The 112,710-nt window shown below is 57.6% G+C and carries 116 protein-coding genes and 1 pseudogene (2 of these 117 running past the window's edge); 57 read left to right on the top strand and 60 right to left on the bottom strand.

The features are described 5' to 3' along the window. The 6 genes in view from flgG to ED661_RS13190 are tightly spaced (at most 23 nt apart) and all read right to left on the bottom strand, a layout consistent with a single transcriptional unit that may run on beyond the window. Positions 1-142, bottom strand: the 5' end (the start) of a protein-coding gene (flgG, locus tag ED661_RS13215) for a flagellar basal-body rod protein FlgG (RefSeq protein WP_122074388.1). Its footprint begins 644 nt before the window's first position; 142 of the gene's 786 nt are visible here — the first part of the coding sequence; it begins with the start codon at positions 140-142; its stop codon lies beyond the left edge, outside the window. Between the two features lie 10 nt (positions 143-152). Then, entirely contained in the window at positions 153-869 is a 717-nt protein-coding gene (locus ED661_RS13210) for a flagellar hook-basal body complex protein (RefSeq protein ID WP_122074387.1), read from the bottom strand. Continuing rightward, positions 869-1,141 carry a flagellar biosynthetic protein FliQ gene (locus tag ED661_RS13205; RefSeq protein ID WP_122074386.1) on the bottom strand — a complete coding sequence of 91 codons (273 nt, stop codon included), beginning with the start codon at positions 1,139-1,141 and terminating at the stop codon, positions 869-871. The genes ED661_RS13210 and ED661_RS13205 overlap by 1 nt, the downstream gene beginning before the upstream one ends. 4 nt (positions 1,142-1,145) lie before the next feature. Continuing rightward, positions 1,146-1,445: a flagellar hook-basal body complex protein FliE gene (gene fliE, locus ED661_RS13200; protein ID WP_122074385.1), complete on the bottom strand. Its 300-nt coding sequence runs from the start codon at positions 1,443-1,445 to the stop codon at positions 1,146-1,148. Between the two features lie 23 nt (positions 1,446-1,468). Then, on the bottom strand, positions 1,469-1,861 hold the full coding sequence (gene flgC, locus ED661_RS13195) for a flagellar basal body rod protein FlgC (RefSeq protein WP_122074384.1): 393 nt from the start codon (positions 1,859-1,861) through the stop codon (positions 1,469-1,471). 13 nt (positions 1,862-1,874) lie between these two features. Next, entirely contained in the window at positions 1,875-2,261 is a 387-nt protein-coding gene (locus ED661_RS13190) for a FlgB family protein (protein ID WP_122074655.1), read from the bottom strand. Between the two features lie 88 nt (positions 2,262-2,349). On the opposite strand from ED661_RS13190, the gene ED661_RS13185 reads away from it, so the two are divergent. Next, on the top strand, positions 2,350-3,678 hold the full coding sequence (locus ED661_RS13185) for a FliI/YscN family ATPase (protein WP_122074383.1): 1,329 nt from the start codon (positions 2,350-2,352) through the stop codon (positions 3,676-3,678). Between the two features lie 114 nt (positions 3,679-3,792). Here the strand turns inward: ED661_RS13185 and ED661_RS13180 are convergent, their stop codons facing one another. The 6 genes from ED661_RS13180 to ED661_RS13155 form a co-directional block, all read right to left on the bottom strand. Further along, positions 3,793-4,584, bottom strand: coding sequence for a DUF1217 domain-containing protein (locus ED661_RS13180; protein ID WP_122074382.1), 792 nt, complete (start codon positions 4,582-4,584; stop codon positions 3,793-3,795). Further along, positions 4,581-4,985, bottom strand: coding sequence for a flagellar biosynthesis repressor FlbT (flbT, locus tag ED661_RS13175; protein ID WP_122074381.1), 405 nt, complete (start codon positions 4,983-4,985; stop codon positions 4,581-4,583). The genes ED661_RS13180 and flbT overlap by 4 nt, the downstream gene beginning before the upstream one ends. A gap of 2 nt (positions 4,986-4,987) precedes the next feature. Further along, positions 4,988-5,359: a flagellar biosynthesis regulator FlaF gene (flaF, locus tag ED661_RS13170; protein ID WP_122074380.1), complete on the bottom strand. Its 372-nt coding sequence runs from the start codon at positions 5,357-5,359 to the stop codon at positions 4,988-4,990. 82 nt (positions 5,360-5,441) lie between these two features. Then, positions 5,442-6,248, bottom strand: coding sequence for a flagellin (locus ED661_RS13165; RefSeq protein ID WP_122074379.1), 807 nt, complete (start codon positions 6,246-6,248; stop codon positions 5,442-5,444). 223 nt (positions 6,249-6,471) lie between these two features. Then, on the bottom strand, positions 6,472-6,852 hold the full coding sequence (locus ED661_RS13160; protein ID WP_174214183.1) for a flagellar export chaperone FlgN: 381 nt from the start codon (positions 6,850-6,852) through the stop codon (positions 6,472-6,474). Then, positions 6,845-7,141 (bottom strand): rod-binding protein, encoded by a 297-nt coding sequence (locus tag ED661_RS13155; RefSeq protein ID WP_122074378.1) that lies wholly within the window; start codon positions 7,139-7,141, stop codon positions 6,845-6,847. Before ED661_RS13155 ends, ED661_RS13160 begins: the two co-directional genes overlap by 8 nt. A 414-nt stretch (positions 7,142-7,555) precedes the next feature. Between ED661_RS13155 and ED661_RS13150 the strand changes: the two genes are divergently transcribed. From ED661_RS13150 to ED661_RS13140, 3 genes are all read left to right on the top strand, one after another. Beyond that, the gene (locus ED661_RS13150; protein ID WP_162930132.1) at positions 7,556-9,109 is read left to right on the top strand and encodes a flagellar hook-length control protein FliK; all 1,554 of its coding nucleotides are present in this window, start codon (positions 7,556-7,558) and stop codon (positions 9,107-9,109) included. A 3-nt stretch (positions 9,110-9,112) separates the two neighbouring features. Beyond that, positions 9,113-9,820 (top strand): flagellar hook capping FlgD N-terminal domain-containing protein, encoded by a 708-nt coding sequence (locus tag ED661_RS13145; RefSeq protein WP_122074376.1) that lies wholly within the window; start codon positions 9,113-9,115, stop codon positions 9,818-9,820. A gap of 135 nt (positions 9,821-9,955) precedes the next feature. Beyond that, positions 9,956-10,768 carry a phosphotransferase gene (locus ED661_RS13140; RefSeq protein WP_122074375.1) on the top strand — a complete coding sequence of 271 codons (813 nt, stop codon included), beginning with the start codon at positions 9,956-9,958 and terminating at the stop codon, positions 10,766-10,768. On the opposite strand, the gene ED661_RS13135 is transcribed toward ED661_RS13140, so the two are convergent. From ED661_RS13135 to ED661_RS13115, 5 genes are all read right to left on the bottom strand, one after another. Further along, positions 10,741-12,060 carry an FAD-binding oxidoreductase gene (locus ED661_RS13135; protein ID WP_174214182.1) on the bottom strand — a complete coding sequence of 440 codons (1,320 nt, stop codon included), beginning with the start codon at positions 12,058-12,060 and terminating at the stop codon, positions 10,741-10,743. The genes ED661_RS13140 and ED661_RS13135 overlap by 28 nt on opposite strands. Further along, the gene (locus tag ED661_RS13130; RefSeq protein ID WP_122074373.1) at positions 12,060-12,875 is read right to left on the bottom strand and encodes an ABC transporter permease; all 816 of its coding nucleotides are present in this window, start codon (positions 12,873-12,875) and stop codon (positions 12,060-12,062) included. Before ED661_RS13130 ends, ED661_RS13135 begins: the two co-directional genes overlap by 1 nt. Further along, a complete protein-coding gene (locus tag ED661_RS13125; protein WP_122074372.1) occupies positions 12,872-13,753 on the bottom strand; it encodes an ABC transporter permease subunit in 882 nt (293 codons plus the stop codon). Before ED661_RS13125 ends, ED661_RS13130 begins: the two co-directional genes overlap by 4 nt. Then, positions 13,753-14,880 carry an ABC transporter ATP-binding protein gene (locus tag ED661_RS13120; protein ID WP_122074371.1) on the bottom strand — a complete coding sequence of 376 codons (1,128 nt, stop codon included), beginning with the start codon at positions 14,878-14,880 and terminating at the stop codon, positions 13,753-13,755. Before ED661_RS13120 ends, ED661_RS13125 begins: the two co-directional genes overlap by 1 nt. Positions 14,881-15,002: 122 nt before the next feature. Further along, positions 15,003-16,088 (bottom strand): polyamine ABC transporter substrate-binding protein, encoded by a 1,086-nt coding sequence (locus tag ED661_RS13115; RefSeq protein ID WP_122074653.1) that lies wholly within the window; start codon positions 16,086-16,088, stop codon positions 15,003-15,005. A gap of 145 nt (positions 16,089-16,233) precedes the next feature. Here ED661_RS13115 and ED661_RS13110 point away from each other — a divergent pair, with 145 nt between their 5' ends. From ED661_RS13110 to ED661_RS13085, 7 genes and pseudogenes are all read left to right on the top strand, one after another. Further along, a complete protein-coding gene (locus ED661_RS13110) occupies positions 16,234-16,923 on the top strand; it encodes a GntR family transcriptional regulator (protein ID WP_122074652.1) in 690 nt (229 codons plus the stop codon). Between the two features lie 65 nt (positions 16,924-16,988). After that, positions 16,989-18,380, top strand: coding sequence for an aspartate aminotransferase family protein (locus tag ED661_RS13105; RefSeq protein WP_122074651.1), 1,392 nt, complete (start codon positions 16,989-16,991; stop codon positions 18,378-18,380). A 324-nt stretch (positions 18,381-18,704) separates the two neighbouring features. Next, entirely contained in the window at positions 18,705-19,805 is a 1,101-nt protein-coding gene (locus tag ED661_RS13100; protein ID WP_122074370.1) for an ABC transporter ATP-binding protein, read from the top strand. A 76-nt stretch (positions 19,806-19,881) separates the two neighbouring features. Continuing rightward, positions 19,882-20,988, top strand: coding sequence for an extracellular solute-binding protein (locus ED661_RS13095; RefSeq protein WP_122074369.1), 1,107 nt, complete (start codon positions 19,882-19,884; stop codon positions 20,986-20,988). 91 nt (positions 20,989-21,079) lie between these two features. Next, positions 21,080-22,351 carry an ABC transporter permease gene (locus ED661_RS22255; RefSeq protein ID WP_254054838.1) on the top strand — a complete coding sequence of 424 codons (1,272 nt, stop codon included), beginning with the start codon at positions 21,080-21,082 and terminating at the stop codon, positions 22,349-22,351. Positions 22,352-22,366: 15 nt separating this feature from the next. Further along, positions 22,367-23,212, top strand: a pseudogene (locus ED661_RS22250) (ABC transporter permease); the annotation flags it as partial. A 126-nt stretch (positions 23,213-23,338) separates the two neighbouring features. Then, positions 23,339-23,758 carry a DUF1801 domain-containing protein gene (locus ED661_RS13085; protein ID WP_122074650.1) on the top strand — a complete coding sequence of 140 codons (420 nt, stop codon included), beginning with the start codon at positions 23,339-23,341 and terminating at the stop codon, positions 23,756-23,758. A 13-nt stretch (positions 23,759-23,771) separates the two neighbouring features. On the opposite strand, the gene rnr is transcribed toward ED661_RS13085, so the two are convergent. From rnr to dapE, 4 genes are all read right to left on the bottom strand, one after another. After that, positions 23,772-26,060, bottom strand: a complete 2,289-nt coding sequence (gene rnr / locus ED661_RS13080; protein ID WP_122074368.1) for a ribonuclease R — start codon at positions 26,058-26,060, stop codon at positions 23,772-23,774. A gap of 80 nt (positions 26,061-26,140) precedes the next feature. After that, positions 26,141-26,716: a TIGR04282 family arsenosugar biosynthesis glycosyltransferase gene (locus tag ED661_RS13075; RefSeq protein ID WP_122074367.1), complete on the bottom strand. Its 576-nt coding sequence runs from the start codon at positions 26,714-26,716 to the stop codon at positions 26,141-26,143. Further along, a complete protein-coding gene (locus ED661_RS13070) occupies positions 26,713-27,138 on the bottom strand; it encodes a GNAT family N-acetyltransferase (RefSeq protein ID WP_122074366.1) in 426 nt (141 codons plus the stop codon). Before ED661_RS13070 ends, ED661_RS13075 begins: the two co-directional genes overlap by 4 nt. After that, the gene (dapE, locus tag ED661_RS13065) at positions 27,135-28,280 is read right to left on the bottom strand and encodes a succinyl-diaminopimelate desuccinylase (protein WP_122074365.1); all 1,146 of its coding nucleotides are present in this window, start codon (positions 28,278-28,280) and stop codon (positions 27,135-27,137) included. The genes ED661_RS13070 and dapE overlap by 4 nt, the downstream gene beginning before the upstream one ends. A gap of 377 nt (positions 28,281-28,657) precedes the next feature. Between dapE and ED661_RS13060 the strand changes: the two genes are divergently transcribed. The 3 genes from ED661_RS13060 to ED661_RS13050 all read left to right on the top strand — a co-directional run bounded on the left by ED661_RS13060 (position 28,658) and on the right by ED661_RS13050 (position 32,453). Continuing rightward, positions 28,658-30,229 carry a Hint domain-containing protein gene (locus ED661_RS13060; protein WP_122074364.1) on the top strand — a complete coding sequence of 524 codons (1,572 nt, stop codon included), beginning with the start codon at positions 28,658-28,660 and terminating at the stop codon, positions 30,227-30,229. A 4-nt stretch (positions 30,230-30,233) separates the two neighbouring features. Next, complete coding sequence (locus tag ED661_RS13055; protein WP_122074363.1) at positions 30,234-31,319, top strand: Hint domain-containing protein; 1,086 nt, start codon at positions 30,234-30,236, stop codon at positions 31,317-31,319. A 78-nt stretch (positions 31,320-31,397) separates the two neighbouring features. Continuing rightward, on the top strand, positions 31,398-32,453 hold the full coding sequence (locus tag ED661_RS13050) for a transporter substrate-binding domain-containing protein (RefSeq protein ID WP_371412444.1): 1,056 nt from the start codon (positions 31,398-31,400) through the stop codon (positions 32,451-32,453). Between the two features lie 51 nt (positions 32,454-32,504). Here the strand turns inward: ED661_RS13050 and ED661_RS13045 are convergent, their stop codons facing one another. After that, positions 32,505-32,852, bottom strand: a complete 348-nt coding sequence (locus tag ED661_RS13045) for a hypothetical protein (RefSeq protein ID WP_122074362.1) — start codon at positions 32,850-32,852, stop codon at positions 32,505-32,507. Positions 32,853-33,038: 186 nt separating this feature from the next. Between ED661_RS13045 and ED661_RS13040 the strand changes: the two genes are divergently transcribed. Both ED661_RS13040 and ED661_RS13035 read left to right on the top strand, forming a co-directional pair. Beyond that, positions 33,039-34,622, top strand: coding sequence for a choice-of-anchor L domain-containing protein (locus ED661_RS13040; RefSeq protein WP_122074361.1), 1,584 nt, complete (start codon positions 33,039-33,041; stop codon positions 34,620-34,622). 78 nt (positions 34,623-34,700) lie between these two features. Beyond that, complete coding sequence (locus tag ED661_RS13035; protein WP_122074360.1) at positions 34,701-35,255, top strand: HutD family protein; 555 nt, start codon at positions 34,701-34,703, stop codon at positions 35,253-35,255. Positions 35,256-35,324: 69 nt separating this feature from the next. Here ED661_RS13035 and dapD read toward each other — a convergent pair whose 3' ends face one another. From dapD to ED661_RS13020, 3 genes are all read right to left on the bottom strand, one after another. Then, positions 35,325-36,152 (bottom strand): 2,3,4,5-tetrahydropyridine-2,6-dicarboxylate N-succinyltransferase, encoded by an 828-nt coding sequence (gene dapD / locus ED661_RS13030; protein ID WP_122074359.1) that lies wholly within the window; start codon positions 36,150-36,152, stop codon positions 35,325-35,327. A gap of 119 nt (positions 36,153-36,271) precedes the next feature. After that, on the bottom strand, positions 36,272-36,871 hold the full coding sequence (locus tag ED661_RS13025) for a GntR family transcriptional regulator (RefSeq protein WP_122074358.1): 600 nt from the start codon (positions 36,869-36,871) through the stop codon (positions 36,272-36,274). 38 nt (positions 36,872-36,909) lie between these two features. Continuing rightward, positions 36,910-37,842, bottom strand: coding sequence for a threonine/serine dehydratase (locus ED661_RS13020; protein WP_122074357.1), 933 nt, complete (start codon positions 37,840-37,842; stop codon positions 36,910-36,912). A gap of 173 nt (positions 37,843-38,015) precedes the next feature. Between ED661_RS13020 and ED661_RS13015 the strand changes: the two genes are divergently transcribed. Then, positions 38,016-38,864: a TIGR00730 family Rossman fold protein gene (locus ED661_RS13015; RefSeq protein WP_122074356.1), complete on the top strand. Its 849-nt coding sequence runs from the start codon at positions 38,016-38,018 to the stop codon at positions 38,862-38,864. 182 nt (positions 38,865-39,046) lie between these two features. Here ED661_RS13015 and ED661_RS13010 read toward each other — a convergent pair whose 3' ends face one another. From ED661_RS13010 to ED661_RS12990, 5 genes are all read right to left on the bottom strand, one after another. Beyond that, positions 39,047-39,268 carry a hypothetical protein gene (locus ED661_RS13010; RefSeq protein WP_122074355.1) on the bottom strand — a complete coding sequence of 74 codons (222 nt, stop codon included), beginning with the start codon at positions 39,266-39,268 and terminating at the stop codon, positions 39,047-39,049. Positions 39,269-39,461: 193 nt separating this feature from the next. Continuing rightward, a complete protein-coding gene (gene rlmN, locus ED661_RS13005; protein WP_122074354.1) occupies positions 39,462-40,649 on the bottom strand; it encodes a 23S rRNA (adenine(2503)-C(2))-methyltransferase RlmN in 1,188 nt (395 codons plus the stop codon). A gap of 180 nt (positions 40,650-40,829) precedes the next feature. Next, a complete protein-coding gene (locus ED661_RS13000; RefSeq protein ID WP_122074353.1) occupies positions 40,830-41,387 on the bottom strand; it encodes a carboxymuconolactone decarboxylase family protein in 558 nt (185 codons plus the stop codon). A 268-nt stretch (positions 41,388-41,655) separates the two neighbouring features. Further along, positions 41,656-41,823, bottom strand: a complete 168-nt coding sequence (locus tag ED661_RS12995; RefSeq protein WP_162930131.1) for a hypothetical protein — start codon at positions 41,821-41,823, stop codon at positions 41,656-41,658. 208 nt (positions 41,824-42,031) lie between these two features. Continuing rightward, positions 42,032-42,565, bottom strand: a complete 534-nt coding sequence (locus ED661_RS12990) for an invasion associated locus B family protein (RefSeq protein ID WP_122074351.1) — start codon at positions 42,563-42,565, stop codon at positions 42,032-42,034. A gap of 171 nt (positions 42,566-42,736) precedes the next feature. Here ED661_RS12990 and ED661_RS12985 point away from each other — a divergent pair, with 171 nt between their 5' ends. Beyond that, on the top strand, positions 42,737-43,735 hold the full coding sequence (locus ED661_RS12985) for an asparaginase (protein ID WP_122074350.1): 999 nt from the start codon (positions 42,737-42,739) through the stop codon (positions 43,733-43,735). Positions 43,736-43,817: 82 nt separating this feature from the next. On the opposite strand, the gene ED661_RS12980 is transcribed toward ED661_RS12985, so the two are convergent. From ED661_RS12980 to ED661_RS12970, 3 genes are read right to left on the bottom strand one after another with little or no spacing between them, the layout of a single operon-like run. Next, on the bottom strand, positions 43,818-44,132 hold the full coding sequence (locus ED661_RS12980; RefSeq protein WP_122074349.1) for a hypothetical protein: 315 nt from the start codon (positions 44,130-44,132) through the stop codon (positions 43,818-43,820). Positions 44,133-44,174: 42 nt separating this feature from the next. Then, positions 44,175-44,615: an SRPBCC domain-containing protein gene (locus ED661_RS12975; protein ID WP_254054836.1), complete on the bottom strand. Its 441-nt coding sequence runs from the start codon at positions 44,613-44,615 to the stop codon at positions 44,175-44,177. Further along, positions 44,616-44,948, bottom strand: coding sequence for a helix-turn-helix transcriptional regulator (locus ED661_RS12970; protein ID WP_122074348.1), 333 nt, complete (start codon positions 44,946-44,948; stop codon positions 44,616-44,618). It lies immediately after the preceding gene. 329 nt (positions 44,949-45,277) lie between these two features. Here ED661_RS12970 and ED661_RS12965 point away from each other — a divergent pair, with 329 nt between their 5' ends. Beyond that, on the top strand, positions 45,278-45,607 hold the full coding sequence (locus tag ED661_RS12965; protein WP_122074347.1) for a DoxX family protein: 330 nt from the start codon (positions 45,278-45,280) through the stop codon (positions 45,605-45,607). A gap of 44 nt (positions 45,608-45,651) precedes the next feature. Here the strand turns inward: ED661_RS12965 and ED661_RS12960 are convergent, their stop codons facing one another. Both ED661_RS12960 and serB read right to left on the bottom strand, forming a co-directional pair. Continuing rightward, positions 45,652-46,410: a TSUP family transporter gene (locus tag ED661_RS12960; RefSeq protein ID WP_122074346.1), complete on the bottom strand. Its 759-nt coding sequence runs from the start codon at positions 46,408-46,410 to the stop codon at positions 45,652-45,654. Between the two features lie 6 nt (positions 46,411-46,416). Further along, complete coding sequence (serB, locus tag ED661_RS12955; RefSeq protein ID WP_122074345.1) at positions 46,417-47,292, bottom strand: phosphoserine phosphatase SerB; 876 nt, start codon at positions 47,290-47,292, stop codon at positions 46,417-46,419. Between the two features lie 404 nt (positions 47,293-47,696). Between serB and ED661_RS12950 the strand changes: the two genes are divergently transcribed. The 4 genes from ED661_RS12950 to ED661_RS12935 all read left to right on the top strand — a co-directional run bounded on the left by ED661_RS12950 (position 47,697) and on the right by ED661_RS12935 (position 52,156). Next, positions 47,697-48,842, top strand: a complete 1,146-nt coding sequence (locus tag ED661_RS12950; protein WP_122074344.1) for a phosphoserine transaminase — start codon at positions 47,697-47,699, stop codon at positions 48,840-48,842. Positions 48,843-48,967: 125 nt separating this feature from the next. Further along, on the top strand, positions 48,968-50,563 hold the full coding sequence (gene serA / locus ED661_RS12945; RefSeq protein ID WP_122074647.1) for a phosphoglycerate dehydrogenase: 1,596 nt from the start codon (positions 48,968-48,970) through the stop codon (positions 50,561-50,563). 133 nt (positions 50,564-50,696) lie between these two features. Continuing rightward, positions 50,697-51,290 (top strand): ATP-dependent Clp protease proteolytic subunit, encoded by a 594-nt coding sequence (locus tag ED661_RS12940; protein WP_122074343.1) that lies wholly within the window; start codon positions 50,697-50,699, stop codon positions 51,288-51,290. 134 nt (positions 51,291-51,424) lie between these two features. Further along, a complete protein-coding gene (locus ED661_RS12935; protein WP_122074646.1) occupies positions 51,425-52,156 on the top strand; it encodes a metallophosphoesterase family protein in 732 nt (243 codons plus the stop codon). A 206-nt stretch (positions 52,157-52,362) separates the two neighbouring features. Here the strand turns inward: ED661_RS12935 and tdh are convergent, their stop codons facing one another. The 4 genes from tdh to ED661_RS12915 all read right to left on the bottom strand — a co-directional run bounded on the left by tdh (position 52,363) and on the right by ED661_RS12915 (position 55,907). Then, positions 52,363-53,406 carry an L-threonine 3-dehydrogenase gene (tdh, locus tag ED661_RS12930; RefSeq protein ID WP_122074342.1) on the bottom strand — a complete coding sequence of 348 codons (1,044 nt, stop codon included), beginning with the start codon at positions 53,404-53,406 and terminating at the stop codon, positions 52,363-52,365. Next, on the bottom strand, positions 53,403-54,590 hold the full coding sequence (locus ED661_RS12925) for a glycine C-acetyltransferase (RefSeq protein ID WP_122074341.1): 1,188 nt from the start codon (positions 54,588-54,590) through the stop codon (positions 53,403-53,405). Before ED661_RS12925 ends, tdh begins: the two co-directional genes overlap by 4 nt. Positions 54,591-54,912: 322 nt before the next feature. Continuing rightward, positions 54,913-55,329, bottom strand: coding sequence for a hypothetical protein (locus tag ED661_RS12920; protein ID WP_122074340.1), 417 nt, complete (start codon positions 55,327-55,329; stop codon positions 54,913-54,915). 11 nt (positions 55,330-55,340) lie between these two features. Then, positions 55,341-55,907, bottom strand: a complete 567-nt coding sequence (locus tag ED661_RS12915; protein ID WP_122074339.1) for a helix-turn-helix domain-containing protein — start codon at positions 55,905-55,907, stop codon at positions 55,341-55,343. 121 nt (positions 55,908-56,028) lie between these two features. Here ED661_RS12915 and ED661_RS12910 point away from each other — a divergent pair, with 121 nt between their 5' ends. Further along, positions 56,029-57,204, top strand: coding sequence for an acetyl-CoA C-acyltransferase family protein (locus ED661_RS12910; protein ID WP_122074338.1), 1,176 nt, complete (start codon positions 56,029-56,031; stop codon positions 57,202-57,204). Between the two features lie 211 nt (positions 57,205-57,415). Here ED661_RS12910 and ubiB read toward each other — a convergent pair whose 3' ends face one another. Together ubiB and ubiE are read right to left on the bottom strand one after the other, a co-directional pair. Continuing rightward, positions 57,416-58,942 carry a 2-polyprenylphenol 6-hydroxylase gene (gene ubiB, locus ED661_RS12905; RefSeq protein WP_122074337.1) on the bottom strand — a complete coding sequence of 509 codons (1,527 nt, stop codon included), beginning with the start codon at positions 58,940-58,942 and terminating at the stop codon, positions 57,416-57,418. A gap of 3 nt (positions 58,943-58,945) precedes the next feature. Next, entirely contained in the window at positions 58,946-59,698 is a 753-nt protein-coding gene (gene ubiE / locus ED661_RS12900; protein ID WP_122074336.1) for a bifunctional demethylmenaquinone methyltransferase/2-methoxy-6-polyprenyl-1,4-benzoquinol methylase UbiE, read from the bottom strand. 96 nt (positions 59,699-59,794) lie between these two features. Between ubiE and mutM the strand changes: the two genes are divergently transcribed. The 14 genes from mutM to ED661_RS12825 all read left to right on the top strand — a co-directional run bounded on the left by mutM (position 59,795) and on the right by ED661_RS12825 (position 75,726). Then, a complete protein-coding gene (mutM, locus tag ED661_RS12895) occupies positions 59,795-60,646 on the top strand; it encodes a bifunctional DNA-formamidopyrimidine glycosylase/DNA-(apurinic or apyrimidinic site) lyase (RefSeq protein ID WP_122074335.1) in 852 nt (283 codons plus the stop codon). Positions 60,647-60,709: 63 nt separating this feature from the next. Then, a complete protein-coding gene (locus tag ED661_RS12890; protein WP_122074334.1) occupies positions 60,710-61,486 on the top strand; it encodes an enoyl-CoA hydratase in 777 nt (258 codons plus the stop codon). A 259-nt stretch (positions 61,487-61,745) separates the two neighbouring features. Beyond that, positions 61,746-62,009, top strand: a complete 264-nt coding sequence (rpsT, locus tag ED661_RS12885; RefSeq protein ID WP_122074333.1) for a 30S ribosomal protein S20 — start codon at positions 61,746-61,748, stop codon at positions 62,007-62,009. A 564-nt stretch (positions 62,010-62,573) separates the two neighbouring features. Beyond that, positions 62,574-64,031, top strand: a complete 1,458-nt coding sequence (gene dnaA, locus ED661_RS12880; RefSeq protein WP_122074332.1) for a chromosomal replication initiator protein DnaA — start codon at positions 62,574-62,576, stop codon at positions 64,029-64,031. Between the two features lie 321 nt (positions 64,032-64,352). Beyond that, entirely contained in the window at positions 64,353-65,474 is a 1,122-nt protein-coding gene (dnaN, locus tag ED661_RS12875; RefSeq protein WP_122074331.1) for a DNA polymerase III subunit beta, read from the top strand. A gap of 63 nt (positions 65,475-65,537) precedes the next feature. Next, positions 65,538-66,635, top strand: coding sequence for a DNA replication/repair protein RecF (recF, locus tag ED661_RS12870; protein WP_122074330.1), 1,098 nt, complete (start codon positions 65,538-65,540; stop codon positions 66,633-66,635). Positions 66,636-66,678: 43 nt separating this feature from the next. Next, positions 66,679-67,299, top strand: coding sequence for a LysE family translocator (locus ED661_RS12865; protein ID WP_122074645.1), 621 nt, complete (start codon positions 66,679-66,681; stop codon positions 67,297-67,299). Positions 67,300-67,443: 144 nt separating this feature from the next. Continuing rightward, positions 67,444-69,861 (top strand): DNA topoisomerase (ATP-hydrolyzing) subunit B, encoded by a 2,418-nt coding sequence (gene gyrB / locus ED661_RS12860; protein ID WP_122074329.1) that lies wholly within the window; start codon positions 67,444-67,446, stop codon positions 69,859-69,861. 532 nt (positions 69,862-70,393) lie between these two features. Then, positions 70,394-70,879: an ATP-dependent endonuclease gene (locus ED661_RS12855; RefSeq protein ID WP_216822454.1), complete on the top strand. Its 486-nt coding sequence runs from the start codon at positions 70,394-70,396 to the stop codon at positions 70,877-70,879. A gap of 125 nt (positions 70,880-71,004) precedes the next feature. Continuing rightward, positions 71,005-71,862, top strand: coding sequence for a hypothetical protein (locus ED661_RS12850; RefSeq protein ID WP_162930130.1), 858 nt, complete (start codon positions 71,005-71,007; stop codon positions 71,860-71,862). After that, positions 71,859-72,089 (top strand): hypothetical protein, encoded by a 231-nt coding sequence (locus tag ED661_RS12845; RefSeq protein WP_162930129.1) that lies wholly within the window; start codon positions 71,859-71,861, stop codon positions 72,087-72,089. The genes ED661_RS12850 and ED661_RS12845 overlap by 4 nt, the downstream gene beginning before the upstream one ends. Before the next feature lie 499 nt (positions 72,090-72,588). Further along, a complete protein-coding gene (locus ED661_RS12835; RefSeq protein ID WP_122074325.1) occupies positions 72,589-73,560 on the top strand; it encodes a glycine betaine ABC transporter substrate-binding protein in 972 nt (323 codons plus the stop codon). A gap of 67 nt (positions 73,561-73,627) precedes the next feature. Then, complete coding sequence (locus tag ED661_RS12830) at positions 73,628-74,659, top strand: proline/glycine betaine ABC transporter permease (protein WP_122074324.1); 1,032 nt, start codon at positions 73,628-73,630, stop codon at positions 74,657-74,659. 11 nt (positions 74,660-74,670) lie between these two features. After that, complete coding sequence (locus ED661_RS12825; protein ID WP_122074323.1) at positions 74,671-75,726, top strand: glycine betaine/L-proline ABC transporter ATP-binding protein; 1,056 nt, start codon at positions 74,671-74,673, stop codon at positions 75,724-75,726. A gap of 16 nt (positions 75,727-75,742) precedes the next feature. Here ED661_RS12825 and ED661_RS12820 read toward each other — a convergent pair whose 3' ends face one another. After that, positions 75,743-76,663, bottom strand: a complete 921-nt coding sequence (locus ED661_RS12820) for a LysR substrate-binding domain-containing protein (RefSeq protein WP_254054835.1) — start codon at positions 76,661-76,663, stop codon at positions 75,743-75,745. A gap of 236 nt (positions 76,664-76,899) precedes the next feature. On the opposite strand from ED661_RS12820, the gene ED661_RS12815 reads away from it, so the two are divergent. From ED661_RS12815 to rarD, 5 genes are all read left to right on the top strand, one after another. After that, a complete protein-coding gene (locus ED661_RS12815; RefSeq protein WP_122074322.1) occupies positions 76,900-78,504 on the top strand; it encodes a fatty acid--CoA ligase in 1,605 nt (534 codons plus the stop codon). Next, positions 78,501-79,187, top strand: coding sequence for a dimethylsulfonioproprionate lyase family protein (locus tag ED661_RS12810; protein ID WP_122074321.1), 687 nt, complete (start codon positions 78,501-78,503; stop codon positions 79,185-79,187). Before ED661_RS12815 ends, ED661_RS12810 begins: the two co-directional genes overlap by 4 nt. A gap of 11 nt (positions 79,188-79,198) precedes the next feature. Further along, positions 79,199-81,319 (top strand): 3-hydroxyacyl-CoA dehydrogenase NAD-binding domain-containing protein, encoded by a 2,121-nt coding sequence (locus tag ED661_RS12805; protein WP_122074320.1) that lies wholly within the window; start codon positions 79,199-79,201, stop codon positions 81,317-81,319. Continuing rightward, positions 81,316-82,500, top strand: a complete 1,185-nt coding sequence (locus ED661_RS12800; protein ID WP_122074319.1) for an acetyl-CoA C-acyltransferase — start codon at positions 81,316-81,318, stop codon at positions 82,498-82,500. The genes ED661_RS12805 and ED661_RS12800 overlap by 4 nt, the downstream gene beginning before the upstream one ends. A 772-nt stretch (positions 82,501-83,272) precedes the next feature. Then, entirely contained in the window at positions 83,273-84,178 is a 906-nt protein-coding gene (rarD, locus tag ED661_RS12795) for an EamA family transporter RarD (RefSeq protein WP_122074318.1), read from the top strand. 6 nt (positions 84,179-84,184) lie between these two features. Here the strand turns inward: rarD and ED661_RS12790 are convergent, their stop codons facing one another. Next, a complete protein-coding gene (locus tag ED661_RS12790) occupies positions 84,185-84,895 on the bottom strand; it encodes an SGNH/GDSL hydrolase family protein (RefSeq protein WP_122074317.1) in 711 nt (236 codons plus the stop codon). Between the two features lie 35 nt (positions 84,896-84,930). Then, positions 84,931-85,341: a nuclear transport factor 2 family protein gene (locus ED661_RS12785; protein WP_122074316.1), complete on the bottom strand. Its 411-nt coding sequence runs from the start codon at positions 85,339-85,341 to the stop codon at positions 84,931-84,933. 123 nt (positions 85,342-85,464) lie between these two features. On the opposite strand from ED661_RS12785, the gene ED661_RS12780 reads away from it, so the two are divergent. Continuing rightward, a complete protein-coding gene (locus ED661_RS12780; RefSeq protein WP_122074315.1) occupies positions 85,465-86,118 on the top strand; it encodes an RluA family pseudouridine synthase in 654 nt (217 codons plus the stop codon). Between the two features lie 31 nt (positions 86,119-86,149). Here the strand turns inward: ED661_RS12780 and ED661_RS12775 are convergent, their stop codons facing one another. Then, on the bottom strand, positions 86,150-86,998 hold the full coding sequence (locus ED661_RS12775; protein ID WP_122074314.1) for an alpha-1,2-fucosyltransferase: 849 nt from the start codon (positions 86,996-86,998) through the stop codon (positions 86,150-86,152). 109 nt (positions 86,999-87,107) lie between these two features. Beyond that, positions 87,108-87,632 carry a VOC family protein gene (locus ED661_RS12770; protein ID WP_122074313.1) on the bottom strand — a complete coding sequence of 175 codons (525 nt, stop codon included), beginning with the start codon at positions 87,630-87,632 and terminating at the stop codon, positions 87,108-87,110. Between the two features lie 275 nt (positions 87,633-87,907). Here ED661_RS12770 and ED661_RS12765 point away from each other — a divergent pair, with 275 nt between their 5' ends. Next, positions 87,908-88,345 carry a glyoxalase superfamily protein gene (locus tag ED661_RS12765; protein ID WP_122074312.1) on the top strand — a complete coding sequence of 146 codons (438 nt, stop codon included), beginning with the start codon at positions 87,908-87,910 and terminating at the stop codon, positions 88,343-88,345. Between the two features lie 317 nt (positions 88,346-88,662). Here the strand turns inward: ED661_RS12765 and ED661_RS12760 are convergent, their stop codons facing one another. Next, positions 88,663-90,102, bottom strand: a complete 1,440-nt coding sequence (locus tag ED661_RS12760) for an aldehyde dehydrogenase family protein (protein ID WP_122074311.1) — start codon at positions 90,100-90,102, stop codon at positions 88,663-88,665. 277 nt (positions 90,103-90,379) lie between these two features. Between ED661_RS12760 and ED661_RS12755 the strand changes: the two genes are divergently transcribed. Next, on the top strand, positions 90,380-91,030 hold the full coding sequence (locus ED661_RS12755; protein ID WP_122074310.1) for a peroxiredoxin: 651 nt from the start codon (positions 90,380-90,382) through the stop codon (positions 91,028-91,030). A 188-nt stretch (positions 91,031-91,218) separates the two neighbouring features. Next, entirely contained in the window at positions 91,219-91,878 is a 660-nt protein-coding gene (locus ED661_RS12750) for an FkbM family methyltransferase (protein WP_122074309.1), read from the top strand. 27 nt (positions 91,879-91,905) lie between these two features. On the opposite strand, the gene ED661_RS12745 is transcribed toward ED661_RS12750, so the two are convergent. Beyond that, positions 91,906-92,610: a glycosyltransferase family 25 protein gene (locus ED661_RS12745; protein WP_371412443.1), complete on the bottom strand. Its 705-nt coding sequence runs from the start codon at positions 92,608-92,610 to the stop codon at positions 91,906-91,908. Positions 92,611-92,748: 138 nt separating this feature from the next. On the opposite strand from ED661_RS12745, the gene ED661_RS12740 reads away from it, so the two are divergent. Next, positions 92,749-93,261 carry a hypothetical protein gene (locus ED661_RS12740; protein ID WP_122074307.1) on the top strand — a complete coding sequence of 171 codons (513 nt, stop codon included), beginning with the start codon at positions 92,749-92,751 and terminating at the stop codon, positions 93,259-93,261. An 83-nt stretch (positions 93,262-93,344) separates the two neighbouring features. Here ED661_RS12740 and pnp read toward each other — a convergent pair whose 3' ends face one another. Further along, positions 93,345-95,477: a polyribonucleotide nucleotidyltransferase gene (gene pnp / locus ED661_RS12735; RefSeq protein ID WP_122074306.1), complete on the bottom strand. Its 2,133-nt coding sequence runs from the start codon at positions 95,475-95,477 to the stop codon at positions 93,345-93,347. Between the two features lie 438 nt (positions 95,478-95,915). Here pnp and ED661_RS12730 point away from each other — a divergent pair, with 438 nt between their 5' ends. Both ED661_RS12730 and ED661_RS12725 read left to right on the top strand, forming a co-directional pair. Beyond that, positions 95,916-97,040 carry a GGDEF domain-containing protein gene (locus tag ED661_RS12730; RefSeq protein WP_122074305.1) on the top strand — a complete coding sequence of 375 codons (1,125 nt, stop codon included), beginning with the start codon at positions 95,916-95,918 and terminating at the stop codon, positions 97,038-97,040. Between the two features lie 44 nt (positions 97,041-97,084). After that, positions 97,085-97,528 (top strand): PACE efflux transporter, encoded by a 444-nt coding sequence (locus tag ED661_RS12725; protein ID WP_122074304.1) that lies wholly within the window; start codon positions 97,085-97,087, stop codon positions 97,526-97,528. On the opposite strand, the gene ED661_RS12720 is transcribed toward ED661_RS12725, so the two are convergent. Next, positions 97,525-97,851, bottom strand: coding sequence for a helix-turn-helix transcriptional regulator (locus ED661_RS12720; protein ID WP_122074303.1), 327 nt, complete (start codon positions 97,849-97,851; stop codon positions 97,525-97,527). The genes ED661_RS12725 and ED661_RS12720 overlap by 4 nt on opposite strands. Before the next feature lie 58 nt (positions 97,852-97,909). On the opposite strand from ED661_RS12720, the gene ED661_RS12715 reads away from it, so the two are divergent. Beyond that, positions 97,910-99,259 carry a pyridoxal-dependent decarboxylase gene (locus ED661_RS12715; RefSeq protein ID WP_122074302.1) on the top strand — a complete coding sequence of 450 codons (1,350 nt, stop codon included), beginning with the start codon at positions 97,910-97,912 and terminating at the stop codon, positions 99,257-99,259. Here ED661_RS12715 and ED661_RS12710 read toward each other — a convergent pair. From ED661_RS12710 to truB, 5 genes are all read right to left on the bottom strand, one after another. Beyond that, positions 99,256-99,552: a DUF6525 family protein gene (locus ED661_RS12710; protein WP_122074301.1), complete on the bottom strand. Its 297-nt coding sequence runs from the start codon at positions 99,550-99,552 to the stop codon at positions 99,256-99,258. The genes ED661_RS12715 and ED661_RS12710 overlap by 4 nt on opposite strands. A gap of 137 nt (positions 99,553-99,689) precedes the next feature. After that, entirely contained in the window at positions 99,690-99,959 is a 270-nt protein-coding gene (gene rpsO, locus ED661_RS12705) for a 30S ribosomal protein S15 (RefSeq protein WP_009810119.1), read from the bottom strand. A gap of 235 nt (positions 99,960-100,194) precedes the next feature. After that, positions 100,195-101,289, bottom strand: coding sequence for a calcium-binding protein (locus ED661_RS12700; RefSeq protein WP_122074300.1), 1,095 nt, complete (start codon positions 101,287-101,289; stop codon positions 100,195-100,197). Positions 101,290-101,466: 177 nt separating this feature from the next. Further along, positions 101,467-101,973 (bottom strand): DUF1643 domain-containing protein, encoded by a 507-nt coding sequence (locus ED661_RS12695; protein ID WP_122074299.1) that lies wholly within the window; start codon positions 101,971-101,973, stop codon positions 101,467-101,469. Between the two features lie 71 nt (positions 101,974-102,044). Then, on the bottom strand, positions 102,045-102,959 hold the full coding sequence (truB, locus tag ED661_RS12690; protein WP_122074298.1) for a tRNA pseudouridine(55) synthase TruB: 915 nt from the start codon (positions 102,957-102,959) through the stop codon (positions 102,045-102,047). A gap of 117 nt (positions 102,960-103,076) precedes the next feature. Between truB and ED661_RS12685 the strand changes: the two genes are divergently transcribed. Further along, positions 103,077-103,982 carry a heparin lyase I family protein gene (locus ED661_RS12685; RefSeq protein ID WP_122074297.1) on the top strand — a complete coding sequence of 302 codons (906 nt, stop codon included), beginning with the start codon at positions 103,077-103,079 and terminating at the stop codon, positions 103,980-103,982. A gap of 3 nt (positions 103,983-103,985) precedes the next feature. Here the strand turns inward: ED661_RS12685 and ED661_RS12680 are convergent, their stop codons facing one another. Both ED661_RS12680 and rbfA read right to left on the bottom strand, forming a co-directional pair. Continuing rightward, positions 103,986-104,729 carry a phosphodiester glycosidase family protein gene (locus ED661_RS12680; RefSeq protein WP_122074296.1) on the bottom strand — a complete coding sequence of 248 codons (744 nt, stop codon included), beginning with the start codon at positions 104,727-104,729 and terminating at the stop codon, positions 103,986-103,988. Beyond that, positions 104,726-105,121 (bottom strand): 30S ribosome-binding factor RbfA, encoded by a 396-nt coding sequence (rbfA, locus tag ED661_RS12675; RefSeq protein WP_122074295.1) that lies wholly within the window; start codon positions 105,119-105,121, stop codon positions 104,726-104,728. The genes ED661_RS12680 and rbfA overlap by 4 nt, the downstream gene beginning before the upstream one ends. Before the next feature lie 111 nt (positions 105,122-105,232). On the opposite strand from rbfA, the gene dapB reads away from it, so the two are divergent. Beyond that, the gene (gene dapB / locus ED661_RS12670; protein WP_122074294.1) at positions 105,233-106,042 is read left to right on the top strand and encodes a 4-hydroxy-tetrahydrodipicolinate reductase; all 810 of its coding nucleotides are present in this window, start codon (positions 105,233-105,235) and stop codon (positions 106,040-106,042) included. A gap of 140 nt (positions 106,043-106,182) precedes the next feature. Here dapB and ED661_RS12665 read toward each other — a convergent pair whose 3' ends face one another. Genes ED661_RS12665 through ED661_RS12655 form a run of 3 tightly spaced genes read right to left on the bottom strand, consistent with a single transcriptional unit; the run spans position 106,183 to position 107,666 of the window. Continuing rightward, positions 106,183-106,515, bottom strand: a complete 333-nt coding sequence (locus tag ED661_RS12665; protein ID WP_122074293.1) for a putative quinol monooxygenase — start codon at positions 106,513-106,515, stop codon at positions 106,183-106,185. A 40-nt stretch (positions 106,516-106,555) separates the two neighbouring features. Further along, a complete protein-coding gene (locus ED661_RS12660; RefSeq protein ID WP_162930128.1) occupies positions 106,556-107,407 on the bottom strand; it encodes a hypothetical protein in 852 nt (283 codons plus the stop codon). Between the two features lie 46 nt (positions 107,408-107,453). Continuing rightward, positions 107,454-107,666, bottom strand: coding sequence for a DUF1674 domain-containing protein (locus ED661_RS12655; RefSeq protein WP_122074291.1), 213 nt, complete (start codon positions 107,664-107,666; stop codon positions 107,454-107,456). 103 nt (positions 107,667-107,769) lie between these two features. On the opposite strand from ED661_RS12655, the gene ED661_RS12650 reads away from it, so the two are divergent. The 4 genes from ED661_RS12650 to lspA form a co-directional block, all read left to right on the top strand. Beyond that, positions 107,770-109,032: an RsmB/NOP family class I SAM-dependent RNA methyltransferase gene (locus tag ED661_RS12650; RefSeq protein WP_122074290.1), complete on the top strand. Its 1,263-nt coding sequence runs from the start codon at positions 107,770-107,772 to the stop codon at positions 109,030-109,032. 106 nt (positions 109,033-109,138) lie between these two features. After that, positions 109,139-110,893, top strand: a complete 1,755-nt coding sequence (locus ED661_RS12645; protein WP_122074289.1) for a heparinase II/III family protein — start codon at positions 109,139-109,141, stop codon at positions 110,891-110,893. A gap of 33 nt (positions 110,894-110,926) precedes the next feature. Further along, a complete protein-coding gene (purH, locus tag ED661_RS12640) occupies positions 110,927-112,516 on the top strand; it encodes a bifunctional phosphoribosylaminoimidazolecarboxamide formyltransferase/IMP cyclohydrolase (RefSeq protein WP_122074288.1) in 1,590 nt (529 codons plus the stop codon). A gap of 19 nt (positions 112,517-112,535) precedes the next feature. Next, positions 112,536-112,710, top strand: the start of a protein-coding gene (gene lspA / locus ED661_RS12635; protein ID WP_122074287.1) for a signal peptidase II. Its footprint extends 311 nt past the window's final position; 175 of the gene's 486 nt are visible here — the first part of the coding sequence; the start codon lies at positions 112,536-112,538; its stop codon lies beyond the right edge, outside the window.

The raw sequence follows: 112,710 nt of genomic DNA, 5'->3' as shown, positions 1-112,710 counted from the left end.
CCTGCTGGTAGTGCAGATCAGCAAATTCGGCACGGCGTGGATTGTAGGCGGTGGTATTCATATTGGCGAGGTTGTTCGCGATGGTTTCAACACGCAGCTGCTGCGCACTCATACCAGTTGCGGCGATTTTAAGGGCACGCATCGGTGATCTCCTATGTCTTAATCAGTTTTTCAATGGCGTTGCGGATGCGCTTGTCTTCTGTTTCCAGAAAGCTCTGGCCCATTTCATAGGCGCGCTGGATTTCGATCATGCGGGTCACCTGGGTGATCGCATTGACGTTGGATCCTTCCAGAAACCCCTGCACCATCTTGGCGGTCTCAGCTTCGACGACTTCCCCCTCGGCGCGGAACATCACCCCGTCTTCACGCATCAGGGTGGTTTCTTCGTCGGGCTGGAACAACCCGATTTGGCCCACGGTGTTGCCATCGGCAGTGATGGTGCCATCTGCACCGACATGGATGGATTCAGCAGTGCCCGGAATAAAAACCGGCGCGCGGCCCGCATCCAGAACCCTGTGGCCATCCATGGTCACCAGATCGCCCTCGGCATTGGGAGAGAAGGCGCCAGAGCGGGTCAGACGTTCCCCCAGAGGGGTTTCGATCATAAAGTAGGCGTCGCCTTCGATGGCAAAATCAAAGGAGCCCCCGGTCTGGGTCAGCTGCCCCTGTTCCATCGAGGTGTTGAAAATATTTGCCCGTGCCATCGACAGCGATTGCTGACCCGGAGCGGATTGAACAAATTCAGAAAAAATCAGCCCCTCGGAGCGGTAGCCGGTGGTGGCAGAGTTGGCGATGTTATTCGCCACCACACGCATTTCGCGCATCAAACCGGTTTGCCGGGAGAGGGTTGCGTAGCCTGCGGTTTCCATCACGAAACTCCTGCGATTAGCGGAATAATATGGCCGTTGAAAAAGGCCACCAGTGTTTGGGTCATGAATCCCATCGACATCCAGAACACGACGACAATGGCCGCCAGTTTGGGCACAAAGGTCAGGGTCATTTCCTGTACGGATGTCAGGGCCTGGAACAGGCCAATGGCTAGGCCGACGATCAAAGCCACCGCCAGGATCGGCGATGACATGGTCACCCCAGCCCAGAGAGCCTGTCGCAGCGTGTCGTAGAATTGGCCTTCGCTCATCATTGGCTTAGACCGGCATCCGCAGGATTTCTTGATAGGCTTCGACAACCTTGTTGCGCACGGTCACTGCGGTCTCAACCGCCAGCTCTGTCTGTGCCAGAGCCTGAACCAGCGCATGGGGATCGCTGTCGCCTGTCATCGACTGTACGGCAGTCTGCTCACCCACCTGCATGGTATTGGCAAAGCTGGCAAAGCTGGAGCGCAGCTGATCGGTGGCGCTGGCACCGTGAAAGTCCGGGTCCACCTTTGTGGCGGGACGGGCGGCGGCATAGCCACCAGCGGCGGAAGTGATAGAGCGAATATCCATTCTGGATCTCCTCGGGGGTTAGGTTATTTTCTCAGCAGGTCCATCAGCGAGGATGACATTCCGCGGGTTTGTTCAAACATTTTCAGGTTGGCGTCATAGCTGCGCTGCGCCTCACGGGCGTCGGCAATCTCGATCATCAGATCGACGTTCGAGCCCTGGTAATGGCCGCTGTCATCCGCCAGCGGATGCGAGGGGTCATAGACGTTCTCCAGGTCGCTGCGATCCAGTACGACGCGGCCGGTCCTGACCTGCTCGACATCATTTTCCAGATCGCGTGCGGCCTCAAAAGGTACGCTCTTGCGGCGGTAGCCTGGGGTATCGGCGTTGGAAATGTTTTCGGAAACGTGCCGCAGACGGGTGGCCTGTGCCTTCAGGCCGCTGGCGGTCACACTCAGGGAACTGGAAAATTCACTCATTGCTCATGCCTCCTTAGCGCCCAAGACTGGTGCGCAGAATATTCATTGATGTTTTATAGATGGCGAGCGCCCGGTCATGCTGGCGCTTGACCTCAACCCCGTTGAGGATCTCGGTTTCGATCGAGACGGAGTTGTCATTGGGATCAGTGCCGTCAGCTGAAGTGGTTACTGCCCAATCCATGTTGGACCCATGAATGCCGTTCAGATGCGACCCGCGAGAGGCCACCATATCACCAGGGCGTGCCCCGGCGGCATAGACCTCTTTAAAAGGTTTGATATCCTTGGCGTGATAGCCAGGGGTATCGGCGTTTGCGATGTTTTCAGAGACCAAAGCCTGACGCTTGCCGGCGTGGCTGGCCATCGAATATGCGATTTTAAAAACGTTCAGTTCGGTGAACACCGGGGCTTCTCCCTCGATCAATTTCAATCAAGGCTTAACCCTGATTCCTTTAGAAATTGTTTCAGGAACTAGTTGGAGGCCTCAGGCCATGATTCCAGAGCTGAAAGCTTTGACTGAACAAATCGCCAGTAAGAAACTGGCAACTTCTACCGGACGCGTCAGCGGTATTTCCGGCGGAGAGATCGAAATATCCGGCCTGGAACGCGAAGCCAGAATCGGCGATCGCCTGATACTCGTTCGAGGACCGAACGATGAATTGCACGGCGAAGTTCTGAAGATTAGTGATAATAAAATCAGCATGTTACCTGATCGCGCACCAGATCGTGTGGCGATAAATGACCGGGTGAAACTTATGCCTGCGCCAGATTTTGCGCCTGGGGACAACTGGATCGGACGGGTCATTGATCCCTTTGGCGAGCCCCTGGACGGGCGCCCTTTGCTGCGCGGAGAAAAGGCCCGTGACTTGATGGCGCCACCTCCCAAAGCGGCCGGACGGCGCCATATGGGCGCCCGTCTGGACACCGGGCTGTCGGTGTTCAATACGATTCTCCCCATCGTTCAGGGCCAGCGTATTGGTCTTTTTGCGGGTTCCGGTGTTGGTAAATCGACATTGCTCGCAAAAATGGCGCAATTTATGCAGGCCGATGTGGTGGTCATGGCGCTGATTGGCGAACGTGGGCGCGAAGTAAATCACTTTGTCGAAGATGTTTTGGGGCCGGAAGGCATGAAACGGGCCGTTGTTGTTGCCGCCACTTCGGACCAATCGGCGCTGGTGCGTCGTCGCAGCGCCTGGGCGGCGATGACCATTGCGGAACATTTCCGCGATCAGGGCAAAAATGTGCTGTTCATGGCCGACTCGGTAACGCGTTTTGCCGAAGCCCATCGTGAAATCTCTGCGGCCTCTGGCGAGGCACCCTCGTTGCGTGGTTTCCCCCCCTCTGTGACACCCCTGATTACCGGGCTTTGTGAGCGTGCCGGCCCTGGCTCTGAGGGGCAGGGGGATATCACCGCGGTGTTCAGCGTCCTGGTGGCGGGCTCTGACATGGATGAGCCCATCGCAGACATTCTGCGTGGTGTTCTGGACGGGCATATCGTGTTGAACCGGGAGATCGCTGAGCGGGGCCGGTTCCCGGCGGTTGATGTTTCGCGCTCGGTCTCGCGGAGCCTGCCAGCGGCAGCAACTGCGGAAGAGAATGCGGCCATTCTGGAGGTGCGTAAGTTCCTGGGCTCTTATGAGCAGTCAGAAGTGATGATCCGCGCCGGTCTGTATTCCGAAGGCAATGATGCGGTGTTGGATCAGGCGGTGAAGATCTGGCCAGAGCTGGATGCATTCTTTGGCAAGGAAGACCCACAGGGTGTGAGCAACAGCTTCAGCCGCTTGCAACTGATGCTACGCCGCGCCGGAAAAGGGCGCTAAAGGGCGGTACTGCTCATCCCAGGTTTGCGACTCATTGCAAAGGTCAGTCGGTGAAAATGACAAAGGCGCCCGCCGGGATATCCGGCAGGCGCCTTTTGTTTCGGGGACGCTGCGCTAGGATTGCAGCAGCATCAAGGCCGTTGCACCAGCGGAATTTGATGCGTTGAATTCTGCGATCTCAGAGCGCGCCAGATAAACATTAACCAGACGCTCCATATTTTCCGGCTCCGCAAAGACCGAAATGTCGTCAGTGCCAAACATCGCTTTTGCTCGGTCTTTGAAATTGACCAGCTGAGTGTCCAAATCCGCCTGTCCCATGCTGGTGGGCAAGCCAAGCGCTATCTCAAACATCTCGCGAATGGCGGGCTGCCCCATCACGTTGAACCATTTTGTGTCGGTACTGGTACCATCTTCAGCCAAGACTTGTATCTCGCGCTGAGAATACATGGCGACGCGCATGGAATTGTCTTGCTCACCGACAGCGGTCTCGAAGGACTGCACTTTGTAGGTCTCCGACAGGTTCTTCATCGCAGCGGCATCGCCGGTTTTCACTGTTTCACCTGGGCCAAAGCCAAAGGTTTCAGTAAAGCTCACCCAACGGTCGTCACCCAGCTTGCCTGCAAGGGCATCATCAGCGGTGGAGCCCTCTTGCAAAACTTTTTTTACCAAGCCTTTAAAGTCTACTTGGTCCTCGAGGCCAAAGGCCCCGAGTGCAACAGATAGCAGGCGACGATCGTTGACCAGATCATCAACCGTTTTAACATTGCCGATGTTTTCTTCAAAATACTCAGTGTCGCGTTGCAACACTGGGCTTTTGGAGAAGGAGTCTAACTGTTTATCGTAGGTAGACTGCAGAAAGTTCCAACCGCCGATACCTGAGATGGGTATGATGGGTTGGAAGCTCATGACGGACGCACAGCTAACAGACGATCTTCACGTGGCATCAGGGCGCGCAACGATTTGAGGCAGCGGTAGTAGTTGTCCTGAAGAAAGGCATCCGTGGCCTCGGCCAATGATGCGCGGCTGTCCGGATCAGTGAAAACCTGGCTCAGTTCTTCAATCCGGCGCAGCATCGGAAGGCGTTCTTCCTCTGGATCGGTGTCGCCGGTCAAAATCAGTTGCATTGCATAGCACACACGGCGCACCGGGGTGTTTGCTTCTTCGGGATGGATTGCGTCGCGAAGACGCAGAATATTTGCGTCAGGAGTCACAATGGACAGTCTGCTACGGCGGTCACCGTTTTCAATGACAGCGCCATTGACCAGGACACGCTCTTTGGGCGCAAGTTTTAGGACCAGTCCGCTCATAATTAAGTTGCTCCGCTGCGAAGGCCACGCATGATGGCCGTGTTGATTTCCACCAGCGGTCCCACATGGGCTTTGCGCTGCAGTACTTTGCTGGTGTGTTGACGCGTGAAGGTAGCCAAATCGCTCAGATCGGTTTTCAGATCTTGCGGCAGTGGATTATCGACCGAGGCCAAGTCCGTGGCAAATATTCTCCACAGCTTGTTGTTGTCATTCAGGGCCTGTGCCAGTTCTGAAAATCCACCTTTTCCGCGCCTTGCGGCAACAATCATCTTGCGGGTCACATGCGCGATGGTCTCGTATTCCATATCTTTGGTTGTTCGGATCGGGGATTTCACCGCTGAATAAGCGCTTCGCGCTTTGCTTAAGGCATTCACGTATTTTCCTAACGTACTATTCCATCAGATTCTCTGAAACGATAAGGTCTCCGGGGCGCTAAAAGCGCCCCGGATCAGGCTGTTAACGGAACAGCTGCTGCAGTGTCGATGGGTTCTGGTTGGCAATGGTCAGCGACTGGACAGCCAGCTGCTGCTGCGTCTGCAGCGCCTTCAGGCGGGCAGATGCTTCTTCCATGTTGGTATCGGTCATGGCCGATACACCAGTTTTCATCGAGTCGGTCAGCTTGCTCACAAACTCTTTCTGATCCGTCAGACGGTTGTCCGCAGCACCGAATGTCGCCGCATGGCCAATAGCGCTGGCCAGTGCTGTTTCGATTTCGGTCATGACGGTGTCAGCGTTGGCATCAGTCAGGGTTGCAGTCATCGCACCAATGATATCGGTGTTGGAATCAACTGCAGTAACGGTGATCGGTGCGGAAGAATCCAGGCCACCCAAAACATCGAGCTGCGTGGTTGTGCCCGATTCGAGCAGGTTTGCACCGTTGAACGACGCCGAGTCGATGATCGACTGGATGGTGTCACGCTTGTTCGCCAGGTCTGCTTCGATCTGTGCATGGTCGACGTTCTGAGATACACCCGAAACCACAAGATCACGCATGTCCTTCAGTGTCTCAACGATCTGCTCCATACCGGCGGAAGCAACACCAACGGTCGCGGCACCAAAATCGAGGCTGTCCTGAACCGACTCATAAGCGGAGATGTCCGATTCCATGTTCTTGGAAATCGCCCAAACCGCAGAGTTGTCTTTGGCGCCATTCACTCGTTTACCAGTGGAGATCTGGGTCTGAGACTCGTCCAGGCTGCTGTTCACTGCAGACAGAGTCTGGAGAGCAACCATTGCGCCACTGTTTGTCAGAATGCTGGTCATAGTATTTTCCTTTAGCGATCGAGACACTTTGGTCTCTAATTTTTCCCTGCCCCGAAGGGCGTTTAGCGTCTTTCTGACAGTGCGTTGGCCTATCGGCTTTCGCGCCACCTCAGTGATGAGATGCAAGGAGACATTGCGGTGAAAGTTGCTAAGGGAGTGCTAATGTTGAAATCTACAATCTGTAGAATTTTACTAAACCCTGGCGCGACTTGGGTGGCGTGGCTTAGCTCCGCTTCTCCAGACGTTGGCCCATGGTTGTGCCGTAGCGTGCCTTGCGTCCTGCGCGGTCGTAGACATCCAGGCCCTTTTTCACCCGGCGCAGCTCTGCCATGCGCGTGGCGACGCCACGGATGCCTTCCATGGCGCTGTTGAGAAGTTCCTGATTGCGCGACACCTTGGTCTGAACCTGGGACAGGGCCGCGCGTTCAAGAGAGTCAATTGTATTGAGCTGCGCAATGAGTGGCTCTTTGCGGGCAAGCAGTGCTTCAATTTTGTCCAGTTCACCGCGCACCAATGCGCTGCGTTCCTGATCCAGAATCTCATCCAGCTCATCAATGAGGCTTTGGGGGTTCTGGTGGTTCAATTGTGTTTTCTGATCAGTCATTAGAGGAATCCTTCATTGCGTGATAAAGCGATTCGGCGAGGCCAATGCCGCCGGCTTCGGTAATTTGTTCGGCCTGGGCCCGGACAAGAAAGCTGCTGAACTGGTCTTCACCCTCGCCACCGCCACCTAGACCTTCGCGGCTTTTTCCAAGCCCCGCAGATTTCAACATTTCCGTTAGAAAAGAAGCTTCTAGCTGTTTTGCAGCATCGCGAATTGCATCATCCTGCGTGGCTGCCTGAAGCTTGGGCGGCGCTGTCGCCGCCTGATGAACTGTTGTTAGATTGGGCATCCTGCACCTTTCTCCAGTTTTAATTCAGATTTGTTTGATTTTTCAGAGAATGCCTCAGGAGCAGTTAAAATTACCGTAACCGCTTTGCTCTAGAGCTGGGGGCGTCGAGATAGAATGTCTGGAATCCTAATGCTTACAAATGTACTCTTTGGTCAGATGCGCACAGGCGCTGCGGACCCAGCTAGCGCCAAGGCAACAGAAAGCCGCCAAGCGAATCGAAGCTTCTCTGAGCACATACAAGATCGTGCCAAAAGAGATCAGGCGAAGTCTGTCTCTGAAAAAGAGCGGTCGAACCAGCCTGACAAAGCGGCTGAGCGGCAGGAAACCAAGGAAAACCCCAAAGAGACTGATCAAAGCCGTTCCAGGGCTGCTAAATCCTCTGTTGTCAGAACTGCAGAGGATGGCGCAAAAGCAGTGCCTTCCAAAGAGGGGGCCACGACGGCTGAAACCGGTGCTGAATTTGGCGCGACGCAGGGCGAGATGAGTGCCCAGATCGAAGAGCCAACAGATGCCGGTGAGACAGATGCTTCGCAGAATGCTTCGAGCGCTGACGCTGCCCCATCTGCCGAAACAGAGGGCGCAGTACAGACAACAGAGGTTCCGCCTGTAGCAGCGCGTCAGGATGCTGATCTTAAGCCGGAGACGGCAAAGGGTGCTGGTAACTCTCAGACCTCAGACGCGACGGGTAAGACTGGACGCAGTGGCGGGCCTCAGGCAGTCGCCGGGGACGCCGCGGAGGAGAAATCCGCAGCACCTTTGACCCTTGCAGAAGCAGCCCCGGATTCTATGACCGCGGGTGGTGACGGGGATATTGCGCCCGACCCGCGCGGGTCTGTTCAACCCACGGCGGTTACGCAGGCCGCGGCAGGTGCAGCCGGTACAATTCCCGCCAAGACAGAAGCCTCAGCAACAACACAGACACCAGCAACCTCCCAGAATGCGGGTGAGGTGAAAGCCCTAGATCAGGTACAAGTTGACGCACTGGAGCAGGATAGACCGCAGGTGGCACCAACGACTGCACCACAACAGCAGGATCGTGGTTCGCGCCCGGGTGATACACGTATTGCCGCCACCAATGCTTTCCCGATGTCACAGGCATCCAAGGCAGATGACGCCACCCTGACAGCCTCTGCGCCGACGGAGGAGGTAGCGGCAGATACCGCTGCAGATGGCCCCGAGTCAGCGGCAACCACCAAAACAGCGAGTTCTGCAGCCGAGGTCATGGCGGCAATTGCAGGTCAATCCCGCAGCACGACAAGTTCTGAGCCGGGTCGCCGGGCAGAGGGCCGGGCGCGCGAATCAAGTGAAACCCAGGCCGTGGTGTCCGGCAATGCAACACCTACGGCCGCCAACAAATCGGCAGCCGCCGCCGCGCAGATCAGCGCCGTTCAACAGGCCTTTGCGGCCCAGGTTCTTGCCGGGGATGCCTCGGGTGCCGCTGGCCAGGGTGCAGAGGCACAACTGTTCAACTCCGAGCTCCCATCAGATCTGCCGGGCCTGTCACAGCTTCTGACTGAAGCGGTCGTGCAGCCGGGAACGGTGCATCGCCCCGAAACGCCGCGTTTGGTTGCGGTGCAATTGGCCGAAGCCATTGTCGCCAAGGGAGATCGCAACGTTGATGTGGCTTTGAACCCAGAGGAATTGGGCCGGGTCAAGATGCGGGTCTCCACCAGCGAGACGGGAATCACCGTGGTTATCCAAACCGAACGGTCGGAAACTGGCGATTTGATGCGTCGCCATATCCATGAGCTGGCGGACGAGTTCCGCAAGATGGGTTTCACAAACGTTTCTTTTGAATTCAGCGGTGGCGGCGCCTCGGGCGGCAATACCAGTAGCGAAGGCGACAGCCAGTCCGGCAGCGGCACATCCGGTGCCGATGGCCTGGATGATCTGACCTCGGCTGAGCTGGCAGAAACACAGGTACAACATCTCCGGCTTGGAAATGCCGGCGTGGACATGAGGGTCTAACCAATGACAACCGAAGTATCTTCCACCACTCCAACAGCGGCAACCACCAGACAGAGTTCTGCTACCGGCAGTGGCACCAAACTGACATCTGATTTTGATACCTTTATCAAGCTTCTGACGGCGCAGGCGAAATACCAGGATCCAACTGAACCGATGGACAATACCGAATATGCCTCGCAGCTGGCAGAATTCTCGATGGTCGAACAGCAGGTTCTGACCAATGACAACCTTGGCTCGGCACTGGAACAGCTGGGCCTGGGCAACATGGCAGCCCTGACTGGCTGGGTGGGCATGGAGGTGCGCGCAGCCACAGCGGCGAAATTTGACGGCACCACCCCAATCAATGTGTCCCCCAACCCTGCAGCTGCAGCAGATGAGGTCACTCTGGTGGTCCGAAATGCAGATGGAGATGAGGTCAATCGGATTTCGCTTCCAGTCAGTGCGGAGCCCTATAATTGGGACGGAACCAATTTCAGCGGTGATACTGTTCCGGCAGGCGACTATACTTTCCTCGTCGAAAGTTCGGTGGATGATGAAGTTGTCCTGACAGAAATGGCGGAGGTCTATACCACCGTGCAGGAAACCCAATTGGCAGGCACTGATGTGGTTTTGATCAACGAGACCGGCTTTGCGATTCTGGCGACTTCTGTGACCGCGTTGCGCGACCCGAGCGCGGAACAAGCGGACCAGGTGGACCAAGAAGAGGCTTGATCCAAAGGCCGCCGCAGGGTCTAGAGATGTTGCTCTCCATCATCGGAGCAGCATCGACCGGAGAATGAGGCCCTGCAAGACCTGGATCCAGATTTTGATCAGCGGTTTTTTCAATCGCTTAAGGCGCAGGGGCTGATGGCCGCTGCGCCCTTGCCGTTGCAAGGAGGGCGCTCCAACCGGGTCTGGCGCAGTGACGACAGGGTGGTAAAGCTCTACCTGGGGCAGGGGGACAACCCCTTGTTTGCCAATGACCCGGCGCGGGAAGCGGCAGCGCTGGCGGCGCTGTCCGGTACGGGAATGGTACCCCCGCTGCAAGGCGCGGGCCAGTTTGAGGGCCACAACTGGCTGATCTACGATCATATCACCGGCGCGCCCTGGCAGCAGGACAGTGGCCATGTGGCCCAACTGTTGGGGCGGTTGCACGACCAACCTGAATTCAGGGGCCTGCCGAGGGGCGTCAACGGCAGTGCCGCCCTCGAGACGCAGGGGAAGGCGATTCTCGACCAATGCACCGCAGAACCTGATTTGGCCGCGCAGATAGGCGAGATGCGTCCGATCGGTCAGGTGCCCCCTTTGCCGCAGCTGTCACTGATTCACGGGGATCCGGTGCCGGGAAATCTCTTGGCGCATGATGGCACCCTGACCCTGATCGACTGGCAATGCCCGCAGATGGGGGACCCAAGCGAGGATCTGGCGCTGTTTCTTTCGCCAGCCATGCAGTTTCTTTATCGGGGCGCCGTGTTGTCACAGCCCGAGGAGGAGGCATTTTTATCCGCCTATCCCGATCCGCGCGTGGTTGGGCGCTACCTGGCCCTAAAGCCCTGGTTCCATTGGCGTATGGTGGCCTATTGCCTGTGGCGCTGTGCGCGGGGCAATCCGCAGGACCGACAGGCCTTTGATCTGGAGCTGGCAGCCATGGGTCAGTCCATCAGCCCCAACAGGGCATAGGCCGGCGGCATGACGATGCGCCTTGCGCGGCCAAAGGGAAAGCGGGACATGCCCTGCATGACCTCAGAATAGGGCAGATCGGGGGAGCGACCCTGGACCAGATCCGCCAACACCCGCCCGGCATAGCTGCCCATGGCGACGCCATTGCCGTGATAACACAGCCCGGCAAACAGCCCGGGATTATTGGGAATCGCCCCAACAAAGGGCACAAGATTGCGCGACAAGCAGACCATACCAGACCAGGTATGGGTGCTTTCGACCTCGCGCCAGGCCGGGAAGAGCTGTTCAAAATCACTCCGCAGTTTGCGGCGGATACCGGCTTCTACACGGGGGGAGGCAAACAGCCCGCCCCGCATGCCAAACAGGAAGCGCCGGTCGGGCATCAGGCGAAAGTAATGCAGCATATTGCGGCTGTCATAGGCCATTTGATCGCTGAACCAGCCCTGGGCCTGTAGCTCTGCGTCGCTCAGCGGGCGGGTCACCATGGCGCTGGATTGGGTTGGCATATAGCGCGCGGCCAGCCATTCGGGCAGGTCATCAGAGGAGTAGCCATTGGTGGCAATCACCACCTTGGCGCTGCGCACCTTGCCCTTGGGGGTGGTGACGATCTGTTGCCCGCCCGCCTTGGCAATTTTAAGCGCTGGGCTGTGTTGGAACAGTTTGGCCCCTGCGGATGCCGCCGCACCTGCGAGGCCAAACAGATATTTGCGTGGGTTCAGACCAAAGCCGACGGGAGTGGTCATTGCACCAAAAAACGACCCGTTCATCCCGACAGAGGCAAGTTCCGCCTTGCTGTGAAACGCCACTTCCTCACCTGCAGCACTGATATGGTCAACTTGCTGCTTCATCTGCTTCAAAGCCCGCGGGCTATGGGCCAGAACGGTCTCCCCGCGTGAATGAGTGTCTGCCTCGATTTGGTGCTTTTGCAACAACTCCGCCACCAGGTGCACGGCGGCCTCTTCGCCTTCCGCATAGGTCCGGGTGGCCTCTTCGCCGTATTTGCGCAGCATCGCCTTGGTCGAGAGCTTGGAGCCCCCCAGGCAGCAGAAACCGCCATTGCGCCCGGAAGCGCCCCAGCCGGGGGTTTCTGCTTCCAGAACGGCAACGCTGGCGCCACTTTCGGCCAGATGCAGCGCCGCAGACAGCCCGGTAAAGCCACCGCCGATGATCGCCACATCAACCTGCATCTCGCCACGTTGTTCGGGCCAGATTGGCGCCTCTATGGTCTCGTCCCACCAGCAATTGTCGCGGGGGCCGGGACCATAGGCGTAGTCGGAAAAGATCCTCCGCATCAGCTGCGCTCTGCCGCTTTTTCTTCGCGCTGTTGCCGCACGACTTGGCGTTTGTTGACCAGGGAGGCACTGATGACGCCGATGGTGACAACAGCGATCATCAAGGTCGAGAGCGCATTGATTTCAGGCGAAACCCCCAGTCGCACCGCCGAGTAGATCTTGATCGGCAATGTTGTGGCGGCAGGGCCCGAGGTAAACGAGGCAATGACCAGATCATCCAGCGATAGGGTAAAGGCCAACAGCCAGCCCGAAATCACTGCAGGTGCAATGATTGGCAGGGTAACCAGCCGGAAGGCTTCAGAGGCGGAGCATCCCAGATCCAGCGCGGCCTCTTCCAGGGATTTGTCAAAGGTGACCAGCCGCGAGGACACCACCACCGAGACATAGCACATGGAAAAGGTGGTATGGGCCAGAACGATGGTCAGCACGCCACGATCCAGACCAATGCCGATGAACAGCAACAGCAGCGACAGGCCGGTGATGACTTCGGGCATCACCAGAGGCGCGTAGATCATGCCGGAGAACAGAGTGCGCCCCATAAAACGCCCCCCGCGCACCAGCACATAGGCGGCCATTGTGCCCAGAACCGTGGCAATCGTCGATGACATCACCGCCACTTTGATCGTCACCCAAGCGGCATTGAGGAAGGCCTCGTTCTGGATCAGCTCGCCATACCATTTGGTCGAGAATCCAGCCCAGACGGTGACCAGTTTGCTTTCATTGAAACTGTAGATCACCAGGATCAGCATCGGCACATAGAGGAAGGCAAAGCCAAGCGTCAGCGAGACGGTATTGAACCAACTCATCCGTTTCATTGTTCGGCCTCCTCTTGTTTTTGCTGATTGCGCTGGAACAGCACGATGGGAATGATCAGGAGCAGCAAGAGCACCACAGCCACAGCCGAGGCCACGGGCCAATCCTGGTTGGAGAAGAACTCTTCCCACAGGACCTTGCCAATCATCAGCGTGTCGGACCCACCCAGAAGGGACGGGATAACAAATTCACCCAGTACCGGGATGAAGACCAGGAAGCAGCCAGCAATGATGCCGGTTTTGGACAGGGGGATCGTCACCAGCCAAAAGGCCGTCAGGCGGGAGCAGCCCAGATCTTCGGCGGCCTCGATGAGGGATTCATCCAGCCGTTCAAGCGCCGCGTAGATTGGCAGGATCATGAAGGGCAGATAGGTATAGACGATGCCGATATAGACGGCCGTGTTGGTGTTCAGAATGGTCAGCGGCTCTGAAATCACCCCGGTCCAGATTAGGAACTGGTTCAGGAAACCCTCTTTCGACAGAATCCCCATCCAGGCGTAAACCCGGATCAGAAAGCTGGTCCAGAAGGGCAGAATCACCAGCATCATCAGGCTGGCCCGCCATTCCTGCGGTGCGCGGGCCATGGCATAGGCCATGGGGTAGCCGACCAGCAGGGTCAGAAAGGTCGAGATCACGGCAATCTTCAGCGAGCTGAGATAGGCCTTCCAGTAAAGGTCGTCCTCGGTGAGCCAGACGAAGTTTTCAAAATCCAGCTTTGCCAGCAGGGCGCCGATGCCGCTGTCGGGGTCAAACTGCGGGATGTAGGGCGGGATCGAAATCGCATAGTCGGAGAGCGAGATCTTCAGCACGATGACAAAGGGCACCAGAAACAGCACCAAAAGCCATATATAGGGAACGGCGATCAGGGAAAAGCGGCGCATTATGTCGCCAAGAGAACGCCTGCCGTGGCGGTCCAGGACAGCCAGACAGTGTCTTCCCAAGTGAAAGCACGACGTGAGATGCGGCGGGTATTGGCGCTTTGCGCCTTGATCACCGCGCCAGAGGGCAATTCGACATGGTAGGTCGACAGATTGCCGAGATAGGCGATATCGAGGATCTTACCTTCAACCGCATTATCAACCCCGGTGGGTTTTTCAGCATTGATGGTGACCTTTTCCGGGCGGATCGCCAGGTGGCAGCTCTGACCGTCGGAAAAGCTAGTTGGGGACTTTACGTTCAGCGGCGCTTGTCCGTCTTTCCAGGCGACAGAATAGCTGTCTTCGCCATTTGGTGTAGCGGTGCCGTCGATGATATTCACTTCGCCGATAAAGTCAGCGACGTAGACGGAATTGGGCGTTTCATAGATCCGATCCGGGGTGGCGACCTGAATGATCTTGCCATGGTCCATCACCGCAACGCGGCTGGCGACGGTCATCGCCTCTTCCTGATCATGGGTCACGATAACAAAGGTGGTGCCGGTTTTTTCCTGAATATCCATCAGTTCAAACTGGGTTTCCTGCCGCAGCTTTTTGTCCAGCGCCCCCAGGGGCTCATCCAGCAACAAGAGTTTGGGGTGTTTCGCCAGCGAGCGCGCCAAGGCCACCCTCTGCCGCTGTCCGCCCGAGATCTGATGCGGTTTGCGGCTGGCAAACTTCTCCAGCCGGGTCAGGCGCAGCATTTCGTCAACGCGGTCGTCAATGTCAGCTTTGGGCATCTTTTCGCGTTTCAAACCAAAGGCGATGTTCTCCCAGATGCTGAGATGCGGAAACAGCGCATAGGACTGGAACATCATATTGGTGGCGCGTTTGTTCGGGGGCACCGGCGCCATATCCTGACCGGCGAGGAAAATTGCCCCTTCGGTGGGGGTCTCAAATCCGGCAAGCATGCGCATCATGGTGGTCTTGCCACAGCCCGAGGGGCCCAAAAGCGCAAAGAACTCTTTTTCGTAAATGCCGATGGTCAGATCGTCGATCGCCGTGAAGTCGCCAAATCGTTTGGTGACGTTCTGAAACTGGATCAAGGGCTTGGCCTCGGGATCGTTCCAGGGTTCGAATTCAGGAATGGTCAAGCAGCTTCCCCCGCAGGTTCCAAAGGCGCAGGGCCGAAAAGGCGCGCCTGGGCTCTGGAAATTTGTGCATATAAGCAAAGGGCAGGGCGCTCATGCGCCCCGCCGGTTCAGGATCCTGAGTATCAGGTGCCTGATTTGATCTTGGTCCACATGCGGGTGGCGCGGCGCTGAACCTTGGGTGGATAGGCCTCTTTGATATAGAGGTTTTCCACAGTTGCAGCGTCAGGATAGATGGCCGGATCACCGATCACATCTTCTTCCAGGAACTCCTGGCTCGCCTTGTTGCCATTGGCGTAATAGACGTAGTTCGACGCCGCGGCCATGTTGTTGGCATCCATGATGAAGTTTAGGAACTTATGTGCACCCTCGGGGTTTGGTGCATCCACAGGAATGGTCATCTGGTCAAACCACATCAGCGCGCCTTCCTTGGGCGCATTGTATTCGATGGTGACGCCATTATCGGCTTCTGCTGCACGGTCGCGCGCCTGCAGGATGTCGCCGGACCAGCCAAAGGCGACGCAGATATCGCCATTTGCCAGCGCGTTGATGTATTCAGAGCTGTGGAATTTTTTGATGTAGGGGCGCACGGCAGCAAGAACGGGTTCGGCCTTGGCGATCACATCGGGGTCCATGCTGTTGGGGTCTTCGCCGATGTATTTCAGCGCCGCCGGGATCATCTCATCCGGGGCATCCAGGAAGTAGACGCCACATTCGGCGAGCTTTTCCATGTTGGCGGGATTGAAGACCAGGTCCAGAGAGTTGATAGGGGCATCTGCGCCCAGGGCTTCTTGAACCTTGGCCACATTGGAGCCCAGACCAGTGGTGCCCCACATGTAGTTGATGGAATAATCATTGCCGGGATCATAGAGACCAGTGCGGGCCTCAATGGCGTCCCACATGTTTGCCAGATTGGGCAGCGCATCCTTGTTCAGCTTCTGGAAAGCGCCAGCCTGAATCTGGCGCGCCATGAAGGAACCGGTTGGCACAACGACGTCGTAGCCCGAGCCACCCGCCAGCATTTTGGTCTGCAGGACTTCGTTGCTGTCAAAAACGTCATAGATCAGTTTGATACCGGTTTCTGCTTCGAATTTTTCCAGCAGCGATTCATCAATGTAGTCGGACCAGTTGTAGACGCGTACTTCTTCAGCCATGGCGACAGAGCCGAGCAAGGCGACGATGGCGGTCGTTGTCATCATTTTGAGTGTCATGAAAATCTCCCTGTGGGTACCGGTGTTGGCCCGGCTGAGCTGGATTTGATCAAGTTTTTGTTCATTCGGCAATACTGTTTATGTTTCCACTGGGCAGAACTTCGTGCAAGCTGCCCAAAATTTAGGAGGATAATTGCAAGTGTCGGTGACCAATTCAGCAGCTCAGACAGGCCAGGCCACGCCCGAAGACGGGCCCAAATTACCTGCTCATGAGACCGTCTATCAACAGATGCGTGCGCAGATATTGTTTGGGGAACTGGCACCGGGGCAGGCAGTGACCATTCAAGGACTGACCGAGTCCTTAGGGGCGGGTATGACCCCTGTGCGCGAGGCCATTCGCAGGTTGATTTCGGACGGGGCTTTGATGTTTCAAGGCAACCGGCGAGTCTCTGTGCCTGTGCTCAGCTCTGACGACATAGATGAGCTAAGTTTTGTAAGAAAAACAATAGAGTCTGAGCTGGCACGCCGGGCGTCACTGCGCATGAATGCGGTGCAGATTGCTCGGTTGGAGGCGATTGATATTGCCTTGGATCGGGCCATATCTGCCGGGGATGTCGCGGGCTATCTGGTGCAGAACTACAGCTTCCATTCCGAGCTCTATGCCTGTGCGAATGCGCCCATCATGGCGGATCTTGCGGACCGGCTTTGGCTGCGCTTTGGCCCATCCCTGCGGGTGGTCTGTGGTCGCTTTGGCACCCAGAGCTTTCCGGACCGGCACAAGGACATCATCGAGGCCATGCGTCGCGGGGAGCCAGAAAAAGTCGCGCTGGCGATGCAAAAAGACGTCGAGCAGGGCATGGAGCAGGTGAGTCAGGGGCTAGGTGCCGCCAACTGATTCGATTGACAAGGTGAAATTTGATCATATTCTGGGCGCAATCTCTCATTGATGGAGTCTGCCTGATGAACGCGATCACCAATCACATGCCCACAGCCGAATTGCAGGCTTTGGATGCTGCCCACCACATGCACCCTTTTACTGCCAACGGAGAGTTGGCTGAAAAAGGCACCCGTGTCATAACCCGTGCCACGGGCGTGACCCTGACTGATAGCGAGGGCAACGAGATCCTCGATGCCATGGCGGGTCTGTGGTGCGTCAATATCGGCTATGGCCGTGACGAGCTGGCTGATGTGGCTGCGCGCCAGATGCGCGAATTGCCCTATTACAACACCTTCTTCCAAACCACCCATGTGCCGGCCATTGCTCTGGCCGCAAAAATTGCCGAACTGGCGCCGGGTGATCTGAACCATGTGTTCTTTGCGGGCTCCGGCTCTGAGGCCAATGACACCAATATCCGCATGGTGCGGCACTATTGGGCGCTCAAGGGCAAGCCGACCAAATCCATCATCATCAGCCGCAAGAATGCCTACCATGGTTCCTCTGTGGGCAGTGGTTCGCTGGGTGGCATGAGTGCGATGCACGAGCAGGGTGGTCTGCCGATCCCCGATATTCACCATATCAACCAGCCGCATTGGTGGGCCGAGGGTGGCGACACCCCAGAGGATGATTTTGGTCTGGCCCGCGCCCAAGAGCTGGAAGAGGCGATTCTGGAGCTGGGCGAGGACCGGGTTGCTGCCTTTATTGCGGAACCTGTCCAGGGCGCCGGGGGTGTTATCGTGCCGCCTGCCACCTATTGGCCCGAAATTCAGCGGATCTGCGACAAGTATGAGATCCTGCTGATCGCGGATGAAGTCATCTGTGGCTTTGGCCGCACCGGCAACTGGTTTGGCTCGCAAACCATGGGGATCCGCCCGGATATCATGACCATCGCCAAGGGCCTGTCCTCAGGCTACGCGCCGATTGGTGGTTCGATTGTCAGCGATGAGGTGGCGGCTGTTATTGGCTCGGATGAGTTCAACCACGGCTATACCTATTCCGGCCATCCCGTGGCCTCAGCTGTGGCGCTGGAGAACCTGCGCATCCTCGAGGAAGAGAATGTCGTTGGTCATGTTCAGGATGTGGCAGGCCCCTATCTGAAAGAGAAATGGGAATCACTGGCGGATCACCCGCTGGTGGGTGAGGCAAAGATCGTCGGCATGATGGGCTCGATCGCCATGACCCCCGATAAGGCGGCGCGGGCTGCCTTTGCTGATGCGGGAACGGTAGGGTTTATCTGCCGCGAGCGTTGCTTTGCCAACAATCTGATCATGCGTCACGTCGGTGATCGGATGATTATCTCGCCGCCCCTGGTGATCACCCCCGAAGAAATTGATGTGCTGATTGCCCGCGCCCGGACCTCTTTGGATGAGTGCTACGCGATCTTGCTGGAAAAAGATCTGCTTCACAGCGCGTAATGTGAAGGCGCAGGTAGCTGCAGCACAAAAAACGGGTTGAACTTCTCCTGACCTTGCACCCCCTGGGTGTGAGGTCCTTTTTGTTCTGTTTGGCTATCGTTTTGCTGATCAAGCACGATGACCCTAGGTCAGCAGAAACCGCACAAACTTGTCGCAAAGGTGATGTCTGTGGTCGCTACCAGTCTAAACAGTCTATCCCTGTTCCCTAAGCTAGTTTAATATGTCTAATCAGATGATGCGGTTGCATCCCCTGCCAAGGGTATGCTTACATCGGAATAGAAGCGCAGAACCAATCTGCCGATTATATAAAACGGGGAGCCTGCTTTGGCTGATGCGTCTAACAATGACGCGTTCGTAGAGTTCGAACGCGTACAAAAGAGCTACGATGGTGAAAACCTTGTCGTAAAAGATTTGAACCTCATTATGCCCAGAGGTGAGTTCCTCACCATGTTGGGCCCCTCGGGTTCCGGTAAAACCACCTGCTTGATGATGTTGGCTGGATTTGAGACAGCAACCCACGGCGATATTCGCCTTGGTGGCACCTCGATCAACAATATCCCACCGCATAAACGCGGCATCGGCATGGTGTTTCAGAACTATGCCCTGTTCCCGCATATGACCATTGCCGAAAACCTCGCTTTCCCGCTGGAAGTCCGCAAGATGGGCAAGTCCGAGCGTGAAGCCAAGGTGAAGCGCGCCTTGGATATGGTGGAGATGGGGGCCTTTGGTGGTCGTCGCCCGTCGCAGCTTTCCGGTGGTCAGCAACAGCGAATCGCCCTGGCCCGTGCTCTGGTTTTTGAACCCGAACTGGTTCTGATGGATGAGCCGCTGGGGGCGCTGGACAAGCAGCTGCGGGAAAAGATGCAGTTTGAAATCACCCACCTGGCGCACCGTCTGGGCATCACCGTGGTCTATGTGACCCATGACCAGACCGAAGCCCTGACCATGTCGGACCGGGTTGCGGTGTTTGAAGATGGCCGTATTCAGCAGCTGGCGCCGCCAGACAAGCTGTATGAAGAGCCACAGAACAGCTTTGTTGCGCAGTTCATCGGTGAGAACAACACGCTGGAAGGCACTGTGAAAGAGATCAACAATGGTGTCGCCCTGGTCCAGTTGGACGATGGTGAGTTGATCGACTGTAAGCCAGTCAACGTCAGCAAGCCCGGTGAGCGCACCCGCGTTTCGATCCGTCCTGAACGTGTTGAATACAACAAGGATCGTCTCAGCGAAGGCGCGCATACGCTCAAGGCTGAAGTACTTGAATTCATTTACATGGGCGATATTTTCCGCACCCGTTTGCGGGTGGCCGGCAATGATGAGTTTATCATCAAGACCCGGAACGCCCCCGATCAGGTACGCCTGCAGCCAGGCCAGCAGATCGAAATTGGTTGGCTGCCCGAAGATTGCCGCGCTCTGGACGCTTAAACTCAGTCGCGCAAACCCCCGGCGCTCATGACCGGGGGGCAAGAAACTTACGAATTTCAACAAGGAGAGATCTCTCATGAAGATGACAAAACTGTCAGCATTGGCAATGACCACGGCGCTGGTTGCGCCCGCGGCCTTCGCCGAGGACATGGCCAACGAAATGACCCTGGTTTCCTGGGGCGGTTCCTACCAGTCCAGCCAGGACAAAGCCTATGTTCAGCCCTATGTTGCCAACAACCCCGGCGTCAAAGCCGTTTGGGACGAAAGCTCTGCTGAAGCGGTTGCCAAGCTGCGCGCCATGAACGAAGCCGGCAATGTGACCTGGGATCTGGTCGACGTTGTTGCTTCTGATGCGATGCGCCTGTGCGACGAAGGCCTGGCCGAAGAAATCAACCACGACGAAGATCTGGCCGCTGCCCCCGATGGCACCCTGGCTTCCGAAGACTTCGGCGACCTGCTGGTTTCCGACTGCTTCATCCCACAGATCGTTTACTCGACCACATTTGGCTACCGCACCGACCTGGTTGGCGCTGAAGCACCTACCACTGTTTGCGACATCTTTGACCTGGCGAAATTCCCAGGCAAGCGTTCGCTGCAGAAGCGCCCAATCGACAACATGGAATGGGCTCTGTACTGCGACGGCGTTGCAAAGGACGACATCTATGACGTTCTGGGCACCGACGAAGGTGTGACACAGGCGCTGAACAAGCTCGACACCATCAAAGACAGCGTTGTCTGGTGGTCTGCTGGTGCAGAAACACCCCAGCTGCTGGCCGATGGCGAAGTTGTGATGGGTTCGACCTTCAACGGTCGTCTGTTCTCGGCCATTGCCGAGCAGAACCAGCCAATTGGTATGCTCTGGGACATGCAGTCCTTTGACCTGGACGGTTGGATCATTCCTGCCGGTCTGCCTGCGGACCGTAAAGCCCGCGCAATGGACTTCCTGAAGTTCGCAACCGACACTCAGCGTCTGGCTGATCAGGCTGCCTACATCTCCTACGGTCCTGCACGTGCCTCCTCGGCTCCGCTGGTTGGTAAGCACGCTGAACTGGGTATCGAAATGGCGCCACACATGCCAACCGACCCTGCCAACGCTGGCAACGTTCACACCTACGACTATGAGTGGTGGGCAGACAACCGCGACGATCTGGACGCAAAATTCCAGGCCTGGTTGGTTAAGTAATCTAACCTCGTTGTGACAACGGGAAAGGGCCCGGATCCAAATTCTGGGCCCTTTCTCCACCAAAAAAAACGACCCGACGGGGACCCCCACCATGAGTGACACCACCCAAAACGGCCCAGTGCTGGCCGCTGATGGCACGCCGCTAAAGCGTAGCCTCGCGAAGGCACTGCGGATGCAAAAGCTCCGGGCATTGATGCTCATCGCACCACTGCTCTTGTTTATTCTTGTGACTTTTATCCTGCCTGTGGGCGACATGCTGTTCCGGTCGGTAGACAACCGCATCGTTCAGGAGGTGCTGCCTAACACGGTTCGCGCCCTTGAAACCTGGGATCCGGCATCATCGGAGATCCCTGATGAAGCTGTCTTTGCAGCTCTGGCGGTGGATCTCAAAGCTGCGGCTGAGATCAAGGTTCACACCAAAGTGGCCAAGCGCCTGAACTATGAGAACCCGGGCCTGTCCTCGGTGTTCCGTAAATCAGGGCGCAAGGTCAGAAAATGGGACGTTGAAAACGAAGGCCCCTACAAGGAACGCCTGATCGAGCTTAACGATGGCTGGGCCGATATCGAGCTCTGGCGTACCATCAAGACCTATTCGGGCACCCGCACCATGGGGTACTTCCTCAACGCGGTGGACATGAAGCTGGGTGCGACTGGCGCCGAAGTGCGCCCCGAGACCGAGCGTATCTACAACACCATGTTGATCCGGACCATGCGGATGTCGCTGATCATCACCTTCAGCTGCATCATGCTGGGCTACCCGGTTGCCTGGTTGCTGGCCAATATCACCACACGTTCCGCCAATATGCTGATGATCCTGGTGCTCTTGCCCTTCTGGACCTCGCTGCTGGTGCGGACCTCCTCCTGGAAAATTCTGCTGCAACAACAAGGCGTCATCAATGACGTGCTGGTCTGGATAGGTCTGGTCGGCGATGACAACCGGCTTGTGCTCATCAACAATGAGCTGGGTACCATCATCGCGATGACCCATATCCTGCTGCCCTTTATGATCCTGCCGATGTATTCGGTGATGCAGACGATCCAGCCTACCTATCTGCGGGCGGCCAAATCGCTGGGCGCAACCAATTGGACAGCTTTCTGGCGGGTGTATTTCCCGCAGTCTGTTCCAGGTATTGGCGCGGGGTCGATCCTCGTTTTCATCCTGGCGGTTGGCTACTACATCACACCTGCCCTGGTGGGCGGTACCAAGGGGACCTTCATCTCCAACCTGATTGCCTATCATATCTCGACATCGGGAAACTGGGGTCTGGGAGCGGCACTGGGTGCAATCCTCCTCGCAGTGGTGCTGGTGCTCTACTGGGTCTATGACAAAATTGTCGGCATCGACAACGTGAAGCTGGGGTAACCGACAATGAGTGCACTTCCTCCATATGCGACCACCGGCCAGCGGGCCTGGTACTACTCTTTCCGAGTGATCTGCGGGTTGATCTTCTTCTTCCTGATTGCTCCGATCGTGGTGATCATTCCGCTGAGCTTTAACTCTCAGGATTTCTTCACCTTCACACCGGAAATGCTGCGGCTGGATCCGGAAGGGTTTTCGCTGAAACACTATCGTGACTTCTTCAGCAATGACTCCTGGCAAAGCGCCATGTGGAACTCGCTGAAGATTGCCCCCATGGCAACGATTGTCTCTGTGACCTTCGGTACCCTGGCGGCGATTGGCCTCAGCCAGCCCCACGTGCCCTTCCGTCGTGCGATTATGGCGATCCTGATCTCGCCTATGATCGTGCCGCTGATCATCTCGGCTGCGGGTATGTATTTCTTCTACAGCCGTATCGGCCTGCAGGGGACATATATCGGTGTGGTTCTGGCCCATGCGGCCCTGGGTATTCCCTTTGTGATCATCACTGTAACGGCGACGCTGGTGGGCTTTGACCGCTCGCTGACCCGTGCGGCGGCGAACATGGGGGCGGATCCGGTGACAACCTTCTTCCGTATCCAGATGCCGCTGATCCTGCCCGGCGTGATCTCCGGTGGTCTGTTTGCCTTTATCACCTCTTTTGATGAGGTTGTGGTGGTTCTCTTTGTGGGCTCTGCCGGTCAGAAAACCCTGCCCTGGCAGATGTTCATCGGATTGCGTGAGCAGATCTCCCCCACCATTCTGGCGGTGGCGACGATCCTGGTGGCGATTTCGATCATGTTGCTGGCAACGGTGGAAATGCTGCGGCGTCGTTCAGAGCGCCTGCGTGGCATGAGCCCAAGCTGATCACAGCAATCATCGCAATGTTACTAAGGAGGCCCAGGATTTCTTGGGCCTCCTTTTTTATGGCCTTAGCGATCTGGCCAAAAGCACCTAAGCTGATCAGACAGATGCAAAATCCAGGTTGTGATGATGAAATATCCCTTTGCCAGTCAACAGGTCGAACAGGCCTATAGCCTGCCGGACACAGTGGCCCGTGACGGCTTGCTGCTGCTGCGAGATATGATCTTTGAAACCGCCGAGGCGCGATCTGAGATTGGAGAGATCGAGGAAACGCTGCGCTGGGGGCAACCTGCCTATCTGACTCCACAGACAAAGGCCGGAACGACACTCCGTTTAGGGGTGCCCAAGTCCGCCAGGTTTGCCCTGTTTGTGCACTGCCAAAGCCGGGTGATCCCCGAGTATCTGGCGGCCTATCCGATGTGGGATCGGGTCGATGGAACCCGAGCGGTGCTGTTTGACCACGCCACAGAGATCGACCCCCTGCGGCATGGCTGGCTTATTGAGCAGGCGCTGACCTATCGGTTGCGGAAAAAGCCCGCGACCCGGTAGCAGCGCCCCCGGGTTAGCGGCGTTTACGCTCGACCTTGCGTTTGACCTTAGCCGCCTTGTGTTTGGATTTGCTGCTTTTGCGTTTTGCGGTGTGACCTGCCGGGCTGCGTCGACGGCCGCCGCCCTTGCCACCACCGCCAAAGCCGCCCTTGGGCAGGCCTTCGTCCTCGATCGACAAAAGCTCCAGCTCCAGTCCTCCGGTGACTGGTGCAGCCTGCGTCAGCCGCACGGTAACCCGCTGCCCGATGGAGATGGTAAATCCGGTATCGGCCCCCATCAAAGTGCCGGCCTCGGCGTCAAAATGGAAGAACTCGCGCCCGATGGTGCGCACAGGCACCAGCCCGTCTGCGCCGGTTTCGTCCATTTTCACAAAGGCGCCAAAACGCGCGATGCCGCTGATCCTACCAGCGAATTCATTGCCAACCCGTTCCGACAGGTAGGAGGCCAGATAGCGGTCTGTGGTGTCACGTTCTGCGATCATCGAGCGGCGCTCGGTCTCGGAGATATGGGTGGCGGTCTCTTCCAGACGGTCAATCTCTGTGGGCTGCAAGCCATCGTCGCCCCAGCCATGGGCCGAGACCAGAGAGCGATGTACGATCAGGTCGGCGTAGCGGCGAATGGGAGAGGTGAAATGCGCGTAGTTGCGCAGGGCCAGGCCAAAGTGACCAAAGTTTTCCGGCGTGTAATAGGCCTGCTGCATGGAGCGCAGGGTTGAAATATTGATCAGCTCGGCATCATCAGTGCCTGCGGCACCATTCAGCAGGGCGTTCAGATGTTTGGTCTGCAAGACCTGACCCTTCGCCAGCGGGAAACCTGCCGCCATGGCGGTTTCGCGCAGGGACTCCAGTTTTTCCGGCGCCGGTTCTTCGTGGACCCGAAAGAGCAGCGGTGACTTTTTCTTGATCAGGGTTTCGGCGGCTGAGACATTTGCGAGGATCATGAATTCCTCGATCAGCTTATGGGCGTCCAACCGGTCACGAAAGGCCACCGAGGTCACTTGTCCACTGTCGCTCAGTATGATTTTGCGTTCGGGTAGATCGAGATCCAGCGGCTCACGTAGCGCGCGCGCTTTTTTCAGCGCTCCGTAGGCGGCATAAAGCGGCTTGATGACCGGCTCGAGAAAGCGCTCAGTGCGCTCGCTCACCTGACCATCCATGGCGTCTTGCACCTCGGCGTAATGCAGCGAGGCCTGCGAGCGCATCAACCCGCGCACAAAGCGGTGCGAGAGCTTGTTGCCTTCGGCATCAACCTGCATCCGCACCGCCAGACAGGGGCGCGGCACGCCTTCGTGCAACGAGCACAGATCACCAGACAGACGGTCGGGCAGCATCGGCACCACGCGATCCGGGAAATAGGAGGAATTGCCGCGTTTGCGGGCCTCGCGATCCAGCTCTGATCCGGTTGTGACATAGGCGGCGACATCAGCAATGGCGACCCAGATGATATGGCCGCCGGGGTTTTTCGGGTCACTATCGGCCTCGGCATAGCAGGCATCATCGTGGTCGCGCGCATCTGCAGGGTCGATGGTGATCAAGGGCATCTCGCGCAGATCTTCGCGGCCCTTCAGCCCCATCGGTTTGGCGGCATCGGCCTCACTCACCACGTCGTTGGGGAAATCATCGGGAATGCCGTGCTGATGAATGGCGATCAGCGACACCGCCTTGGGGGCGGATGGATCGCCCAGGCGGTTGATCACCCGCGCACGCGGCAGACCCATGCGGCCCTTGGGACCGGCCTGTTCGGCCTCGACCAGCTCGCCGTCCTTGGCGCTCTGCATGGCGTCCTCCAGAACGATCCACTCATTGGAAGAGGATTTTTCAATCGGCACAATGCGGCCGCCCTCGGCGCCTTTGCGGAAGATGCCGATGACCCGTTTGGGATTGACGCCAATACGGCGGATGATCCGGGCCTCGTAATGATGATCTGAACCATCGACCTTGCTGAGGCGGGCCAGAATGCGGTCGCCCTGTCCCAGGGCAGGGCCCGCGGGGGTGGTTACCACCAGCACGATGGGCTCGATCCCCTCGCCATGCCACTCCAGCGGCTGTGCATAGAGATCGCCGTTTTCATCCGGTGCCTTGATCAGCAGGACGGTGACAGGCGGCAATTGCTCGGGGTCGCGGTAGGTTTTGTTGCGCTTTTGCAAATGCCCTTCGGCCTCCAGCTCCCTGAGCAGGCGCTTGAGATCAATGCGGTCGGCGCCCTTGATGCCAAAGGCCTTGGCAATGTCGCGTTTCGATGTCTGGGTCGGGTGGGCGCTGATCCAATCGAGGATCTCGGCCTTGGAGGGAATACGGGTCATATCTCCCGCCTAGCACGGCTGAGAAGAGAGGTCATGAGCAAAAGCGCGTTGGGGCCTGCAACCCCGCCTTCGCCAGAGCGTTACCCTTCGGGCAGATCTGCAGCGGTATCCACATCCCGCAGGCGATCTGTCAGGGCAATCCGGTAGCCGGGCAGGCTGCGCAGGGTATCGGCCAGCGCATGTTCACTGGACCAGCGGACGTTTTGAAACAGGCTGCGGGGCAGGCGTTTTGGATGTTTGACCCCCACCAGCCAATAGCCGCCATCCAGTGCCGGGCCAAAGGCCGCGTCGTGATCGCCAAGCGCGGCAAAGGCCCGGGCAATATGGGCGCGGGTTACGCCGGGGATATCAGCCCCAATCAGGCAGGTCGGGCCAGGACCAAAGCTGCGCAGCATTTTTCCCATACGCTGGCCCAGATCGCCCTGTCCCTGCGGGTAGCGGGCAATATCGGCGGGCCAGAACCGCGAGGTGACGGCCAGATCGGGGGAAACGGCAAGCACAATCCGCCAGCGCGGATCCCGAAGGCGGCGGATCAGCCGGGCGCTTTGATGGCGAAACCACCAGGTGGCGGCAATTTTGCCGATGTCACGCCCCAGGCGGGTTTTGACCCGGCCGGGGCGGGGCTCTTTCACCATGATGATGAGGACGGGTCTCACGCCAGCTCCAGCACCATGTCGCGGTGATCAATGCCGGCGTCATCATATGTAGGACCAAGGGCCTGAAAGCCGAGCTTTTCATAAAAGCCAAGCGCCTGGATCTGCGCGCCCAGTTTGACGCGGGTAATGCCGGGGGTTTCGCGGGCAATACTGACAGTGGCGCGGATTATATCAGCGCCCAGCCCGGTGCCACGGGCGGTTGGCAGCACGCAGACTCGACCGACCTTGGCGGTGTCACCTTGAAACAATATGCGCGCAGTCCCAACCGGCGTGTCGCCATCACTGGCCAACAGATGCGTCGCGGTTGCGTCCAGCGCATCCCGCTCTTCTTCAATGGGAACGCCCTGCTCTTGGACAAAAACACTGTGGCGCAGGGCAAGGCAGGCTTCAAAATCCTGGGTAACTTTGATGCTCAGGCTCATGCAAAGTAGTCTTTCAGGATGCGGGCGTAGATGGATTTCAGCTGAGTGATCTGCTCAACTGGCACGCATTCATCCACCTGGTGCATGGTTTTGCCAACCAGACCAAATTCCACGACCGGGCAGTGATGTTTGACAAAACGCGCATCCGAAGTGCCGCCTGTGGTCGACAGCTCTGGCACAATGCCGGTCTCTGCCTCAACTGCGGCGGAGACCAGATCCGACAGGGCACCCGGCGGGGTGATAAAGCTCTCGCCGGAGATCTTGATTTTCATTTCGACCTCAACGCCGAACTCGGCTGTCACCCTGTCGGCCTGCTCTTGCAGCCAGGCGCTGAGGTCCGCGCCCGTGTGACTGTCGTTGAAGCGGATATTCACGGTGGCGCTGCTCTGGGCCGGGATCACGTTGGTGGCGGGGTTGCCGGTGTCGATGGTTACAACAGCCAGGGTTGAGGCGTCAAAATGATCGGTTCCCTGATCCAACTCGTGACTGGCAAGCCGATCCATCAGCCGCGCCATGGCGTTCAGCGGGTTATTGGCGCGGTGCGGATAGGCGGAGTGCCCCTGTTTGCCGGTCACCGTGATCCAGGCGGTCATCGAGCCGCGACGGCCAATCTTGATCATCTCACCCATGCTATTGGGGCAGGTGGGCTCCCCCACCAGGCAGACATCCATCGCCTCGCCAGCTGTATCCATATGGTCGAGCAATGCGGTGGTGCCATCAATGGCGTCGCCTTCTTCGTCACCGGTGATGGTCAGGATCACTGCACCATCTGGGGGGGTATCTTTGACAAAATCAATGGCAGCAGCGGCAAAGGCGGCAACGCCGGATTTCATATCCGTGGCACCCCGGCCATACATCACCCCGTCTTTCACCTCAGCCCCAAAGGGCGGCATGGTCCAGGCGGCCTCATCCCCCAGTGGCACCACATCGGTATGGCCATTGAAGCCAAAGGTGCGGGCATGGCCCTTGTCGCCCCAGCGGGCAAAGAGATTGGCAATACCACCGCGATCGACACGGGTGCAGGCGAACCCGGCCTGGGACAGCAGATCCTCCAAAAGCTGCAGGGCACCGCCTTCTTTGGGTGTAACCGAAGGGCAGCGGATCAGATCTGCGGTCAGGCGAACCGGGTCGATGGGGGACATGGGGATGCTCCTATGCGGCGGCAGGAAGCTGGCGCCAAAAATGAGGTTTTGTTTGATTTAGCGCGCTTTGTGAGCCCGTGCAAACCACGGCAGATCACGATGAGAAAAGTCGTGCATAGCTGACCCTGCCTGGTGCGGCCCTTGTGGCGCAAAAGCTGCGATTGGCGGGTGGGGAAACTTCCGGGATGACTCTGCGCCAAAACCCATGTTAAGAAATAGTTAATAAATAAGACCAGAGGCAGGTCACCAGAGCGCAAAACACCACAAAGTGGGTTTGCTAAAACAACAAGGGCCGGGAAAGGTCCAGGCAACACAGCGGGAAACCACTGTGGCGCGACAGGTGATGTGTCTCTCCAATTGAGGATTGGGCGAGGCAAATGGCGACAGCAGCAGAGCTGGGATATGATACCGGTGCGAGTGCCACGGAGATGGCCGAAGAGATTTTTGGCGATGGTGTTACCGTTGTCAGCGCCGATTACACAGGGGATAGCCGATCCTCGGCAATCTACTCGAACGGGGATGCTTTGGCACCGGGTGCCACACCCGGCGACACGGGTGTTATTCTGTCAACGGGGCGGGCCAACAGCTTTACCAACTCCTGGGGAGATCCGAACCGGGCGACCAATACGTCGCGCAATACCAGCGGCGAAAACAACAATTCCGAATTCAACGCCGTGGCGGGTGCTAGAACCTATGACGCCTCCTATCTGGAAGTAAGTTTTGTTCCGGATAATTCGGTCCTGACCATGGAGTTTGTGTTCTCCTCTGAGGAATTCCCGGAATATCAGGATTCGATCTATCAGGATGTGGTGGCAGTCTGGGTCAATGGCTCGGTTGTCGAGATGGATGTCAGCGGCGGGACTGCCAATCCGGGCAATATCAGTGCCTCCATCAATGAGAACCTTTATGCCGACAATACCGGTGACGACTACAACACCGAGATGGATGGGTTCACCGTCACCATGACGCTGACCATGCATGTCAATCCCGGTGAGGTGAATGACATTCGCATCGGCATCGCGGATGTCGGCGACAGCAGCTACGACAGTAACCTGTTGATCGCGGGCGACTCGGTGCAGACTGAATTTGTTGCCATAACGGATGAAGCCCATGTCGCGGCGGATGGCAGCAAGGTTGTTGATGTGCTGGCCAATGATGTCGACAACACGGGCGGGGTTTTGACGGTCACCCATGTCAACGGAGTGCCGGTGAGCGCGGGATCCATTGTGACGCTCTCCACCGGGCAGCAGGTTGAGGTGAACGGCGATGGCACCCTGACCCTGCATGGTGACGGTGATATCGAGGATTTCAATTTCACCTATACCGCCAGCAATGGGACCAACAGCGATACCGGCTTTGTGAATGCCAGCTCGATCCCCTGTTTTGTGGCTGGCACCCTAATCCGCACCCCCGATGGGGAAGTGCCGGTTGAGACCCTGCAGCCTGGTGACCTGGTGACAACGCGGGACCATGGGGCGCAGCCGCTGCGTTGGATTGGCTCTCGCTGTGTCGCGGCCGAGGGCGATTTTGCGCCGATTCTGATCCGCGAGGGCAGCTTTGGCTCGCATCGTGATCTGATGGTTTCGCCGCAACACCGAGTGTTGCTGCGTGACGCCTATGCAGAGCTGCTCTTTGGCGAGGGGGAGGTTCTGGTGGCGGCAAAGGATCTGCTGAACGGCGGTACCATCTCCCGCCAGTTTGGGGGGGAGGTCACCTATGTGCATCTGTTGTTTGACCAGCATCAGGTGATCTATTCCGAAGGATTGGCCACCGAGAGCTTTTTGCCGGGTCCACAGACCAGTGAGCTGTTTGAGCAGCCCGTCCTGCAAGAGATCTACGCCTTGTTTCCCGAGCTCGACCCGGAAACCGGTCTTGGCTATGGCGATTCTGCCCGGCCCGGATTGAAGGGGTATGAGGGTAAATTGCTTGCGGCAGTGCAGGCTGCCTGACGCCATGAGCTGGCTGGGTATCACTGATCTGGAGCAGGGGCGTTCGGACCTGTCCGGGCTGCGACAGGCCCAGCGGGCTGAGGGCGGCGGCGATGCTCTGATGTTGCGTGGGACTCTGGTGATTGAGATGTCGATCCCGGACAGCCGCAGGCCAGAACCCCTGTTGCAGTTTACCCAGGGGGGCGACTGGCCGATTGACCTGCAGCTTCAGGCGGTGCCAGGGGGCGGAGTGAGTCTGGTCTTGCAACACTCCGGCAGCCTCTCTCATGCGGTGCTCAACCCCAGCGGATCAGGACGTACGGGGCAGGTCAGGCTGACCTATGCCTGGGACAGCCTTGCCGGCTATGCCCGTCTGGCGCTGGAACGCGCCGACAGTGATAGGGTGCAGATCGCCCTGATGCCGCCGCCGCGCCCCTGGCGCTATCAGGATCTCAAAACCCTGGTTTCCCCCGGACCGCTGCGGTTCACCTCGACGGCTTTGACCTATCTGGCAGTATCAGACGCGCTGGAACCCGTTGGGCCGATGCCGGGGCTTGATCCGGAAACGCAGGTGGCAACACCCCATGGGTATCGCCCGGTCGAAACCCTAAAGCGCGGTGATCTGGTGCTCAGCGAGGCCGGCGACAGCCTGCCCGTTTTGCACGTCTTGCACCGAGAGGTGCCAGCCTTGGGAATTTTCCGGCCGGTGGCTTTGCGGGCGCCGTTTTCTGGATTGCAGCAGCCCATTCAGGTCTCGGCCTCGCAGCGTGTGGTGCTGAGCGGCAGCGAAGTGGAATACCTGTTTGGGCGACCCGCGGTTTTGGTCCCTGCCCGCCATCTGTTGGGGACATCGGTGGCGACACCGGGGCAGGCCCGAGGGATGACCACGCGGTACACGCAGTTGGTTTTGCCGGACCACGCGCCATTGCTGGCGGCAGGTGCCGTTCTGGAAAGCCTGTACCTGGGAAGCCTGCGACGCGATGCAATGCGGCTCAAGGCCAGTCAACTGGCGAGTGTTGATCGCGCCACCCTGCCAGAACACGGACCGCCCAGATATCCGGTTCTGGGAGCATTTGACGCGGCAGTTCTGGCAGAACGACGCGTGGCCTGAGGGGTTCAAGCTTGCCTGAACGTGGTGAACCACCTAAGACATATTCAGAAATGATGTATCCGGTCCTGAGGTATTGATTTGCGCATTCTTCGTTTCATCACCCCGTTTCTATTCCTGCTTTGGGGAAATGCGCTGACGGCGCAGGTGGTTGACGTCAATACGGTGACCCGTCCTCCCTTTTCAATGATTGAAAACGGGCGGGAAACGGGGTTCTCTATTGAGCTGCTGCGTGAGATTGCCAATCGTTTGGACTGGGACCTTGTCATTCATCGCAAGGATACCTTTGCGGAGATGCTGACCGGTGTCCGTGAGGCCGAGGTGGACCTGGCCGCGGCCAATATCTCGATCACCGCAGCCCGCGAAGCCGAGATGGACTTTAGCCAACCGGTTTTTGAGAGCGGGTTGCAGATCCTGGTCCATGTGGATGATGTAAGCGAACCCTCCCTGATGCATGCCTTGATGTCTTGGGATCTGGCCCTGGCCATTGGCCTCGCCTTTCTGCTGCTCATGGTGGGCGGCATGTTCATGTGGGCCCTGGAACGTCGGGCCCAGCCCTATTTTGACCGCCCCCTCAAAGAAGCCTGGTTCCCCTCTTTCTGGTGGGCGCTCAACCTGGTTGTAAATGGCGGCTTTGAAGAGCGGGTGCCCCGCACCGCCATCGGGCGGGTGTTTGGCGTGTTGCTGGTGCTGTCCTCCCTGTTCATCGTGTCGATCTTTGTTGCCAAGATCACCGCCGTGATGACGGTTGAGGCGATCACTGGATCGGTGTCGTCTGTGAATGATCTTTATGGCAAACGCACTGGCACCATCGAGGGTTCAACAGCAGCAAACTTCTTGCAGCGCCGTGACATTGATTACCAGGGCTATCAAAACCTGGATGAATTGCTGGCAGCCTTTGAGGCCGGGAGTATTCGCGTTGTGGTTTTTGATGCGCCGGTGCTGAACTATTATGTGCAGCATGGCGGCAGCGAGCATGGGCGCACCATCGGGTCAGTTTTCCTGCGCGAATACTACGGTTTTATCTTTCCAGAGGGCTCTGCGCTGACCGAGCAGGTCAACCGCAGCCTGTTGGAAATGCAGGAAGATGGCAGCTATGAAGCGCTGTATCATAGCTGGTTTGGCCGCTTGAACTAACTGCATGACCCGAGCTGAGGCCTGATTTTGGCCTGACCGGTCTGCATGTCGCTAGTGAAAGGTCGGCTCCTGGCCTTCAAAGAAGGGGGTCATCTGAGCGACGATCACGGAGTTTTCTTCCAGTGCACGTTGCATCAGTTCGAGTTCTTCTTCGCCAATCTCGTGGCCTTCTTCCTGACGCTCAGCAAGCGTGCCGTAGCCAGTGACATCCAGCGGCGCGGTGTCGGCCTGTTTCAGGATGGCAACGGTTTCGCGCACGGCCTCTGCCTCGTCCACGCCAGAGGCATAGATCATCAAGGCAGCCCCGGTTGCCCCCTTGGGCAAACCATCGCCTTCTTTGCGACCGATCTGAACCAGGAGCGTATAGACCTGTTGGCGGGATATCTTCTTTTTTTCCATATCGCCGCCATAGCCCTGACGGCCCCTTGGGGTCAATCGAATTCAGATTGGCGGGCTTCAGGACGCACAACCGCAGGCATTCATCTCACAGTAAGGCCCTGGCGGTTAGATAGGGGAAACGATTCCCCTGCCGCCCCCATGGGCGCGTCCAACAGGGGAGGACTGCTGACCTAAGAGGGTTTTGATATGCCTACCGCCTCGGAGCTGCCCATTGATACCTCTGCAACGGCCATGGACATGGCCGAGGCCATGTTTGGCAATGGAATTTCCATTCAAAGCGCAGATTACATCGGGGCGGCGGCTTCGTCGGGTATCTATTCTGATGGGGACACTACTGCACCGGGTGTGACACCTTCTGATACAGGCGTCATCCTGTCGACGGGCCGGGCGGAGAGCATCACCAATAGCAGTGGAGATGCAAATACCTCCGCTAGCACCAGCACCAATATGGGGACCGCTGGCAACAGTGACCTGAGCGCCATCGCAGGTGGTTCGACCTTTGATGCGGCCATTTTTGAGGCGGAGTTCATCCCGGATGGCTCCACCCTCACCATGCAGTTCACCTTCTCCTCCGAGGAGTATCTGGAATACGTCAATTCGGGTTTCAACGATGCCATTGGTGTTTGGGTCAACGGTGAAAAGGCCGAGCTGACGATCGGCAATGGCGATGTTTCCATCGACAATTTCAACACCGGTTCGAACGAAGATCTCTATGTGAACAACCCCCGGGGCGACGATCTTTACAACACCGAGATGGATGGGTTTACCGTTACATTGACCCTGAAGGCCCCCGTCAACCCGGGTGAAGTGAATACGATCATGATCGGTATCGCTGACGCCGGCGATGCGGCTTACGACTCCAATCTGTTGATCGCAGGCGATTCCATCCAGACTGCTCTCATTGCGCAGGATGACGATGTGACTGTCCAAGAGGGCGGCTCCACCACGCTGGATGTCCTGGATAATGATATCCATGAGACCGGCGCCAGCCTGACAATCACCGAAATCAACGGTCAGCCAGTTGTGGCGGGCTCCAGTGTCACCCTGGCGGGGGGTGAAGTGATCACCCTGAATGCTGATGGCACCATGTCGATTGAGGCCCAGGATGATGTGGATGTGGATGAAGAGACAACCTTCACCTACACTGTTGAGGATGATCTGGGGAACACTGACACTGGCGTTGTTGAAGTCACCACGACCCCCTGTTTTGTCGCCGGAACTTTGATTGATACGCCTACTGGTCCCATTGTGATCGAAGACCTGGAGCCGGGCGATCTGGTGCTGACACGCGACAATGGGGCCCAGCCCCTGCGCTGGATCGGCCGCTCGCGGCGCCGGGCCGAGGCAGCGGATGCACCGGTGTGTTTTGCAGCTGGTGCCCTGGGCGACCACGGCGCGCTCGAACTCTCCCCCAGCCACCGGGTTCTGCTGCAGGATCAATGGGCAGAGGTGCTCTTTGGTACTTCCGAGGTGCTGGTCAAGGCAGCCAATCTGGTCAATGGCCATAGCATCACCCGGCGGGTGGATGCCGCGCCTGTCACCTATGTGCATCTGCTGTTTGACTGTCATGAAATCATCTGCGGCAATGGGCTGGAAAGCGAGAGCTATCATCCCGGTGTGGAAACGCTGGAGAGCTTTGATGGCGAAACACGTGCCGAGGTGCTCGAACTCATGGGCGGCGATCCGGAGGCCTATGGGGCCAGTGCGCGATTGTCGCTGAAGCCTTTTGAGGCCCGTGCCCTGCTCAGCGAATCCTCGTTGACGGCTTAAAGGAAGCGACATCCTGCTTGCAGCTGGTGATGATTGACCGCAAACCTATGTCTGTTTTGTTCAGATCTAGGATATCCTATGCGGTTCTCGATTTCCCAAATCTCGCCTCAAGCGTGGAAAAATGGCGGTGGCTCAACACGAGAGCTGGCGCGGGCGGATGCTAGCAATGGGTCTGAGGGACAGATGATCTGGCGGACTAGTCTGGCCCAGATTGACCAGGACGGGGCCTTCTCCGCCTTTCCGGGTCTGGCGCGTATTCACTGCATCATTTCAGGGGCGGGGTTGCAGCTCACCAATGCGGAAATTCAGTTTACTGCGCACCCCCTGAAGCCGCTGTATTTTGACGGTGGTTTGGACCTCACGTCGCAGCTGCAGGATGGCCCCTGCGAAGCCTTTAACCTGATCTATGACCCAAACCATGTGCGCGCCGAGATGCAGATTTGTGAAGCGGGCACCCATAGGCTTGGCGACGGGGCGCACTTGGCTTTTGCCCTCACTGGCAAACTGCGGCTGGACCTGCCAGAGGGGGAAATCTGCCTTGGCCAGGGCGAAGGCTGGCACGGCGACACCTCTGGTTTGGTTGAAATTGCGCAGGGGAGCCGGGCGGTTCTGGTGGGGCTGGAACTGATCTAGTGCCAAAAGAAAATGCGCGCCCCCTTGGGGTCAAGGAGACGCGCAGCAGTCATAACAAAAGTAGCGAGATCAGTCGCGCAGCAGCTCGTTGATGCCGGTCTTGGAGCGGGTCTTTGCATCGACGCGCTTGACGATCACGGCACAATACAGGCTGACGCCGTTCTTCGATGGCATCGAGCCGGAGACCACGACGGAGTAGGGCGGTACTTCACCATACATGACTTCGCCGGTCTCACGGTCGACGATCTTGGTGGATTGGCCGATATAGACGCCCATGCCCAGCACCGAGCCTTCGCGCACGATGCAGCCTTCGACCACTTCGGAACGGGCCCCGATAAAGCAGTTATCCTCGATGATGGTAGGGCCGGCCTGCATGGGCTCCAGCACGCCGCCAATGCCGACGCCGCCGGACAGGTGTACGTTCTTGCCGATCTGCGCACAGGAGCCAACGGTGGCCCAGGTGTCAACCATGGTGCCTTCGTCCACATAGGCGCCCAGGTTCACAAAAGAGGGCATCAAGACCACGCCGGGGGCGATATAGGCGCTTTTGCGCACGATGCAGTTGGGAACGGCACGGAACCCGGCCTCTTTCCACTCGGTTTCGCCCCAACCCATGAACTTGCTGTCGACCTTGTCCCACCAGCTGGAGCCCTGTGGCCCACCGGACTGCATTTCCATGTCCTTGATACGGAAGCCCAGAAGCACAGCTTTCTTGGCCCACTGGTTGACATGCCAGTCGCCGCTCTCCTGTTTTTCGGCAACCCGTAGGGCGCCGCTGTCCAGCGCGTGCAATGTGGCCTCGATGGCCTCGCGCTGCTCGCCTGTGGTGGCGGGGGTGATGGTGTCACGGGCCTCCCAGGCGGCCTCGATCGCGGTTTCCAGCTGTGCGTTGGACATGGGGGTACTCCGGCGTGATTGACGTGCGTAAAGGATTCGCAGCTTTCTAGCGGCAATCTGCCCGCAGGTCATGCCCGGATTGCGGCCAAAATGACGTCGCGCCCGGCGTTTTGACGTCTTTAGCCCACCCGGCGCAGATGGCGGCGCAGGATTTCGCAGGCGGCGGCGGCATCCTGGCGCTGCATCGCCTGCAAAATGGCGGCGTGATCCTGATCGGTGCGGGGGCGCCACTGGTGCTGCCAATTGGCAAAAAGATGCCGCGCCGAGGCGATATGCAGATCGTCAATCGCGGCCAGCAGCCGCGGCATCTGACAGGGGGCCAGAATGACCCGGTGAAAGGCGCGGTTGCAGCGCTCCCAGGTGGCCATGTCCGTCGCCTCATCGCAGGCGACACGGGCCGCTTCTGCTGCAATCAGATCTGCCCGCGTGATACGGGCAAAACCATGGGTGAGCGCCAGGATCTCCAATGCCACCCGCATTTCGATCACTTCGCGGATTTCGCCGGGGTTCAGCGCACTGACGCGGGTGCCGCGCCGGGGTTCGGAAATCGCCAGCCCATGGGCCTCAAGCCGCAACAGCGCCTCACGCACCGGCACATGGCTGGTGTCAAACTCACGCGCAATATGGTCCTGGCGCAGCTTTTCACCCGCTTGCAGCGCGCCTGTTACGATTTGCTCGCTCAGGGCCTGATAGATTGTATCTGCAATTGTTGCGTTCATGACAGGTCGATAGGGCGGGGGCGATCTTGGCGCAAGTCTCAGGCCAGCGGATCCGGGGCGATATTGCCACCACAAAGCAACACGGCCACTTTTTCACCCGGTTCAGGGCGATATGCGCCCGATGTAAGGGCGGCCAGCGCCGTGGCACCTGCGGGTTCCACCAGCAAGCGGCGTTCGCGCCACAGGGCGGTTTGCGCGGCGGTAATGGCCTCATCGCTGACAGTGAGCGAGGTCAGTTGCCCGGCCTGGCGTTGCTGCTGTGCCAGATCAAAGCAGATGGACCCGATCCGGCGCGCGCCCAGGGCATTTGCGGCCACGCCGGAGACTTCGACATCCACCGGTGCACCTGCGGCAAGGGCGGCGTGCAGCGCACAGGAGGTTTCGGGCTCCACCGCGATGATCTTTTTGGTGCCCTGAAACCAGGCCATGGCCCCGGCAATCAAGCCGCCACCGCCCACAGCAATGATCACGGTATCAGCCGCAAGCCCCTGGGCTTGCCATTCGGCAAAACAGCTGCCCTGACCTGCGACGGTGCTGAGGGCATCATAGGCATGCACCTGCCCGGCACTGGTCTCGGCCTCATAGGCCTGGGCCTGTTCCATGGCATTGGCATAGGCGCCGGGGACCACCTGAAGATCGGCACCGGTGTTTTTGATCAGGGCAATCTTGGCGGGGCCTGCCATTTCGGGCACATAGATCCGCGCCTTGTGGCCCAGTTGATGGGCGGCATAGCCAACGGCAGCCCCATGGTTGCCACCGGAAGCGGCCACCAGTCCGGCGCTGGGCACCTCCTGGCTCAGCAGGGTGTTGAAGGCACCGCGCGCCTTGAAACTGCCGGTGTGCTGCATCTGCTCCAGCTTCATTTCAATTGGATAGTCGAGACCAAAGCCACCTGTCTTCATAACGGGCGTGATCTGAATATGATCTGCAATGCGCGCCGCAGCAGCCTTGATTTCGGTGGTCCAGTCCATGCGCAGTCTCTCCCGGTTGCGAGGGCCAGACCTTAGCAATTGTTTAGGGCGATACAAGTCTTTGCGACTGACCGTCAATTCTGTTCAAACTGCGCACAGCAGGGCTGGTGCCTTTCAGCAGATGAGGGTTAAGCTGGGTGTCTGATTTTTCAAATAGGATTGCCTGATACGCCATGAGTGATGATCGCCACAGCCGCTTCCCGGACGCCCATTCCGACCGGAACCGCGCCGAGCACGTGCAACAGACACCACAATCGGCCTCGCCGGCCTATCGTCTGGCCTTTGCGGATGAGGATTTCCTGTGCCGCGAGGAGCTGCGTCCGGTTCGCCTGCAGTTGGAGCTGCTGAAGGCGCAGTTGATGCTGGATGAACAGGGCATTGATAGCACCGTCGTCATGTTTGGCGGCGCCCGCATTCCCAGCCCCGCCAACAAGGAGAGCGCCCGGACCCAGACGCTGGCGGATCTATCGCATTTCTACGATGAGGCCCGCACATTTGCCCGGATGATGACCGAGAGCTCGATGAAAACTGGCGGGCGCAAGAATGTGATCGTCACTGGTGGTGGCCCCGGCGTGATGGAAGCGGGCAATCGTGGCGCGCTGGATGCAGGGGGCAAATCCGTTGGTCTCTCCATCGTGTTGCCACATGAGCAGGCGCCAAATGGCTATGTCACGCCCGAGCTGAGCTTCAACTTCCACTACTTTGCCATCCGCAAGATGCATTTCCTGATGCGGGCTTCGGCGATCACTGTGTTTCCGGGGGGCTTTGGCACCTTGGATGAGCTGTTCGAGAGCCTCACCCTGATTCAAACGGGTCGCATGGAGCGGGTGCCCTTTATCCTGTTTGGCCGTGCGTTTTGGGAGAAGATCATCAATTGGGAGGCACTGGCGGATGCCGGTACGATCTCGGATCAGGATCTCGAGCTGTTCAAGTTTGTTGAAACCGCCGAAGAGGCCGCCGAGATCATCAACAACTGGTCGCCTGAGCCGGCCCGCGACAGCCTGCCGGGTCGCGAACGTTAAGAGGTCGATTTCAAGGGCGCCAAGCCCAAACAGGTGGGAGCTGTCTTTGGCTCTTCGCCCTTGAAATCAAAAGTCTGGGCATGGGGTGTGGGGCGCCATGCCTGGGGTGGGAATTGGGATTGGAAAATGGATTGCTGGAATGGTGGTCCTTTTAAGAGGCTATGTTGGCAGGGAAAACCTGATCAGGCGAATTCTGCTGGCAAAACGCCAATCTCGATTCCCCTGGGCAGGCTTGTCACGATCTGAGCGCCATCGACGTTCTTGATGGCATAGCCATAGCCGCGCAGACGGAACTGCCATTCGCGGGGGCTCAGGGCTTTTTCACGCTCTTCGCGGATCAGGTCCAGAACATAGGGCTCCAGGTTGCTGTTGGCGGGTTCGGGGGTATGTGTTGCCAGGGTCATGCTCGTTCCTCACAGATTCTTTTTGATTGTCTATGAAATAGAAACTGTTGGTTGCCTGTGGCCGGATTATATCCGGTTTAAGGAAAGATTGTGGCGGCTCAATTCCTGTCGCCAAAGCGCCACATAAAAAGGCCCCGGGGGTCATCTGATCCCTGAAGCCTAACTGTCATTCTGTAGGGGATTGCGGCAAGGCTCAGGGCTTTACACCTGCTTCAGCCTCGATCTGCCTGCGGCTTTTGCGAGCGCGTTCTGTTGCGGATTTCAGCTGGCCACAGGCCGCCATGATGTCTTCGCCGCGCGGTTTGCGAATGGGCGAAGCATAGCCGGCCGCATGGATGATGTCGGAGAAGGCGTGAATACGGTTGCCAGACGAGCGTTTGTAAGCCGATCCGGGCCACTCATTAAAGGGAATGAGGTTGATCTTGGCAGGAATGCCTTCGATCAGCTTGACCAGACGATGCGCGTCTTCCTTGCTGTCATTCACATGATCCAGCATCACATATTCAAAGGTGATGCGCTCGGAATTTGCCAGGCGAGGATAGGCGCGCAATGCCTCCAGCAGGGTTTCGATGTTCCAGCGTTTGTTGATTGGCACCAGCTTGTCGCGCACCTCATCGGTGGTGGCGTGGAAGGAGACCGCCAGCAGGCAGCCGATTTCTTCTGCGGTGCGGGCGATTTCCGGCACCACACCCGAAGTCGACAGGGTGATACGGCGGCGGCTGAGCTGGATACCTTCGGGATCCATGGCGATCTTCATCGCGTCACGCACGTTGTCGAAATTATAGAGCGGCTCGCCCATGCCCATCAGCACGATGTTGGACAGCAGACGTGCCTCATCGGTGTTGCGGGTGCCGGGGACGGGCCATTCATCCAGATCATCGCGGGCCATCATCACCTGACCGATGATCTCGGCGGCCGTCAGGTTGCGCACCAGTTTCTGGGTGCCGGTGTGGCAGAAGGAGCAGGTGAGGGTGCAGCCCACCTGGCTGGAGATGCAAAGCGTGCCGCGATCGGTTTCGGGGATATAGACCACCTCAACCTCGTGACCACCAGCGATGCGCACCAGATATTTACGGGTGCCATCCTCGGAAACCTGTTTGCTCACCACCTCGGGGATGGCGATCTCAAAACTCTCTTCCAGCTGCGCGCGCAGCGATTTGGAGAGATTGGTCATCTCAGCAAAGTCGCGTTTGCCCCACTGATAGATCCATTGCCAGATCTGACCGACCCGCATCTTGGCCTGCTTTTCCGGCACGCCACAGTCAATCAGGGCTTGGCGCATTTTATCGCGGGTCATGCCGACAAGATTGGTCTTGCCCGCCGCGCTCTCCTTGCGGGGAACTGTCAGGATATCCGGGGTGATTGGCGGATTGGCGGTCATGGCTGATCGACTCGACTATTGGAGGCTGGATGCGGCTACATATAGGAGATTGCGCAAAGATCAAAAGAAAACCTCTGCACGGGGCTGCATTGCCGGGTTGTCCTGTCGTCAAGGATCCGTGACGCGGGCCACAGGGGGATGGCCCATGGCCCGCGCAGAGTGCCTGTCAGCTGATGCGGTTTATTTTGCAGCAGGTTCCCAGGCAAAACTCTGGAAAGGCGCATCAAGCGGGGTGTCAAACAGGGAGTTGGTAAAATTCGACAGGATTTTCTGGGCATAGACCACCAGGAGATCCATCATCGCCTTGTTGTCATACCCGGCTTTGAGAAAGCGGGCTGTTGCGGCTTCGTCCGGGTGGCCATGTGTTTCCCGAACAGTCAACGCAAAGCTGCGAAGCGCTTCCAGGCGATCACTGGGCAGCGGGGTCTCGTTGCGCAGGGCCTCAACGATGGCTGCGTCGATTTTTTCCCCCTGTGCAATCATGGTGTGGGCCGGGACGCAGTAGTGGCACTGGTTGGCGACATTGATTGTCAGCCAGATGACTGTGCGTTCTTCCGGTGTAAAACCGGAGGCGTCGGCGAGACGGTGAAGCTGAAAGTAGCCTTCCAGCAGGGAGGGGCTTTCGGCCATGACAGCGTAGAGGTTTGGAATCATGCCATAGGTCTTGATGGAGTCTTCCAGCAGGGGCTTTGCGGCTTCCGGTGCGGTTTCCAGGGTGTGCAGGGTGGCGGTGGTCATAAAAGCGGTCCTTTTGCTTGTGTGCCCCCTAGTTAAGACACCGTCTGCGCGGGATAACCGGCAGGGGTCCACAGGGAGCTGTGCACTACAGAACCGAGTTCTCACGCTTGTGGTTTTGCGTGATCATAGCGTGTGATGGAGTGATCAAATGCGCGTATAATGATCGTTCGATCTGTCCTGGCGCAGACATATTGGGCCACAGGGCGGGATCGGGGTCCTGTGGTGGCAAAAGATAAAGCGGGCGTTAGAAGGCCATGTGAGCGCCGGGTCAGATGGGGGGAAGCGGGAGGTTGCAATCGGCAGCATCCAGCGTCTTCACAGGATCTTCTGGCCCACATTGCTGCCCCGAAATCGGATAGGTTTCATGGGTTTTGTCGCAGGCCGTCAGCCCCAGCGTGGCAAGGGTCAAGAACAAGGACAGAGCAGACTTGGGCATAAGATGAATCTCCTGTTGCATTCAACCTAGGGTATTTTTCAACCCAGATGACCTGCATTGATCTGGGTCAAGCAGCCAAGCAGACCTTAGGTAAACCAGCGAGGACAAGAGTGGGCGGTTTCACGGTTTGGCTTTGGGAGGGGCACAGTCTGAGCAAATAAAAACCCGGCCAAAAGACCGGGTTCAAACTCTCAGATTTGAGCGCAGATCAGCTGCCGCAGCGCTTTTCCGCGTCCTCAATGGCTGCGGTAAAGCCAAGCAAGGAGAAAGAGTCTTTGGTCTGGGTGCCCCGTGCAGAGCGTGCCGTCAGCACAGCCCCGGCGCCGCGCTTCATGGCGGTGATGATTTTGGCATCATCCGCAGCCGTGGCAGGCCAGGCCCATTCGCCCTCGGTGAAAAGTTCAAATTCGGTCTCGCCGATGGTCATGTTGACGGTTGATCCAGGGGCAAAGGGATAGCCGCCGGTAAAGGTTACCTGACCCTTGCCGCCATTGTCGGGGCGATAAAAGACAAACAACTGGATTTCGCTGCGGCGCACCGCGACCACCCGACCATCGCGGGTGTTAACGCTTTCCTTGGGGGCAGAAACGCCCCAGCATTCTTTTGGGCTGTCACCCTGAAAGACGCTCCAATCCACATTGGCGCCGACGCGATTGTCGGTGGTGGTTTGCTGCGCGGTTGCAGTTGTGGCCATAGCGGCCAGACACAGGCCCGCGATCATACGGGCGAGTTTCGATGCCATTTGTCCCGACTCCAAGACTGTCTCTACCTCAATTACTCCGAGAGCGAGCGGCGTTAAATCCGCCGTCTGTACCAGATGCTCTCGCTTGCCATACACAAGCACACTAACGTAACAAGCGCTACGGGCGAAAGTGCGTTTGGCAGGAAATCGCCAAGAAAAGAGGCTGAAACAATGACAAAACCGGTACCAATGGCGGAAATTTGGCGTGGTTCCCTGCTGGAGAGCCTGCATCTGGGTCATGCGGTGATCTGCGATGACAGTGGTCAGATTGTGCGCAGCTGGGGCGATCCTGACGCGGTGATCTATCCGCGCAGCTCTGCCAAGATGATCCAGGCCCTGCCGTTGATCACCTCCGGTGCGGCGGCAAAATATGGCCTCTCCTCAGAGCAGCTGGCGCTCTCCTGTGCCTCGCATAATGGCGCCCATATCCATACCGACCGGGTCAACAGCTGGTTGGCGCAACTGGGGCTGGGGGATGATGATTTCCGCTGTGGCCCGCAGGAGCCGGATGATATTCCTGCCCGCAACGCGCTGATCAAGACCGACAACAGCCCCTGTCAGGTGCATAACAACTGTTCCGGCAAACACGCCGGGTTTCTGACCCTGAACCAGCATCTGGGGGCAGGGCCGGACTATATCGAGATCGACCATCCGGTGCAGCAGGCCTGCCTCACCGCCTTTGAGGAGGCGACGGGCATGGAGAGCCCCACCTATGGTATTGATGGCTGCTCGGCGCCCAATTTTGCCACCACAGTACATGGGCTTGCACGGGCGATGTCCTGGTTTGCCTCGGCGGCGGATCGATCAGACCGGGCCTCGGATGCGGCGGCGCAGCTGGCCTCTGCCATGGCGACCCATCCTGAGCTGGTGGCGGGTGAAACACGCGCCTGTACCAATCTGATGCGGGCCATGGGCGGCAAGGTCGCGGTGAAAACCGGAGCCGAAGCGGTGTTTATTGCCATCATTCCCGAAAAGAAGCTGGGCGTAGCGGTCAAGATTGTCGATGGCGCTACCCGCGCCAGCGAATGTGTCATTGCCTCGATCCTGGTGGGGCTGGGGGTGCTGGATGCGGATCATCCCGAAACCCGGAAATACATCAATGCGCCTTTGCTGAACCGGCGTGGCGTTGATTGCGGCGCGTTGCGGCCAAGTGCTGAGATGATATTCTGATCTCAATTGCTTTGATCGGATGAAAGAAAAACGCCCGTTTCGAGTTTGAAGCGGGCGTTTGTGTTTAGACCTGTTTAGACAATTACATCGAGACCATCTCGGCCACTTCAACAGAGCCATTGCCGCTGATGACCATCGGGCAGCCCTTGGCCATGGCGCAGGCCGCCTCCTGATCTAGGGCCTCGACCACGGAATAGCCGGAGAGCGGGTTGGCGCCGCCGTTGTCGGCAATTCCCGAGGCGCTGACCGTTTTTGAGAGCCCAACCGGGTTTCCCGGAACCACCAGAGCGGTCCCCATGGAACCCATCCATGTCTTCCAGGCCTCCATTTCAGCGGCGCCTTCCTCGGGCGTTTCGGGGGCTTTTCCACCGTGATAGGCAAAAATGAACTGAGGCATAGTCTGTCCTTTCGGTTGCGGAGGGGTCGTAGAAAATCTGGTTCAGGAAATCCGGGTGGCAAGTTTATTGAGCGTAGAGGTCCAGCCTTTGGCATGGCTTTCGGCCATTTCGGGACTGGGCAGGTCGCGGTGCGTGATGCGCAGTCGGGCACCCTGGCCTTCGGCCTCAACGGTAAAGATGACATGGCTTTCGGCGCCGCGCTGGCCGGTTTCGTCGTGCCAGGCCCAGGTGAAGCCCACGGAGCGGGGCGGGGTGACATGGGTAACCTGCCCGGAGATATGATACTGTTGTCCCTCGGCGCCCCGCATCTTGGCGAAATAGGCGCCGGGGCGGGTCAAATCCAGGGCGTGATCAAAGACGTCGATGCCCTCTGGTCCCCACCACTGCATCAGCTTGTCCGCCTGGGTGACCCAGGCAAACAGTCTTTCGGGACTGACCGGAAAACTGCGGTCGAGCTGCACCTCACTCAAGGCGTCATTCATTCAAAATCCTCCGGTATTGGTTTCGTCCAGAAGCGCCGCCTCCAGCCGATCCAGACTGCTGTCCCAGAAGGCGCGGCGCGATTGGGTCCAGTCCGCGATCAGCTGCAGGCTTTCGGGACGTGCGGAATAGAGCCTTTTGGTGCCCTCGGCGCGCTGGGTAATCAGCCCGGCCTCGCGCAGCACCTTGAGATGGCGGGAAATTGCAGGCGCGGTGATGCTGGCCCCGCGCACCAGCTCCCCGGCAGGGAGTTCCCCGTGTTGCATCAGCTGTTCCACAATGGTCATGCGGGTTTCATCTGCCAATGCCGAAAAGGTTTTTAGAAGAGGTGTCATGAATCTCATGTTAACCAAAAAGTTAATTAAAGAAAAGGTTAAATATTTACGCCCGATAACCCGGCGATCGGGCATGCATCATATTGAAGCGAATATATAATTTCTGTAACACCCTTCCGACTGAGCATTCTATCTTGACGCTCCTCTCAGGAATACTTAGGTCGCAACCAGCCAAAAACAGAGTAGCAGGGTGGTGATTCCTGCGCCAATCATCAGGTTGGTTCTGCAAGACCACGGCGTGCCCTTAACTTTTCGGGGGCGCGCGCTTGTGGTCCCGAGACGGGCTTCTTGTACGCATCCTCGAACACTTCGAAAGATGAGTACACGACATGATCCAAGCTCTGATCTGGTTTCTAAGCGTTTTCTTCCTGATTGGCACCTTCACCAATGGCTATGGCCCGCAAAAGATTCGCGAGGAATACGCGCGTTGGGGCTACCCCAGCTGGTTTCGCTATGTGACTGCGGTGCTGGAACTGGCAGTGGCGCTTCTCCTGCTCTTTCCGGCGAGCATTGGCTGGGGCGCGCTACTGGGCATGGGGGTTATGTCGGCTGTACATTTGACTCTGTTGCACCATCACGAAACCCTGCAGTCGATTGGTCCGGCGGTCATTTTTGCATTGCTTGTCATTGTTCTCTGGCAGGCTGCATTGCCAAGCTGATGCGCAGTTGTCTCCGGCAAGGGGGCCGGGTCTGCCGGATCCCTTTACAACAAGTCCCAGATCAGTTTGGAGGCCAGCGCGAGGGAGGTCAGCACCAGCAGGGGTTTGATCAAAACGGCCCCTTTGGTCTGGGCCAGGGTCGCCCCGGTCTGCGCGCCGGCAATCTGCGCTACCCCCATGCAAAGCCCGGTGATCCACCAGGGCGTCGCCACCAGGGCAAAGGCACAGAGCGCCCCGGCATTGGAGGCCAGATTCAGCAGTTTGGTATGGGCTGTCGCCTTGAGAATGCCGTAGCCCGCGAGTGAAACAAATGCGAGCATGTAGAAACTGCCAGCCCCTGGCCCCAGAAGCCCATCATAGGCACCGCAGAGTGGCACCATGGTCATAGCAAAGAGAGCGGGGCTAAGGCGGCGGGCGCGGTCCTGATCGCCAAGCCCCTTCTTGAAGGCAAAGAACAGGGCAATACCGATGAGCAGTACTGGCAGAATCAGCCGGATCCAGCCCGTGGGCAGGACGGTGATCAACAGCGCGCCAAAAATAGATGCAACAAAGGCAATGAAGGCTGAACCAGCCTGTTCGCGCAGGTTCACATGGCCGCCTTTGGCATAGGCGCGGGCCGCTGTTGCAGCGCCAAACAGGCCTTGGATCTTATTGGTGGCCAGAGCCGTCACCGGATTGGCCCCGGCCAGCAAAAGCACAGGCACAGTGATTAATCCACCGCCGCCAGCAACGGCGTCGATGAACCCAGCAACAAAGCCTGCCGCCATCAAGAGCAGCAGGGTCTCGATCCCTACTTCAAGCATCTGGGGCTATCCTTTGAAATCGTCGCGGGCGTAGCCCTGAATATACAGCAGCGCGGTCAGGTCACCGTGGTTGATGCGGATCTGGCACTGCGCCGCGACGGAGGGCTTGGCATGTAGTGCCACGCCGGATCCGGCCCGCAGCAACATGCCGAGATCATTGGCGCCATCGCCGACCGCCATCACATCTGCCTCACTAATCCCTAGGCGCGCGGTGATTTGCTCCAGTGCCTGCACCTTGGCTTCACGGCCCAGGATCGGCAGGCCGGGCTTGCCGGTCAGTTTGCCATCCTCGACCAGCAACGTATTGGCGCGATTCTCGTCAAAGCCCAGCTGATCGGCAATGCGGGCGGTGAAGGCGGTGAAACCACCGGAGACCAGAGCGGCATAGGCGCCATCGGCCTTCATGGTAGCCAGCAGGGCCGGCCCGCCAGGCATCAGCGAGATGCGAGTGTCGAGAACCTGCGAGATGACGCTTTCGGGCAGGTCTTTTAGCAGGCTGACCCGCTCTGTCAGGGCGCCGTCAAAATCCAATTCACCATTCATGGCGCGGGCGGTAATTTCTTTTACCCGGGGACCAACCCCGGCCTCTTCGGCCAGCTCGTCGATGCATTCCTGCTCGATCATGGTCGAATCCATATCGGCCAACAGCATCTTTTTGCGCCGGTTGCTGACAGGTTGCAGAACCAGATCAACGCCGAGATCCTGAAGGTCTTCCCAGACCTGCCACTGGTTTTCCGGCTGGGTATCAAGCGGGAATTCCGCTGCAATATCAGGCGCAAGCCAGGTTGCCTCGCCGCCACCCCAGGCATTGCGCAGCGAGTCGACCAGGGCGGGGTCGAGACAAGGTTTGGCAGGGTTGCAAAGCAGCGTGACGATATACATTTGGCAGTTCCATCTGTCGCGTGGGTCGCGCCCTCATAGCGGCAGAGGCCACAAGGAGCCAGCCCTCAGAGAGGCCTCATGACTGTTCTGCGTCCAGAGGTCGCCGCTAATCCCTGGGGACTGCCTGGAGGCTGATAGCGGTTCGTCGGACATGGCAATGCAGATGTCGACAGAAGGATGCAGGCCTTGGTTGGGTACAGGGGGAAACTTGCGCAGGTCTGGGGCGTTGAGTGTTGAGGCCTTGGTAAGGAAGTTTCCGAAAGGCGTCATTGGGTGTCGTAAAAATCTATCAAAGCGGCGCTTGTTGGTGATTTAGGTGGTTGCGCCCCGGATCATCCCCCCCTAGCTCTAGCGGCGGGACACCCTTCCCCAACGAAGGGCAGATATCTGTAAGGATAGCATCTATGGCTACTCAGCAACCGGCTACGCGGCCGGCCAACCCGCGTTTTTCCTCTGGCCCCTGTGCCAAACCCCCTACATTTGAATTGTTCAAACTGGCCGACGCCCCCCTGGGTCGCAGCCACCGCGCGGCTGTTGGCAAGGCCAAGCTGAAGGATGCCATCGAAGGCACCCGCGAAGTTCTGGGCATCCCCGCTGACTATCGTATCGGCATCGTTCCTGCGTCTGACACCGGCGCGGTTGAAATGGCTCTGTGGTCGCTGCTGGGGCAGCGTAAGGTCGAGATGCTGGCCTGGGAAAGCTTTGGCGCGGGCTGGGTCACCGATGTGGTGAAACAGCTGAAAATCGACGCCGAGGTGAAAACTGCTGATTACGGTCAGATCGTCGATCTGGCCTCGGTTGATTGCAACAATGATGTGGTTTTTACTTGGAATGGCACCACAGCCGGCGTCCGGGTTCCCAATGCGGACTGGATCGCGGATGACCGCACCGGCCTGACCATCTGCGATGCCACCTCTGCAGCCTTTGCGATGGATCTGCCCTGGGACAAACTGGATGTGACCACGTTCAGCTGGCAAAAAGTTCTGGGCGGCGAAGCAGCCCATGGTGTGATCGTGCTCTCCCCCCGCGCGGTGGAGCGGCTCGAAAGCTACACCCCGGCCTGGCCGCTGCCCAAGATCTTCCGCATGACCAAAGGCGGCAAGCTGATCGAGGGTATCTTTACCGGTGCCACCATCAACACGCCCTCGATGCTGGCGGTTGAGGATTATCTGTTTGCGCTGGACTGGGCCCGCTCGGTTGGTGGCCTTGAGGGTCTGATCGCCCGTGCTGACGCCAATGCTCAGGCTGTGTTTGATTTCTGCACCGCCAATCCTTGGATCGCCAACCTAGCCGAGGACGACGCGACGCGCTCCAACACTTCGGTCTGTCTGAAGTTCACCGATACCCGCATTCAGGATGGTGCTGCCTTTGCCAAGGCTGTGGCCAAACGTCTGGAAGCGGAAAACATCGCGCTGGACATCGGCGCCTATCGCGACGCGCCTGCCGGTCTGCGGATCTGGTGCGGTGGCACGGTCGAGACCGCCGACATCGAGGCCATGCTGCCCTGGCTTGCCTGGGCCTTTGAGGCCGAAATCGCCGCTCAAGGCTAAACGTTTTTGCCCGACCGATAGGTCGGGCAGCGCCCAACCGCCCCCACGGGCGGGCGCTTCGCCCCCACCCTCGGTCGGTCGCTGCCCTATCGCGTTTCCGGCCCCCGCTTAAAAGGATGCTCAAAATGGCTCCCAAGGTACTCATCTCCGACAAACTCTCCGAAGCCGCCGTGCAGATCTTCCGCGATCGCGGCATCGAGGTCGACTTCCAGCCCGATCTGGGCAAGGACAAAGACAAGCTGGCCGAAGTGATCGGCGAATATGACGGCCTCGCCATCCGCTCGGCGACCAAGGTGACGGAAAAGATCCTCGCCAATGCGACCAACCTCAAAGTGATCGCCCGCGCCGGCATCGGCACCGACAATATCGACAAAGAGGCCGCGTCGAAAAAAGGGGTGATCGTGATGAACACGCCCTTCGGCAATATGATCACCACCGCCGAACATGCCATCGCGATGATGTTTGCCGTGGCGCGTCAGATCCCCGAGGCCTCTGCCTCGACCCATGCGGGTAAGTGGGAAAAGTCCAAGTTCATGGGCACCGAGCTGACCAATAAAACGCTGGGCGTCATTGGCGCCGGCAATATTGGTGGCATCGTCTGTGACCGTGCCCGTGGGCTGAAGATGAAGGTCGTGGCCTATGACCCCTTCCTCGGTGAAGAACGCGCTGCCAAGATGGGCGTTGAAAAGGTCGAACTGGACGATCTGCTGGCCCGCGCTGATTTCATCACCCTGCACGTGCCCTTCACCGATGCCACCGCCAATATCCTGAGCCGTGAAAACCTGGCCAAAACCAAAAAAGGCGTGCGTATCATCAACTGTGCCCGTGGTGGCCTGGTGGACGAAGAAGCTCTGGCCGAAGCCCTGCAATCGGGCCATGTCGCTGGCGCTGCCTTTGACGTGTTCTCTGAGGAGCCCGCCAAGGAAAACGCCCTGTTCAACCTGCCCAACGTGGTCTGCACGCCTCACCTGGGCGCGGCCACAACCGAGGCGCAGGAAAACGTCGCCCTACAAGTGGCGGAGCAGATGTCCAACTACCTGCTGACCGGCGCTGTTGAAAACGCGTTGAACATGCCAAGCGTCACTGCCGAAGAAGCCAAGGTCATGGGCCCCTGGATCAAGCTGGCAGAGCACCTCGGCGCATTTGTCGGTCAGATGACCGATGAGCCGATCAAGGCGATCAACATCCTATATGATGGTGTTGCCGCCGAGATGAACCTGGACGCACTGAACTGCGCGGTTGTGGCCGGCATCATGAAAAAGGTGAACCCGGATGTGAACATGGTCTCCGCCCCTGTGGTGGCCAAGGAACGTGGCATCCAGATCTCCACCACCAACCAGGACAAATCCGGTGCCTTTGATGGCTATATCAAGGTCACCGCCGTGACCGAAAAGCGCGAGCGTTCGGTTGCTGGCACGGTGTTCTCAGATGGCAAACCCCGGTTCATCCAGATTAAGGGCATCAATATCGATGCCGAGGTCGGTGCGCATATGCTCTACACCACCAACAACGATGTTCCCGGCATCATTGGTGCGTTGGGCCAGACGATGGGTGAGCACGGCGTCAACATCGCCAATTTTACCCTGGGCCGTGCCGGTGCTGGCGGCGAAGCCATCGCGCTGCTCTATGTGGACGAGCCAGTGCCTGCAGATGCCCGCGCCAAACTGGCCGAGACCGACATGTTCAACCAGATCAAACCACTGCAGTTCGACGTGGTCTGATCAAACAGTACTGTTCGCTTTTGAGGAGGATCACTCTAGGGTGGTCCTCTTTTTTGCGCCCCTTGTGATTGCGCGATGTTTCTGCTGCTATGCTTTTAGCTGCGGATAGCTTCAAGCAGAAGAGGAGGAAATTATGGTTCCCAAAATGTTGGACGACACAGAAAAGCATGAGGCCCGTCTCGGAACGGGCAAAGTCGACGCGTTGTTTTTTCAAAGCCGCACGGTGATTGTTGCAGGTGAAATCAACGATAAGCTGGCGCAACGAACGGTGGCACATCTGTTGGCCCTGGCCGAAGAGAGCGATGATCCGATCAATGTGTTTATTTCCTCGCCAGGCGGCCATGTGGAAAGCGGCGACATGGTACATGACGTCATCGGTTTCATTCGGCCAAAAGTTCGCACAATTGGCACCGGTTGGGTCGCCAGTGCCGGGGCTTTGATCTACGTTGGTGCCAAACAGGAAAACCGCTATTGCCTGCCCAACACCCGGTTTTTGTTGCATCAACCTTCTGGAGGGATTGGCGGGCAGGCCAGCGACATGTTGATACAGGCGGAACAGATCAAAATCATGCGCCAGCGCTTTGATCTGCTATTTGCTGAGGCCACGGGCCAGACTCCGGAAAAAATTGAAGCAGACACCGCGCGTGATTTTTGGCTGACGGCACAAGAGGCTATTAACTACGGGTTGGCGGGTAAAATCATTCGCAACGCAGAAGAATTGGTTTGATCCACTTCTAGGCATCACAAGACGTTCGCCGCGCTTACCAAACCGAAAAAAGGGTTCTTTGCTTCTGCAAAGGGCTCTTTCTAATTGGGCTGTTTTTGACCACAAATGAGACACGCAAACCTGGAGCCAAATTGATGACCCAACCGATCTACGCAATTGGAGATATTCACGGCCAGCTTGAAATGCTGGAGGAGGCGCTGGAACGGATCAAGGCGGATGGCGGGCCGGAGGCGCGGGTGGTTTTCCTGGGCGATTACACCGACCGCGGGCCTGACTCGCGCGGGGTGATCGAGCTGTTGTCGAAAGGCCGGGATGAGGGGCGCAATTGGGTCTGTCTCTTAGGCAATCACGACCGGATGTTTTCGATGTTCATGGAGGACTACCCGCGCAATGACGCGCGCCTATTGGTGGGCTATCACTGGCTGCATGATCGCATCGGCGGGGTGGAGACGCTGCAATCTTATGGTGTTGAGGTGCCCGATGGCATTCGCATCTATGAGCTGCACGCCGAGGCGCAACAGGCGGTGCCCGCGCATCACCGCCTCTTCCTGGAAAGGCTGCCGGATTATCACCAGGAGGGAGAATTGCTGTTTGTACATGCCGGCATTCGTCCCGGTGTCGCTCTGGAAGATCAAAACCAGGATGACAAGATCTGGATCCGTCAGGAGTTCCTAAAGGATCAGACAGAACACCCCTGGATGGTGGTGCATGGGCATACGCAAATCCCCGCGCCGGAACACCGCGGCAACCGGATCAACCTAGATTCTGGCGCCGGTTTTGGCCGCCCCCTGACCGCAGCAGTGTTTGAAGGCCGCCAGTGCTGGGTCCTGTCGAAAGAGGGGCGTGTGCCGCTTTTGCCGGCATGAACCGACAGTAAACCCATTGAAGGTGCGTGGAAATTCCAGATTGTGCGCAGTTTGCACATATTTGATAAAGGAATTTCCGCTACTCTGACTGAGTGATCGGCGACCTGGTTACGAGTGATTGTGGGGTATGATTACTTTGCCTTTGAGTATGTCGCCGATCATTGTTTGATTTAGGGATCAAATCAGCCCCTGCCTCTGCAAGGCGCCTAGCTCCAGTTCAAAACCACCTTGCCGCTATTGCCTGATTTCATCGCGGCGAACCCCTTGGCAAAGTCATCAACCTCAAACCGATGGGTGATAACCGCGCTTACATCCAGGCCGTTTTGCAACATGGCGATCATCTTGTACCAGGTTTCAAAGATCTCACGCCCATAGACACCTTTGAGCGTCAGCGCCTTGAACACGATGCGGCTCCAGTCGACCGGGGATTTCCCCGGCGGGATGCCCAGCAATGCAATGCGGCCGCCCATGACCAGGGCCTCAACCATTTGATCGAGAGCGCGCTGGTTGCCCGACATTTCCAGCCCCACGTCAAAACCCTGGGTCATGCCAAGTTCAGCAATCACATCATTCAGATCTTCTTTGGCGACATTGACAGGGCGCACATTGGCGACCTGTGCCGCCAGTTCCAGCCGTCCGGGGTTGATATCGGTGATGGCCACATGGCGGGCCCCGGCGTGGCGGGCGACGGCGGCGGCCATGATGCCGATGGGGCCAGCGCCGGTAATCAATACATCCTCGCCCACCAGATCAAAGCTGAGCGCGGTATGCACTGCATTGCCCAATGGGTCGAGAATGGCGCCGATGTCATCCGGGATATCATCCGGCAGCGGCACCACATTAAAGGCGGGCAATGCCAGATACTGCGCAAAAGCCCCCTGTTCATTGACGCCAATGCCGCGGGTTTCTGGATCCAGATGAAACTTCCCGGCACGGCTTTGGCGGGAGTGATGGCCGATCAGATGTCCCTCGCCCGAGCAGCGCTGGCCAATGGTCAGATCCGTCACGTTGCGCCCCAGTTCGACAATCTCACCCGCGAACTCATGCCCGGTGATCATCGGCACAGGCACGGTTTTCTCGGCCCAGGCGTCCCAGTTCCAGATATGCACATCGGTGCCGCAGATGCCGGTTTTGTTTATCTTGATCAGCACCTCATCCGGGCCAATCTCCGGCACGGGCGCCTGCACCATCCACAGGCCTTCAGTGGGGTGTGATTTTTCCAGCGCCTTCATGGTGTTTGCACGGGTCATTTGAGGATCCCCAGGTCTTCACCCACTTTTCCAAAGGCGGTTAGGGCGCGGGACAGCTCGTCCCGTGTGAGGGCGGCGTTCATCTGAGTGCGAATGCGGGCCTGCCCGCGTGGCACCACCGGGAAGAAGAAGCCTGAAACATAGACGCCTTCGTCAAACAGGGCTGCCGCCATGTCCTGGGCAAGCTGTGCCTCGCCCAGCATCACCGGCACGATGGGGTGCTCACCCGGCAAGAGGTCAAAACCCAGCTCCGTCAGGCCCGCGCGCCAGAACCTGGTGTTTTCAAACAGTTTTGCCCGCAGATCGGCGCCTTCTTCGACAAGGCGGATGGCCTCAAGGCCCGCAGCAACGATGGAGGGCGGCAGCGAATTGGAGAACAGATAGGGCCGCGCCCGCTGCCGCAGCAGGTCGATCACTGGCTGCGGCCCGGCAATGTAACCGCCGATGGCCCCCCCAAGTGCTTTGCCCAAAGTCCCGGTGAGGATATCCACATCCACCCCAAAGTGATCCGGCGTGCCAGCACCGTTTGGCCCCATAAAGCCAGTAGCATGGCAGTCATCCACCATGACCACGGCGTCATATTTATCCGCCAGGGCGCGAATTTCCGGCAGTTTCGCCAGATAGCCATCCATCGAGAACACCCCGTCGGTGGCGATCATGATATGGCGCGCACCATCGGCGCGGGCCTGTTTCAGCCAGGCTTCGAGGTCGTTCATGTCGCTGTTGAGGTAGCGATAGCGTTTGGCCTTGCACAGGCGCACCCCGTCAATAATGGACGCATGGTTAAGGCTATCTGAAATGATCGCATCCTCGGGACCTAGCAGCGGCTCGAACAGCCCGCCATTGGCGTCAAAACAGGCGGCAAACAGGATCGCATCATCTTTGCCCAGAAACTTGGCAAGGCGCTGTTCCAACTCCCGGTGGATATCCTGGGTGCCACAGATAAAGCGGACCGAGGCCATGCCAAAGCCCTTGTCATCCATGACGCCGCGCGCCGCTTTGATCAGGTCGGGGTGATCCGCTAGCCCTAGGTAGTTGTTGGCGCAAAGGTTGATGACCTGCTCGTCCCCCACCGTGATCTCGCCCCCTTGTGGGGAGGTGATCATTCGTTCCCGCTTGTAGAGGCCATCGGCCTCAATCTGGGTGAGCGTCTCAGAGATGTCGTTCAGAAATGCAGTGCTCATGGCGGGAAACTCCTTATCCGTGGAATCGCATCTATCATAACGGATGAGATTCCCAAATAGGAGATTTCACTATCTCGGAAAAAAATCCGTGAAGATGGAATTGCATCCTGGAAGGGAGCGCCTGACCCTGGGTGGGCGCGGTCCGGGCTTTCAGCCCAGACCATGGCAGGATTCCGGCCTTGGAACTGAAAAGGAAAAACGCAGCCTAGGTGGGGCGGCACTAGTGGTGGGTGAAAGTGGGAAATGGAGAAGGTTTCGAACAGCGCGCAACCCGCTCTAATGGGCACTCAGCTTGTGTACCAAATTTGGCTAGCGGAGAATTCTAGCTATCTACCACATGCTTTCTGTACGCGAGTTCAAACCGCATACTCAGATCTTTCAACTTTGCCTTTCGCAGTAGCACCCCGATACGTGAAGCGTAATCTGGGGCAGGCCTAGTACCATATTTGATCTGATCGTGAAGGAGCCCGCGAACATAGGTGACGTTTTCGCCCAAGTTGTTTTTTGTCTTTTCTGGGAAATTCTCACCCAACCTTTGCTGGAAGTCCGCAAAAATTGTTCCGGTATGGGCTAGTTGCTTCAACTTGAAAAAATCAGCCAGTTCGTTTTCAGACATTGCCGCGTAATCTGGGCGTGCCTGTCTTTTTCGCAGGACGTCGTTTCGATGCGGCGGAGAAGAGGACTCCAAATGCTCTAGGAGTTCTAAAAAGGCAGCGAGATCTTCATCAGGGGGATACATGGGATCGATATCTAAGCATTCTTCACAATCAAAAACACCCGTGCCGCGCCACCCGGCGCGGTGATCGCATGGCCCACATCGGCGGCATAGCGGGCAGTGTCACCAGCCTGCAGGTGATCCTTGGCACTGCCGGAGGTCACCTCAATCTCGCCTTCCAGCACGGTCAGCTGTTCCATAGCGCCACGGGTATGGGGCTGGCTACTCAGCGCGCCACCGGGGTCAAAGCGGATGTCATAGACCTCGTGCCCACCGGCCTCCTCTGGGGGCGACAGGATGCGGATGCGGCAGCCTTCACCGATGTTTTCGATCTTGGGCACATCCACCGCCCGCAATACCTCGATCCGGTCCTGCAGGTCGCCAGCTTCCAGCAGGCCGGCAAAATCCACCTGCAGCGCGCGGGTGAGGTTCCACAGGGTGGCAATGGTGGGGGAGCTTTCGCCGCGTTCGATCTGGCTCACCATCGAGCGGCTGACGCCCGAGAGATTGGCCACTGCCTCAAGGCTAAGGCCCTGGGCGCGGCGCGCCTCTTTCAGGCGGGCGGGGAGCAGTGTCAGGATATCGTCTGTATTTTCCGTCATAGCGGAGTCCTGCGGGCTGTGGGACAATTTGTCAATGACGGGACGTCTCATGGGAGCGGGGGCAGACAGCGAGATGCTGCAGCTGCATAATAGCGGCAACTGACTCATGAGGAGAGAGATCATGACTGATATCGTCATTTTGGACGGTGCGCGCACCGCAATCGGCACCTTTGGTGGCGCGCTGGCCAATACCACCCCTATCGATCTGGCAACCGTTGCCTCAAAGGCGGCGATGGAGCGTTCTGGTGTTGACCCGGAACAGATCGGCCATGTGGTCTTTGGTCATGTGATCAATACCGAGCCGCGCGATATGTATCTGTCCCGCGTGGCGGCGATGCAGGCGGGGGTGCCCAATGGAACGCCCGCAATGAATGTGAACCGGCTTTGTGGCTCCGGGGCCCAGGCGTTGGTCTCGGGCATTCAGTCGCTTATGCTGGGGGATGCAGAGTTTGCCCTGACCGGTGGCGCCGAAAATATGTCGCGCAGCCCCTTTATCATGCAGCAGCAGCGCTGGGGCGCGAAGATGGGCGATGTCAAATCGCTTGATATGATGCTGGGGGCGCTGAACTGCCCCTTTGGTACCGGCCATATGGGGGTGACAGCAGAAAACGTGGCGGATGAGCATGAGATCACCCGCGAAGAGATGGATGAGTTTGCCCTGGCCAGCCAGACCCGCGCGGCGGCAGCGATCGAGGCGGGCTATTTCAAAAGCCAGATCACCCCGGTTGAGGTCAAGGTAAAACGCGACATGGTGCCGTTTGAAATGGATGAGCACCCCAAAGGCACTTCGATGGAGGCGCTGGGTGGTCTGCGGGCTGTGTTCAAGAAAGACGGCCGCGTGACTGCGGGCAATGCCAGCGGCATCAATGATGGCGCGGCGGCCCTGGTCATGGCGCGGGCGGAGGCGGCAGAAAAGGCGGGACACACACCCAAGGCGCGGGTGTTGGGCTATGCTCATGCGGGTGTCCGGCCCGAGGTCATGGGCATTGGCCCGGTGCCAGCGGTGCAGAACCTCCTGGCCAAGACCGGGCTGAAGGCGAGCGACTTTGATGTCATTGAAAGCAACGAGGCCTTTGCCTCGCAGGCGCTGGCGGTGAACAAGGAGTTGGGGCTGGATCCGGCCAAGGTGAACCCCAATGGTGGTGCCATCGCGCTGGGTCATCCGGTGGGGGCGACCGGTGCGATCATCACGTTGAAGGCGCTTTATGAGCTGGAGCGCATCGGTGGCAAACGCGGGTTGATCACCATGTGCATCGGCGGCGGTCAGGGCATTGCCCTGGCGATTGAGCGCCTCTGAAGACTGGGGGCGGGGCTTTGCCCCACAGTTTTGGATAAAAGAGGGGCATTGCCCCGCAGGACTAAATGAAAGAGGGGCTTTGCCCCTCTGGCCCTTTGCCCCTCTGGCCCTTTGCCCCTCTGGCCCTTTGCCCCTCTGGGCCATTCACCCCAGAATATTTATGGAAAGCTGATGCAGCGGGCCGGTGTTCGACGGCCCCCTTTTGTGCCTGTCAGAAGATCTGGATCAGCAGGAGTGTTGCCAGGGCTCCGGCAACAGCGCCCAAGAGGGCGGCGCGTCGGCGTGTCGGTGGTGTCTTATTACTTGAAGGGGGCTGCGACTGTGCGATTAGCGCCTGTTCCATCAGCGCTGGCAGGCGCGGGCCAAAGCGGGCCAGAACCTTGGCGGTTTTCATCAGATCCGAGACCACGGCGCGCGGGCCGATGCTCTTTTTGATATAGTCCTCGACCACCGGATGGGCGACTTCCCAAATGTTGATCCGCGGATCCAGCGAGCGGGCCACGCCTTCGACCACCACCATGGTGCGCTGCAACAGGATCAGCTCGGTGCGGGTCTCCATGCCAAAACGTTCGGTCACCTCGAAAAGGTAGTTGAGCAGGTTGCCCATGGAGATATGGCTGGCATCCATGCCAAAGATCGGCTCGCCCACAGCACGGATGGCGCGGGCGAATTCATCGACATCCTGGTCGGCTGGGACATAGCCTGCCTCAAAATGCACCTCGGCCACGCGTTTGTAGTCGCGTTTGATAAAGCCAAAGAGTATCTCGGCATAGACCCGGCGGGTGTATTCATCGATATGGCCCATGATGCCAAAGTCATAGGCAATGATATCGCCATTGGCGGCGACCTTCATATTGCCCTGATGCATATCGGCGTGGAAATAGCCATCGCGCAGGGCGTGATTGAGGAAGAGTGACAAGACCCGCTCGCCCAGAATGCGGCGATCATGGCCTGCGGCGTCCAGCGCTGCATTGTCGCCAATGGCGGTGCCATCAGCCCAGCCCATGGTCATCACCCGGCGGGCCGAGAGCTCCCAGCGGATCTGTGGCAGCTGAAAGCCGGTATCACCCGTGGTATTGGCGGCAAACTCCGAGGCAGCAGCGCTTTCCAGGCGCAGGTCCAGCTCGCCCTGGACCACCCCGTCGAAATGCTCGATCACATCCATCGGGCGTAGGCGCCGCGCGCCGGGGGCAAAGAGATCGACAATGCGGGCGGCAAAATAGAAGGCGTCCACATCCTTGTTAAAGGCGCGTTCGATACCGGGGCGCAGCACCTTGACCGCGACGTCCTCGCCGGTCTCTACCAGCCTGGCGCGATGCACCTGGGCGATGGAGGCGGCGGCGATGGGATCGCTGAATTCCGAGAATATCTCGTTGACCGGACGACCGAGTTCGCGCTCGACCTCAGCCATGGCCTCGGCACGGGAGAAGGGCGGCAGCTGATCCTGCAACACCCGCAACTGCTGCGCCATGTCCTCGCCGACCACATCGGGGCGGGTCGAGAGCACCTGGCCAAACTTGATATAGGCCGGGCCCAGCGCTGTTAGCGCGCGGGTGGCCGGGGGCATTTGGGGGTCGCCCTTGTAGCCCAGCCACTGAAAGGGCCAACCCAGGGTATAGGCGAGGATGCGCAGCGGTGCCGGTGCGTCAAAGGCATCCAGCACTACATTCATGGCGCCGGTGCGCACCATGGTGGCGCCAGTGCGGATCAGGCGGATGATATTGTGGGGACCACGCATGGTCTAGATCTTCCAGCCGGAATGCAGCGCTGCAATGCCCAGCGACAGGTTGCGGTATTTTGCGTTGGCAAAGCCCGCCGTTTTCACCATCTCCAGGAAGGTGTCCTGATCGGGGAAATTGCGGATCGATTCCACCAGATACTGGTAGCTGTCGTAGTCATCGGCAATCATCTTCCCCATGCGTGGGATCACGTTGAAACTGTAAAGGTCATAAAGCTTCTGCATGCCATCATTGGGCAGCTGCGAGAACTCCAGCACCATCAGGCGGCCGCCAGGTTTTAGCACCCGGTAGGCCTCATTGAGGGCTTCTTGCGGGCGGGTGACGTTCCGGATGCCAAAGGAGATGGTGTAGACGTCGAATGTATTGTCTTTGAAGGGCAGGGCCATGGCATCGCCGGTGACCCAATCCAGGCTATCGGCCATCTGCTCGGCTTCGGCGCGCTTGCGGCCCTCGATCAGCATTGGTGCGGTGAGATCCAGCACGGTGGAATGGCCGTGACCGGCGCGTTTCAGAAAGCGGAAGGAGATATCGCCGGTGCCCCCGGCCACATCCAGCAGGCGCTGACCGGGACGCGGTGCCAGCCAATCCATCATCGCGTCTTTCCAGATCCGGTGGATGCCCATGCTCATGACGTCATTCATGATGTCATATTTCGAGGCCACGGAATTGAACACGCCCTGCACCCTCCCGGCCTTTTCATGCTCGGGGACGGTTTCAAAGCCAAAATGCGTGGTGCTGTCTGATCTGTCTGCCATGGGACTTGCCGTTTTCTGAGGATCGCCCCACTTATAGGGCCTTGGAGGGCAGGCACAATGCGGCCCATATGTCACTGTCATGTGAGGAGTCCTGTAATGCCTGAATTGCCCGAGGTCGAGACCGTGATGCGGGGATTACAGCCCTCGATGGAGGGGGCGGTGATTGCCCAGGCGCAGGTGAACCGACCTGATCTGCGTTGGCCCTTTCCGGAGCGGATGGCAGAGCGCTTGACTGGCGCACGCGTGACAGCGCTGCGGCGGCGCTCAAAATACATCCTGGCAGAGCTGGATCGGGGGGAGACACTACTGGTGCATCTGGGCATGTCGGGGCGGATGACGGTCTCAGGCGATCCTCTGGGGCAATTTGTACATGAGCACCCTAAGGCGGAGAAACATGATCATGTGGTCTTTGACATGGAGAACGGCGCGCGGGTGACATTCAATGATCCGCGCCGCTTTGGTGCGATGGATCTGATCGAGACAGCCGGGCTGGCGGAGCATAAACTGCTCAAAGTGCTAGGGCCAGAACCCCTTGGCAATGACTTCCATGAGGATCACTTGGTTGCCGCCTTCAAGGGCAAGAACTCCCCGGTGAAATCGGCCCTGCTGGATCAGGGAATCATCGCCGGTCTGGGCAACATCTACGTCTGTGAGGCTCTTTTTCGCGCCGGGATCTCACCAAAACGCAAAGCGGGACAACTCGCCGCTGCCCGTGTTGCAAGCCTGGTTCCGATTATCCGAAAGGTGCTGGAGGATGCCATCAAAGCAGGGGGATCTTCGCTCAAGGATTTCCGCCAAGCCAATGGAGAGCTTGGATATTTTCAACACAGCTTTGATGTATATGGCCGCGAGGCAGAGCCCTGCAGACGGGAAGGATGCAGTGGCACTATTGCGAGAATCACCCAGTCGGGGCGATCCTCTTTCTACTGTGGCAAGTGTCAAAGATAGCTTGAATGCGATGTTTGTCGTGGTAATGACTCGGTTCTGAACGGAACAATGAAAGCATCAATTATGGCCTATGAGACGATCAACGTCGATGTGCAGGACCACGTTTGCCTAATCAAACTGCATCGCCCCGAGGCGTTGAACGCGCTCAATGCAGCGCTCGTGAGTGAGCTTTGCACTGCCCTGGAAGAAGCCGACGCCAGCGACAAGGTGCGCTGCATCGTGCTGACCGGATCGGAAAAGGCTTTTGCCGCCGGCGCTGACATCAAAGAGATGTCGGAGATGAGCTTTACTGATGTCTACACCAACAATCTCTTTGCCCAGGTGAATGATCGCATCATTGCGATTCGCAAGCCGATCATCGCGGCTGTTGCTGGCTATGCGCTGGGCGGTGGTTGCGAGCTGGCGATGCTTTGTGATTTTGTCATCGCGGCGGAAACTGCCAAATTTGGCCAGCCTGAGATCAATCTGGGCGTGGTTGCCGGCATTGGTGGCACCCAGCGTCTGACGCGGTTCGTGGGCAAATCCAAATCCATGGATATGAACCTCACCGGTCGTTTCATGGGCGCCGAAGAAGCCGAGCGCGCCGGTCTGGTGTCGCGGGTGGTGCCTGCCAAGAAACTGATCGAAGAAGCCATGGGCGCGGCGCAGAAGATTGCCGAGAAATCCCAGCTTACCGTCATGGCGGTCAAGGAAACGGTCAATCGCAGCTACGAGCTGCCGCTGAGCGAAGGCATGTTGTTTGAACGCCGGGTGTTTCACTCGATGTTTGCAACCGAAGACCAGAAAGAGGGCATGGCCGCCTTCCTGGAAAAACGCGAAGCCCAATTCCGCGACAAGTAATTTCTGGGGCCAGTCCCCAATGTCGGGGCCGTCCTTTGGGGGCGGCCCCGATTGCTTTGTAGCAGTCTGGTTGATGTTGCGAGGTTTGAAATCAGGTCTTTTGGCAATGTGCTTGCATCTTGCAGCCCATCGCAGTAAAGACCGCAGCCATACATGCGCGTGCAGCCCGCTTGGCTAGAATCACTCCGAGATCCGATCCGGGTTTGGCTGGCTTGCGCCGATATACGAAATATGAACCCGAAGATAAGGTCACAGAGACATGGCAAATACGCCCCAAGCAAAAAAACGCGCCCGTCAGAACGAGAAGCGTTTTGCAGTAAACAAAGCCCGCCGTTCGCGCATCCGCACCTTCCTGCGTAAAGTTGAAGAAGCCATCGAATCCGGCAACAAAGAAGATGCAACCGCAGCTCTGCGCCTTGCCGCTCCTGAGCTGATGCGTGGCGTGACCAAAGGCGTCTACCACAAGAACACAGCTTCGCGGAAAGTTTCCCGCCTGACCGCACGGGTCAAAGCTCTGGGTTGATTCCCGGCCAGGATTTTCTTGCAAGCAGAAAATCGAAAAAAATGAAGGCGTCGCATTTTTGCGGCGCCTTTTCCTTTTGTCCCTATCTCACTGATGTCTGCTGCAGCTGCGAGAGATTCTTTGCGGGCAAAGCGTGAGTCAACATCAGAGTTTCATTGCCGCTGCCCCTCGCAAATTGCTACCACATGTACAGCGATTCACTCGCTGGGGGGACAGGCTGCTCAGGGTGATCTTGACGGGCATCAAGGTTGCTGAAGGCGCAGGGGTTCATAAGAGGCTAGGTTGCCTGCTTTTGATTCTGTGTTCTGCTGGATTGGATTTTTCAATCAGCGGTCTTGTCTCATTTGTGTGCAGAAACGGTTTTTTTGGCATCAAGATAAAGCTGCCGTGTTTGGTAACTTTTTGTTGGACGATCCGTTGCCCCGTCAGGGAGTGCGGTCAGGATACCCCTGTCCGCAGGCGCAGAAGCTATGGGTGAAGAGCCGCTCCGAGAGGGGTGCGAAGAAATGATAGGCGAAAGATAAACAGGCCGCTGCTTGTTTTTGGGGATGCATGAGGCGCAGCATGACGGAAGAAAAATGGGGACAGCTCAGAACACGGCTTTTGAAGACTGTCGGCCAGAATAATTTTACGACCTGGATCGAACCACTTGAGTTCAATTCGGTAGACGATGGTGTGGCCGTGTTTCACGTGCCAACCAATTTTATGGGCAATTACGTCAGCCAGAACTTTGCGGATCTGATTCTGCATGAGTTCAGCCTGTCTGGCGAACCTGTTCAACGCCTGGCCTTTCGGGTTGCTGCCAATTCGCCTGCGCGCCCTGTGCGTCAGGTTGAACAGCCCGCAGAACCCTTTGCGGAGATGCAAGACACGGGCAATGCCAACTCTGGCCGCGATTATGGCGGGCCGGAGACGGCGCGCCCTGCAAGCGCGGGCTCTTCCCTGTCCAGCAAGGCAGCGGCGGCTGCGCCGATGGATACCCTGCAGGCCGCGCCGCTTGATCCGCGGTTCACCTTTGACAATTTTGTCGTTGGTAAGCCAAACGAGCTGGCCCATGCCGCAGCACGCCGCGTGGCCGAGGGTGGCCCCGTGACCTTCAACCCGCTGGTGCTTTATGGCGGCGTAGGGCTGGGTAAAACCCATCTGATGCATGCGATTGCATGGGAGATCTCGGCGCAAAACCCTGGTCTGAACGTGCTCTATCTGTCGGCTGAACAGTTTATGTACCGCTTTGTGCAGGCGCTGCGTGAACGCAAGATGATGGATTTTAAACACCTGTTCCGCTCGGTTGATGTGCTGATGGTGGATGATGTTCAGTTCATCGCCGGCAAGGATTCAACGCAGGAAGAGTTCTTCCATACCTTCAACGCGCTGGTGGATCAGAACAAGCAGATCATTATCTCTGCTGACCGCGCCCCAGGTGAGATCAAGGATCTGGAAGACCGGGTGAAATCGCGTCTGCAATGTGGTCTGGTGGTAGATCTGCACCCCACAGACTATGAGCTGCGTCTGGGCATTCTGCAGACCAAGGTTCAGATACAGCAAAAGACCTATCCTGATCTGGAAATTGCCGATGGGGTGCTGGAATTCCTGGCGCATCGGATTTCAACCAATGTGCGCGTGCTCGAAGGGGCGCTGACCCGGCTGTTTGCCTTTGCCTCTTTGGTTGGGCGCGAGATCGACATGGATCTGACCCAGGACTGCCTGGCAGATGTCCTGCGGGCCTCTGAGCGCAAGATCACCGTCGAGGAAATCCAGCGCAAGGTCTCCGAATATTACAACATTCGTATGTCGGATATCGTTGGCCCCAAACGCCTGCGCTCCTACGCGCGGCCGCGTCAGGTGGCGATGTACCTGTGTAAAAAGCTCACCAGCCGCAGTCTGCCAGAGATTGGCCGCCGCTTTGGTGGGCGGGATCATACCACCGTCATGCATGGTGTGCGCCGTATCGAGGAGCTGAAGTCGACTGACGGTCAGATCGCCGAAGATGTGGAAATGCTGCGCCGGTCGCTGGAATCCTGATCTGACAACCTGGTTCGACGACCTGTCATATTGAACAAAGCGGCCCTGGATTTCCGGGGCCGTTTTTTGTGGCTTGCGGGCTGGCGTCGACACTGGCGTTCGGGTTCCCCCGCAACGATTGGTCGGGTTTCAGGCCATTGAAAGATCTAGCCCCTTGACGCTGCTGAGATTCCCTTGGAAAACTCTATAAAAAGCCTTGTGCATGAGGGGCAAACCGCTACTTTACCTGTCCCGACCTTTGCGCAGTGATAGACTGGGCGACAGCCCATAGCTCTGGCAAAGCAGGCATGACAGAACGGGCGCGACGAAGAGGAAAGCGACATGAAGATCAGCATCGAACGCGGCACGCTCCTGAAGGCGGTTGCACAGGCCCAATCAGTGGTCGAGCGCCGCAATACCATTCCGATCCTGGCCAATGTTCTGATCGAAGCCGAGGGCGAGGTGGCTCAGTTTCGCGCCACCGATCTGGATATCGAGGTTGTCGACAAGGCCCCGGCTCAGGTCGAGCGCGCAGGCGCCACAACGGTCGCTGCCACCACGCTGCATGAAATCGTGCGCAAGCTGCCGGATGGCGCCTTGGTGACGCTGACCGCGGATGCGGCAACTGGCCGTTTGACGGTTGAAGCCGGACGGTCGAACTTTTCTCTGGCGACGCTGCCGCGCGAAGATTTCCCGGTTATGGCCAGTTCCGAGTATCACTCGAATTTTACCGCCAATGCCGCCATGCTGCGTCGGCTGTTTGATAAATCCAAATTTGCCATCTCCACCGAAGAGACTCGTTATTACCTGAATGGCGTCTACATGCATGTTTCTGATGCGGTTGAAGGCGGCAAGGTGCTGCGCTGTGTTGCCACCGATGGCCACCGTCTGGCCCGGATTGATGCCTCCCTGCCAATGGGCGCCGAGGATATGCCGGGCGTCATCGTGCCGCGTAAAACCGTGGGTGAGATGCGCAAGCTGCTGGATGATGATGAGATGGATATAGCGGTCTCTGTCTCCGAGACCAAGGTGCGTTTTGCCACCCCAAATATCACCCTGACCTCCAAGGTTATTGATGGCACCTTCCCCGATTACACCCGGGTCATTCCGGCAGGCAATACCCGTCGGCTTGAGGTCGACGCGGATGAGTTTGCCCGGGCGGTTGACCGGGTTGCGACGGTTTCATCCGAGCGTTCGCGTGCGGTCAAGCTGCAGCTGGAAGAGGATCGTCTGATCCTGTCGGTCAATGCACCCGACAGCGGTGCCGCCGAAGAAGAGCTGGCGGTGGCCTATGCGGATGAACGTCTGGAGATTGGATTTAATGCCAAATACCTACTGGAGATTGCCAATCAGGTGGATCGGGAAAACGCGGTCTTTATGTTCAATTCCTCTGGTGATCCGACCTTGATGCGCGAAGGCAGCGACGAAAGCGCCGTCTACGTCGTGATGCCGATGCGGGTATAACGTGCCTGAGGGCACGGCCTCCGGCGGGAATATTTGGGGAAAGATGATGCCGGAACGAGCCCCATGCTGGCTTTGACTTCTTTGACATTGTCACATTTCCGCTCGCATCTGCGGGCGGAATTGCATTTGGATGGGCGCCCGGTGGCCATCCATGGCAACAATGGTGCCGGCAAGACCAATATTCTGGAAGCGGTGTCGCTGTTTTCCCCGGGGCGTGGCCTGCGCCGCGCCAGTGCTGCAGATATGGTGCGCCGTCCCGAAGGTCTGGGCTGGAAGTTGAAAGCGGTCTTGCAGGCACCGGATCAGGCCTATGAGATCGAGACCTGGTCCGAGGAGGGCGCCGCGCGCCAGGTGCGGATCGACAACAAGGCTTCCAACCAAATCGCACTGGGTCAGATCTGCCGGGTGGTCTGGCTGGTGCCGGTGATGGACCGGCTTTGGGTTGAAGCGGCTGAGGGGCGGCGCAGGTTTCTGGATCGGATCGCCTTGAGCTTTGATCCGACCCATGCTGAGGCGACACTGACCTATGAAAAGGCCATGCGCGAGCGCAACAGGCTGTTGAAGGAGCAAATACGTGACGCCGCCTGGTATCGGGTGGTCGAGGCGCAGATGGGGGCCGCAGGCCATCGCATTCATGTCGCGCGCAGCGCAGCCGTGCAGCGCTTGACAGAGGCGCAGGAGAGCGCTGAGACCGCCTTTCCCACCGCGCAGCTGGAGCTGGTTCAGTCAGAAGGCGAAATGCCGGTAAGCGAAGCCGATTTGGTGCAGGCCCTGGCGGATGGCCGGATGCGGGACATGGCGGTGGGGCGGAGCCTGATTGGGCCCCATCGCAGCGATCTGATTGGAACCTATGCGCGCAAAGGAATTGCGGCAAAGGCCTGTTCTACCGGAGAGCAAAAAGCGCTGTTGGTTTCGCTTATTCTGGCCAATGCGCGTGCTCTGGCTGCCCGTGAAGGGGCTCCGCCAATTCTGCTGCTGGATGAGGTCGCCGCCCATCTGGATGCGGGGCGGCGGGCGGCATTATTCGACGAGATTTGCGCGCTGGGGGCGCAGGCCTGGATGACTGGCACCGGCGCTGAACTTTTTGCGGAATTTGACGGGCGTGCCCAGCTATTGAAAGTGGATGACCTGGACGGATTGTCCGGTGTGGTGAGCGCGTGACCGAGGCTGCCCGGGCAGGGCAAATACTGTGGCGGGCTGGGCTGTGAGCCTTTCGGTTTGGGATCTGGTGCTTTATGCGGGCGCCCTGTTCGTCCTGTTTCTGACCCCGGGGCCGGTTTGGCTGGCCTTGATGGCGCGGGCGGTGTCTGGTGGATTTCAAGCGGCATGGCCCCTGGCCCTGGGCGTGGCAGTCGGTGACCTGATCTGGCCTCTGATTGCGATTGGCGGCATGTCCTGGCTGGCCTCCAGCCTGAGCGAGGTGATGCTGGTGCTGCGCTGGGTTGCCTGTCTGATGTTTGTGACCATGGGCCTTCTGGTGATCCGCAACGCCGGGCAAAAGCTGACAGAGAACCGGGCGTTGACCCGGCCCGGAGCCTGGGCTGGATTTGCCGCCGGGGTGGCAGTGATCATGGGGAACCCCAAGGCGATCCTGTTCTACATGGGGCTGCTGCCCGGCTTTTTCGACCTCGCAGCGCTTGGCTGGACCGATGTTGCGGTGATCATCTGCCTGTCCTTTGTGGTGCCGCTATTGGGCAACCTGGCGATGGCGGCAATGGTGCATTCCCTGCGGGCGGTAATGTCCTCACCGCAGGCATTGCGGCGGCTCAATCTCACCTCGGGCGTCTTGCTGATCGGCGTTGGACTGCTGTTGCCATTTACCTGATTTCACCGCTGAATTCCCGCGATCTGGGGGCCTGCAGCTCACCCGGGGCGCCGCGCGGTTTCTGGCTAAGAAAAAGCCCCGCTGCGGGTGACATTCGGGACCGAGTTGCGTATAAATTCGGAAAGCTAAAACAGGAAGTCGCGAATGTCTGAGAACGAACAGAACCCAGCCGAATATGGTGCCGATTCCATTAAGGTTCTCAAAGGGTTGGAGGCAGTTCGTAAACGTCCTGGTATGTATATCGGTGACACCGATGATGGCTCTGGTCTGCACCATATGGTCTATGAGGTCGTAGACAACGGAATTGATGAGGCCCTGGCCAATCACGCCGATCACGTTCGGGTCAAAATTCACGCGGATAGTTCCGTCTCGGTTTATGACAACGGGCGTGGTATTCCGGTTGGCATTCACGAGGAAGAAGGCGTTTCCGCCGCCGAAGTCATCATGACCCAGCTGCACGCGGGTGGTAAATTTGACAGCAACTCCTACAAAGTATCCGGCGGTCTGCACGGGGTGGGTGTTTCGGTTGTGAACGCCCTGTCCGACTGGCTGGAGCTGCGGATCTGGCGCGAAGGCAAGGAACATGTTGCGCGGTTTGAAAATGGCGATACGGCCGAGCATCTGAAAGTGGTTCAGGACTGCGGCGACCAGACAGGAACCGAAGTCCGGTTTATGGCCTCGACGAATACGTTCTCAAACCTGGAGTACTCCTTTGAGACCCTGGAAAAACGCCTGCGCGAGCTGGCCTTCCTGAATTCAGGCGTCAAGATCATCTTGATCGACGAACGCCCCGCTGAACGGCTGGAATCTGAGCTGTTCTATGAAGGCGGTGTCAAAGAGTTTGTCAAATACTTGGATCGGTCGAAAACGCCGGTCATGGAAGCGCCGGTCTATATCACCGGCGAAAAAGACGACATCGGTGTTGAGGTGGCGATGTGGTGGAACGACAGCTACCATGAATCGGTGCTGCCCTTTACCAACAACATCCCACAGCGCGATGGCGGCACCCATCTGGCGGGCTTTCGTGGGGCGCTAACGCGGACCATCAACAACTATGCTCAGTCCAGCGGTATCGCCAAAAAGGAGAAGGTCTCCTTCACTGGTGATGACGCCCGCGAAGGGCTGACCTGTGTCCTGTCCGTCAAAGTGCCGGATCCAAAATTTTCCAGCCAGACCAAGGATAAACTGGTCTCCTCTGAGGTGCGCCCGGTTGTTGAAAGCCTGGTGAACGAAAAGCTGGCGGAGTGGTTTGAGGAAAACCCAAACCAGGCCAAGCAGATCGTTGGCAAGGTTGTCGAGGCCGCACTGGCCCGCGAAGCCGCCCGCAAGGCGCGTGAGCTGACCCGCCGGAAAAACCCGATGGATCTCAACTTCCTCAGCTCCAAGCTGAAAGACTGTTCGGACAAGGACCCGGTTAATACCGAAATCTTCCTGGTGGAGGGTGATTCAGCTGGTGGATCTGCGCAAACCGGGCGGGACCGGAAGACGCAGGCGATCCTGCCGCTGAAGGGTAAAATCCTCAACGTTGAACGGGCGCGGTTTGACCGGATGTTGGGCAGCCAGGAAATTGGCAATATGGTGATGGCACTGGGAACCGGTATTGGCCGGGACGAGTTCAACATCGACAAGCTGCGTTACCATAAGATCGTCATCATGACCGATGCGGACGTCGACGGTGCCCATATCCGAACCCTGCTTTTGACCTTCTTCTATCGTCAGATGCCAGAGCTGATCGAGGGCGGCTATCTCTATATTGCCCAGCCTCCGCTCTACAAAGTCGCCCGCGGAAAGTCCGAAGTCTATCTGAAAGACCAGGCTGAAATGGACGACTATCTGGTCAACCAGGGCGTCGAAGGCGCCACCCTGAAGCTGGGCTCCGGCGAAGAGCTGGTTGGCAAAGATCTCATCCGGGTTGTCGATGAGGCACGACAGCTGAAACGGGTTCTGGATGCTTTCCCCACCCATTATCCGCGCCATATTCTGGAACAGGCCGCTGTGGCCGGCGCCTTTGTGCCGGGTGCTGTTGATGCCGATCTGCAGGGCGTTGCTGACCGGGTTGCGGCACGGCTTGATCTCATAGCGCTGGAATACGAAAAGGGCTGGCAGGGTCGTATCACCCAGGATCACGGCATTCGTCTGGCCCGCATTCTGCGCGGCGTCGAAGAAGTGCGCACCCTGGATGGCCCCATGCTGCGTTCCGGTGAAGCCCGTAAAACGGGAAGCTTTACCAAAAGCCTGCAGGAAATTTACCGGACCTCCGGCCAGTTGGTCCGCCGCGACCGTGCCCAGGCCATCCATGGCCCGCTTGATCTGTTGAAGGCAATCATGGAAGAGGGCGAAAAAGGCCTGTCTTTGCAGCGCTACAAAGGTCTGGGCGAGATGAACCCGGATCAGCTCTGGGAAACCACTCTGGACCCGGATGCCCGCACCCTGTTGCAGGTCCGTGTTGATGACATGATTGGGGCGGATGATCTGTTCACCAAACTGATGGGCGATGTGGTTGAGCCACGCCGGGAGTTCATTCAGAAAAATGCCTTGAGCGTCGAAAACCTGGATTTCTAGGTTATTTGTAGGTTTAGGCATAACTTTGCACTTAGAGCATAACTTTGCACTCCGACGGGAATGTTTGAGGAACACCGGGCCATGGCAGGCCTCAAATTGATGGAGGTCGCAGGTCCAGAACTCGTGAGAATGGGCGGAGTACGGCCATTCTCTAAACAATGCATCAACTCAAGCACTTGAGCTCAAATTGACTTGCAGCAACTCAACTATCTCTATGAAAGGTGAACAGTCATTAGGCGTTGTCACCTTCAAGCTCCCCTCGATCTGGGGTTTTTTTTAGAAATTTTTCTACCAATAAGATAATCGTGGCCCGCAACCTGGTGTTCTGCCTTCTGCAGTAAACTCCACGACGCTCTAATAACTGAGCTCATAGCCGAGTTTTTGCGGAAAATGGGTCTCGAGAGGAACCCTGGGGGTTCACAACGAAAGGTTGAATATACCATTCTATCTCTGAAAAGATTCAGGCAACGCATGGGCTTATTGCAAGCTGATTCGTCACAAGTGGAATACGTTACGGCGCATAAGGGACAAAATGTATCTGGCATCACTTTCGATTAAAAATTTTCGCCGCATAAAAACTGCAACGATAGAATTCGCGCCGGGGTTAAACATTATCGTTGGCCCGAACAATATCGGAAAGACAGCTGTTGTTGACGCTCTGAGGTCACTTCTCGCAGGGACCGATGATCCATATCCGCGCTTCAGCGTTGATGACGTTCACCTTCCCAGGGGAGGCGCGGCAACAGGTGATATTGTCTTCGACTATATCTTCAAAGAACTGTCTCTCGACGATGAAGCGGACTTCCTGCACGGGTTGAAGGTCGATAGTGCAGGAAAAGCTGAAGCCATTCTCAGAGTGACGTATGGTGATGCGGATAAATCTGGACGGCTGAAATCGAGGAAGATGTGCGGCGTCCATCAGAGCAGCGCGATGACGGCTACGATGTTGGAAAACCTGCGCAGCGTCTATCTACAGCCACTGCGCGATGCGGAGCTGCCAGCTTTCACGGTGCGCTGAACAACGTCGTCGCCGATCAATTCAATGGGCCATATGCTGGGGGTGCGGTTTCGGATCAGTCCAAGCGTTCCTGGATCTCGGCAGCCGAGGCTGCCCGGCTTATCGGGATCCGAGCTGAGCGCCTTGTGAGCGCCGTTTCGGAAGGCCTCGTTGATGGGAGAGTAGATTACAGCGGTTTTGGCCACCGACATACAATGATCCCCAAGCATATTGCCGAAGAAATCAAGGTTGAACGGGAGGGTGTATTTGACAAAACCCAAACCCGGGAGTTCTTGGGCGTGTCAAAGAACCAATACCGACTTCTGGAAGAGGCAGGCGTCCTTGCAGCAACCGTTTCCAAAGGGCGTGGGCCGCTTGTGGGGGGTGAACATGCTCAGCAAGAGCTTGAGAAGCTTGTTCAAAGGATCGCCGATACCGCAATTCCGTTCGACGGGGAAACGGTCACGCTCCGCAAACTCAATTTACGTTTCACCACGGACAAGGCAGGTTTAATCGAAGCCTATCAAAAGATGGCGACGGGCGCACTGAAACCTGCCCTCGACAGTGTTTCGGGAAAGCTCGCCGACTTCACTTTTCCCAAGACGCAGGTGCAACACATATTGAAACGCCATCGTTGCGGTGAAGGATGGACGGTCCAAGAAGTTGCCCGGATCACAGGCTGGAAAGAGCAATGTATTGCACATTGGTGTGACGCTGGTTTGATAGAGCATGACCTCGGTAGCCATTCCCAAGGTCTGTCGAGAATTATCACCCCTGAAGCACTTGCTGCATTTCAAGCAACACACGTCCAGGTGTCATCTCTGGCCAAACAGCTCGATACCACATCCCGATCGTTGGTTAAGAAATTAGACGAAAAGGGCATTAAAACTGTCGGCGCCTTTCAAGATGGGAAGGCAACTCGTGGGGTATTTGTCGCTTTATCGGATCTTGTAAAAGGGCTCGACGACTTATTGGTCACGCCTGTTGCTGAGAAATCAAAGTGACTTTGTTTGAAACCGCCTTCTTGATCGTTTGCATTTTGATGACAGCAGTGACAGTGGCCTACTTCACCTGGCTGGTTTGGACGCGCGGCCGGGATTCCGTTGATGATCCCAAACTTGTAAAACGGTTTCATGAGACCGCGCCTTTCGAGAAGCTCGACCAAGTTCTTGATCCCCTCGATGATAAGAAGAGCCTTCTTGTGGAAGATGATGGTGACCACCAGAACTGACAACTCGCCAAAACTGTTCGGAAGCTCAACATCGTTTTGAAGTTGGGTGGAAAGCGGAAGTTCGCCGCAAGTGCGAACTTCTTGGATGGATGAGGCTATGCAGACCTTCGAATGTCCATCATAGCACAAGATGCTGCGTTGCATTAGAGGGCCGTTTGAGTCCCAATTAACTTGTGTTGCAGTACGGTGGAAGGCTCGCGTTTATCGCAAACCGGACCTCCTCGTGTACGATGACACCTCCTGCCATTGTTGGATTGAGGCGAAAATCATCGGCATTTCCAGCTGAGAATTCACATTTGGGAAGCCTTTGTGGGAACGAAAATCACAAAACTCGCCTTTGTCCCCTACGCCCCAATTGGTAATCATTTGTACATGATCCAAAAATCTTTTCAGTTCTTCGCTCCCATGCTTGTCGATACTAATCATCGCTATAATCAAGGCGAATTCTGGCTTGGATCGTTTCCCCGTCCACGTTTCGTCGATTACAGGGAGGAAAGAAATGTTCAAAGTATCAGCGGGTCTTGGGTGTGTGTTTGCAGCGGCAATCACCGCCTCGGCGGCCCAAGCAAATGAATGCGGTGAAGTGTCCATTATGCAAGGCGACTGGGGATCGGCCCAAATCGTGACAGCCGTGTCGAAATTTTTGATGGAGGAAGGATACGGGTGTGACGTCACCACTATCCCGCTAAGTAGCATCCCTGCGCTGGCGTCGGTGGCTGAAACTGGAAAGCCAGATATTTTGACCGAGATTTGGACCAACGGAGCGCCTGCATATCAGGGGCTGGTCGATTCCGGCAAGATCATTCCGGTCAACGAAGTTCTTTCAGATGGTGGGGTGGAAGGGTTCTTTGTTCCCAATTATCTGGTTGAGGAACATCCTGAACTGGCAACTATCGAAGGTATCGTTGCAAATCCAGAGCTGGTTGGGAACCGATTTCACAACAGCCCCGAAGGTTGGGTCTCTATCAACGCGAACACCAACCTACTGAAGGCAAGTGGGCTTATCGATGCGGGTTTGGACAATTTTGTTCATGGGTCGGGTGAAACGCTTGCTGCCTCAATCGCCACGGCCTTTGAAGATAAAGAACCTTGGTTTGGTTTCTACTGGGCGCCGTCTTCCATTCTTGGAAAATATCCGATGACATTGGTGGAATTGGGCCCACATGATCCAGCAAAACACACCTGCAACATTACGGCGGAATGTGTAACGCCAGCATTGAGTAACTATCCGCAAAGTGTCGTAACCACAGTTCTTTCCAAAGATTTCATGGCCGACAACGTAGAAATTTCGGAACTGATGACCAATCTGTCGTTCACCAATGCGCAGATGGGCGAAACTCTGGCATGGGTCGAAGACAACAAAGCCTCTTACGAGGAAGGTGCTGTGTATTTCCTGACCACCTACAATGATGTCTGGGGCTCATGGCTGAACGATGCGGCACGTAAGAACCTCGCTGCACTGTTGCAATGATCTGATTGATCAGGGGCGTCTTTGCGGCGCCCCTGATGCCCCAGCCTGACAAAAGAAAGCGGGACCGATGGCGTTCTATGATAAGATTTTCGACGTGCTTGGCCTAACAAATTGGTGTGGAGAGGGCAACGATGGCCCGATGAGCATGGCGCAGCTGCTGGCAAAAAGTAGAGGCGAAGCAAACGCCGAGACAAACAGCGGCATTCCCTTTCCTTCCCTCGACAATCTTCATGAATCCTGTTCCGCAATTCCGCAAACCCGTGACATGACATCAGGTTTGGAGGACGTATTCCTTTCGGCAAAAGATGCGATGAAATTCGTTTTGGATCCGATGACACAGCCATTATCTTGGGCCTTGGATGGTGCTCTTTGGGCCTTTCTAGCGGTTCCCTGGTGGATCTTGCTCCCGGCACTTTTTTGGTTGACTTGGTACGTCTCGCGCTCGGTCGGCGTCACGATTTTTGTTGCCTGCGCGTTTCTGTTTCTGGGGGTCATAGACCACTTGGACGCTGCCATTCAGACATTGTCGATCATCTTCGTTTGTACCGGGCTATGTGTCATTCTGGGGGTTCCGATCGGCATTCTTATGGCAAAGTCGAACCCCCTTCAGCGGGTCATGCTTCCACTGCTTGATCTGCTTCAGACTTTGCCCAGTTTTGTGTACCTCATTCCTCTAATTTTCCTGTTTTCGGTGACCGAAAGCAAACTTTACGGAATTGCGATCATTGTTTACGCCATTGTTCCGGTCATTCGATTGACTGACTTGGGCATTCGCCTTGTTGATAAGGACGTCATCGAGGCCGCAAATGCCTATGGGATGAATGCACGACAAAAGCTTTTGGGTGTCGAAATTCCGCTGGCTCTGCCCAATATCATGGCGGGCGTCAACCAAACCATCATGATGAGCCTTGCGATGGTTGTTATTGCCTCTCTCGTTTCCGCACCAGGCCTTGGGGTTCTTGTTTTGCGCGGTATTCGCAATCTGGAATTGGGCGTCGGCCTGATTGCCGGTCTTGGGATAGTCTTGCTTGCGGTCGTTCTTGACCGCACAACCAAAGCGGCGCTTGCCCGTATCAACGTCACACATGAAAACGGGTGAGAGATCTAAATATGACGCGCAAAACACAACTTAGCATCCGTGGTCTGTATAAAGTATTCGGCGCAACACCTCAGACAGTTTTGCCGCATGTTCTGGCAGGAATGGGAAAGGCTGAGCTGCTTCAAAAACATGGTCATGTTCTTGGATTGCAGAACATCAACGTGGATATGAAAGCCGGAGAAATAACCGTGGTTATGGGGCTGTCTGGTTCAGGAAAATCGACCCTGATCCGGCACGTGAACAGGTTGATCGAACCTACGGCGGGTGAAATAGAAATCGACGGCCAAAATATCCTGACCTTGTCCTCGGCTGAGTTGTTGCAGTTTCGGCAAACCAAAATGTCGATGGTCTTTCAGAAATTTGCGCTGTTCCCGCACAGAACGGTTCTGCAAAACGCTGCCATGGCGCTCGAGGTGCGCGGCGAAAGCACCTCCGAGCGTGAAGCAGAAGCGGCAAAATGGCTGGATCGTGTCGGGCTGGCCGGTTTTGAAGGACACTATCCCCATCAGCTATCAGGGGGCATGCAGCAGCGTGTGGGGATTGCGCGGGCCCTGGCATCCAATTCTGACATTATGCTCATGGACGAAGCTTTTTCGGCGCTTGATCCTCTTATTCGCACCGATATGCAGAACCTGCTGCTTGAGCTGCAGACAGAACTCCACAAGACTATCGTGTTCATCACCCATGATCTCGACGAAGCGTTGAAACTGGCGGATCACCTTGTCATCTTGAAAGATGGTGCAGTGGTGCAGCAAGGCGAGCCGCAAGAGATCCTGCTTAATCCAGCTGATCCCTACATCGAGGACTTTGTCGGAGACATCAACCGGGCAAGAGTATTACGTGTTCGTTCCATCATGCATCCTGGCGAAGATGGCGATCACATCGCAGGTGAAGTCGATCAAAATGCGACTCTCGAAAGCGTTATCGAACTATCGGAAGGTGACACACAAAAGAACTATCGTGTGTGTTCTGAAGGCGTCCCTGTCGGTTTTCTGGACATGAAGGAACTGGTCAAGGCTCTCGTTCCGGCCCATGCAAACGCTTCGCGCTCAGGCGACATTCGTTAACGTTGCACCGATCCAATCAACCGCGAAAGAACCGCATGGTTGGGTCGGCTTCAATTTGTTCGAACAACCAGTCGACGAAGGTCTCGTGCTTTGGGTTCCGCGTTCTTTCTTTTGGGGTCGCAAGATACCACTGCCCCGGCTCCGGCACTGATAAATCGAACGGCTTTATCAAACGCCCTCTTTCAAGGTCGCGCGCGCAAAACGGCGCACGTGCAACACTGATCCCATGATTGTTCAGAACGGCCTCTCGAACCAACGGATAATTATCAAAGATCGATCCAAATTTCATGGATTCACGACTGAGACCTGCCGCATCCAGCCAGCGGTCCCAGTCATCTGGTTCGTTCCAAGTGCTCGGGACACTCAACAACAGGAAGTTCTTTAACTCTTCCAGCGATAGTCCAGTGCTTGATGGGGACATAGCTTCGGGCGCACAAACTGGGTAAATGTCAGTTTCAAACAGAGGGCTGTAGTCAAACCTCTTGTCAAATGGTGGCGCATTGAACACGCCAACATCAAACCGGTGCATATCATAATCACCGTCTTCAAAGGTTGAGATAATGCGGACACGTGTGTTCGGATTGTCTTGGAGGAAATCTGCCAGCCTGGGCTGCAACCACATCGTATTGAAACTGGCATATGACTGAACGAGCAAAACGTCCGGTTCTTCTGGTGCCTGAAGCCGCTGTGTAGCCTTGATTATTCCACGTATATGTTCGCGGATCGGCGGATAGTACTGTTCACCTGCCGGGGTCAGCTCAACCGACCGGCTTGTGCGTTCCAGGAGTTGAACACCAATTGATTTCTCCAGCGCCTTAATCTGGTGGCTGACCGCCGCGTGCGTCACACAAATCTCGTCAGCGGCTTTGCGAAAGCTCTTGTGTCGCGCGACGGCCTCAAAGGCGCGGAGCGAAACCAATGTGGGGATATGGGGCAATAGCAATGATCCTTTTCATTGGGCCAATACGTTCATCGCTTAGCGGGGTTTGCTGACGTAGGGCGAAACTCTGTCAGGATTTTTCACCGTCTCATATATCGTTCGGCTGAAAAAATGCAATTTTCAGCGCGCTTTGATTGGTTAGAAATCCTTGACGACCGAAAATTTCTTTCAGTTCTTCTACCCACCGTACAATGTCAATTTGGTAGGCGAATGAACGTTAGGATTTCGCCTGTATGCTTCCCACATCACCGACACCAAAAGGGTCTGATTACCCGCTATTGATCAAACAGCTTTTGACCCGATCAAAGCTGGTATCTGCTACCCAGGAAATCGTTAGCGGAACCGATACACGACTGAGTTATGCGCAACTCAACAAGCGTATCGCACAGCTTGCCAACACCCTAACGGGCAGTGGAATTGGTGCGGGAATGCGTGTCGGAGTTATGGATTGGGACACACACCGTTATCTTGAGTGCTTCTTTGCAGTGCCAATGATGGGCGCCGTCCTGCACACCATCAATGTCCGTTTATCACCTGCGCAGGTCCTTTATACGATCAATCACGGCCAGCCGGACCTGATTATGGTGCATCAGGATTTCATGCCACTAATTGATGAAATCAGGTCAGGCTTTGACCGCGACATCACTATTGTTCCGATCGGAGATGGTGAGGAATATGAAAATTGGATTGGGGGTGCCTCAACCAGCTTTCACTTTCCAGATTTTGACGAAAACCAAACCGCAACATTGTTCTATACAACCGGAACCACGGGCAATCCCAAGGGCGTAAGTTACACACACCGTCAACTGGTGCTTCATACACTGGGTCTGACCTCTGGGTTTGGCTCATTCTCAGGGAATGCCGGGTTTCATCGCGGCGACGTTTACATGCCCCTGACGCCCCTGTTCCATGTTCATGGATGGGGGTTTCCATATGCGGCAACGATGCTGGGGCTACGTCAGGTTTATCCGGGGCGCTACACGCCTGACACAATTTTGCAGTTGATTGCCTCCGAAGGTGTCACATTTTCCCATTGCGTTCCAACCATATTGTCAATGGTGCTCGATGATCCTCTGTGCGTAAAAACAGATCTGCGCCAATGGAAAGTCATCATTGGTGGAGCGGCCTTGCCGCGCGGTCTGCAGGATCGCGCGGCGGCGGAGGGGATATCCTTGCATGCCGCCTATGGGATGTCCGAAACCTGTCCGTTTTTGACTGTGGCAGACCTGTCCAGTGATGATCCCGAAGTCCAGGCCCAAACCGGTTTTCCCGGTCCGCTTGTCGACCTTCGGGTTGTGACGCCGGATATGCAGGACGTCCCGCATGACGGTGAAACAACCGGCGAAGTTGTGGCCCGAGCGCCTTGGTTGACACAGGGTTATCTGGGGGTCGAACAAGCTTCTGAAGATCTTTGGGCGGGTGGATATCTGCACACAGGCGATGTTGGTTTCATCCGCGAAAACGGGTCGCTACAGATCACAGATCGTCTCAAGGATGTGATCAAAACCGGAGGTGAATGGATATCCTCATTGGCCCTGGAAAACATCGCATCATCTTGCGCAGGTATTGAAGAGGTCGCCGCGATTGGCCTTTCGCATCCAAAGTGGGGGGAAAGACCAGTGTTGGTTGCCCAAATCGCAAAAGAGACCGACCCGGATCTCGTACGCAGGAGCGTCAAAGACGAAATCCAGTCGCGCGTCGAAGTAGGTGAACTGTCAAAATGGGCGGTTCCAGACGACATAATCTTCGTGGATCAGCTTCCCAAAACCAGCGTCGGCAAGCTCGACAAAAAACTCATACGGCAGGACATTTCAACACGTTCGGACAAATTATCATGACAGACAAAAATTCCCGTATTCAAGCACTTATCCAATCGATCATCCAATTTTTGGAGGCCCACCGCGAAGATGTGCGCGGCGTTGATCTGACATTGGAAAAGCTGGCAACAATGGACCTGACGGGCGAGCAACTCATTGATACGCCTCCCCAAGGGACCCGTCATGATAAGACACTAACAGATGCCATTTCAGGAATTTCCGCATCCGAATTACATGAAATTGCGAATTGCCTGACGGCTGCCAAAGATGACCTGGTCTGGCGCGAAGACAATGCCCAATTCTACCCTCCCGGCGCTGATCTGGGAGACGGGTACAAAAAGTGCAACCTGCACAGTTTACTCATCGGACCTGATGCATGTGGGTATCACCATCCGGACTTTAACTTAGGCATCTTCATGCTTGGCGCGCGCACTCTTTACCGGGACCATAACCATGACGCACCCGAGCTGTATCTAAATCTATCGGACAAAACAGGTTGGCGATTTGGGACCCAAGACTGGCAGGATTACCCGGCCGGTTCGCTGATTTGGAATGCTGCGGGCGAACCTCATGCCACCCGTGTCTATGACAAACCATTTATTTCGGTCTTTGTCTGGCTTGAGAACATAAATTCACGCTGCAACGTGATCCACTTTGATGATTGGGCTGAGATTGAACAGGATCTTGCCCAACAGCTTAACTGAGGATTCCAACCATGATTTTCATTGAACGCATTGGTGGCGTCGCTTGTATCGAGCTGAACGCCCCGCCCGTGAATGCCCTTGGCCTGAAAATGCGAAAGGCGCTATCGGCCGCCATTCAAGAGTTGGATGCCGATGACCAAATCCAGTCTATCGTTCTGCGCTCGGCCCTGCCGCTTTTTTGCGGAGGAGCCGACATCGCAGAGTTTCGTACAGGGGCCGTGTGGGACAAGCCGGATCTGCCTGACCTGTGCCTGACGGTTGAGGCATGTCGGATCCCGGTTATCGCGGCTATCGCGGGCCCGGCGATGGGCGGGGCATTAGAAATCGCACTTGCCTGTGACCACCGTGTTGCGACGCCAGATGCGCTGATGGGCCTGCCCGAGATCAAGCTGGGCCTGCTGCCCGGCGCTGGGGGCACCCAACGACTGCCACGGATTGCCGGATTAGAAGCCGCGACACGCATGATCCTGTCAGGGGACCCGGTAAGCGGGGAGTTTGCCCTGTCGTGCGGAGTGGTCGACAAGCTGTTCGAGAACGACCAGGACTTTCATAAACGGGTTGTGGATTTCGCCACCGAAATCGCCCGTCTGGAAGCGCCTAAGCGCATTTGCGCAGACATGCAGGTTACCCACCCTGATCCGAAGGGGTTTCTTGCGGAATTCCGCCGCGGGATCGAGGCGAAAACCCGAAATCTTGTTGCTCCACAGCGATGCCTGACCTCGATTCAGGCCGCATGCGAATTGCCACTCACGGCGGGGCTGGCGCAAGAAAAAGCAGGTTTTGCCGAATTGTTGGATACGCTGCAATCGCGTGCGGGTCGCCATCTGTTCTTTGCTGAGCGCGAATGCACCAAGGTTCCGGGCGTTACCCGCACGGACCGGCCACGTGACATCGCATCGGTCGCGGTGATTGGGGCCGGAACAATGGGACGCGGTATTGCCATCGCCTTTCTTCAGGCCGGGTATCCGGTCACGTTATTGGAAACCACACAAGGCGCTCTGGATCAGGGGTTGGATCAAATATCTCAGCATTTTCAACGTGCTGTCGACAAGGGACGGCTGAGTGCTGATCGCGCTCAGATCTTCTCGTCTAACGCCTCAGGGGCGCTTAACTATGCAGACCTGAGCGATGCCGATCTGATCATCGAGGCGGCGTTTGAAAACATGGATGTCAAACGTCAGATTTTCGAAAACTTGGACCGACATGCAAAACAAGGTGCCATACTGGCCTCGAACACATCGACATTGGACATTGATGAAATCGCCGCAGTCACGTCTCGTCCGGAAGATGTGATTGGTCTTCATTTCTTCAGCCCTGCAAACATCATGCGGTTGCTGGAGGTGGTGCGTGGCGCCAAAACTGCAGCTGACGTCATTGCGACGGCCATCAAAACCGCCAAGAAGATCCGAAAGCTCCCTGTCACGGTGGGCGTGTGCTACGGGTTTGTTGGAAACCGGATGCTGGAGCCGTATTTCCGCGAAGGCTCGCGTCTGCTTCTGGAGGGGGCGACCCCCAAACAGGTGGATGATGTCCTCGAGAATTTTGGCATGGCCATGGGCATTCACGCGATGGCAGATCTGGCTGGAGTCGATGTGGGCGCACGCGTGCGTCAGGAACGGCGAGATGAAATTGCCCATGACCCGGCATATCAGGCGGTTCAGGACAGGTTGTTTGAATTGGGCCGGTTGGGTCAGAAAACCGGACGTGGAAGTTACCTCTATGAGGGCCGCACACGGGCCGAAGACCCCGAGATCACGCAAATAAGCGCCGCACTTGCAGAAGAACATGGCGTGGCCCGCCGGGATATCAACGACCAGGAAATCCTTGAACGGTGCCTGTATCCTCTGATCAACGAGGGTTTTTTGATCTTGGAAAAAGGCATCGCAACGCGCCCCGGTGATTGTGATCTAATTTGGGCCAATGGCTATGGCTTCCCAAATTGGCGTGGAGGTCCGATGCATTATGCCGATGAAATCGGGTTGGCCCATGTTCTGAACCGAATGAACCATTATCGACAGTCACTTGGTGCCTACGGTGAAATGTGGTTCACGCCTGCGCGTTTGTTGACAGAATTAGTGTCTTCTGGCGTGACACTTGCAGAGCATTTCGATGCCAAAAAGGAAAATTCATGAGAGAAGCCGTTATCGTCTCAACTGCACGAACCCCAATTGGCGTGGCCTTCAAGGGGGCGCTAAACAACATCAAATCACCGACCATGATGGGCCATGCCATTGCCCATGCGGTTGAACGCGCAGGCGTAGACCCCGCGTTGATCGAAGATGTTGTCGTCGGGTCGGTTTTGACAGCCGGAACAGGCGGGATGAATGTTGGAAGGCTATCTGCATTGGCGGCAGGTCTTCCCAACACAGTTGCAGGTCAGACAATCGACCGGCAGTGTTCTTCGGGACTGATGGCCATTGCGACGGCCGCAAAACAGATCATTGTCGATGGGCAGGATGTTGCGGTTGCAGGGGGGCAAGAGAATATCTCGGCAGTGCAAAATGCATATCTGAAATGGGCTGGCGATGAAAAGGACCCAAGTGTCACCGCCCAATCTGAACATGCTTACATGCCGATGTTAATGACGGCCGAAAATGTCGCGCGCACCTTTGGGCTAAGCCGTGAGGCCCAAGATGAATACGCGGCACTTTCGCAGGAGCGGACAGCACGGGCTCAGGACGCTGGCGCCTTTGACGATGAGATCGTCCCGATCACATCTATCAAGAGAGTTAAGAACCGAGAAACCGGGGAAGAGACCCTGGAAGAAGTGACCTTGTCAAAGGACGAAGGCAACAGGCCGGGCACCACGGCCGAAACACTTGGTCAGCTGAATGCGATTGTCGAAGGTGGTTCGATCACAGCCGGAAATGCAAGCCAGCTTTCAGATGGAGCATCAGCCTGTGTGCTGATGGACCGAAAAATGGCCGAACAGCAGGGCCTCACTCCACTGGGCATTTATCGCGGCATGGCTGTTGCAGGAAACGCACCGGAAGAGATGGGGATCGGCCCAATTTATGCCATTCCCAAGTTGCTAAAGAACGCCGGTCTGAACATCAAAGACATTGGGCTTTGGGAGCTGAACGAGGCCTTCGCCTGTCAGGCTCTCTTCTGTCGTGATCACCTTGGCATCGACCCGAAGATCTACAATGTGAATGGTGGCGCGATTTCCATTGGCCACCCCTATGGCATGACGGGGGCCAGACAGGTTGGACATGCCCTGTTGGAAGGAAAACGCCGTGGCGTAAAATACGTGGTGACGTCTATGTGTGTGGGCGGAGGCATGGGGGTCGCTGCCCTTTTTGAAGTCGCCTAACATCTGGTGAAATGGGTTCAGGTTGAACATCGCCTGACTATTTTTTGACCACCTGACACATGCAGCAGTCGCTTGCTGCATGTGCTGTGTTTTAGGCCGAAGGAAATATGCTAATAGCAGGCAATAAACCCGCTACGAATGGCTGAACACTCCGTGTGTCAGGCCTCTGGCTACCAATAATGCTGCACATCGGGGCAATGACCGCATCGGGTGAGCTGCACTGCAGCATTTCAAAATAGCGCTCAGCGGTGGCTTTGGGCCGTTCGCTTCCTTTGGGATGCGCAGATCACGAACGTTAGCAACGCTTGGAAAGCCGCCAAAATTGGGTGCAAAGTTATGGTCAAGATTGAGTGCAAAGTTAGCGATATGAAGATGAAATTTCCTCAATAAAAGCGCCGACACAGTGCAAGTTTATGTTCGGCCCTACATTATTGTAGGATGCCCCACGGTTGTTCGTGACGCCGATAAATGTTCGTGAGACATTCAAAGTCGCTCATTTTGAAGAATCTCGGCGAGTTTCGGGATAGGCAAATAGGTCCTGAAACTCGCCAAAAATAGCAGACATGTTCTTCAAATCCTGCTGCGAGGCGGTAGACGGCGTTGATGTCGGAGGGCCGCCTGCAGGTTCTGGTATGGAGCACCCAGCCCCCGAGCCAGCCAGACTGTAGGCCTATCCGCTCCTCCCATCAGCAACGGTGATGGGGCTGTAACAGAAACTGTACTTCTTCTTTTTGCCTGAGCTGCCATAAAGGCGCGTCAGAGGAGAGCCGAGATGACCCAGATACCGCGTGAGAATGTCGACACCCCGCAGGGGTTGGCATTTGCCATTTCTGCCTATGTCCTATGGGGGTTTCTGCCGCTGTATATGAAGCTGGTGGCGCATATTCCGGCGGCTGAGGTGGTGGCGCACCGGGTGCTTTGGTCGGTGCCGGTGGCGGGGTTGTTGTTGATCTTGCTGGGGCGAACCAAGGATCTGCGCGCCGCGCTCAAAAGCCCGCGCACCCTAGGCATGGCCTGTGTTACGGCGGCATTGATCTCGGTAAACTGGGGGATCTATGTCTGGTCGATTGCTTCTGGCCATGCGCTGGATGCAGCCCTTGGCTACTACATCAACCCGCTGTTCAGTATCGCCCTGGGGGCCCTGTTGCTGCGCGAGCGGCTGGCACCGACCCAGCTGGTGGCCATTGCCCTGGCGGCTGCCGCAGTGGTGGTTTTGACCATCGAGGCCGGGCGGTTACCCTGGGTGGCAATTGCACTGACGCTGAGCTGGGGGTTTTATGCCTTCTTCAAGAAACAGCTGCCGGTTGGTCCCAATCAGGGCTTTATGCTCGAAGTTCTGATCCTGACACCGCCGGCGTTGGGCTATCTGGTCTATCAGTCAGCGACTGGCGGGACACATTTTCACGGCGCGGACATCTGGCTCTTGATGGGCTGCGGGCTGGTGACGGCGGTGCCGCTGATTGTCTATGCCAATGGTGCTAAACTGCTGCGGCTCTCGACCATCGGAATTCTGCAATATATCGCGCCAACGATGATCTTCCTGATCGCGGTCTTTGTCTTTGGCGAAGAGTTTGGCCGTGCCAGAATGATCGCTTTCCCGATGATCTGGGCGGCGCTGGTGATCTATTCGATCCCGCTGATCCGGCAGATCCGCAGGGGCTCCAAGGCGGCGACCTAGGTGAGATCAGGTGAAATGCTCCTTGATCTGGTAGGCCAGAATCTCGGCCCATAGCTGATAGGCCTGGGCGCTGGGGTGATAGCCATCCCGGGCCGCCAGAGCGGGATCACGGGGCAGTTCAAAAGGGAAGTGAACCACAGTGCTGTACGCTTGGGCCTGTGCGATCAGCACCCCGTCGAGCCGGGCAGCTTGTCGTCCCAAAACCCAGGCCAGGGGCTGCGGGAGGGCCGGGAAGTGCTGCATCTGTGGCACCCCACTGACCAGAATCAGGTCTGGCGCAAAGCGATCGTTCAGAAGCTGCATCAGCTGGTTCTGCTGTCTGGCAAACTGTTTCCGCGAGGTGCCGGAGGTCACGTCATTGACGCCAAGCGCCAGGGCAACCACATCAAAACGCTGTTTGGGCAGGGCCGCGAGCCGGCCAATGGTATCGCTGGTTTTATGGCCTGTGGTGGCCTCCAGCTGCCACTGCACCTCAAAGGCGGATGCCAGCTGAGCCGCCAATTGACCGCTCAGCGCCTGCGTCTGTTGTTCAACACCAACCCCGGCGGCGGAACTGTCGCCGGCAATCAACAGGCGCAGCGCGGGCCCGTCCCCTTGTCGGCCCTGCCGAGCCCCGCGCGGTTCTGGTAGGATCAGGGCCTGCCGTCGTACCGAAATGCCCTGAAGCAGAAGCAACGGCAGCAGTGGCAGACGCAGAATTTGGTCGATGCCCAGCATGAGACAGCAGCAGTCCTTATTGGGGCGTTTTCGCGTCAGCTCAGGGATTTGCGGAATTCCAAAAAGCGGGCATCGGTCATCACCCGCGCATTGATGGCATCGCGCAGGGCGCCAATTGTTTTGTAAGGGCGCATGACCACCTCAAAGTTCTGGATCAACCCCGCGTCATTCAGGGTAATCAGATCAACGCCCACGGTGTCGAGATCCCCCACCTTGCATTGGAATTCCATCGCCCAGTCCTTGCCCTCGCCCATGATGCGGCGATAGCGAAACTCCGAGAAGATCTTGCCAACATGGCCCAATACTGCGGCCACGGGCTCACGGCCTGTCCAGGTCTTCCAGTAGGTGGGCGGCAGGAAGGTCACATCTTCGGCCAGCAATTCCAGAATGGCCTCTTCGTCGCCTTTGGCAACAACTTCCTGCATGTTGAGAATGGTTGGGTGCATGGTCTCTCTCCCTGAACGTCTATTATGATTGCTGAGCTGAACTCTGCGTTTCCTCCCCAATCTCGGCAAGCACGACGTCACGGGAACTTGCCGTGGGTCGCAAGGCGCAGTAGGCAGGCGCTCATGGCTGTATCAAGTGACTATACCCCGCCGCAGGATCCGCTGGAGATTCTGCATCATGACGCTCAGATTCTGGTGGTGAACAAACCGGCCGGCTTGCTCAGCGTGCCGGGGCGCGGTGAACACCTGGCCGATTGCCTGCTGAGCCGGGTGCAGGCCGCCTTTCCTGAGGCGCTGCTGGTGCATCGGTTGGATCGGGATACCTCGGGCATTCTGGTCTTTGGGGTGACGCCCCATGCACAGCGGCATCTGTCGATGCAGTTTGAAAAACGGACCACGCGCAAAGCCTATGTTGCACGCCTGACCGGGCATCTGGAACCCCGTGCCGGAGAGGTTGATCTGCCGCTGATCGTGGATTGGCCCAATCGCCCGCGGCAGATGGTCTGTCATGACACCGGCAAAGCCTCTGTCACGGAGTATCGCGTGGTGAAATACGGGGAGGGGGAGACCCGTGTACGGTTGGTCCCAAAGACCGGGCGGACGCATCAGCTCAGGGTGCATATGATGGCGCTGGGTCATGCGATCCTGGGGGATCCGCTTTATGCCAGCGGCGATGCGCGCGAATACCCTCGGATGATGCTGCATTCAGAGGAATTGCGGATCAAGCACCCGGACAGTGGTGAATCGATGAAGTTCCGCGCCAAAGCGCCGTTCTGAAAGCTCAATGGCTCTGTTGGCGCCGTCCGGCCTAGGCCGTGACCTTTAGCCACTCGCTGGGCAGAATATCCGGGTTGCTGAGTTTCGGGTCGCCAAACCAGTTGGTTGGCCCTGCCACCCGTTTTTGATCATTTCGGTTGAGCCAGGCAGCCCACCAGGAAAACGAGCTGTTTCCGATGATGTTGTGATTGCACAGGCTCATCAGGCGCATGTCTTCAAAATCGGTTTCCGGCCCGTTGAAATCGACAACCACCTTATCGCAGGGCAGTGGCAGATTGGCCTTGGCCCAATCGGGATCATCCGAGAAGACATAGACGGTTGGCGCCGCACCAGGCAGGTCATCGAGAATGCGGGCAAGGGCGGCCTCATAATAGGCCTGATCACAAAGCACATGGGCCGCCAATGCCACATAGTCACCGCGCCGCACATGCAGGGAAATTGCAGGCCCGGCAGCAATGCGCGCGGCCATTTCGGCATTTTGACTATTGCTGAAGGCGGGGAACGTGAAGGCCGTGCGGATCAGATCCGCGATACCGTCGAAGTATTTCTCGCTTTGCCAATAGCCATGCAGGTAGCTGTCGTCTCTCCAGGTCTCAAAGGCGGGATTATAGCCAAGCCCCCGTTCGCGGCGAAACTGCGGTGCCAGCCCAAGCCCGCGCCAGAGCGCATAACGCAGCGGTGCCTGCTGTTTGAGCGGCGGTAGCTTGGTGGCAGGCGCGAGGTCGAGATCAAAAACCCGCGTGAGAACCCCTTCTCCGCGCAGTTCAGCACCACGGCTGTCCAGCGCCACGGTGGTTTGCAGCCGATGTGCTAGCGCCCGGGCTGCCGCATATTGAAACATCTGATTGCCGAGACGACCGTGCAGACGGGCAGTGATCATGGCGGGTTCCTTATCAGATGGCAGACAATTGCAGGTGTCTGCTCTGCATAGAGTGCTTTTGACCCCATGACCAGTTGCTGCGGCAACCAGGTGTTTCGCGTGCGAAACACTATGGGCGGGAGCTGTTGTCCCGCTGCTGCCAACGGCTATAGGGGCCGTGACTGAAACCCAGATCTGGCGGTTCTGGCAGTTTGGCGATGAACTCGATTGAGTGGCCATCGGGATCTTTGCAATAGACCGATAGGGCAGGCATCCAACCGATGACGGTGGGCTCGGTGATCTTTTCTCCGATCAGCCCCAAGGGCTGAATGCCGCGCTGGCTGAGCTGGTCACAGAGCCTGTGAATATCTGCCGCTGCCATGCGAAAGGCAAAATGCAGCTGCATGCCAAGTGGCGCGCTGCCCGTCTCCCAGAGGCCCAGCATGGCACTGTCCGGGCTACCGACCCAGTAGAATTCCACCCGGCGCTGGGGCAGCTCATGGGCCAGGGTCAGACCAAGGATATCCTGATAAAAAGCACGGGAGCGGGGGAGATCGGCGACCGGAAGATGTGTCTCATAGAGCCCGTCGATTGTCCCGGAGATCTGATTTTGCGGCTTTTGGGGGGCAGGGTTTTGGAGATCATGTGAAGTCATCTTGAGGCCTTTGCTTGAGGGGAGTTGTCACTGTGCTTTCTAAACCCGGCTTTAGGTCAAGTGGTGTTTGTGCCGGACATGAGGCTTGACGGAATCGGGGGAACTGCCGTAAGCGAGGCGTCAGGTTTGGGTCTCCTGCCTGCCGCAACCCTCTTTGAGGGTCATGGTGAAACCCTGAAAAGATCAAGACGACATCTATCGCTCAGAATATTGGCGCGCTGGATGGCAATGTGGCTCCCATCGTGAATTGCGTGCCCTTATTGGGACGAAAACAGATGACTGATTTTTCGAATGTACCTTCAACGGAAGCGTTGAAGCTGCAGGCAAAGCGCCTGCGACAGAAATTACACAACAGTGGTGTTGATGTGGGCCATTCCAAGTCCTTGGAACTGGTGGCGCAGCAATATGGTGCGCGGGATTGGAACACCCTGCAGGCACGGGCTGGCAATCGGTTGCAGCTGCGGGTTGGGGACCGGGTACGTGGACGCTACCTGGGCCAGGCCTTTACTGGCGAGCTGCGCGGGCTTTCCTTGATGGGAGATGGAGAAAACCGCCAGATTACTCTGCATTTTGATACCCCGGTTGATGTGGTGCGGTTCGAGAGTTTCTCGAGCCTGCGTCAGCGGGTCAAAGGGGTGATTGGTTGGGATGGGTGTTCTGTACAGAAGACTTCGGATGGGGTGCCGCAACTGATTGTGGAAGGGCCTGCCTGAGGGCACTCACAGTTCTCCTGATGTTTGAGCCGGAGTGCTGCGCAGAAAAGGGAGCGCTCCCGCACGTCGGAGATTTTCTGGCGAAAGCTCTCCTCCCTTTGGGCCGGGCGCCGCGCTTTAGCGCGGCGCCCGGCCCAAGATCCGCCACTGTTCTGGCGTTAGCCAGGACAATGGCGGGACGCGGGAGAGCGCCCTTGCCTGATTTCAGACCCTTTGTTCTGGGTAATCAGCCGAGGGACAAAGCCTAAGGAAAGGCAAAAAGAAAGGCCGCCCGGAGGGCGACCTTTCAATAGTGTCTGTCTCTGACGAGACAGGCTTTATTCTGGTGTCCAGCCGCCGACGGCCTTCACTTCGAGGAAATCCTCGATACCCCAGCTGCCGCCTTCGCGACCATTGCCGGACTGTTTCATGCCGCCAAAGGGCGAGCCCGCACTGCGGGACTTGCCGTTGATTTCAACCATGCCGGAACGCAGCACACGGGCCATACGATTGGCACGGGCGCTGTCCTGGGTCTGCACATAGTTGGTCAGACCATAGGGGGTGTCATTGGCGATCTCGATGGCTTCCTCTTCGGTTTCAAAGGGGATCATCGTCAGTACCGGGCCAAAGATCTCTTCACGGGCCACGATCATCTGATTGTTGGCATCGGCAAAGACCGTGGGCTTCACATAGAAACCCTTGTTCAACCCATCAGGACGACCAGTACCACCGGCAACCAGCTTGGCGCCCTCGTCGATGCCCTTCTGGATCAGATCCTGGATCTTGTTCCACTGCAGCTCATTCACCACGGGGCCAATATGGCGGCCTTCCTCGGAGGCGGGACGAACGGTGACCTTGGAGGCAACCTCGGCCGCAGTGGCAACGGCCTGATCGTAGATGCCTTTTTGAACCAACATACGGCTTGGCGCATTACAGCTCTGGCCGGTGTTGTTCATCATGTGCAGCACACCACGCTTCACAGCTTTCTCATCGGCATCTTCAAAGATCACGTTGGCACCTTTGCCGCCGAGTTCCAGATGTACCTTTTTCAGGGTTTCGGCTGCCGATTTGGAAATCGCGGTACCCGCGCGGGTTGACCCGGTGAAGGAGACCATATCCACATCCGGATGCGCGGTCAGCTGCGAGCCAACGCCCACACCGTCGCCGTTCACCAGGTTGAACACACCCTTGGGGAAGCCAGCCTCATCCATCATCTCGGCAAAGAGCATGGCGTTGAGCGGGCTTTGCTCGGAGGGTTTCAGAACCATGGTGCAGCCTGCTACGGCAGCGGCGCCGACCTTCAGCGTCACCTGGTTCATGGGCCAGTTCCAGGGAGTGATCAGCGCGGCAACGCCCACAGCCTCGTGGATGATGCGGTCATTGGGCGCGTGGTCGCCAAGTGGCGCGTCAAATTCATAGGCCTTGGCGGCACGGATGAAGTTTTGCAGGTGATAGCTACCAGCGCCAACCTGCTGGCTGCGGGCCATATCAATGGGCGCACCCATCTCTGCGGACATGGCCTGGGCCATCTCTTCGCTGCGCTTGCCATAGATCTCGATCAGCTTCTCAACCAGGGCAAGACGCTCAGCGACCGGCGTGGCCATCCAGCCTGGCAGCGCGGCCTTGGCGGCGGCAACGGCAGCATCGGTATCTGCTTTGTCGCCAAGCGAAATCACCGCGCAGGCCTCTTCGGTTGAGGGGTCAATTACCTCAAAGTCATTTGCCTGTGCGGGGGCAACCCACGCACCGTTGATGTAAAAGTCGCGTTTTTCAATCATGTCCGGTCTCCTGTTCAGACGCAGAATCCGACGCGCAGGCCGGAAGTCAGGCAACAGTGTGTCACTGAGGTTCCGGAGGGGCAAGCGGTCTTGTGCAATAATTTGATCAAATTATTTGAGGCGAAAGCTGCGGCCTACTGGGATCGGCGGGGATCTGGTCAATTGGCCAGGCACATTGTCTTTTGGGCTAGCCATTCCTAAATGGGACTGTAACGTTGCGGCATAGCGATAGGCCCCCGATTTCGGAGGCGCGATTTGACAGGAAAAGGAGACCGTCATGGGTTTGCGTATTAATGATGTAGTTCCAAATTTCACAGCTGATACCGACCAGGGAGAGATCAGCTTTCACGATTGGATCGGCGACAGCTGGGCGATTCTGTTTTCTCACCCCAAGGATTTCACCCCGGTCTGCACCACCGAGTTTTCGGCTGTTGCGCAGCTGAACGACGAATGGGCCAAGCGCGGCACCAAGGTGATCGGCGTTTCCGTCGACGGTGTTGAAGACCACAAGAAATGGAAAGGCGACATCGAGAAATACGGCAATGCCGCCGCTGGTTTCCCCATCATCGCGGACGAAGGCCTGGCGGTTTCCAAAGCTTTTGACATGCTGCCCGCCGAAGCCTATCTGCCCGATGGCCGCACCCCTGCTGACAGTGCCACTGTGCGGTCGGTCTTTATCATTGGGCCCGACAAGCAGCTGAAACTGTCGATGACCTATCCAATGACCGTGGGCCGCAACTTTGCCGAAATCCTGCGCGCGCTGGACGGGTTGCAGATGTCCGGCAAGGGTGTTGCCACCCCTGCGAACTGGGTGCCGGGTGAGGACGTTATCATTCCACCAACGGTGTCCAACGAGGATGCCAAGGCGAAGTTTGGCGAGTTTGAGACCATCTTCCCCTATCTGCGCAAAACCAAAGCGCCAACCTAGGGCACTGTGCTAGAAACCTAGTGAACAAAATGGGCGGGTCAGCCATCTGTTGGATGACCCGCCCATCTGTGGTTTGGGTCGCCGATACCTGTGCTCCGCGCTCTGCGGGCGTCTGTTTGGTTGGCATTGGTCGCAAAAATGCTTATCCGGTTTGGTGTGGCTCTAAATGATCGGGAAGAGGAAAACAGGTGGCATCTCTTAAGCGTTGGATCGATCTCAAACGGAACCCGTGGAAGGCTCCTCTGCACAAGGCGATGAAGGCCTGGAAGGCTGATAAAGCCTCGGATAGCCATTTATTGACTTATGATGATCTGCCCGATCAGCCTGTGGTTCTGGATATCGGCGGTTACGAAGGCGGGTGGAGTGACGTTGTCCTTGCCACTCGTCCCTCGGCCATAATTCACGTTTTTGAGCCTCATCCGGAGTTTGCGAAAGAGCTGCGCCACAAATTTTCCGACAACTCAAATATCACAATCCATGAGTGCGCCATTGGATCAAAGCCGGGTCAGCTAGAGCTGAGCGATTCTGCGGATGCATCATCCGCCTTTGGAGCAAAACCGGGGCAGACCTATACGGCGGAGGTGCGCTCTGTTGCGGATTTCTTCGCGGCATCAGATCTGCAGGAGGTTGATCTGGTAAAGATCAATATCGAGGGCGGCGAATATGACCTGTTGCCTGGTTTGATTAACGACGGGTTGATTGATCGCATCAAACGCCTTCAGGTGCAGTTTCATCTTTTTGATCCCTCCTGGAGCCTCCAGCGGGATGCCATTCGGGAAAAGCTCGAAGCAACCCATGCCTGCGTCTGGTGTTATACCTTTGTCTGGGAGGAATGGCGCCGGAAATAAACGCAACCCGGTCCCGCTCTGCCTGGCTCAGGCTTTTTGAGGTCGTGCAGACACTTGGGCACGGTAAAGCGCGCGTTTGAATTCGCGGCTCAGCTTGCTGCCAGTTTTGCGCTTTTGAATGGTTGATCCACCCAACGCCTCTGTCTGTTCTGACACCCCATTGGGCAGGATCGTCTGGATCGGTTGCCCATGCACCCAGTGCATCTGCAAAAAGGTATCAACCGGCCGGTCCAGATGCTCCGTTGCTGTCAGCAGTCTCCTCGCAGCGGCGCGCCCCACCACCTGGGCGACGGTTTGCAGGCCGATCATCTTGGGCAGGAACAGTTTGCTTTCGCCCTGCTGGCTGACTTGTAAGGCTGGCATCTCCCGGTGTTTGGCGGGCAGGCGGATAAAGCTCTCTTGGCTGGCCTGTTGCGCGATCAGCGTGAGGGCATCCTGCCAAAGCGGAGGCTCCAGCGCCAGATCGTCTTCGACAATCAGCGCATAGTCCCAATCGGCATCGATAATGCGTTGCCAACAGCGCCGATGTGAAAGGAAGCAGCCGATCTCTCCGGGGGAGAGCGGGAAGGGGTAGTTTGGTCTGTGCAGGTCGCCCGGGTGCAGGATCTCAGCGAGATCTGCTGCCACCGCACGGCCGTTCACGGCCTCGATCACCTCGGCCTTGGGGAGCGAAAACAACAGGTGTTCCACATTGGCGGCACGGTTGCTGCTGCCGGGCATATGAATGATCATCGAGTGCATGCCAATGGCTTAGCGGGAATTGCCGATCAGCGAAAGGGCCGCAAGCAAGTGCCCCGCCCTTGCCGAATGCAATTGGCGCGGACAAGATGCCGGAAACTTTGATGAGACAGCTATTTCCGGGGAGCAATTATGGAGTTTTTCTTTGATCGATATTTCTGGCAAGCGCAGCTGCAGTCAGAGGATTGGGCCGCATTCACCGGCGGCACTGCAATTCTGCTGACCTTTGCCCCGGAAGGACGGGATGAATCGCCTTTGCGTGCTGATGAGCGGGCTCTTGCGGATTGGGTGGAGAGAAATTTGGCGCAGCAAAAGCCCCATGTTCTTGCCGCTATCTACCAGGCCTATCCTGACCTGCGTCAGCAGTTTTTTGTGGATTTTGACATTGAGGAAAATATACAGGATTTGCCAAGTCTGGAGACCATGCAGGACCTGGTTCAGGTGATAGACCTGATCGGCGTGAATGTTCACCAGATCAGTAATGACGGTATTCCCTATGTTGGGTATGAGTTTAGCTGCGCATGGGATGAGGAGCACGGGTTGGGTGTGTTGATGCACAGGGACCGGATTGTTGAACTTGGCGCAGCAGATGTCGCAATGACTCTCTGGATGGTGGAAGAGGATCTCGACGCTGACGGATCTTGAGGCGGTGAGGCGCTGCCTACCTGCCAAAAGAAAGGCCCCGGCGTTTCCACCGGGGCCCTGTTGACTGCCTCAGAAGCTGAAAATCAGTCTTCTTTTTTCTCGGGCTGCATTTCTTCGCCGGTTTCCTGGTCGATCATCTTCATCGACAGGCGCACCTTGCCGCGATCGTCAAAGCCCAGGAGCTTCACTTTCACTTCCTGACCTTCCTTCAGAACATCCGAAGGGTGGTTCAGGCGGCGGTTTTCGATCTGAGATACGTGGACCAGACCGTCGCGCTTGCCAAAGAAGTTCACGAAGGCCCCAAAGTCGACGATTTTGACAACTTTCCCGGTGTAGATCTTGCCTTCTTCGGGCTCGGCCACGATCGAATAGATCATGTCGTAGGCTTTCTTGATCGAGTCGCCGTTTGGCGATGCGATCTTGATGATGCCTTCGTCATTGATGTCGACCTTGGCGCCGGAGACTTCAACGATCTCGCGGATGACCTTACCACCGGAACCGATCACTTCACGGATCTTGTCGGTGGGCACCTGCATGGTCTCGATGCGGGGCGCGTGGACAGAGAATTCCGCAGCGCCGGACAGCGCTTTGTTCATCTCGCCGAGGATGTGGATACGGCCAGCTTTGGCCTGCTCCAGGGCTTTCTCCATGATCTCGGGCGTGATGCCTGCGATCTTGATGTCCATCTGCAAAGAGGTGATCCCTGCTTCGGTACCGGCCACTTTGAAGTCCATGTCGCCCAGGTGATCTTCGTCGCCCAGGATGTCGGACAGGATCGCATAAGAGCCGTCGTCTTCCAGGATCAGACCCATGGCAACACCGGCAACCGGTGCTTTCAGCGGAACGCCGGCATCCATCATCGACAGGGAGCCACCACAAACGGAGGCCATCGAGGAGGAACCGTTGGATTCGGTGATCTCGGAAACCACGCGGATGGTGTAGGGGAAGTCGGTTGCCGCAGGCAGAACCGCCTGAAGCGCACGCCATGCCAGCTTACCGTGACCAATTTCACGACGGCCGGGGCCGCCCACACGACCAACTTCACCAACCGAATAGGGAGGGAAGTTATAGTGCAGCAGGAAGTTGGATTTGAAGTTGCCGTGCAGCGCGTCGATAAACTGCTCGTCGTCGCCGGTGCCCAGAGTGGTCACAACCAGACCCTGAGTTTCCCCACGGGTGAACAGGGCGGAACCATGGGTCCGTGGCAGCATACCGGTCTCGGAAACGATATCGCGGATCTCATCGGTGGCACGGCCATCGATACGCTTGCCGGTTTTGACAACGTCGCCACGCAGGATGCCAGCTTCGAGCTTCTTCATCGCCGAGCCAAGGTTGGCGTCGTCCAGCTGCTCTTCGTTCAGGGCTGCCTTGATGGTTTCGCGGGCGGCGGCAACAGCACTGGTGCGCTCTTGCTTGTCGCTGATCGCAAAGGCGGCGCGCATCTCGGTGTCGCCTGCGGCTTTCACGGCCTCAAACAGTTCCGAGTAGTCAGGCGCTGCAAAGTCGAAGGGCTCGTTTGCGGCTTCTTCGGCCAGGGAGATGATCAGGTCGATCACAGGCTGGAAAGCGTCATGGGCGAATTTAACCGCGCCGAGCATTTCTGCTTCCGACAGCTCGTAAGCTTCGGATTCAACCATCATCACCGCGTCTTTGGTACCGGCAACAACCAGATCCAGGCGCTGTTCAGGGTTCAGGCGCAGGTCCTGCATGTCGTCAACAGTTGGGTTCAGGATGTATTCACCATCCTCAAAACCAACGCGGGCACAGGCGATTGGGCCCATGAACGGTGCGCCAGACAGGGTCAGCGCAGCGGAAGCGGCAATCATCGCAACCATGTCCGGGTCGTTGACCAGATCGTGGCTCAGCACGGTGCACATCACCAGAACTTCGTTTTTGAAGCCGGGCACAAACAGCGGGCGGATCGGACGGTCGATCAGGCGCGCAGTCAGTGTTTCTTTTTCGGTTGGGCGCGCTTCGCGCTTGAAGAAACCGCCGGGCACTTTACCTGCGGCGTAGTATTTTTCCTGGTAGTGGACTGTCAGAGGGAAGAAGTCCTGACCTGGCTTTTGCTTACGCGCAAAAGTCACGTTGGCCATAACGCTGGTTTCACCCAGTGTGGCGATGACAGAGCCATCAGCCTGACGGGCAACCTTGCCCGTTTCCAGTGTCAGCGTTTCTTCGCCCCACTGCATCGATTTCTTTGTAACGTTGAACATGTCAGCATCCTAAATGGGAGCACTCCCAGGCGGATCCCGGGTCTCCCGTTGCATAAAGCGGCCCCATTGCCGCCGACCTCTTACATCTTGCTTTCGCGTGCCGAGGCCAGGCACGTGTCTCAGATAGGCCGCCCATACAGCAGAACGGCAACAAAAGAAAGCAAAAGCGCTTCCGGCTGCGAAACTGATCTCCAGTAAGCGAGACTGAGCCCCATTGGTGAGAGGCCTGTGAAGGTCGCCTTGGATGGGGGGCTGAGGCTCTTGCTTAGATGCAGGGACGGGAGGGTGAATTGTTGGTAATATTTCTTTCATCTTTCCGCCTTTAAGGTGTATCTCCAAAATAGCTTCACGTTAGAGGGTAAAATTCGGCTGCGCATGGGGCCTAATTGGAATGCGATTTTTATGGATCCCTAATCGCATCGGAGAAACGGTGATGAAATGCTGGCAAGATCAGGAACCTTTTCGGAATTCAACGCCTCAGACCCCGGGACCGAAAATATCTCGCGGTCTCTTGCTGAGCAATTGGGGATCACAGATATTGATATCCAAGAACGCAAAGATCTTCTTAGGTTTGGCCGGGATGACGAAACCGAACTGAGGTCTTTCAATGAGATATCGTATCGCATTGCCCAGGCGGTGGTGGATGAATTCTACGTCAATCAGACCGCTGTGCCCCATATTCGGTCTCTGATTGGGGATACCGAAACATTGCAACGTCTGCGCAGCGCCATGCGAGAGTATATCATCACCCTGTTTCAAGGGAGCTATGGCGCTGAATATGTTAACTCACGGCTGAGGATCGGTAAGGTTCATGCCCGCATCGGCGTTCCACCCAAGCTTTATGTGTCGTCTCTTTATGTTTTGGAGTGCATTCTCAACAAACACATTGCGCAAACAAACAAGTGTGAAGCCCCGTCAGAGGCGCTGCGGCGTTTGCTTTCATTCGATCTGCAATTTGTTTTTGATACCTATATCCAAGGGCTGGTTTCCGAAGTTCAATTGGCCAGAAATGAGTTGATCGAATACTCACGCTCCCTGGAGAAGAAAGTGGCTGAGCGGACGCAGCTGATCGAGAGGCTGGCCCTGATGGATGATCTGACCGGGTTGGGCAATCGGCGGGCGTTTTTTGCTTCGGTTACACAGGAGCTGAAGGCCGCCAAGCGACGGAAGGGGCGGCTATCCCTTCTTTTTGCTGATTTGGACGGTTTTAAACTGATCAATGACACCCAAGGCCATGTTGCAGGTGACCAGATATTGAAGGGGATCGGGGAGCTGATTGGTGAGGTTGCCAACAGTTCCGAAGCTGCGTTTCGCTATGGCGGGGATGAGTTCTGCGTGCTGCTTCCGGGCGCAGGCATTGCTACGGCCACCGAATTTGGCACCAGGCTTCGTGAGCGGGTCAAAAACGATTTTAGGGGTAAGGTCATGATCAGTATCGGAGTTGTCTCAGCCGGGCCCGAAGATTTCCCGGATGTGGATGCCTTTATTGCCTCGGCAGATGCTGAAATGTATCAAGACAAGCATCAGGAATCACCGCGCACACCTGTCGCAGTGAAATCATAGGCTTGGGACCAGTGTCGTGACGATTAGGAACTTCGGGACGCGTCATGCGTAGCACGGCAGACCGTATCCGCCATGCGGTGAGTTTTGAAGTGATTGGCCTGTTGGCAATCACGCCGATTGGCTCCTGGGCTTTTGGTATGGAGATGCACGCCATCGGCGTAGTGGCCTTGGTCGGGGCGACAATTGCCACCCTGTGGAACTATCTGTTCAATCTGGGCTTTGACCGCACCATGATGCGCTGGCTGGGCCATAGCCGGAAATGGCCGCTGCTGCGCGTTGTTCATGCGCTCTTGTTTGAGGCCGGACTGCTGGCGGTACTCTTGCCCTTTATTGCCTGGTATCTGCAGATCGACCTGTGGACCGCCCTGATGATGGATCTTGGCTTTGCTGGCTTTTACCTCGTCTATGCCTTTGTCTTTAACTGGGCCTATGATGTGATCTTCCCGATCCCGTTGCAGCCCCTGCCCAACGGGTCCGCAGTGGACTAAAGCGTCTCGCTGGCTGAGGTGAAGCTGCCGGCAATTTGTTGCAGGGCGGCTGGGTTTGCCTTGTAAAACACCCAGTTCTTGATCTTCTTTGAGGTCACCAGCCCGGACTGTTCTAGGCTTTTCATATGGCTGGTCACTGTCGGCTGGCTCAGCCCCACTTTATCGGTGATGAAGCCCACGCAGACGCCATCCAGTACCAGATCGCCATCGCGTTGCGGTGGGAAATGGCTTTCAGGGTCCAGCAGCCAATCCATGATCTGAACCCGGTGTGGATTGGCCAGCGCACGCAGCGCGGCAAGGTGGGTGATGAGCGGCTTGTTCATATAGTCATTCTTCTATATAGATCATTTCCGATATGGATTCGGATTGGGAGAGACTGCCATGAACGAGGATCAGTTGCTACAGGAAGCCGACAGGCGCGCCCGCGACTATGTATCGGGCGCCGATGCGCGCCGGGTGTTTCCCACCGATCAGGATATTGCGGCACTTGCAGGTTTTGATGAGGCGTTACCTGAACAGGGTCATCCCGCCGCAGATACCATCGCGCTGATGGATGATCTTGGCTCTCCCGGGACTGTTGCCTCCAACGGGCCAAACTATTTCGGCTTTGTTATTGGTGCCAGCCTGCCGGTCGCTGCGGCGGCGGAACGTCTGGCGATTGCCTGGGATCAATGCGCCTCGACTGAGGATGGCAGCCCAGCGGCCTATGCCATCGAAAAACAAGCCAGCAAATGGTTGCTGGAGATCCTGGATCTTCCACGGAGCAGCGCCGTGGCCTTTGGCACCTCTGCCACTGCTTGTGGCCTCAGCTGTTTGGCGGCGGCGCGGGCGGATCTGTTGGCACGGCAGGGTTGGGATGTGGTGAATGACGGGTTGTGTGGCGCTCCAGAGGTCAAGGTGGTGGTGCCTGCCAGCACTCATGTCACCGTGCGAAAGGCGCTGCAGGTTCTGGGCTTTGGCTGGAACCGGGTGATCAAGGCGCCGGTAGATGACAAGGGGAGGATAATCCCGGATCAGCTGCCTGAAATGGACGCCAATACCCTGCTGGTGTTGCAGGCAGGAGAGGTCAACACTGGAGAGTTTGATGATTTTTCGACGATCATTCCCCGCGCCAAGGCGGCAGGGGCCTGGGTACATGTGGACGGGGCCTTTGGGCTGTGGGCCCGTGCGGCGCCGGAATTGTGGCATCTGACCTCGGGGGTCGAGCAGGCTGACAGTTGGACTACAGATGGTCACAAATGGCTCAACACCCCCTATGATGGCGCAATGGCGATCTGCCGGGAACCGCAGGCGCTGGCGCGGGTGATGAACAGTGATGCCGCCTATTCTACCGCCTCGGCGGAGGCCCAAAAGAACCTGACCCTGGAGTTTTCCCGCCGCGCGCGTGGCATTCCAATCTGGGCAGCCCTACGTAGCCTGGGCCGGGAGGGCGTGGCAGAATTGGTTCACCGTCACCATAAACAGGCCCGCCGCATTGTGGCCGCCCTGGATGAGGCAGGGTTCGAAGTGCTCAATCGTGTGGTGCTCAATCAGGTTCTGGTCCGTGGCCAGGATGACGCCGCCACCCAGGCCATTCTGGCGCAAGTTCAGAACAGTGGTACCTCGTGGTTTGGTGGCACGGTCTGGCAGGACCGCCCAGCCTTTCGCATCAGCCTCTCATCGTTTCGCACCGAGGAGCGACATGTGGACCAATTGATGAACCTGCTGGTCCAGATTGGGGCGAAAGGTTAGCCCGGGAAGTTGGATACTCCGTTCGACCTGCCGCCGCGTGCTAGTGTTGCTGCTTCGGCACGATCCAAGCTGGCCAGGGTCTGCTCCAGACTGTCGCCTCTGGCTTTGGTCTTGAGCCAGACTCTGCGGCAGGAGGCGGGGGACCAGGGCAGTTTTGCGCTTTGGATCCACAGTCGAAGATCGCGTGGCAATTGATCATAGGCCAGCATGGGATCTTCGCTGCGTTTGCGACGTTTTGCGCTGGTTTCGCCAAGATTGCGTTTGGAGCGGCGGCGGGTAGGGGAGGAGTGCATGGATTCACATATGTTATAACCTATCATTCGCTTCTAGATGTTGAACCCAACTGATGCAAGCCGACGAGTTCATTCGAAACGAAAAACGCCCGCTCAGATTTGAGCGGGCGCTGATAATCCAGAAAGGATTGGTATTCTTAGCGGCGGATGCCAAGGCGTTTGATCAGGTCCTGGTAACGGGCCACATCTTTGCCTTTGGTGTAGTCCAGCAGCTTACGACGCAGAGCAACCATTTTCAAAAGACCACGACGACCGTGGTTGTCTTTTTTGTGGGTTTTGAAGTGCTCGGTCAGGGTGTTGATGCGCGAGGTGAGGATAGCAACCTGTACTTCGGGCGAACCGGTGTCGCCTTCTTTGGTTGCGAATTCTTTCATCAGGCGTGCTTTTTCTTCAGCTGTGATCGACATCGGGGTCTCCTTTAAAAGGTTAGAGTGATGGCACAGGCCGGGATGTCGTCCAGCGCAGGCCCATGGAGTAGCACCGCCGCGAATCTGTTGCCAGATCCAAGGCAGATGCGGGCGTATAGGCGGTAATGGGAGAAAAGGCAAAGGAGAACTGCATCAGCGGCGTAAAGACCTGCATTGGGGCGGTCACCGGAGCAATTTTAGGTCTGTCGGGCAGGGTCTGGCGGCGCTACAGAAACTAGGTGGAAAGGTTGAGTTGCGCATCGACCAAGGCAATATCGTCGGCGCTCAGCCCCTCGGCCCCGGTGAGACGCAGAACCTCAGACCCGTTGACGCGCACGACCTGTTGGCTGGGATCGTCGCTGTCGGCCTCGATCGAGATCTCAGGCTCTGCCTCGCCATCGGGGTTCCAAAACACCACCAGCTGATCCTCGGCGCTGTCAAAATCCATCAGTTGCACGGCCGCGCCGCTGCCGGTCAGATCCTCGGCCCAGATTTCATCCGCCCCATCGCCCGCCGTCACGATATCTCCGGCGCCTGCAACCAGAGTATCGTCGCCAGCGCCGCCATTGAGGTAATCCACCTGCGTTCCGTCATCGGCGCCCCAGACCAGATCATTGCCGACGCCGCCAAAGAGGCTGTCCTGGCCGGCACCGCCTTGAAGGCTGTCGTTGCCGTCATTGCCATGGAAGGCATCATTGCCGCTGCCACCGTTCAGGGAATCATCCCCCTGGCCACCATGGCCCTGATCATCACCTGCGCCGCCGAGCAGAGTATCGGCGCCAAAGTGACCAAAGAGATTGTCGTCGCCAGCGCCGCCGCCTAGGGAATCGTCGCCGTATTCGCCGTGCAGCAGGTCCGAACCTTCACCGCCAGTCAGAGTGTCAGTGCCGCTGCCGCCGTGCAGCCTGTCGTCGCCCTCGCCGCCGTCGAGGGAGTCGCCGCCCGCATAGCCATGGATCTGATCATCCCCGCCCAGCCCGGAAATGCTATCGCCAATTCCGGTGCCGCTCAGGATATCTATTTGGTCAGATCCAGTCAGCTGTTCGCCGTCAAAGAGTGGCAGATCGCCTGAACCGCTGTCCGCAGGGGAGTCACCCCCGTCCACATCAATAAAGTCGCAAATCTCCAGCCCCTGATCGGAGCCGCTGGCCGCACCATCCAGAAATTCATCGGCTGGGGTGATTGGGGCATCGGGCATAGAGTCTGGATCTGAGCCTCCGCCGGTGGATTGGGCCTCGCTGGTGTCATCTGACGCCACATCATCGCCAAAATCCAGCAGGGCGGCACCGCCAATCCCCATGAGCCCCAAAAGACCCGCTAACCATAACATGGCATCTTCTCCAAAACTGACCTGGATGTGGCGCAGATTTCGCGCCGATCCATGATCAGTTTGTCATATTTTGCTTAATTGTATCCAAACAAATCAGGAACATCGTTAATGCGACTTTCCTTGGGATCTTCAACGGTTTGAAGCGTTAACCGTGATTTTTGCACCGTTAAAAATGCATTAATCCCACAGCAGAGGCTGCTGGCTATAGGCAATATAGAGCGGGTGTTTGGGGTGGCCGTGTTTGCTGAGTCCCAGGTGATGCAGAGGCGCGCCGCAGTTGCGTAGCAGGGTTTCAATAGCAGGCCCTTGATCCCGGTGGACCCCATGGGTGCCCCAGGCACAGATCACCATATCAGCCCAATCCATCCCGGTGAGGATCGCCGCCCTGTTGTCGGGACCTTCGGGATCCGCAGCCTGGCGCATCACTTTTGGGTCGGTGGCGCGAATGGCAAAGATATTGGTCGCCTGAAAGCCCCCGAACCCCAGCGCCCGGGCACGCCGTTCACAGCGCTCGATGGTGGGGTCGTTCTGTATCTCGGTCGCCTTGGAGGGGTTCAGCATGACAAACATCACCCGCTTGCCCGTCGGCTCCCAGACCCGGGTGAGGCTATAGCGAAAAGTCTCACAATCGGAATAGACCGCGGTGGAGGGCGCGTCGCCCTTGGTATGGCTGCGAGTGATCATGGCTCTGTCCTGCCAGTCCCAGTGATGTCTGGCAAGCCTCGTTGCGATGAGCGAACCTGCCAGACAATTGCTCAGCCAGGCTGCACAAACACGCGGGAGGGGTGCAATTCACCCGCCTTGTAGATCCCTACGGCGACAGCCTTGCCATCAATCGAGGCCCAGGCCTCGTCGCCATATTCTACATCTGATGCCAGAACCATGCCGGGGTTGCCATTGCGCAGCCGCACCGCGCCTTCCGGCGTGCATTTCAGCTCGGGCAGATCTGCCAGGCCTTCTTCCAGCGGACGCAGATAGGTGTCGAGCTCGGGGGTGCGCTCCATCCGCAGCACATCCTCGAGGCTCAGCCCATCGGCGGCGTCAAACGGTCCGGACCAGATACGGCGCAGCACTTTTACATGGCCATGGCAGCCCAAAGCAGCGCCGAGATCACGGGCGATGGAGCGCACATAACCGCCTTTTCCGCAGGTCATTTCCAGCACGACGTGGTCGGCATCGGGGCGGTCTACCAGAACCAGCTCTTCGACCCATAAAGGCCGCGCGGCGATTTCAAAATCCTCATCGCCATCCCGCGCCAGTTTATAGGCACGCTGCCCGTCGATTTTCACCGCTGAGAACTTGGGCGGCACCTGCTGGATTTCGCCAATAAACGGCGACAGAGCCGCTTTGATTTCGTCATCTGTAGGGCGCAGATCGCTGGAGGCAATAACCTCTCCCTCGGCGTCATCGGTATTGGTGGCCTGTCCCAGCCGCACGGTAAAGGTATAGGCCTTGAGCGCATCGGTAATATAGGGAACGGTCTTGGTGGCTTCGCCCAGGGCAATGGCCAACACGCCGGTTGCTTCGGGATCCAGGGTGCCTGCATGGCCGGCCTTCTTGGCCTCCAGCGCCCAGCGCACCTTGTTCACGACAGCGGTAGAGGTCAGCCCGGCGGGTTTATCCACCACCAGCCAACCAGAAATATCGCGCCCTTTGCGTTTGCGTGCCATGTCCGTCCCCAAATTCCTGTGAGGCGCGCGGGGTAGCTCAGGGATGCTGTTGTGTCAAATGTAATTGACCAACTAAGGCAGCTCTGTAGGCTGACCTGAATTTTGTGGAGTTCTTTTATGCGTAGTGTTTTTCTTTCTCTATTTGTCGTTACATCTTTCCTGCTACCTGAATTGGCTTTGACCAAGGAGCGCCCGCTGCGCAATTCCGTGTTGAAGAATGTCCGTTTGGAAACTCTGTCCCACAGGCAAAGCTACCGTCATGCAATGGTTGCAGGGCCTGTGCGACGCGGGGACAGGGCGCAAAGGTTTGAAATTCGTCACGGGGATTGTGGCAGATCGTCTGGTTGGGATGATTGCAGTACGGATCGTGGGCGGGTGGAAATGAAAGAACGCCCCAAAAACGCCTTCTCAAAACCGGGACAGGGCGTCTGGTATGGCTATTCGGTTCTGGTGCCAAAGGATTTTGTCAGCCTGGGTCGGGCGAACACCATGCTGGGGCAGGTCAAGGCCGAAGGCTGGCTGATGCCGATGTGGAGCATCAACCTCAATGACAATCCTTATCTGCTATTTGCGGATGGGCAGACCTGTAAAATCGGATCTCTGGCTTCGTGGCGGGGGCGATGGAACGATATTGCCATTTTTGCCCATTATGGCCGCCAGGGGCAGAACGTCTATTTCCAGATGTTCAAGGATGGCAAGCTGATCTGCCAGCGCAAGACACCCTTTATGCCCGCAGAGTTTCGCAACAAGCGGCCCAAGCTGGGATTGAAATACGGGATCTACAATAGTTTTGTCAGCCGTTACCTTGCGAGTAAAGGGCGCACGCCCGCTGCTGTCACGGCCTATGCCCAGACCCATGAGAACGGCGGCTCTAAAAGCCCCTCACCGACACCGTTCAAATACGACTGGGGAGTAAGGCTGCCAACGCATGTCATTCATTATGATGAGTTTCGAGCAGGAGCGCGTCGTGAGGACGTGGATGTCAGGATGCTAGAAGCACAGGGTGTGCCACCGGTGGACTAGGGGTTATTCCACCACTCCTACAACCGGACCCATCATGAACCCGGCGTCAGAGCGCCCAATCTGCGGCGCGTGCAGCCGCGAGATATTGCCATCAAAGTAAAGCGCACTGGGCAAATTCAGATGATCCCGGAACAGGCTGCCAAACTGATGGAAAGTCACAGCGTTGCGTGAGATGGCAAAGACCACCCGGCGGCCATCGGCGGAGGTGCCAACGCCATTGCGGATGTAGTGGGAGGTGGAGTTTGGTAAAAACCGCGGATGTAATTCACCGTCGATCACCAGCATTGGCCCCGATTGCGTTGCGGAGGTGCAGTGGGTGCCGGAATCGCGAAAACTCAGCGTTTCAAAGACATCGGCGCGGCCCTGACGCAGACAGAAGACCCCATTGGGCAGCAGGCCAAAGTTTCCGGGTCCGGCGTTGGGAATCAGTCGCATCTCTTCCTTGCCGTCTTCGATATACAGACCAACAGGCGCGCGATTGGCATGATACATCCCGGCATTGGTGGCAAAGACCAGCTCTTTGCCCTCAGGTTTGAGCGCCTCTTCGATGCTGGAGAAATGGCCAAAGACCTGGCTCTGGTCGTCGCGCAAGAACAGCTTTAACTGGGCCCGGGACGCATCTACTTCGCAGATCGTGTAGCGATTGTCGTCAAAGGAGAGGTCGCTACAGTTGACCGCCCCCTTGTCGGACCCAACCGCTGGCACGGCCCAGAGGGCTGCCAGCAGTATGAGGGTCCGGCGGATCAATCCTCGATGTCGCGGCGTACCGCGTCCTGTTCCAACATCCGCCGGGTGGCGTCCATCTGGTCATAGGTGAGATCCAGTTGGAACCGCAGGTCCGGGGTGTATTTCATCCCCAGTTTCTTACCGGCGAGGGTGCGCAGTTCCCATTTGTTGCGGCCCAGCAGCTTCAGCAGATCCTCCTGCCCCTTGCCGCCCAGCGGCAGCACATAGGCGGTGGCGATGCGCAGATCGGGCGTGACCCGGACTTCGCCCACGGTGATGGACATGCGGTTCAGCTCTGGGTCATGCAGTTCCCCACGTGAAAGCACTTCGGACAGGGTCCGGCGGATCAGCTCGCCGACGCGCAGCTGCCGTTGGGAGGGGGCGCGCCCCTCAGGAGATTTGTTCTTTGCCATATCTTGGATCTAAGGTGAAACCAGCCCTTTGCCAAGTCACCGCCAAGCGGGTAGGAGAAAACCAGCAGAGTTTTTTAGCGACCCATCCATGCAAAGACGAGGACCACAGCAATGAGTGAGACACCAGGCATCGTGATTACAGGGGCTTCTGGCCGGATGGGGCAGATGCTGATCAAGACGGTTCTGGACAGCGACAAGGCGCGGCTGGTGGGCGCGGTGGAGCGCGCGGGCCATGCTTGGGTTGGTCAGGATCTTGGCACCGCCATGGGTGGTGCGGAGATTGGGGTGGTGGTCACCGATGATCCGTTGGAGGCTTTCTCCAAAGCGCAGGCGGTGATTGATTTTACATCGCCCGAAGCCACATTGGCGTTTTCAAAACTGGCGGCACAGGCGCGGGCGGTACATGTGATTGGCACCACCGGCATGTCGGAAGCGCAGATTGCCCAGCTGGAACCCGCATCGCGCCACGCGGTTTTGGTCCGGGCAGGGAATATGAGCCTGGGAGTAAACCTGCTGGTGCAGCTGACCAAAAAGGTTGCCGCGGCTCTGGATGAGGATTTTGACATCGAAGTCATTGAGGCCCATCACCACCACAAGGTGGACGCGCCCTCGGGCACCGCGCTGATGCTGGGGGAAGCCGCTGCTGAGGGGCGCGGGGTGAACCTGGCGGATGTCTCCGATTCTGGTCGCGATGGCATCACCGGCGCACGCAAACGGGGGGACATCGGGTTCAGCGCCATACGCGGCGGCGATATCGTCGGCGAACATGATGTGCTTTTTGCCGCCGCTGGTGAGCGTATTGTGCTGCGCCATATGGCAACGGATCGCGCCATCTTTGCCCGTGGTGCGGTAAAGGCGGCGCTTTGGGGGCTGGAGCAGGCACCAGGCGAATATGACATGCTGGATGTGCTAGGCCTGTAATGCCACAGGCTGCCCCATAGACCATGGGGCAGCTCATTTTTGTTGGGCGGCAAAGCCGCCCCTGTGCCTCCGGCGGGAATATTTTTAGAAAGATGATGAGAGCGGTTTGAGGTCGCGCAAGCGCTTCTGCTCAGGAGCGATCAGAGAGTTGCGGTTCCTGCAAAGCCTTCAAAACCCTCGGTGGTTTCCACCACCGAAGCCTCATAATGGGCGATGAGTGGCATCACCAAGGGTTCGACCTCCTGCGTCCAGATCGGCCCGTCATAAAAGGCCTGTTTGATTGTCTCGCGCTGCTCAAGGCTTTCAAAAGCGCGCATCCAATGCACCTTGTTTGGGTCTTCGAGATCACGCATGGGGCCAAAAACCAACATGCCGGCCTCGCGCAGGGCGGTGCGATTTACCTCTTCAAAGAAGCGGATAAAGGCCTCGCGCTGGCCGGGGTTCAACGTATAGCGGCGCATTTCCAAAATCATGGTTTTGCTCCTCTAGGTAGAAAGGTTGCGATGAGTTGGTTTACCGGCAGTTGGCTTGACTATATCTTAGCAGGGCCTTTGCGGTTTCGCGGGCTTGGTCTTGCGAAGCGACTGTAAGTCGAACCTGCGCCGGGAACTCTAAGCCGCCAAGGACCAGGGTGTCGCGCGCTGCTGTTTCTCCGTTGTGGATCAGGTTGAAGGAATAGCCGGCAAGTGTTGGATCGGCTTCTACGGCCAGTATGAAGTCAAAAAGGGCAGGGGCATCCGCGTGAGGTTGAATTTGTGCCGCAGGCTGCCCTGGTTCTGGGTCGGGGAGGAGAGCTCTGAGTTGAAAGGTGAGTTTGCCGTTAGGCTGTTCCAGAAGGCGGCGTAGATCGGCTTTGGACCATTGCCCTGCCTGCTCCCGTGGGAGAGGGGCGTTCTGAGTGACCGTGCCGTCATTGCGGTACATGGTCAGGGTGTGGCCCTTGAGGCCGTGCATGCTGGGTGGGACTTTGGACAAGAGTCTTTGAGCCGATGAAAGCAGTTGATTTGAAATGGGTTTTGGCATCAACGACAGGATCGCGCGCCCATCCTCGAGTGGCCGTATGTTGACAGTCTTATGGCTGAATTCCGAGAGATCCGTAAGCAAACGGGATCTGCGCAGGTTGTTTCCCCCAGCCTGAGTGATGGAGATATCTAACCGGCAGTCGTCCAGTTGAATGCTTAAATCGTCACCTTCTGTTGCCCATTGGGCCTCCGAAAGGGTCTCCAGCGCTAATTCGCGTGGACTTTTTAGCGTGAAGAGAAAGTATCCCGCGACAACTATAAAGGCCACGCAGATCACACCAATAATATTGCCGGTTTTCGAAAGGGATTTCCTGAAAATGGAGTTGCCAGTCGAGTGTTCCACCCTCGCAATACCCTCGGAGTTTCGAGAGGGTGATGGGGCTGGATGGTCAAAAATCGATTGCGATGCCTTTTTTCTCCCAGTCGCCATAGCGGGCCGGGTCCAATCCGTCGCGCCCGCCCAGTTCTACCGGCGGTTTTGCCTTGGCATCAGCTGCCTTGCGCCGTTCAGCGGCTTCGGCCAGGGCACGCTGGGCAGCGGCTGGCATGTCGGGGGAGATGGCGGGTTCAGCCGTTTTGGGGCCTGGGGTTTCGTCGCTCATGGCGGGTTCCTTTATGCTGAGGCCATGATATACGCGCCTTTCTGGTGGGAACAAGCCACCACAGGTGCCCGCGCTGTGCGCGTCTATGCCAAGGAGAGCAGCAATGTCCGATGGAACTCAGGCCCGCCGAACGGTGATCTATCTTTTGGATCAGGTTCTGGGTGAGGGGCGTCTGCTGGCGGAATGCTATGCGGCAGGTGTGTTGGAACGTTTGACCCCTGAAGATCGCGCGCGGACCCAGCGGCTGACATTGCAGACCCTGCGCAGTCTGGAGCGGGCTGATCGGGTGCTGCAAAAACATCTGAAAAAATCCACACCGCTGACGGTGCAGAATGCCCTGCGCCTGGGCACGGTTGAGCTGTGTCATGGGGCTGCGGCGCATGGTGTGGTCAACGATATGGTGGCGATCATCTCCACCCACCGCCGCCACGGCAAGCTCAAAGGCTTGGTCAATGCGGTCCTGCGCAAAGTGGCAGATCAGGGACCGGCGGAATGGGCAAAACTGCGGGTGCCGCGCCTGCCCAAATGGCTGCGCAAGCCCCTGGCGGATGCCTGGGGTGCCGAGGCCATGCTGGGGATCGAGGCTGCACATTTAGCAGGCGCGCCACTGGACCTCACCGGCAAGCCCGGCGCGGATCTGACGGCCTTGGGGGGAAGTAAGCTGGCGACGGGATCGCATCGCCTGACCGAGGCCGGGCAGGTCTCTGCCCTGGCTGGCTATGAGGCGGGTGACTGGTGGGTGCAGGATGCTGCCGCTGCCCTGCCTGCACAGATGCTGCAGGCCAAAAGCGGCGAGCGGGTGCTGGATCTTTGTGCGGCGCCTGGTGGCAAGACCATGCAGATGGCCGCCGCTGGGGCCAGTGTCACGGCCGTGGATACCTCGGCCACCCGGATGGAGCGGTTGCGGGAGAACCTGACCCGGACCGGGCTGGTGGCTGATCTGGTGGTGGGCGATGCATTGGAGCAGGCGGGACAATTTGATGCGGTTCTGCTGGATGCGCCCTGTTCCGCAACCGGCACCATTCGCCGTCATCCAGACCTGCCTCATGCCAAGGATGGTAGTGCCTTTGGGGCGCTGATCGAGCTGCAGGCGCAGATGCTGGTGCATGCCTGGAGCCTGGTCAAACCCGGCGGGCGCATGGTGTTTTGCACCTGTTCGCTGTTGCCCGACGAGGGCGAGTGCCAGATTGAAGAGGCGTTGGAAATGTTCCCGGATATGTCCGTGGATCGCGATGTGCTGATGCCTTTGGGGATTGATCCTGACTGGATCACCGAAGAGGGCGGGCTGCGCCTGCGGCCGGATTATTGGCCCCAGCAGGGCGGCATGGACGGGTTTTACATGGCGCTTTTGCGCAAATCTGCCTAGCGCCGCGCCTCGGGCGAGCATTCTTCGGTGACTTGTCGCGCCAAGGCGGTTATCCTTTTGCCAAAACGTCGGCCATCCACAGGCCCAAAGGCGTGAGGCAGAGAGCATGTCCAGATACGACAGAGTAGCGGGTCGCGGGACTCGCATGATGAATAGGCTATACGCCTGGCGCGCCCGCAAGCAGCCAGCGGCGACCGGGTTTGTGTCGCAGCCCGAGCCGCGCACCATCGGCAGCTTTGCCCGTGGCCGCCAGCTGGTGGCGGGGAACCTGCTGTTTGCAGGCTTCCTGGTCGAATCAGAAACCACCGGTCTGTGGGACGTAAATGCACCGGATGCGGCCTTTGATGCGGAGCGTCAGGGCTTTGGCTGGCTGGACGATCTGGCCGCCGTGGGCGACATCAAAGCACGGGTGAAGGCGCAGAAATGGGTCTGGGGCTGGATTGAAACCCATGGAGCCGGGGCAGGATTGGGCTCTGCCTTGGCCTGGTCGCCCGATCTGACCGGGCGGCGGGTCATTCGCTGGATCAACCACGCTTTGTTCTTGCTCAGTGGCAAAGATCGCGCCGAGACTGAGGTCTTTTATCAATCCCTGTCGCAGCAAACCTGGTTTTTGTCGCAGCGCTGGCAAGGGGCCTCGCCGGGATTGCCCCGGTTTGAGGCGCTGACCGGGTTGATCTATGCGGGGCTGACCTTACAGGGGCGCGAAGAGCTGGCGGATCCGGCAATCAAGGCTCTGGCGTTGGAATGCGAAGCCCAGATTGATGCTGAGGGGGGCGTGCCCACCCGTAACCCCGAAGAGCTGCTGGAGGTTTTCACCCTTTTGACCTGGGCGGCGGCTGCCCTGCATGAGGCCGGTCGCACGGTGCCTGCGGCCCAGACTGCGGCGATCGAGCGGATCGCCCCGGCGCTGCGCACCCTGCGTCATACGGATGGCGGCTTGGCCCGGTTTCATGGCGGCGGGCGCGGCCTGGAGGGCTGGCTGGATCACGCCCTTGCGGCCAGCCATGTGGCGGGTGATCATCGTGATGGCCTGGCCATGGGCTATGCCCGACTGGCCGCGCGGCGGACCTCGCTGGTGATTGATGCGGCAGTACCGCCTGCCGGTGCCGCATCGAGCAATGGCCATGCCTCGACGCTGGCCTTTGAGCTGACCTCCGGGCGGCGACCCCTGATTGTCAACTGTGGCTCGGGGGAGACCTTTGGTCTGGAATGGCGCCGTGCTGGGCGGGCCACGCCGTCTCATTCAACGCTTTGTCTGGCGGGGCATTCCAGTGCTCGGCTGGCCGCTGCGGATCGCACCACTGGTCAGGAAATGCTGGTGGATGGCCCCAAGGAGGTGCAGGTCGCGCTGGATGAGCTTGCAGACGGGCACCGCTTTCAGGGCGGACACGATGGCTATCTGCGGGATTTTGGCCTGACCCATGCGCGCACATTGCAGCTGTCGGATGATGGGCGCGGCTTGTCTGGCGAAGACCTGTTGGTTGCCATTGAAGACCCGGCCAAGAAGACCTTTTCCAAGGTGCTGGATCGCTCTGGCGCCAAGGGAGTCGGGTTTGAACTGCGGCTGCACCTGCACCCGGAGGTGGATTCTGCGCTGGATCTGGGCGGCTCTGCGGTCTCCATGGCGCTGAAGAGCGGCGAGATTTGGGTGTTTCGCCACGATGGCAGCTGCGAATTGACCCTGGAACCCAGTGTTTATCTGGAAAAAACGCGATTAAAGCCCCGTGCGGCAAAGCAGATCGTTTTATCTGGGCGCGCAATAGAGTATGCGACACGCGTCCGGTGGACGCTCAGCAAGGCGCAGGAGACTGCCATTGCCGTGCGCGACCTGAATCGGGATGATCCCGAGATTTTTGAATGAGCCTCTTGAGAGCCTACAAAGGACCGCCCTGCCATGACCGACCTTCACCCCGTACGCCGCGCGCTGCTTTCCGTATCCGATAAATCCGGCCTGATCGATCTGGGCAAGGCGCTGGCTGCGCGTGGTGTTGAACTGCTGTCGACCGGCGGCTCTGCCAAGGCGCTGCGCGATGCGGGCCTGACTGTGAAAGACGTCGCCGAGGTGACCGGCTTTCCCGAGATGATGGATGGGCGCGTCAAGACCCTGCACCCGATGGTGCATGGCGGGTTGCTGGCGCTGCGCGACAATGACACCCATGTTGCTGCGATGAATGAACACGGCATTGGTGCCATCGACCTGCTTGTGGTGAACCTCTACCCGTTCGAGGCCGCTCTGGCGCGTGGGGCCGGTTATGACGAGATGATCGAGAACATCGACATCGGTGGTCCGGCAATGATCCGTGCGGCCTCCAAGAACCACCTGTTCGTGAACGTGGTGACGGATGTCGAGGACTATGATGCTCTGCTGGCGGAACTGGACGCCAACGACGGTCAGACCTCCTATGCCTTCCGTCAGCGCCTGTCGCAGATCGCCTATGCCCGCACTGCAGCCTATGATGCGGCCGTGTCCACCTGGATGGCGGGCGCCATCGACGAGCAAACCCCACGTCGCCGCGCCTTTGCCGGCGAGTTGAAGCAGACCCTGCGCTATGGTGAGAACAGCCACCAGAAGGCGGCCTTTTACACCGATGGAACCAACCGTCCCGGCGTGGCCACTGCAGTGCAGCTGCAGGGCAAGGAACTGTCCTACAATAACATCAATGACACCGACGCCGCCTATGAGCTGGTTGCCGAATTCGACCCGGCGGAAACCGCAGCCGTGGCGATCATCAAACACGCCAATCCTTGCGGTGTAGCCAAAGGCGCAACTCTGACTGAGGCTTACCAAAAGGCTTTTGACTGCGACCGCACCTCGGCCTTTGGTGGTATCGTGGCGCTGAACCAGCCGCTGGACGCGGAAACCGCGACCAAGATCGTCGAGATCTTCACCGAGGTGGTAATCGCCCCCGGTGCCTCGGATGAGGCCAAGGCGATCTTTGCTGCCAAGAAGAACCTGCGCCTGCTGCTGACCGATGGCCTGCCTGATACCCGCGCGGCGCAAACCGCCTACAAACAAGTGGGCGGCGGCGTGTTGGTGCAGGACAAGGACGTGGGCTATGTCGGCATGGATGATCTGAAGGTGGTGACTGAGAAGGCCCCCACGGATGAGCAGATGCAGGACCTGCTCTTTGCCTGGAAGGTTGCCAAGCACGTCAAATCCAACGCCATCGTCTATGTCAAAGCCAATGCCACTGTGGGTGTCGGCGCCGGCCAGATGAGCCGCTTGGACAGTGCCAATGTGGCGGCTTCCAAGGCGCAGCGCATGGCGGATGAGCTGGGTCTGGATCAAAGCCTCGCCAAGGGCTCAGCCGTGGCTTCTGATGCCTTCTTCCCCTTTGCCGATGGTCTGCTTGAGGCCGCCGCGGCAGGGGCAACCTGTGTGATCCAGCCCGGTGGCTCTATGCGCGATGAAGAGGTGATCGCGGCGGCCAACGAGCAGGGCATCGCCATGGTCTTTACCGGCATGCGCCACTTCCGCCACTAAGACGAGATACGAGAAAAACATGGCAGCAGCACGTTTGATATTCTGGGGCGCCTTTTGGGCCTTTCTACTGGATCAGGCCAGCAAATACCTGGTCATCCACTGGATGGGCCTGTCACGGCGTCTCAGCATTGATGTGCTGCCGCCACTGCTGAACTTTCGCTATGGCGAAAACACCGGTATCAATTTTGGCCTCT

Origin of the sequence: Pseudophaeobacter sp. EL27, from assembly GCF_900313025.1 — a bacterium.
Lineage (GTDB): Bacteria > Pseudomonadota > Alphaproteobacteria > Rhodobacterales > Rhodobacteraceae > Pseudophaeobacter.
The sequence above is the reverse complement of the archived record's forward strand: the minus strand, read 5'-3'. Positions and strand labels throughout refer to the sequence as shown.

Coding starts and splice junctions, on each gene's coding strand:
- ED661_RS13210 (WP_122074387.1), bottom strand. CDS start 869: ATGGAAACCGCAGGCTACGCAACCCTCTCCCGGCAAACCGGTTTGATG.
- ED661_RS13205 (WP_122074386.1), bottom strand. CDS start 1,141: ATGATGAGCGAAGGCCAATTCTACGACACGCTGCGACAGGCTCTCTGG.
- fliE (WP_122074385.1), bottom strand. CDS start 1,445: ATGGATATTCGCTCTATCACTTCCGCCGCTGGTGGCTATGCCGCCGCC.
- flgC (WP_122074384.1), bottom strand. CDS start 1,861: ATGAGTGAATTTTCCAGTTCCCTGAGTGTGACCGCCAGCGGCCTGAAG.
- ED661_RS13185 (WP_122074383.1), top strand. CDS start 2,350: ATGATTCCAGAGCTGAAAGCTTTGACTGAACAAATCGCCAGTAAGAAA.
- ED661_RS13180 (WP_122074382.1), bottom strand. CDS start 4,584: ATGAGCTTCCAACCCATCATACCCATCTCAGGTATCGGCGGTTGGAAC.
- flbT (WP_122074381.1), bottom strand. CDS start 4,985: ATGAGCGGACTGGTCCTAAAACTTGCGCCCAAAGAGCGTGTCCTGGTC.
- ED661_RS13165 (WP_122074379.1), bottom strand. CDS start 6,248: ATGACCAGCATTCTGACAAACAGTGGCGCAATGGTTGCTCTCCAGACT.
- ED661_RS13160 (WP_174214183.1), bottom strand. CDS start 6,852: ATGACTGATCAGAAAACACAATTGAACCACCAGAACCCCCAAAGCCTC.
- ED661_RS13155 (WP_122074378.1), bottom strand. CDS start 7,141: ATGCCCAATCTAACAACAGTTCATCAGGCGGCGACAGCGCCGCCCAAG.
- ED661_RS13145 (WP_122074376.1), top strand. CDS start 9,113: ATGACAACCGAAGTATCTTCCACCACTCCAACAGCGGCAACCACCAGA.
- ED661_RS13140 (WP_122074375.1), top strand. CDS start 9,956: ATGGCCGCTGCGCCCTTGCCGTTGCAAGGAGGGCGCTCCAACCGGGTC.
- ED661_RS13135 (WP_174214182.1), bottom strand. CDS start 12,060: ATGCGGAGGATCTTTTCCGACTACGCCTATGGTCCCGGCCCCCGCGAC.
- ED661_RS13130 (WP_122074373.1), bottom strand. CDS start 12,875: ATGAAACGGATGAGTTGGTTCAATACCGTCTCGCTGACGCTTGGCTTT.
- ED661_RS13125 (WP_122074372.1), bottom strand. CDS start 13,753: ATGCGCCGCTTTTCCCTGATCGCCGTTCCCTATATATGGCTTTTGGTG.
- ED661_RS13115 (WP_122074653.1), bottom strand. CDS start 16,088: ATGACACTCAAAATGATGACAACGACCGCCATCGTCGCCTTGCTCGGC.
- ED661_RS13105 (WP_122074651.1), top strand. CDS start 16,989: ATGAACGCGATCACCAATCACATGCCCACAGCCGAATTGCAGGCTTTG.
- ED661_RS13095 (WP_122074369.1), top strand. CDS start 19,882: ATGAAGATGACAAAACTGTCAGCATTGGCAATGACCACGGCGCTGGTT.
- ED661_RS22255 (WP_254054838.1), top strand. CDS start 21,080: ATGAGTGACACCACCCAAAACGGCCCAGTGCTGGCCGCTGATGGCACG.
- ED661_RS13085 (WP_122074650.1), top strand. CDS start 23,339: ATGAAATATCCCTTTGCCAGTCAACAGGTCGAACAGGCCTATAGCCTG.
- rnr (WP_122074368.1), bottom strand. CDS start 26,060: ATGACCCGTATTCCCTCCAAGGCCGAGATCCTCGATTGGATCAGCGCC.
- ED661_RS13070 (WP_122074366.1), bottom strand. CDS start 27,138: ATGAGCCTGAGCATCAAAGTTACCCAGGATTTTGAAGCCTGCCTTGCC.
- dapE (WP_122074365.1), bottom strand. CDS start 28,280: ATGTCCCCCATCGACCCGGTTCGCCTGACCGCAGATCTGATCCGCTGC.
- ED661_RS13060 (WP_122074364.1), top strand. CDS start 28,658: ATGGCGACAGCAGCAGAGCTGGGATATGATACCGGTGCGAGTGCCACG.
- ED661_RS13055 (WP_122074363.1), top strand. CDS start 30,234: ATGAGCTGGCTGGGTATCACTGATCTGGAGCAGGGGCGTTCGGACCTG.
- ED661_RS13045 (WP_122074362.1), bottom strand. CDS start 32,852: ATGGAAAAAAAGAAGATATCCCGCCAACAGGTCTATACGCTCCTGGTT.
- ED661_RS13040 (WP_122074361.1), top strand. CDS start 33,039: ATGCCTACCGCCTCGGAGCTGCCCATTGATACCTCTGCAACGGCCATG.
- ED661_RS13035 (WP_122074360.1), top strand. CDS start 34,701: ATGCGGTTCTCGATTTCCCAAATCTCGCCTCAAGCGTGGAAAAATGGC.
- dapD (WP_122074359.1), bottom strand. CDS start 36,152: ATGTCCAACGCACAGCTGGAAACCGCGATCGAGGCCGCCTGGGAGGCC.
- ED661_RS13025 (WP_122074358.1), bottom strand. CDS start 36,871: ATGAACGCAACAATTGCAGATACAATCTATCAGGCCCTGAGCGAGCAA.
- ED661_RS13020 (WP_122074357.1), bottom strand. CDS start 37,842: ATGGACTGGACCACCGAAATCAAGGCTGCTGCGGCGCGCATTGCAGAT.
- ED661_RS13015 (WP_122074356.1), top strand. CDS start 38,016: ATGAGTGATGATCGCCACAGCCGCTTCCCGGACGCCCATTCCGACCGG.
- ED661_RS13010 (WP_122074355.1), bottom strand. CDS start 39,268: ATGACCCTGGCAACACATACCCCCGAACCCGCCAACAGCAACCTGGAG.
- rlmN (WP_122074354.1), bottom strand. CDS start 40,649: ATGACCGCCAATCCGCCAATCACCCCGGATATCCTGACAGTTCCCCGC.
- ED661_RS13000 (WP_122074353.1), bottom strand. CDS start 41,387: ATGACCACCGCCACCCTGCACACCCTGGAAACCGCACCGGAAGCCGCA.
- ED661_RS12995 (WP_162930131.1), bottom strand. CDS start 41,823: ATGCCCAAGTCTGCTCTGTCCTTGTTCTTGACCCTTGCCACGCTGGGG.
- ED661_RS12990 (WP_122074351.1), bottom strand. CDS start 42,565: ATGGCATCGAAACTCGCCCGTATGATCGCGGGCCTGTGTCTGGCCGCT.
- ED661_RS12985 (WP_122074350.1), top strand. CDS start 42,737: ATGACAAAACCGGTACCAATGGCGGAAATTTGGCGTGGTTCCCTGCTG.
- ED661_RS12980 (WP_122074349.1), bottom strand. CDS start 44,132: ATGCCTCAGTTCATTTTTGCCTATCACGGTGGAAAAGCCCCCGAAACG.
- ED661_RS12975 (WP_254054836.1), bottom strand. CDS start 44,615: ATGAATGACGCCTTGAGTGAGGTGCAGCTCGACCGCAGTTTTCCGGTC.
- ED661_RS12970 (WP_122074348.1), bottom strand. CDS start 44,948: ATGACACCTCTTCTAAAAACCTTTTCGGCATTGGCAGATGAAACCCGC.
- ED661_RS12965 (WP_122074347.1), top strand. CDS start 45,278: ATGATCCAAGCTCTGATCTGGTTTCTAAGCGTTTTCTTCCTGATTGGC.
- ED661_RS12960 (WP_122074346.1), bottom strand. CDS start 46,410: ATGCTTGAAGTAGGGATCGAGACCCTGCTGCTCTTGATGGCGGCAGGC.
- serB (WP_122074345.1), bottom strand. CDS start 47,292: ATGTATATCGTCACGCTGCTTTGCAACCCTGCCAAACCTTGTCTCGAC.
- ED661_RS12950 (WP_122074344.1), top strand. CDS start 47,697: ATGGCTACTCAGCAACCGGCTACGCGGCCGGCCAACCCGCGTTTTTCC.
- serA (WP_122074647.1), top strand. CDS start 48,968: ATGGCTCCCAAGGTACTCATCTCCGACAAACTCTCCGAAGCCGCCGTG.
- ED661_RS12940 (WP_122074343.1), top strand. CDS start 50,697: ATGGTTCCCAAAATGTTGGACGACACAGAAAAGCATGAGGCCCGTCTC.
- ED661_RS12935 (WP_122074646.1), top strand. CDS start 51,425: ATGACCCAACCGATCTACGCAATTGGAGATATTCACGGCCAGCTTGAA.
- tdh (WP_122074342.1), bottom strand. CDS start 53,406: ATGACCCGTGCAAACACCATGAAGGCGCTGGAAAAATCACACCCCACT.
- ED661_RS12925 (WP_122074341.1), bottom strand. CDS start 54,590: ATGAGCACTGCATTTCTGAACGACATCTCTGAGACGCTCACCCAGATT.
- ED661_RS12920 (WP_122074340.1), bottom strand. CDS start 55,329: ATGTATCCCCCTGATGAAGATCTCGCTGCCTTTTTAGAACTCCTAGAG.
- ED661_RS12915 (WP_122074339.1), bottom strand. CDS start 55,907: ATGACGGAAAATACAGACGATATCCTGACACTGCTCCCCGCCCGCCTG.
- ED661_RS12910 (WP_122074338.1), top strand. CDS start 56,029: ATGACTGATATCGTCATTTTGGACGGTGCGCGCACCGCAATCGGCACC.
- ubiB (WP_122074337.1), bottom strand. CDS start 58,942: ATGCGTGGTCCCCACAATATCATCCGCCTGATCCGCACTGGCGCCACC.
- ubiE (WP_122074336.1), bottom strand. CDS start 59,698: ATGGCAGACAGATCAGACAGCACCACGCATTTTGGCTTTGAAACCGTC.
- mutM (WP_122074335.1), top strand. CDS start 59,795: ATGCCTGAATTGCCCGAGGTCGAGACCGTGATGCGGGGATTACAGCCC.
- ED661_RS12890 (WP_122074334.1), top strand. CDS start 60,710: ATGGCCTATGAGACGATCAACGTCGATGTGCAGGACCACGTTTGCCTA.
- rpsT (WP_122074333.1), top strand. CDS start 61,746: ATGGCAAATACGCCCCAAGCAAAAAAACGCGCCCGTCAGAACGAGAAG.
- dnaA (WP_122074332.1), top strand. CDS start 62,574: ATGACGGAAGAAAAATGGGGACAGCTCAGAACACGGCTTTTGAAGACT.
- dnaN (WP_122074331.1), top strand. CDS start 64,353: ATGAAGATCAGCATCGAACGCGGCACGCTCCTGAAGGCGGTTGCACAG.
- recF (WP_122074330.1), top strand. CDS start 65,538: ATGCTGGCTTTGACTTCTTTGACATTGTCACATTTCCGCTCGCATCTG.
- gyrB (WP_122074329.1), top strand. CDS start 67,444: ATGTCTGAGAACGAACAGAACCCAGCCGAATATGGTGCCGATTCCATT.
- ED661_RS12855 (WP_216822454.1), top strand. CDS start 70,394: ATGTATCTGGCATCACTTTCGATTAAAAATTTTCGCCGCATAAAAACT.
- ED661_RS12835 (WP_122074325.1), top strand. CDS start 72,589: ATGTTCAAAGTATCAGCGGGTCTTGGGTGTGTGTTTGCAGCGGCAATC.
- ED661_RS12830 (WP_122074324.1), top strand. CDS start 73,628: ATGGCGTTCTATGATAAGATTTTCGACGTGCTTGGCCTAACAAATTGG.
- ED661_RS12825 (WP_122074323.1), top strand. CDS start 74,671: ATGACGCGCAAAACACAACTTAGCATCCGTGGTCTGTATAAAGTATTC.
- ED661_RS12815 (WP_122074322.1), top strand. CDS start 76,900: ATGCTTCCCACATCACCGACACCAAAAGGGTCTGATTACCCGCTATTG.
- ED661_RS12810 (WP_122074321.1), top strand. CDS start 78,501: ATGACAGACAAAAATTCCCGTATTCAAGCACTTATCCAATCGATCATC.
- ED661_RS12805 (WP_122074320.1), top strand. CDS start 79,199: ATGATTTTCATTGAACGCATTGGTGGCGTCGCTTGTATCGAGCTGAAC.
- ED661_RS12800 (WP_122074319.1), top strand. CDS start 81,316: ATGAGAGAAGCCGTTATCGTCTCAACTGCACGAACCCCAATTGGCGTG.
- rarD (WP_122074318.1), top strand. CDS start 83,273: ATGACCCAGATACCGCGTGAGAATGTCGACACCCCGCAGGGGTTGGCA.
- ED661_RS12790 (WP_122074317.1), bottom strand. CDS start 84,895: ATGCTGGGCATCGACCAAATTCTGCGTCTGCCACTGCTGCCGTTGCTT.
- ED661_RS12785 (WP_122074316.1), bottom strand. CDS start 85,341: ATGCACCCAACCATTCTCAACATGCAGGAAGTTGTTGCCAAAGGCGAC.
- ED661_RS12780 (WP_122074315.1), top strand. CDS start 85,465: ATGGCTGTATCAAGTGACTATACCCCGCCGCAGGATCCGCTGGAGATT.
- ED661_RS12775 (WP_122074314.1), bottom strand. CDS start 86,998: ATGATCACTGCCCGTCTGCACGGTCGTCTCGGCAATCAGATGTTTCAA.
- ED661_RS12770 (WP_122074313.1), bottom strand. CDS start 87,632: ATGACTTCACATGATCTCCAAAACCCTGCCCCCCAAAAGCCGCAAAAT.
- ED661_RS12765 (WP_122074312.1), top strand. CDS start 87,908: ATGACTGATTTTTCGAATGTACCTTCAACGGAAGCGTTGAAGCTGCAG.
- ED661_RS12760 (WP_122074311.1), bottom strand. CDS start 90,102: ATGATTGAAAAACGCGACTTTTACATCAACGGTGCGTGGGTTGCCCCC.
- ED661_RS12755 (WP_122074310.1), top strand. CDS start 90,380: ATGGGTTTGCGTATTAATGATGTAGTTCCAAATTTCACAGCTGATACC.
- ED661_RS12745 (WP_371412443.1), bottom strand. CDS start 92,610: ATGATCATTCATATGCCCGGCAGCAGCAACCGTGCCGCCAATGTGGAA.
- ED661_RS12740 (WP_122074307.1), top strand. CDS start 92,749: ATGGAGTTTTTCTTTGATCGATATTTCTGGCAAGCGCAGCTGCAGTCA.
- pnp (WP_122074306.1), bottom strand. CDS start 95,477: ATGTTCAACGTTACAAAGAAATCGATGCAGTGGGGCGAAGAAACGCTG.
- ED661_RS12730 (WP_122074305.1), top strand. CDS start 95,916: ATGCTGGCAAGATCAGGAACCTTTTCGGAATTCAACGCCTCAGACCCC.
- ED661_RS12725 (WP_122074304.1), top strand. CDS start 97,085: ATGCGTAGCACGGCAGACCGTATCCGCCATGCGGTGAGTTTTGAAGTG.
- ED661_RS12720 (WP_122074303.1), bottom strand. CDS start 97,851: ATGAACAAGCCGCTCATCACCCACCTTGCCGCGCTGCGTGCGCTGGCC.
- ED661_RS12715 (WP_122074302.1), top strand. CDS start 97,910: ATGAACGAGGATCAGTTGCTACAGGAAGCCGACAGGCGCGCCCGCGAC.
- ED661_RS12710 (WP_122074301.1), bottom strand. CDS start 99,552: ATGCACTCCTCCCCTACCCGCCGCCGCTCCAAACGCAATCTTGGCGAA.
- rpsO (WP_009810119.1), bottom strand. CDS start 99,959: ATGTCGATCACAGCTGAAGAAAAAGCACGCCTGATGAAAGAATTCGCA.
- ED661_RS12700 (WP_122074300.1), bottom strand. CDS start 101,289: ATGTTATGGTTAGCGGGTCTTTTGGGGCTCATGGGGATTGGCGGTGCC.
- ED661_RS12695 (WP_122074299.1), bottom strand. CDS start 101,973: ATGATCACTCGCAGCCATACCAAGGGCGACGCGCCCTCCACCGCGGTC.
- truB (WP_122074298.1), bottom strand. CDS start 102,959: ATGGCACGCAAACGCAAAGGGCGCGATATTTCTGGTTGGCTGGTGGTG.
- ED661_RS12685 (WP_122074297.1), top strand. CDS start 103,077: ATGCGTAGTGTTTTTCTTTCTCTATTTGTCGTTACATCTTTCCTGCTA.
- rbfA (WP_122074295.1), bottom strand. CDS start 105,121: ATGGCAAAGAACAAATCTCCTGAGGGGCGCGCCCCCTCCCAACGGCAG.
- dapB (WP_122074294.1), top strand. CDS start 105,233: ATGAGTGAGACACCAGGCATCGTGATTACAGGGGCTTCTGGCCGGATG.
- ED661_RS12665 (WP_122074293.1), bottom strand. CDS start 106,515: ATGATTTTGGAAATGCGCCGCTATACGTTGAACCCCGGCCAGCGCGAG.
- ED661_RS12655 (WP_122074291.1), bottom strand. CDS start 107,666: ATGAGCGACGAAACCCCAGGCCCCAAAACGGCTGAACCCGCCATCTCC.
- ED661_RS12650 (WP_122074290.1), top strand. CDS start 107,770: ATGTCCGATGGAACTCAGGCCCGCCGAACGGTGATCTATCTTTTGGAT.
- ED661_RS12645 (WP_122074289.1), top strand. CDS start 109,139: ATGTCCAGATACGACAGAGTAGCGGGTCGCGGGACTCGCATGATGAAT.
- purH (WP_122074288.1), top strand. CDS start 110,927: ATGACCGACCTTCACCCCGTACGCCGCGCGCTGCTTTCCGTATCCGAT.